General features: G+C 41.1%; 104 protein-coding genes, 1 rRNA gene, 1 pseudogene and 1 other annotated feature (1 of these 107 running past the window's edge). Of the genes and pseudogenes, 33 read left to right on the top strand and 73 right to left on the bottom strand.

The genetic code is table 11. From position 1 onward, the window contains the following. A protein-coding gene (locus AU377_RS09805; RefSeq protein WP_067407473.1) for a CBS domain-containing protein crosses the window boundary here: on the top strand, positions 1-141 show its end. It extends 492 nt beyond the left edge of the window; the window shows 141 of its 633 coding nt (coding positions 493-633); the start codon falls outside the window, past its left edge; the stop codon is at positions 139-141. Positions 142-335: 194 nt separating this feature from the next. On the opposite strand, the gene AU377_RS09800 is transcribed toward AU377_RS09805, so the two are convergent. The 4 genes from AU377_RS09800 to AU377_RS09785 all read right to left on the bottom strand — a co-directional run bounded on the left by AU377_RS09800 (position 336) and on the right by AU377_RS09785 (position 5,083). Continuing rightward, positions 336-1,919 (bottom strand): S-layer homology domain-containing protein, encoded by a 1,584-nt coding sequence (locus AU377_RS09800; protein ID WP_172794049.1) that lies wholly within the window; start codon positions 1,917-1,919, stop codon positions 336-338. A gap of 157 nt (positions 1,920-2,076) precedes the next feature. Then, entirely contained in the window at positions 2,077-3,066 is a 990-nt protein-coding gene (locus tag AU377_RS09795; protein WP_067407469.1) for an ornithine cyclodeaminase family protein, read from the bottom strand. A gap of 137 nt (positions 3,067-3,203) precedes the next feature. Continuing rightward, entirely contained in the window at positions 3,204-4,460 is a 1,257-nt protein-coding gene (locus tag AU377_RS09790; protein ID WP_067407464.1) for an MFS transporter, read from the bottom strand. A 17-nt stretch (positions 4,461-4,477) separates the two neighbouring features. After that, the gene (locus tag AU377_RS09785; protein WP_067407462.1) at positions 4,478-5,083 is read right to left on the bottom strand and encodes a methyltransferase; all 606 of its coding nucleotides are present in this window, start codon (positions 5,081-5,083) and stop codon (positions 4,478-4,480) included. A gap of 154 nt (positions 5,084-5,237) precedes the next feature. On the opposite strand from AU377_RS09785, the gene AU377_RS09780 reads away from it, so the two are divergent. Both AU377_RS09780 and AU377_RS09775 read left to right on the top strand, forming a co-directional pair. Further along, positions 5,238-6,566 (top strand): uracil/xanthine transporter, encoded by a 1,329-nt coding sequence (locus AU377_RS09780; RefSeq protein ID WP_067407460.1) that lies wholly within the window; start codon positions 5,238-5,240, stop codon positions 6,564-6,566. Then, a complete protein-coding gene (locus AU377_RS09775) occupies positions 6,567-7,166 on the top strand; it encodes a hypothetical protein (RefSeq protein ID WP_067407458.1) in 600 nt (199 codons plus the stop codon). It abuts the gene before it with no gap. An 88-nt stretch (positions 7,167-7,254) separates the two neighbouring features. Here the strand turns inward: AU377_RS09775 and AU377_RS09770 are convergent, their stop codons facing one another. Further along, positions 7,255-8,892 carry a thiamine pyrophosphate-binding protein gene (locus AU377_RS09770; protein ID WP_067407456.1) on the bottom strand — a complete coding sequence of 546 codons (1,638 nt, stop codon included), beginning with the start codon at positions 8,890-8,892 and terminating at the stop codon, positions 7,255-7,257. After that, complete coding sequence (locus tag AU377_RS09765; protein WP_067407451.1) at positions 8,867-11,656, bottom strand: EAL domain-containing protein; 2,790 nt, start codon at positions 11,654-11,656, stop codon at positions 8,867-8,869. The genes AU377_RS09770 and AU377_RS09765 overlap by 26 nt, the downstream gene beginning before the upstream one ends. Before the next feature lie 168 nt (positions 11,657-11,824). Here AU377_RS09765 and AU377_RS09760 point away from each other — a divergent pair, with 168 nt between their 5' ends. Beyond that, on the top strand, positions 11,825-13,405 hold the full coding sequence (locus AU377_RS09760) for an FMN-binding glutamate synthase family protein (protein ID WP_067407449.1): 1,581 nt from the start codon (positions 11,825-11,827) through the stop codon (positions 13,403-13,405). 84 nt (positions 13,406-13,489) lie between these two features. Here the strand turns inward: AU377_RS09760 and AU377_RS09755 are convergent, their stop codons facing one another. After that, complete coding sequence (locus AU377_RS09755; RefSeq protein ID WP_067407447.1) at positions 13,490-14,380, bottom strand: LysR family transcriptional regulator; 891 nt, start codon at positions 14,378-14,380, stop codon at positions 13,490-13,492. A gap of 159 nt (positions 14,381-14,539) precedes the next feature. Here AU377_RS09755 and AU377_RS09750 point away from each other — a divergent pair, with 159 nt between their 5' ends. Then, complete coding sequence (locus AU377_RS09750; RefSeq protein WP_067407885.1) at positions 14,540-15,730, top strand: coenzyme F420-0:L-glutamate ligase; 1,191 nt, start codon at positions 14,540-14,542, stop codon at positions 15,728-15,730. 112 nt (positions 15,731-15,842) lie between these two features. On the opposite strand, the gene AU377_RS09745 is transcribed toward AU377_RS09750, so the two are convergent. Then, positions 15,843-16,892 (bottom strand): NAD(P)/FAD-dependent oxidoreductase, encoded by a 1,050-nt coding sequence (locus AU377_RS09745; RefSeq protein ID WP_067407445.1) that lies wholly within the window; start codon positions 16,890-16,892, stop codon positions 15,843-15,845. A 139-nt stretch (positions 16,893-17,031) separates the two neighbouring features. Here AU377_RS09745 and AU377_RS09740 point away from each other — a divergent pair, with 139 nt between their 5' ends. From AU377_RS09740 to AU377_RS09720, 5 genes are all read left to right on the top strand, one after another. Next, positions 17,032-17,823 (top strand): ABC transporter ATP-binding protein, encoded by a 792-nt coding sequence (locus AU377_RS09740; protein WP_067407441.1) that lies wholly within the window; start codon positions 17,032-17,034, stop codon positions 17,821-17,823. Positions 17,824-17,827: 4 nt separating this feature from the next. Then, the gene (locus AU377_RS09735; protein WP_067407439.1) at positions 17,828-18,754 is read left to right on the top strand and encodes an iron-hydroxamate ABC transporter substrate-binding protein; all 927 of its coding nucleotides are present in this window, start codon (positions 17,828-17,830) and stop codon (positions 18,752-18,754) included. Positions 18,755-18,842: 88 nt separating this feature from the next. Next, the gene (locus AU377_RS09730; protein WP_067407437.1) at positions 18,843-19,853 is read left to right on the top strand and encodes an iron ABC transporter permease; all 1,011 of its coding nucleotides are present in this window, start codon (positions 18,843-18,845) and stop codon (positions 19,851-19,853) included. Then, positions 19,850-20,860: an iron ABC transporter permease gene (locus AU377_RS09725; RefSeq protein WP_067407435.1), complete on the top strand. Its 1,011-nt coding sequence runs from the start codon at positions 19,850-19,852 to the stop codon at positions 20,858-20,860. Before AU377_RS09730 ends, AU377_RS09725 begins: the two co-directional genes overlap by 4 nt. A 126-nt stretch (positions 20,861-20,986) precedes the next feature. Then, the gene (locus AU377_RS09720) at positions 20,987-21,490 is read left to right on the top strand and encodes a DUF1648 domain-containing protein (RefSeq protein WP_067407433.1); all 504 of its coding nucleotides are present in this window, start codon (positions 20,987-20,989) and stop codon (positions 21,488-21,490) included. 163 nt (positions 21,491-21,653) lie between these two features. Here the strand turns inward: AU377_RS09720 and AU377_RS09715 are convergent, their stop codons facing one another. The 6 genes from AU377_RS09715 to AU377_RS09690 form a co-directional block, all read right to left on the bottom strand. After that, complete coding sequence (locus AU377_RS09715) at positions 21,654-22,928, bottom strand: cation:dicarboxylase symporter family transporter (RefSeq protein ID WP_067407431.1); 1,275 nt, start codon at positions 22,926-22,928, stop codon at positions 21,654-21,656. Positions 22,929-23,087: 159 nt separating this feature from the next. After that, positions 23,088-23,972 (bottom strand): response regulator, encoded by an 885-nt coding sequence (locus AU377_RS09710; protein WP_067407429.1) that lies wholly within the window; start codon positions 23,970-23,972, stop codon positions 23,088-23,090. A 2-nt stretch (positions 23,973-23,974) separates the two neighbouring features. Continuing rightward, a complete protein-coding gene (locus tag AU377_RS09705; RefSeq protein ID WP_067407427.1) occupies positions 23,975-25,249 on the bottom strand; it encodes a sensor histidine kinase in 1,275 nt (424 codons plus the stop codon). Positions 25,250-25,318: 69 nt separating this feature from the next. Next, a complete protein-coding gene (locus AU377_RS09700; RefSeq protein WP_067407426.1) occupies positions 25,319-25,849 on the bottom strand; it encodes a GNAT family N-acetyltransferase in 531 nt (176 codons plus the stop codon). A 93-nt stretch (positions 25,850-25,942) separates the two neighbouring features. Then, entirely contained in the window at positions 25,943-28,363 is a 2,421-nt protein-coding gene (locus AU377_RS09695) for a DEAD/DEAH box helicase family protein (RefSeq protein ID WP_067407424.1), read from the bottom strand. After that, positions 28,356-28,682, bottom strand: coding sequence for a nucleoside triphosphate pyrophosphohydrolase (locus tag AU377_RS09690; RefSeq protein ID WP_067407422.1), 327 nt, complete (start codon positions 28,680-28,682; stop codon positions 28,356-28,358). The genes AU377_RS09695 and AU377_RS09690 overlap by 8 nt, the downstream gene beginning before the upstream one ends. A 165-nt stretch (positions 28,683-28,847) precedes the next feature. Here AU377_RS09690 and AU377_RS09685 point away from each other — a divergent pair, with 165 nt between their 5' ends. Together AU377_RS09685 and AU377_RS09680 are read left to right on the top strand one after the other, a co-directional pair. Next, entirely contained in the window at positions 28,848-29,246 is a 399-nt protein-coding gene (locus AU377_RS09685; protein ID WP_067407420.1) for a hypothetical protein, read from the top strand. Positions 29,247-29,580: 334 nt separating this feature from the next. Beyond that, positions 29,581-30,033: a DUF2269 family protein gene (locus tag AU377_RS09680; protein ID WP_067407418.1), complete on the top strand. Its 453-nt coding sequence runs from the start codon at positions 29,581-29,583 to the stop codon at positions 30,031-30,033. A 49-nt stretch (positions 30,034-30,082) separates the two neighbouring features. Here AU377_RS09680 and AU377_RS09675 read toward each other — a convergent pair whose 3' ends face one another. Then, entirely contained in the window at positions 30,083-30,991 is a 909-nt protein-coding gene (locus AU377_RS09675) for a DMT family transporter (RefSeq protein WP_253724463.1), read from the bottom strand. A gap of 208 nt (positions 30,992-31,199) precedes the next feature. Between AU377_RS09675 and AU377_RS09670 the strand changes: the two genes are divergently transcribed. Continuing rightward, on the top strand, positions 31,200-32,042 hold the full coding sequence (locus AU377_RS09670; protein WP_067407416.1) for a TrmB family transcriptional regulator: 843 nt from the start codon (positions 31,200-31,202) through the stop codon (positions 32,040-32,042). Positions 32,043-32,124: 82 nt separating this feature from the next. On the opposite strand, the gene AU377_RS09665 is transcribed toward AU377_RS09670, so the two are convergent. Together AU377_RS09665 and AU377_RS09660 are read right to left on the bottom strand one after the other, a co-directional pair. Beyond that, the gene (locus AU377_RS09665) at positions 32,125-32,547 is read right to left on the bottom strand and encodes a VOC family protein (protein ID WP_067407883.1); all 423 of its coding nucleotides are present in this window, start codon (positions 32,545-32,547) and stop codon (positions 32,125-32,127) included. Between the two features lie 197 nt (positions 32,548-32,744). Then, the gene (locus AU377_RS09660; RefSeq protein WP_067407414.1) at positions 32,745-35,831 is read right to left on the bottom strand and encodes an efflux RND transporter permease subunit; all 3,087 of its coding nucleotides are present in this window, start codon (positions 35,829-35,831) and stop codon (positions 32,745-32,747) included. A 101-nt stretch (positions 35,832-35,932) separates the two neighbouring features. Between AU377_RS09660 and AU377_RS09655 the strand changes: the two genes are divergently transcribed. Next, on the top strand, positions 35,933-36,772 hold the full coding sequence (locus AU377_RS09655; RefSeq protein WP_067407410.1) for a TetR/AcrR family transcriptional regulator: 840 nt from the start codon (positions 35,933-35,935) through the stop codon (positions 36,770-36,772). 97 nt (positions 36,773-36,869) lie between these two features. Here the strand turns inward: AU377_RS09655 and AU377_RS09650 are convergent, their stop codons facing one another. The 13 genes and pseudogenes from AU377_RS09650 to queF form a co-directional block, all read right to left on the bottom strand. After that, on the bottom strand, positions 36,870-37,409 hold the full coding sequence (locus AU377_RS09650) for a hypothetical protein (protein ID WP_067407409.1): 540 nt from the start codon (positions 37,407-37,409) through the stop codon (positions 36,870-36,872). Between the two features lie 11 nt (positions 37,410-37,420). Continuing rightward, a complete protein-coding gene (locus AU377_RS09645) occupies positions 37,421-38,608 on the bottom strand; it encodes a ParM/StbA family protein (RefSeq protein ID WP_067407408.1) in 1,188 nt (395 codons plus the stop codon). Positions 38,609-39,626: 1,018 nt separating this feature from the next. Continuing rightward, a complete protein-coding gene (locus AU377_RS09635) occupies positions 39,627-39,947 on the bottom strand; it encodes a DUF4183 domain-containing protein (protein WP_067407405.1) in 321 nt (106 codons plus the stop codon). A 64-nt stretch (positions 39,948-40,011) separates the two neighbouring features. Next, positions 40,012-40,467, bottom strand: coding sequence for a DUF4183 domain-containing protein (locus AU377_RS09630; RefSeq protein ID WP_067407402.1), 456 nt, complete (start codon positions 40,465-40,467; stop codon positions 40,012-40,014). Positions 40,468-40,762: 295 nt separating this feature from the next. Next, on the bottom strand, positions 40,763-40,987 hold the full coding sequence (locus AU377_RS09625; RefSeq protein ID WP_067407396.1) for a hexameric tyrosine-coordinated heme protein: 225 nt from the start codon (positions 40,985-40,987) through the stop codon (positions 40,763-40,765). Then, entirely contained in the window at positions 40,980-41,480 is a 501-nt protein-coding gene (locus AU377_RS09620; RefSeq protein ID WP_156450425.1) for an ATP-binding protein, read from the bottom strand. The genes AU377_RS09625 and AU377_RS09620 overlap by 8 nt, the downstream gene beginning before the upstream one ends. An 88-nt stretch (positions 41,481-41,568) precedes the next feature. Beyond that, complete coding sequence (locus AU377_RS15915; protein WP_082731997.1) at positions 41,569-41,859, bottom strand: hypothetical protein; 291 nt, start codon at positions 41,857-41,859, stop codon at positions 41,569-41,571. A gap of 27 nt (positions 41,860-41,886) precedes the next feature. After that, complete coding sequence (locus tag AU377_RS09610) at positions 41,887-43,392, bottom strand: malate:quinone oxidoreductase (protein ID WP_256381698.1); 1,506 nt, start codon at positions 43,390-43,392, stop codon at positions 41,887-41,889. Positions 43,393-43,821: 429 nt separating this feature from the next. Further along, a complete protein-coding gene (gene nadA / locus AU377_RS09605) occupies positions 43,822-44,784 on the bottom strand; it encodes a quinolinate synthase NadA (protein WP_067407390.1) in 963 nt (320 codons plus the stop codon). A 21-nt stretch (positions 44,785-44,805) separates the two neighbouring features. Then, positions 44,806-45,645 (bottom strand): carboxylating nicotinate-nucleotide diphosphorylase, encoded by an 840-nt coding sequence (gene nadC, locus AU377_RS09600; protein ID WP_067407882.1) that lies wholly within the window; start codon positions 45,643-45,645, stop codon positions 44,806-44,808. Continuing rightward, positions 45,614-47,200: an L-aspartate oxidase gene (gene nadB, locus AU377_RS09595; protein ID WP_067407388.1), complete on the bottom strand. Its 1,587-nt coding sequence runs from the start codon at positions 47,198-47,200 to the stop codon at positions 45,614-45,616. Before nadB ends, nadC begins: the two co-directional genes overlap by 32 nt. A gap of 297 nt (positions 47,201-47,497) precedes the next feature. Further along, a pseudogene (locus tag AU377_RS15760) lies at positions 47,498-47,646 on the bottom strand (malate:quinone oxidoreductase); the annotation flags it as partial. A 100-nt stretch (positions 47,647-47,746) separates the two neighbouring features. After that, positions 47,747-48,247: a preQ(1) synthase gene (gene queF / locus AU377_RS09590; protein WP_067407387.1), complete on the bottom strand. Its 501-nt coding sequence runs from the start codon at positions 48,245-48,247 to the stop codon at positions 47,747-47,749. A 324-nt stretch (positions 48,248-48,571) separates the two neighbouring features. Here queF and AU377_RS09585 point away from each other — a divergent pair, with 324 nt between their 5' ends. Then, complete coding sequence (locus tag AU377_RS09585) at positions 48,572-49,243, top strand: YitT family protein (RefSeq protein WP_067407382.1); 672 nt, start codon at positions 48,572-48,574, stop codon at positions 49,241-49,243. Positions 49,244-49,322: 79 nt separating this feature from the next. Here AU377_RS09585 and aes read toward each other — a convergent pair whose 3' ends face one another. Both aes and AU377_RS09575 read right to left on the bottom strand, forming a co-directional pair. Continuing rightward, the gene (aes, locus tag AU377_RS09580; protein ID WP_253724460.1) at positions 49,323-50,294 is read right to left on the bottom strand and encodes an acetyl esterase; all 972 of its coding nucleotides are present in this window, start codon (positions 50,292-50,294) and stop codon (positions 49,323-49,325) included. A 35-nt stretch (positions 50,295-50,329) separates the two neighbouring features. Next, the gene (locus AU377_RS09575) at positions 50,330-51,112 is read right to left on the bottom strand and encodes a nucleotidyltransferase domain-containing protein (protein ID WP_067407378.1); all 783 of its coding nucleotides are present in this window, start codon (positions 51,110-51,112) and stop codon (positions 50,330-50,332) included. A 191-nt stretch (positions 51,113-51,303) separates the two neighbouring features. On the opposite strand from AU377_RS09575, the gene AU377_RS09570 reads away from it, so the two are divergent. After that, complete coding sequence (locus AU377_RS09570; protein ID WP_067407376.1) at positions 51,304-51,903, top strand: class I SAM-dependent methyltransferase; 600 nt, start codon at positions 51,304-51,306, stop codon at positions 51,901-51,903. A 99-nt stretch (positions 51,904-52,002) separates the two neighbouring features. On the opposite strand, the gene AU377_RS09565 is transcribed toward AU377_RS09570, so the two are convergent. Further along, a complete protein-coding gene (locus AU377_RS09565; RefSeq protein WP_067407373.1) occupies positions 52,003-53,196 on the bottom strand; it encodes a DUF4317 domain-containing protein in 1,194 nt (397 codons plus the stop codon). Between the two features lie 600 nt (positions 53,197-53,796). On the opposite strand from AU377_RS09565, the gene AU377_RS09560 reads away from it, so the two are divergent. Further along, positions 53,797-55,212, top strand: coding sequence for a YfcC family protein (locus tag AU377_RS09560; protein ID WP_067407369.1), 1,416 nt, complete (start codon positions 53,797-53,799; stop codon positions 55,210-55,212). Between the two features lie 21 nt (positions 55,213-55,233). Further along, positions 55,234-56,391, top strand: coding sequence for a M20 family metallopeptidase (locus AU377_RS09555; protein ID WP_067407367.1), 1,158 nt, complete (start codon positions 55,234-55,236; stop codon positions 56,389-56,391). Positions 56,392-56,447: 56 nt separating this feature from the next. Here the strand turns inward: AU377_RS09555 and AU377_RS09550 are convergent, their stop codons facing one another. Then, on the bottom strand, positions 56,448-56,732 hold the full coding sequence (locus AU377_RS09550; protein WP_067407365.1) for a DUF2564 family protein: 285 nt from the start codon (positions 56,730-56,732) through the stop codon (positions 56,448-56,450). A 191-nt stretch (positions 56,733-56,923) separates the two neighbouring features. Here AU377_RS09550 and AU377_RS09545 point away from each other — a divergent pair, with 191 nt between their 5' ends. Both AU377_RS09545 and AU377_RS09540 read left to right on the top strand, forming a co-directional pair. Continuing rightward, on the top strand, positions 56,924-57,196 hold the full coding sequence (locus AU377_RS09545; RefSeq protein ID WP_067407363.1) for an amphi-Trp domain-containing protein: 273 nt from the start codon (positions 56,924-56,926) through the stop codon (positions 57,194-57,196). A 155-nt stretch (positions 57,197-57,351) separates the two neighbouring features. Next, positions 57,352-58,251, top strand: coding sequence for a DMT family transporter (locus tag AU377_RS09540; protein ID WP_067407361.1), 900 nt, complete (start codon positions 57,352-57,354; stop codon positions 58,249-58,251). Between the two features lie 84 nt (positions 58,252-58,335). Here the strand turns inward: AU377_RS09540 and AU377_RS09535 are convergent, their stop codons facing one another. Beyond that, positions 58,336-58,992, bottom strand: a complete 657-nt coding sequence (locus tag AU377_RS09535) for a CoA pyrophosphatase (RefSeq protein WP_067407360.1) — start codon at positions 58,990-58,992, stop codon at positions 58,336-58,338. A 218-nt stretch (positions 58,993-59,210) separates the two neighbouring features. Then, positions 59,211-59,459, top strand: a binding site (T-box leader). Between the two features lie 92 nt (positions 59,460-59,551). On the opposite strand from AU377_RS09535, the gene AU377_RS09530 reads away from it, so the two are divergent. The 3 genes from AU377_RS09530 (at position 59,552) to AU377_RS09520 (ending at position 63,452) form a co-directional block, all read left to right on the top strand. Further along, the gene (locus tag AU377_RS09530) at positions 59,552-60,358 is read left to right on the top strand and encodes a YitT family protein (protein ID WP_067407356.1); all 807 of its coding nucleotides are present in this window, start codon (positions 59,552-59,554) and stop codon (positions 60,356-60,358) included. A gap of 11 nt (positions 60,359-60,369) precedes the next feature. Next, entirely contained in the window at positions 60,370-61,656 is a 1,287-nt protein-coding gene (gene brnQ / locus AU377_RS09525; protein ID WP_067407354.1) for a branched-chain amino acid transport system II carrier protein, read from the top strand. A gap of 140 nt (positions 61,657-61,796) precedes the next feature. Next, the gene (locus tag AU377_RS09520) at positions 61,797-63,452 is read left to right on the top strand and encodes a glycerol-3-phosphate dehydrogenase/oxidase (RefSeq protein WP_067407352.1); all 1,656 of its coding nucleotides are present in this window, start codon (positions 61,797-61,799) and stop codon (positions 63,450-63,452) included. Positions 63,453-63,501: 49 nt separating this feature from the next. Here the strand turns inward: AU377_RS09520 and AU377_RS09515 are convergent, their stop codons facing one another. The 25 genes from AU377_RS09515 to rpsF form a co-directional block, all read right to left on the bottom strand. Then, complete coding sequence (locus AU377_RS09515; protein WP_067407350.1) at positions 63,502-64,746, bottom strand: OFA family MFS transporter; 1,245 nt, start codon at positions 64,744-64,746, stop codon at positions 63,502-63,504. Between the two features lie 616 nt (positions 64,747-65,362). Then, positions 65,363-66,703 carry a GGDEF domain-containing protein gene (locus AU377_RS09510; protein ID WP_082731996.1) on the bottom strand — a complete coding sequence of 447 codons (1,341 nt, stop codon included), beginning with the start codon at positions 66,701-66,703 and terminating at the stop codon, positions 65,363-65,365. Next, complete coding sequence (locus tag AU377_RS09505; protein WP_067407348.1) at positions 66,642-67,973, bottom strand: amidohydrolase; 1,332 nt, start codon at positions 67,971-67,973, stop codon at positions 66,642-66,644. The genes AU377_RS09510 and AU377_RS09505 overlap by 62 nt, the downstream gene beginning before the upstream one ends. After that, positions 67,970-69,682 (bottom strand): adenine deaminase C-terminal domain-containing protein, encoded by a 1,713-nt coding sequence (locus AU377_RS09500; protein WP_067407347.1) that lies wholly within the window; start codon positions 69,680-69,682, stop codon positions 67,970-67,972. The genes AU377_RS09505 and AU377_RS09500 overlap by 4 nt, the downstream gene beginning before the upstream one ends. Before the next feature lie 70 nt (positions 69,683-69,752). Beyond that, the gene (locus AU377_RS09495; protein ID WP_067407346.1) at positions 69,753-70,808 is read right to left on the bottom strand and encodes an ABC transporter substrate-binding protein; all 1,056 of its coding nucleotides are present in this window, start codon (positions 70,806-70,808) and stop codon (positions 69,753-69,755) included. Between the two features lie 24 nt (positions 70,809-70,832). Then, positions 70,833-71,873 (bottom strand): ABC transporter ATP-binding protein, encoded by a 1,041-nt coding sequence (locus AU377_RS09490; protein ID WP_067407345.1) that lies wholly within the window; start codon positions 71,871-71,873, stop codon positions 70,833-70,835. A 39-nt stretch (positions 71,874-71,912) separates the two neighbouring features. After that, positions 71,913-72,692, bottom strand: a complete 780-nt coding sequence (locus tag AU377_RS09485) for an ABC transporter permease (RefSeq protein WP_067407344.1) — start codon at positions 72,690-72,692, stop codon at positions 71,913-71,915. Next, the gene (locus AU377_RS09480; RefSeq protein WP_253724458.1) at positions 72,685-73,401 is read right to left on the bottom strand and encodes an ABC transporter permease; all 717 of its coding nucleotides are present in this window, start codon (positions 73,399-73,401) and stop codon (positions 72,685-72,687) included. Before AU377_RS09480 ends, AU377_RS09485 begins: the two co-directional genes overlap by 8 nt. A gap of 721 nt (positions 73,402-74,122) precedes the next feature. Then, on the bottom strand, positions 74,123-74,992 hold the full coding sequence (locus tag AU377_RS09475; protein ID WP_067407338.1) for an AraC family transcriptional regulator: 870 nt from the start codon (positions 74,990-74,992) through the stop codon (positions 74,123-74,125). A 211-nt stretch (positions 74,993-75,203) separates the two neighbouring features. Beyond that, positions 75,204-75,683, bottom strand: a complete 480-nt coding sequence (rlmH, locus tag AU377_RS09470; RefSeq protein ID WP_067407337.1) for a 23S rRNA (pseudouridine(1915)-N(3))-methyltransferase RlmH — start codon at positions 75,681-75,683, stop codon at positions 75,204-75,206. A gap of 79 nt (positions 75,684-75,762) precedes the next feature. Next, positions 75,763-75,927 carry a CxxH/CxxC protein gene (locus tag AU377_RS15325; protein WP_253724456.1) on the bottom strand — a complete coding sequence of 55 codons (165 nt, stop codon included), beginning with the start codon at positions 75,925-75,927 and terminating at the stop codon, positions 75,763-75,765. A 167-nt stretch (positions 75,928-76,094) separates the two neighbouring features. Further along, positions 76,095-77,351, bottom strand: coding sequence for a S1C family serine protease (locus AU377_RS09465; protein ID WP_082731995.1), 1,257 nt, complete (start codon positions 77,349-77,351; stop codon positions 76,095-76,097). A 112-nt stretch (positions 77,352-77,463) separates the two neighbouring features. Then, positions 77,464-78,252 (bottom strand): MBL fold metallo-hydrolase, encoded by a 789-nt coding sequence (locus AU377_RS09460; RefSeq protein ID WP_067407335.1) that lies wholly within the window; start codon positions 78,250-78,252, stop codon positions 77,464-77,466. 12 nt (positions 78,253-78,264) lie between these two features. Beyond that, positions 78,265-79,080: a two-component system regulatory protein YycI gene (locus tag AU377_RS09455; protein WP_067407333.1), complete on the bottom strand. Its 816-nt coding sequence runs from the start codon at positions 79,078-79,080 to the stop codon at positions 78,265-78,267. Further along, positions 79,067-80,392 carry a YycH family regulatory protein gene (locus AU377_RS09450; protein WP_067407331.1) on the bottom strand — a complete coding sequence of 442 codons (1,326 nt, stop codon included), beginning with the start codon at positions 80,390-80,392 and terminating at the stop codon, positions 79,067-79,069. The genes AU377_RS09455 and AU377_RS09450 overlap by 14 nt, the downstream gene beginning before the upstream one ends. Continuing rightward, the gene (gene walK, locus AU377_RS09445) at positions 80,383-82,206 is read right to left on the bottom strand and encodes a cell wall metabolism sensor histidine kinase WalK (protein ID WP_067407330.1); all 1,824 of its coding nucleotides are present in this window, start codon (positions 82,204-82,206) and stop codon (positions 80,383-80,385) included. Before walK ends, AU377_RS09450 begins: the two co-directional genes overlap by 10 nt. A gap of 5 nt (positions 82,207-82,211) precedes the next feature. Then, positions 82,212-82,919: a response regulator YycF gene (gene yycF / locus AU377_RS09440; protein ID WP_067407329.1), complete on the bottom strand. Its 708-nt coding sequence runs from the start codon at positions 82,917-82,919 to the stop codon at positions 82,212-82,214. 338 nt (positions 82,920-83,257) lie between these two features. After that, a complete protein-coding gene (locus AU377_RS09435; protein ID WP_067407328.1) occupies positions 83,258-84,730 on the bottom strand; it encodes a M23 family metallopeptidase in 1,473 nt (490 codons plus the stop codon). A 245-nt stretch (positions 84,731-84,975) separates the two neighbouring features. Beyond that, positions 84,976-86,328, bottom strand: a complete 1,353-nt coding sequence (gene dnaB, locus AU377_RS09430) for a replicative DNA helicase (RefSeq protein WP_067407325.1) — start codon at positions 86,326-86,328, stop codon at positions 84,976-84,978. A gap of 15 nt (positions 86,329-86,343) precedes the next feature. Next, positions 86,344-86,790 (bottom strand): 50S ribosomal protein L9, encoded by a 447-nt coding sequence (gene rplI, locus AU377_RS09425; protein ID WP_067407322.1) that lies wholly within the window; start codon positions 86,788-86,790, stop codon positions 86,344-86,346. Positions 86,791-86,812: 22 nt separating this feature from the next. Beyond that, a complete protein-coding gene (locus tag AU377_RS09420) occupies positions 86,813-88,783 on the bottom strand; it encodes a DHH family phosphoesterase (protein WP_067407321.1) in 1,971 nt (656 codons plus the stop codon). Positions 88,784-88,795: 12 nt separating this feature from the next. Further along, the gene (locus tag AU377_RS09415; protein ID WP_067407319.1) at positions 88,796-89,734 is read right to left on the bottom strand and encodes a YybS family protein; all 939 of its coding nucleotides are present in this window, start codon (positions 89,732-89,734) and stop codon (positions 88,796-88,798) included. A gap of 286 nt (positions 89,735-90,020) precedes the next feature. Then, positions 90,021-90,257: a 30S ribosomal protein S18 gene (gene rpsR, locus AU377_RS09410; RefSeq protein ID WP_067407318.1), complete on the bottom strand. Its 237-nt coding sequence runs from the start codon at positions 90,255-90,257 to the stop codon at positions 90,021-90,023. A gap of 45 nt (positions 90,258-90,302) precedes the next feature. Further along, the gene (ssb, locus tag AU377_RS09405; RefSeq protein ID WP_067407316.1) at positions 90,303-90,830 is read right to left on the bottom strand and encodes a single-stranded DNA-binding protein; all 528 of its coding nucleotides are present in this window, start codon (positions 90,828-90,830) and stop codon (positions 90,303-90,305) included. 37 nt (positions 90,831-90,867) lie between these two features. Continuing rightward, on the bottom strand, positions 90,868-91,155 hold the full coding sequence (gene rpsF, locus AU377_RS09400) for a 30S ribosomal protein S6 (RefSeq protein WP_067407315.1): 288 nt from the start codon (positions 91,153-91,155) through the stop codon (positions 90,868-90,870). 153 nt (positions 91,156-91,308) lie between these two features. Here rpsF and AU377_RS09395 point away from each other — a divergent pair, with 153 nt between their 5' ends. Beyond that, on the top strand, positions 91,309-91,887 hold the full coding sequence (locus AU377_RS09395) for a DUF3267 domain-containing protein (RefSeq protein ID WP_067407314.1): 579 nt from the start codon (positions 91,309-91,311) through the stop codon (positions 91,885-91,887). 212 nt (positions 91,888-92,099) lie between these two features. Here the strand turns inward: AU377_RS09395 and ychF are convergent, their stop codons facing one another. Then, the gene (gene ychF / locus AU377_RS09390; protein ID WP_067407312.1) at positions 92,100-93,200 is read right to left on the bottom strand and encodes a redox-regulated ATPase YchF; all 1,101 of its coding nucleotides are present in this window, start codon (positions 93,198-93,200) and stop codon (positions 92,100-92,102) included. Between the two features lie 99 nt (positions 93,201-93,299). Beyond that, positions 93,300-93,497 carry a DUF951 domain-containing protein gene (locus tag AU377_RS09385; protein ID WP_067407307.1) on the bottom strand — a complete coding sequence of 66 codons (198 nt, stop codon included), beginning with the start codon at positions 93,495-93,497 and terminating at the stop codon, positions 93,300-93,302. 351 nt (positions 93,498-93,848) lie between these two features. Between AU377_RS09385 and yyaC the strand changes: the two genes are divergently transcribed. After that, positions 93,849-94,490 (top strand): spore protease YyaC, encoded by a 642-nt coding sequence (gene yyaC / locus AU377_RS15320; RefSeq protein ID WP_082731994.1) that lies wholly within the window; start codon positions 93,849-93,851, stop codon positions 94,488-94,490. Here the strand turns inward: yyaC and AU377_RS09380 are convergent. The 11 genes from AU377_RS09380 to rpmH form a co-directional block, all read right to left on the bottom strand. Next, positions 94,401-95,105: a DUF554 domain-containing protein gene (locus tag AU377_RS09380; RefSeq protein WP_067407305.1), complete on the bottom strand. Its 705-nt coding sequence runs from the start codon at positions 95,103-95,105 to the stop codon at positions 94,401-94,403. The genes yyaC and AU377_RS09380 overlap by 90 nt on opposite strands. Before the next feature lie 80 nt (positions 95,106-95,185). After that, positions 95,186-96,025, bottom strand: coding sequence for a ParB/RepB/Spo0J family partition protein (locus AU377_RS09375; protein ID WP_067407303.1), 840 nt, complete (start codon positions 96,023-96,025; stop codon positions 95,186-95,188). Further along, positions 96,018-96,779 carry a ParA family protein gene (locus AU377_RS09370; RefSeq protein WP_067407302.1) on the bottom strand — a complete coding sequence of 254 codons (762 nt, stop codon included), beginning with the start codon at positions 96,777-96,779 and terminating at the stop codon, positions 96,018-96,020. Before AU377_RS09370 ends, AU377_RS09375 begins: the two co-directional genes overlap by 8 nt. A 103-nt stretch (positions 96,780-96,882) precedes the next feature. Continuing rightward, entirely contained in the window at positions 96,883-97,749 is an 867-nt protein-coding gene (noc, locus tag AU377_RS09365; protein WP_067407301.1) for a nucleoid occlusion protein, read from the bottom strand. Between the two features lie 93 nt (positions 97,750-97,842). After that, positions 97,843-98,556, bottom strand: coding sequence for a 16S rRNA (guanine(527)-N(7))-methyltransferase RsmG (gene rsmG / locus AU377_RS09360; RefSeq protein ID WP_067407299.1), 714 nt, complete (start codon positions 98,554-98,556; stop codon positions 97,843-97,845). A 256-nt stretch (positions 98,557-98,812) separates the two neighbouring features. After that, positions 98,813-100,702, bottom strand: a complete 1,890-nt coding sequence (gene mnmG, locus AU377_RS09355; protein WP_067407296.1) for a tRNA uridine-5-carboxymethylaminomethyl(34) synthesis enzyme MnmG — start codon at positions 100,700-100,702, stop codon at positions 98,813-98,815. A 73-nt stretch (positions 100,703-100,775) separates the two neighbouring features. Next, positions 100,776-102,161, bottom strand: a complete 1,386-nt coding sequence (mnmE, locus tag AU377_RS09350) for a tRNA uridine-5-carboxymethylaminomethyl(34) synthesis GTPase MnmE (protein ID WP_067407880.1) — start codon at positions 102,159-102,161, stop codon at positions 100,776-100,778. A gap of 131 nt (positions 102,162-102,292) precedes the next feature. Further along, complete coding sequence (gene jag / locus AU377_RS09345; protein ID WP_067407295.1) at positions 102,293-103,084, bottom strand: RNA-binding cell elongation regulator Jag/EloR; 792 nt, start codon at positions 103,082-103,084, stop codon at positions 102,293-102,295. Then, complete coding sequence (yidC, locus tag AU377_RS09340; RefSeq protein ID WP_067407294.1) at positions 103,081-103,887, bottom strand: membrane protein insertase YidC; 807 nt, start codon at positions 103,885-103,887, stop codon at positions 103,081-103,083. Before yidC ends, jag begins: the two co-directional genes overlap by 4 nt. A 52-nt stretch (positions 103,888-103,939) precedes the next feature. Continuing rightward, on the bottom strand, positions 103,940-104,305 hold the full coding sequence (gene rnpA / locus AU377_RS09335; RefSeq protein ID WP_067407292.1) for a ribonuclease P protein component: 366 nt from the start codon (positions 104,303-104,305) through the stop codon (positions 103,940-103,942). 84 nt (positions 104,306-104,389) lie between these two features. Then, complete coding sequence (gene rpmH / locus AU377_RS09330) at positions 104,390-104,524, bottom strand: 50S ribosomal protein L34 (protein WP_067407290.1); 135 nt, start codon at positions 104,522-104,524, stop codon at positions 104,390-104,392. Positions 104,525-105,087: 563 nt separating this feature from the next. Here rpmH and dnaA point away from each other — a divergent pair. The 8 genes from dnaA to AU377_RS09290 form a co-directional block, all read left to right on the top strand. Beyond that, positions 105,088-106,440, top strand: a complete 1,353-nt coding sequence (gene dnaA / locus AU377_RS09325; RefSeq protein WP_067407288.1) for a chromosomal replication initiator protein DnaA — start codon at positions 105,088-105,090, stop codon at positions 106,438-106,440. 169 nt (positions 106,441-106,609) lie between these two features. After that, positions 106,610-107,746 carry a DNA polymerase III subunit beta gene (dnaN, locus tag AU377_RS09320; protein WP_067407287.1) on the top strand — a complete coding sequence of 379 codons (1,137 nt, stop codon included), beginning with the start codon at positions 106,610-106,612 and terminating at the stop codon, positions 107,744-107,746. Between the two features lie 102 nt (positions 107,747-107,848). After that, positions 107,849-108,088: a S4 domain-containing protein YaaA gene (gene yaaA / locus AU377_RS09315; protein WP_067407285.1), complete on the top strand. Its 240-nt coding sequence runs from the start codon at positions 107,849-107,851 to the stop codon at positions 108,086-108,088. Continuing rightward, positions 108,078-109,199 (top strand): DNA replication/repair protein RecF, encoded by a 1,122-nt coding sequence (recF, locus tag AU377_RS09310; RefSeq protein ID WP_067407280.1) that lies wholly within the window; start codon positions 108,078-108,080, stop codon positions 109,197-109,199. The genes yaaA and recF overlap by 11 nt, the downstream gene beginning before the upstream one ends. Before the next feature lie 131 nt (positions 109,200-109,330). Beyond that, positions 109,331-111,253 carry a DNA topoisomerase (ATP-hydrolyzing) subunit B gene (gene gyrB / locus AU377_RS09305; RefSeq protein ID WP_067407279.1) on the top strand — a complete coding sequence of 641 codons (1,923 nt, stop codon included), beginning with the start codon at positions 109,331-109,333 and terminating at the stop codon, positions 111,251-111,253. 30 nt (positions 111,254-111,283) lie between these two features. Beyond that, positions 111,284-113,800: a DNA gyrase subunit A gene (gyrA, locus tag AU377_RS09300; protein WP_067407278.1), complete on the top strand. Its 2,517-nt coding sequence runs from the start codon at positions 111,284-111,286 to the stop codon at positions 113,798-113,800. Between the two features lie 138 nt (positions 113,801-113,938). Next, positions 113,939-114,826: an HD-GYP domain-containing protein gene (locus AU377_RS09295; protein ID WP_067407277.1), complete on the top strand. Its 888-nt coding sequence runs from the start codon at positions 113,939-113,941 to the stop codon at positions 114,824-114,826. A 441-nt stretch (positions 114,827-115,267) separates the two neighbouring features. Continuing rightward, a 16S ribosomal RNA gene (locus tag AU377_RS09290) occupies positions 115,268-115,343 on the top strand; the annotation flags it as partial.

Below are 115,343 nucleotides of genomic sequence, written 5' to 3'. Positions count from 1 at the left end.
AACGGCTCCGTCGTTGCAAGACGTGTTGTGATCACGCTTGAAGGCGATAAAACCGATGAGGAAATTGAGAAAATTGAAGAGAAACTAGAGCGAAACGGTTTCCGTATTTTACATATTGACCGTATTGAAAAAAGCAAGTAAAACAGTTAAAACGCCGGTGGTCGACACGAATTTTGTGTCGGTGATCGGCGTTTTTGGGTTGTGGAATTTGAAGTTGCACTTAGAATCGAAAAGTTGCACTTAAAACTGAATAACTGCACTTAGAATCAAATAATTGCACATCGCACCAACAAATCAAAAAAAGAGAAGCGCTGACCGCTTCTCCCCTTTCAAGCTTATTCCTCGTCCACATCAAAGTAAATATACTCAATGCCTGTAAATGGAACAGTAGAGTTGCCTAGTTTCACCGAAGTGAACGCGAGCAACATATGAGCTGATTCATCATAGAACATTTTGTCGATCGTGCCATATGTTTTTAGTTGGCCGATCGGTTCCATTGTCGTGTAGTCATATGCCTGAATAATATTTTTCTTGTTTGCTGTGTAAAACTCGCCGTATTGAAGATCAAATACAATAGAACTATACGGACGATCTAGTTTTCCAAAGAAAAGCATATCAGAACTTGCCGTTGCAGACGAACGGAAAATATGCCCGGTACCGTTGAATAGATATTTGCCATCCGGTGTGATCGTTAAATCAGGAGACAGACCATATGTCCCGTGGTATGGCGAGCGTTGTTCCGAGCTTAACACACCATTTTCAATCGTGTATTCCCCTATTCTTCTTGGCGATCCCGTCGTGGTCACTGCATAAATTCTGCTTTGGGATGGATGCATTTCGATTAATGTTGACTGATACATCCCTTTAGAGCTAACTAATTTTCCAGTTTTACTATCGAAGCTTTCGATTCTCGAATGCTGTCCAGATCCTGGAGAAATATACACAATGCCATTGTCATCGGCTGCAATATCATATGGATCAAGATCTATATGAATAACGTTTTCGACTTCCATATTCGTTACATCTACAACCGCAAATGCGCCTTGCTGATCTTCATCCCACCAATTGGAATTATGTTTTCCTTTTAGCTGTGTAACATAGATCTTTCCGTTCGCGTAGGCAATTCGCTCTGCCGGAAGTGGCAGTTCAACAGATTCACCTTCTAATGTTTCAAGATTCATCCATGCGACTTCGTTCGTACTGCCATCTAAAAAGTAGATAATCGGTTCAACTGGATCCATCACCGAATCGATGATATGCGCATCCATCACGCCGACCAAATACGAATCCGCAATGTCTACATTGTATGGCCGGAATGATGGCTCGATAATACGCGCCATAAATGCAGAGAATTGCGCACGGTCAATTGTTTTTGAAGGCAGGTATGTACCATCTTTGTAACCAACTGTAATGTTATTGGCTGCTAAAGCAGAAATAAAAGGATACGCCCAATAGCTTGTTGACACATCCGTAAACCCTTTCGGATAAATTCCGCCTAACCCGTAAGCATTGGCAAGAATTTTTGCCATTTCAGCACGCGTTAAATTCCCTGTCGGATCAAAACGATCTTTTGACTTCCCTGAAATAATGCCCAGTTCGACAGCTTTTGCAATTTCAGCGTAGCCGCGGTTGCCGGGTTTGATGTCTTTAAAGTTCGGGTTCGGTGCATCCCCAAGTCCTTCCGGCTTCATTTCACGCATAATCATTTGTACAGCTTGCACACGTGTAATCGGTAAATTCGGGCGGAATGTACCGTCGTTAAAACCGTAAATAATTTCCTTACCTGTTAAAAACTCTATTTCCTTTTTAAAACCCGATACATCTTTGAATGCCGATGGTGTCGCTGCTTGTGCAGATTGAATGCCGATGCTGCTAACAGCGAGCAAAACGACCAAACATTTTACTATGAACTTGTACACACATAGTCTTCCTTCCTCGTATTCTATTGTCAAATTGAATTATATAGTAGCGAGAATCCTTTTGCACTGGAATTTTGTACTAGTTTCGTTGTATCAAAATCCCTATTTTTAGAATGAAAAAACTGGGTGGGATTTCCTGCATCCCACCCAGTTCTCATCAAATCTCTATCTCCGTTCCAATCTCTTTTTCCTTCGCAATCTCATAAACACCTTTTGCGACAGCCAAGTCAAAGTATGCTGCGCCGACAGATTTGAAAAACGTTATTTCTTCATCATCCGTTCGTGCATCCACTTTACCTACGACAACATCCATAAGCTCACCGTGAATTTTATCAAATGACCAATTTGGCTGTTCGGCAGCATGAATGAGCTCCCCCGCTTCATCTTTCACACCTTCTAGATCATCGACAACAATTTTACTCGTTCGCTGAATAAATTCGAAATCGACTTCCTGCATATGTGGCAAATAAGAGCCAACACCATTCACATGTGTACCTGGTTGAACGTCATTCCCGTCAAATACTGGTGTATTCGACCGCGTGCTACAGCAAATAATATGCGCACGGTGGACAGCAGCTCCGACATCACGCACTACTTCAATTTCAATTGCTTCATCAATGCCAAACGCCCGTAACTGCTCCCTGAACTTGACCGCTTTCGCCTCAGTTGGATTGACAAGCAAAATTTCTTTGATCGGACGGACTTCAAGTACACCCAGCACTTGTTCAAATGCCATGCCGCCTGTTCCGATCACCGTTAGAACAGTGGACTCTTCCCTTGCTAACTTGTCAGTTGCTAATCCAGTCAGTGCCCCCGTACGTAGTCTCGTTAAATAGGAAGCATTCATGAGCGCAAGGTGATCGCCATTTTGTGCGTCCGTAACAAGAACAACGCCCTGCGTCGTCGGCTTGCCTTCTTTTGGGTTATTTGGAAAGATCGTGACCGCCTTCATCGTCGCGACTTCTCCTACGAGATCTGCACTTGGCATATACAAGGCAGATGCATGATGTTCCGGAAACTCTATGACCGTGCGCTGCGGATTTTCAATTTTCCCGTTCGCTTTTGATCGCAATACTTTTTCAACATCAACTAATGCTTCTTTCATTCTGTAATTCGTTTGAATTTGGCGTTCGTTTAAAAGTAACAATGATTTTAGTCATCCTTTCATTTATCTCCGAATTGAAGTATTACTTCAATTGTAATTATCTCAATCTTATTTCTAATTAAAATATTTGTCAATACACAAAAAAAGAACTAGCAGCCGAGCTACTAGTTCCATCCAATCTAAACCGCCCTTTCCCGTGACTCTGGGACAAAAGCAAGTAAAGTTCCACCGATGATGAATAAAATGACAAGACTGAACACGCCATAAGCGGAGCTTCCCGTTAACTGGGCAGTAACCCCCAACAATAACGGCCCCATCACCGATGCAAATTTCCCGAAGATATTATAAAATCCGAAAAACTCATTTGATTTTTCTTTCGGAACAAGCTGTGCAAAATACGAACGGCTCAGCGCTTGTATACCGCCTTGGGAAGTCGCGACGAGCATCGCCAAAACCCAAAAGTCCATCGTTGTTTTCAAGAAAAACGCATAAATACAAACGATAATATAGACGCCAATCCCAACATATAACATCTTTTTCCCTGTAAACTTTTGCGCTAGCCGACCATACAAAATTGCAAACGGAGCTGCGACAACTTGCGTCACAAACAAAATGATTAAGAGCGAAGTAGCACTAATTCCTAAATCCGTTCCGTAAGCGGTTGACATCGATATAATCGTACCAACACCGTCAATATAAAAGAAATAAGCAAGTAAAAAGAGAAAAACGGTACGGTATTTGCGAATTTCCTTGAACGTTTGACCGAGCCGCCGAAAACTGCCTGAAAGAAGCTTCGGTTCGCGTTCTATACCATGCAGCTGTACAACGTTTTTCAACATTGGAATGGTAAAGGAAAACCACCAAATGGCCGTAATGATAAACGCGAGACGGCTCGCATTAGATGTCGCTAGGGGCAAAATTCCCTTGTCCGCCAATAAAATAATTGCAATGCTCAAGATAAACGGAATGGTGCTTCCAATATAGCCCAACCCAAAGCCGCGAGCCGAAATCGTATTCATCCGTTCCTCACGCGTAACATCAACTAAAAAGGCATCGTAAAAAATATTGGCGCCATGAAAACCAATTGCTGTAATCGTATAAATCATTAACAACCATAACCAGTTATCACCCGGCACAAAAGCTAATGATGCCGTCGCCGCCGATCCCATGACGAAGAAAAATAGAAAAAACTTCTTTTTTAACCCTTGGTAATCCGCGATGGTCCCTAGTATAGGCCCAATCATCGCCAATATGAACGTTGCAATCGCCACTGTATATCCCAAATAGGCGGTTGAATGCGACAAACTAACACCCGCGTTCGACGCAACCGATTTATAATAAAGCGGAAATACAGCCGTTGTAATAATAATCGAATACGCAGAGTTTGCCCAATCATAAAGCATCCAGCTATTCTCTTCCTTCGTGAACATCCCCATCTCACTCACCCCCAGAGTCATTTTAGCCGAAACAGAAGAAATCGTTCATTTGCATTCATCTCATACAAGCCCGGCACTTGCACTTCCATTAGCCGTTCAAAAGGCGATTCGTCTTCAAGGAATTCAATATATTCATCCGTCGGGTAATAAAGAATGATATCTACTGTTCGATTGTCTGTCTCGACGGAATGTAAAATATTGTAAACCACTTTCCTGAAGATTTGAATGGAAAACGGATTAAAAAAATAAAAGCACTGATCTGATCGTTCAACATTGTAGTTTTCTGCTAGCAACTGTTCAAAACGAATGACGCCTTTTGAACTTTTTTTCTTTGCGGTATAACTTACAAGGTTTTCCATCGCCTGTCGGAAAAGTTGCCCGTTCATTTCAACACCTGTGATAGATCCATCTAATCGATGATGCACATAAAAGGCCAAGCGCCCTTTCCCACATCCAAAATCAACGATCTGACCAGTCTTCTTTAAAGGATATGCGTCAAAAAGAGCCTCTAATGCCACATAAGGTGTTGCTTCATAACGATTATAATGACTTGATTGGTGATGCCATTCCCGCACGCCTACCGTTTGAATACGCAGCATGCGGTCAACTGATTTTTCATCCATAAAAAATACTCCTTGCTCTATGACTTTACTTCTATTTGAAATGTTTCAAATACTTTTCCTGAAAACTACCAAGCGGAACAAACAATTATGTTAAAATGGCGGATAGGTAACATTTTTTGTAAATTAACGTTAAAAAGTGGGGGAGGAGAAAAGAATGGAAACGAAACGACCCATAGCATCCGTCACACTATTAGCCGGATTTCAATGGTTATTTTTTATGTTTGCTAACACAATCGTCATTCCGATCTCCGTTGGTGCCGCTTTTCAATTAGAGCCGATTGAAATTGTATCCGCCATTCAGCGGTCTTTCATTTTCACTGGGACTGCTTGCTTATTACAAGGTTTTCTTGGACATCGGAAAGCACTGATGGAAGGACAATCTGGGCTCTGGTGGGGTGTTATTTTAAGTTTAGCAGCCACCGCTAGTACATTGAATATCGAACTTTCGACAGTCGGCGGAAGCATTGCCGTTGGCGTTATCATTTCCGGTATTCTCATTGCTGTGTTCGGTTTGTTCGGAATGGGAAACCTTTTACAAAAGTGGTTTACCCCCATCGTTATGTTTGTTTTTCTGCTATTGCTTGCTAATCAGCTCATTACGATTTTCTTAAAGGGAATGGTCGGGCTGAATACATATGATGCCGTACAGCCGAAAGTCGCCCTATTTTCTTTTATTCTAGCGGCATTCACCATTCTCGTCCATAGTAAAGGTAAAGGAATGGTTAGCAGCTTAAATTTACTCATTGGCATGGTTGTCGGATGGATCTTCGCTGTTTTACTTTTCCCTGCGGAGTCGGGTGAGACAATTCGAACAACACCATTTTTAACGTGGTTCCCCTGGGGACAACCTGCTTTAGAATGGGGTATTATTTTAACCATCGTCATCACTGGATTGTTAAATACAACGAATACAATCGCAACTTTAAAAGGTTCAGAAGATATTTTCCATGAAAAACCAACAAGCAAACAGTATCGCAACTCCTTTTTTATCACAGGCGCATTGAATACCGTTGCCGGTGTAATCGGTCTTGTCCCTTATGCACCGTATGCTTCATCATTAGGTTTTTTACAAGCGACCGGTATTCGCGAGCGGGCACCGTTTTTTGTCGGGTCACTGCTCTTTATTCTACTTGGAATGATCCCTGAACTAAGTGCCTTTTTCTCGACGATTCCACATAGCGTCGGAAATACGGTGTTATTCGTCGCTTATTTACAATTATTCCGTTCAGCACTCCGTAATATCGAAGGACTAACGTTCGATCCGAAAACAGTGTATAGGATTGCGCTGCCGGCACTTTTAGGATTGTCGATTATGGGACTGCCGAAAGAAGTTTTTGCGACACTGCCAAATCTTGTACAGCCGCTCATCTCAAACGGCCTGCTTGTCGGTATTTTAGCGGCACTTGTGATGGAGTTATTGCATTATCTAAATCACTTGAGGAAAAGAACGAATTTTGAAGCAATCGGAAAGGATACCACTTAAATGGAAGAAAATAAACCACTCATGCAAATCGAAAAAATGGATCGGGCAATCGACCGACTTCCGAAGCGGCCAACTGCCCTTGAGATTTTTCATATCCTTCAAGAAGTATTTAATATTGATATCACTCGGGAGGAAGTACGCCCTGTCGAAAGAACTATGTCCGGTCGTAAACCGCTCGACATTTTGGAGACTCATGTTCAACAATTTGATCATAAAATAACGGGGCAGGATGTTCGGCAACTGATCAATGAGTTGTTCGGCATCAACTTGGAAGGAATCGCAGGACTCAGGCAGCTGCAAATTTCGTTGTACTCGAAAGGTCAGTGGATCGTTCAACAGGAGGATGATTTGATCGTTGTTTATACAAGTCCCGGCGATCATAATGTGAAAATTTATCCGACACCTTATTACGAAAAGCTGACCGGTTCGACCGCCTTACCTTTGGAACTTCAAGAAGAATTAGTGTCACTCGGTTTTACTTGTGACAAGGAAAAAGGTAAGTGCTACTTTGAGATGAAATCGGAGCAAGCAGTTCCAGATGATTTTAAACACCGCATAATAGGTGCAGTCGTGTATACAGTTCAAACGCAATTCGCGTGACGTGTGTCAGACACGGTCGGGGGTTGTCCAAAAACGAAGAGCCAGGCACTTCTAGGTCACCCCCCTCCTCTATCCGACACTTTCTTTTTCATTTTCCGAAAGAAGATAAAAACTTTACGCGGTCACCCATTGGCGGTACGTTATTGTCGACAAGTGCGACTTCTACAACGACAGGCCCCTTATGCTTGAGCAGCTCTTGCATTAATTCTTCGCCCAAATCATCCAATGCTTCTACTCGAACGCTTGGAATATCCATCGCTGAGACAAGCGCAGAAATATCAATTGGCGATTGTTCAAACGAAGCATGGGAACGCTGAAACTGTAACGTATGGCCATGATAAACCATGCCAAGTCTAGCGTTATTCATGACAACAAGTATAAACGGAATGTTATATTCTTTCGCGGTCAAAATTTCCATGCCATGCATGAAAAAGCATCCGTCACCGGTAATACAGACAACCGGTCGCTCTGGCTCTGCTAACTTCGAACCGATTGCGGCCCCAATTCCACTGCCCATCGCTCCAAAATGAACGTTAATGTCAAATGTATCATGATCAAGTACAGGCATATGGTGAATGACGTACGACATAAATTCCCCGATATCGACGGTATAACGGGTCGAGGGCGGTAAATACTTTTGCAGTCTTAACAGCACATTTTGTGTGTTGTATTCATCCATGCCCCCGTCAACAATAACTTCTTTCTGCTTCAATCGTCCTGGTCTTGAAACCCCCAGTTGTTTTAGTTCATCATTTAAATACAATAGGCCAATTTGTATATCACTCAATATCGGAAGATCGACCCTGTACTTTCGGTTAAACACCGTTTCATCGAAGTCCATTTGAATAGTGTAACGGTGTTTCGTAAGGTTTTGGTTATAATTATTGGTCGCCGTTTCCCCTAAACTTGATCCCACAATGAAAATTGTTTTTCCGTCTCCCTCATTGATTAGCTCGGAGGCCCTTTCATGCCCCGCAAAACCAAATACACCTGCATGTAATGGGTGGGCATCTGGGATAAGACCTTTCGCTTGAGGCGTGGTCATGATCGGCCACTGCAATGTTTCCGCTAGTTCAATAAGCTGATCTACTGAATTTCTTACCCCTTGGCCGGCCAAAATATAGCCATTTTTCTCTTCCGCAAGTTTTTGCACGGCTTCTTTTAGTACGGTTACCTCCGGTAAAATAGGCTTTCTAATTAAAGGCACTGGACAATCCATTGGCTCAACGGTCTCATGCTGAAGATCAATTGGTATCGCAATATGTACGGGTCCTGGCACACCATCAAGTGCAATTCTCACCGCCTTCACAACTTCTGGCAATAGATCTTTCGCCCGCTCAACCCTCACACTATATTTCGTCACCGGCGCAAAAATTGGCGCAGCATCTAACTCCTGGGAAGCATTTAACCCCATCGTGTTCACGGGCACCGCACCTGTTAAAAAAAGCACAGGTAAATGCTCACGCATTGCATTGGCTGCACCTGTAACGAGATTCGTACTGCCCGGCCCGCTGCAACCGACACAAACACTGAGCTGGCGGCTGTATTTTGCATAAGATGCAGCCATATAAGCTGCCGCTCCTTCATGTTTTGTAACGATTGGGGTGATTTCAGACATTTCATATAGCTCATCAAATAGTGCATTGACAGATCCAGCGGGAATCCCAAAAATTTTACGGACACCCATTTCTTTCAAATAATTAAGAACGCCGCGAATAGCTTTCATTTTCTTTCACTCCTAAAAAAGTTTCGGCAAATGTTTTAGCATCGACAGGACGACCAAAATAATACCCTTGCATAAGATTACAGTTCCTTGAAGCCAAAAACTCCGCTTGCTCTTTTGTTTCCACACCTTCTGCAATAACGCTCAGCTTCAGGTTTTGTGCCAATGTGATAATCGTATTCGTGATCGCTGCATTGTCGTCGTCATTCGTCACATCTTGTACGAAAGACCGATCAATTTTCAGCGTATGGATAGGGAAGTTTTTCAAATACCCAAGCGAAGAATAGCCAGTCCCAAAATCGTCAATAGAAATATTGACACCTAATTTCTGCAATTGCTCCATTGTTTTCAAAGTGATTTCGGTGTTTTTGATAATTTGATTTTCCGTTAGCTCCAAACGTAAAAATTCCGGCGCCAAACCGACTTCCTTCAACATGTTTTGGATAAAGGAGAAAATATCGTTTTGTTCAAACTGACGAACTGACAAGTTAACAGACATACTAATTCCTGGATACCCTGCTTCATGCCATTTTTTTATTTGTATACAAGCATTCCGCAGCACCCATTCACCAATCGGCACGATTAGGCCCGTTTCCTCCGCAATCGGGATAAACTGATCTGGTGAAACTAACCCTTCCTCCGGATGATTCCATCTTAGCAATGCCTCTACACCAACAACGGCTTTTGTACGGTAATTCACTTGCGGTTGATAATAAATTTCAAGTTCCCCGTAATCCAACGCTTTGTACAATGCATTTTCAAATTTCACACTTTCGAAACTTCGTGTTTCCATTGCTTTTCGGAAAAAATGATAGCTGTTGCCTGTTATTTCCTTTGATTTATACATTGCAGTATCCGCTTTTTTAATAAGCGTTTCAATTGTGTCCCCGTCTTCTGGAAATAAGCTAATGCCAATGCTTGTTTTGACATAGATTTCATGACCCACTAAATAGAACGGCTCCGAAAAAGCATGAATGAGCGCATGAATCGCTACCATAACCTCTTCCTTTTCTCGGATATTCGGTAAAATAATGGTGAATTCATCACCGCCTTGACGCGATACAGTAGCACTTTCTGGCATGCAATTTTCCAAACGACTGGCAACATCTCTTAGTAACAAATCACCATAACTATGTCCAAGCGTATCATTAATCATTTTAAAACGATCCAAATCTAAATATAAAATAGCGATTTTCTCATCATTTACTTTTGCATAATGAATACATTGGTTTAGCCGATCCATTAAAAGTACGCGATTCGGTAAATTCGTCAAACTATCATAATAGGCATGGTAACGGATTTCTTCCTCCATTTGTTTGCGTTGGGTAATATCTTTAAAAGTAACGACTTCTCCAACGACATTTTCATCTTCCCGAATAGCAGAGATGACGTACTCTACTGGGAAAAAGGAATGATCTTTTCGATAAAAAATTTCATCCGACACATACGGATTCCACTTTTCTCCGTCAGATTTCTGTCCTTGGAAAATGATGTCGGAATGCTTGCCGATCAGTTCTGCACTGTCATACCCTAACATTACTTCCCCAGCCGGGTTACAAAATGTAATATTTCCTGCTAAATCTAAACCGAAAATCCCTTCACCTGCAGAATTTAAGATAAGTTCTTTTTCGCGGCTCAATTGCTTAAGTTCGGCAACAACTTTTTCCAGCTCATCCTTTTTAATTGTAATTTCCAATGTACGATCTTGAATAATGAGTTCTTGTTTTTCCATGTATAGCAAATTAGATAGTGTAGAAGCGGTGGCATCGACAATCGATTGTGCCAATTGCAGATCTGCATCTCTATATAAACGTCCTTCTTCAAAATCTACTAGTGACATAACACCAAGCGCTTCCCCCATCGAAACGAGCGGAAAAATGAGCAATCCTTTAATGCCAAACTGTTTGCATAGCTCATGATTTGGTCGATCATCTACAAAAACGTCCGGTATGACGACCATTTTTTTGGTTTGAATAGCCTCTTTTAAGACTTCATCATTTCTTTCATCGACCGGGTTTTCTTTATGGACTTTCATCCAATCCTTTTCTGTCCACTCACTCTTTTCGCTCAACTTCGCCGGTTTTATCCGATTCTCCGCGATAGGATCCAGTAAATGAACACCGATATTGACATTGTTTAATACTTTCCCGAGATAGTAAAAACATTTGTCCAACCCTTCCTGCATCGTTGAACATAATGATAATTCACGCGTAATATCTAGCAACAATTGCTTTTCTGCCAACAAATTTTCTTTCCGCTTTAAATTGTCCGCATTCTGAATCGCGACAGCTGCCATATTGACATAGGCTTCGACCGTTTGAATTTCTATTTCTGTTAAATTCATCGGAATTCCGTAGTCGAATAAAAAAACGAGTCCGTATAATTCGTTTTCATAAGAAACAGGAAGTGCGAGCAATGATTTAATCTTAAAAGCCGCGACCGCTCTCGGATCGGGGCGGTCATCTTTAGCTGTATCGGGTATATAAATTGTTTTCTGCGTTTCAATGACTTCCTTTGCGAGCAAGTCGTAATTTGTGTCAACGACGTGCATATCGAGCGTCATACCATTAATAAACTCGGGTTTCCCAACAAAACCCCTAAATGTACCATCTTCTTGTGGCAAATAGATGCCGACAGAGTCGCATTGAACAATTTCTTCTGAAATAGCAGTCGTTACGTGGCTAAGCATTTCACGTAATTCAAGATTTGTATTAATTAGCTTTGTTAAATTGGCAAGGCGGGAATACCTGCTCTGTTGTTCTCCCATCACTTTTTTGCCCTCCCTTAAATCATGTTGGTCGATAATGAACTGAAATCCATCTCGGAGAAATAATTTCATTTTCAGTAACATACCGTATAGGAAAGTACCATTCTGTCATTCTGTCATTCTTTCATTACTAACTATTAAGCGTATTACTTTTTTGGAGGGAATACAATGCCGCCAACAGTTTTAGTTTTATTCTTTCTCTTTATCATCTTTGTCATTGTGCCTTTCTCCCTGCTTTTATGGTTAAGGCAAAAAGCTAAAATGCCTCAGCATTCCATTATACGCGCACACCCTTATTTGGGCTGGGTTCGCTACGTGCTAGAAAAACTTGGACCCGAATTTAGACAGTATTGGTTTGATGATGACAACAACGGCAAGCCTTTTTCACGTGCAGAATTTCTAGGGATTGTATTTTCATCCAAATATCGCAGCGATTTACTAAGCTTCGGCTCTAAAAAAGACTTTGAAAAACCCGGTGCCTATTTAGCAAATGGCTTATTCCCCCTTATCAACGAAGAATTAAATGTCGATTTACGAGAAACGACTCCTGCCAAAAAGTACAAAATTGAAAACGAAGGTATTGTTACACGCCGTGAACGATTCATTGATGACCAAACATCGCGTTGGTTATATCGAAATGAGGATGTCATTGTTGTTGGAAGAGAGCGGCAGACGCCCTGGTATTTAGAAGGTCCTTTCGGTGCCTCTGCAACATCTTATGGTTCTGTTGGGGAGCACTATATTTTATCGACTGGAAATGGCAGTCGAATGGCCGGTGGATCGTGGATCAACACAGGTGAAGGTGGAATCGCCCCCGAGCATCTTACAACAAAGGCTGATTTAGTGGCACAAATCGGACCAGCACTTTATGGATACAGGGATGAGAATGGCGATTTTTCCATGCGAATATTTCAAGAAAAAGCAGAACTGGACGCCGTGAAAGCTTTCGAAATTAAACTTGCACAAGGGGCAAAAATTAGGGGTGGTCACCTAGAAGGGGGAAAAGTGACAAAGAAAATTGCAGACATGCGAAATGTGGCAATGGGTCAAACGCTTAGCTCCCCAAACCGCTTTCCATTTTTACATAACACCGTAGAGTTACTTGAATTCATCCAAAAACTTCAAGAGGTCGGCGGCAAACCTGTGGGCATTAAAATTGTTGTAGGCGCCGCTTCAAAGATCGACGAGCTTTTTGGGATGATGAAGCAATTAGACATTTATCCAGATTTCATCACAGTGGATGGGGCAGAAGGAGGATCGGGCGCAACGTTCAAATCCATGGCCGACACGATGGGACTGCCACTTTACCCTGCACTGCTCACAGTCGTCGATCTAGCGTATGTACATGGGATCCGTCATAAGTTTTCCATTTTTGCATCCGGAAAGTTAACTTCTGCAGATAAAATTGCAATTGCCCTTGCAATTGGGGCAGATGCCGTTAACTCTGCACGCGGATTTATGATCGCAAATGGCTGTATTATGGCGCTTCAATGTCATACCGGTAAATGTCCAACCGGCATTGCAACGACCGATCCGACCTACCAAGCGGCACTTGTGCCCGAGGAAAAACAATGGCGCGTCATGAATTATATTTTAACGATTCGACAGGGGCTCTTTGCGTTGGCGGCTGCAAGCGAAATTGATTCGCCTCGGAAATTTACGCGAGACCACATCGTCGTTACGGATGCCATTGGGAATGTCGAACGATTTTCCGATCTATATCCGATTCCCTCCCCCAAAAATGAATGACACTGATTCATTCAACAAAAGTTTTTGAATTCCTGTCGACCGATGCGGATGTTGGTTGCACATGATATATAATCATCACACTTGTTATAAGTATTTCTTTTCAACCATCTCGACAAATTTTGTCGATGCAGGCGACAACGGCACTGTTTTCAAATAGCAGATTCCAATATGGCGCCCGGGAATTTCTTCGATCAGCTGCACTTCATTGACAAGGCCTTTCGCAATATAGTCTTGCGAAAACTCCCGTGTCACGGAGGCGATCCCTAAATTACTTTTGGCAAATTCCAGCACCAAGTCATGGGAGCCTAATTCAAATTCGGGGGACAGCTGAATCCCTTTTGATTGTAGAAATTCCTCAACGTACTGCCTGGAATTTGAACTCTTTTCAAGAAATATTAAAGGAAATTTAACTAACTCTTTTACACCTAGCGGCCTCGACAAAATTCTTTTGAATTTATCTCCGTAAACGAAAGTGTCATGAATGATGAAACAAGGTCTTACTTCTAATGATGGATCATCCACCGGCAAGTTACATACCGCAATGTCGATCTCACCGGACTTGACGATCGAAAGCAGTTCAGCAGTCGTCCCGTTTGCAACTGTAAATTTGATATTCGGGTAACGATTGTGGAATGACTCCAAATAAGGAAGCAAAAAATGCCTCGAAATCGTATCTCCCACACCAATTTTCAATTCGCCCGCCGTCAAATTTTTAAACTCCAGTAATTTTTCTTCCCCCGCAGCTAATAAATTCAACGCGGAATTGGCATACTCAAAAAGTAACTGTCCTTCATTGGTCAGCGTGACGCCTTTCGGTGACCGTTTGAATAGGCGTGTGTCCAGCTCTTTTTCCAATTGCCGAATCGCTTGACTGACAGCTGGCTGTGTCATGTATAAATCTTTCGCCGCTTCGGAAAAACTATTGCTAACCGCAACTTTACAAAAGACTTTATACAAATCTAACTTACTAACCATATAAGCACCCCTTATACCTATCATTCAAACGATTAATTTTACTTATATCATGTTTTGAGTGTATAGTACAAGTAGGTACGTATGGATGTAATTAAATGTATTTTCTATATAACAATAAAAAAAAACTATATTTCAAATGACCATCAAGGAGCGATTCGATTGGAAAGAGTAGTTGGAACAGTTGTCAGAGGCCTCCGTTGCCCAATTATCAATGAAGGAGATAACATTGAAGAAATTGTTGTGGATAGTGTCCTGAAAGCATCCGAAGTTGAAGGTTTTGCGATTCGTGACCGCGACATCGTTACACTGACGGAATCGATCGTTGCACGCGCGCAAGGGAACTATGCAGAAATTGACGACATCGCAAAAGATGTACATGCTAAATTCGGAGACGAAACAGTTGGGGTGATCTTCCCTATTTTAAGCCGAAATCGTTTTGAAAACTGCCTGCGCGGTATCGCGAAAGGCGTCAAAAAAATCGTATTAATGCTAAGCTACCCGGCTGACGAAGTCGGTAACCATTTGGTCGATATTGAACTTCTCGACGAAAAAAATGTCAATCCATGGACAGATGTGTTGACTGAGCAGCAATTCCGCGATCATTTTGGCTATATTAAACATACGTTTACAGGCGTCGACTATATCGAGTTTTACAAATCACTTGTTGAGGGATATGGCATTGAATGCGAAGTAATTTTCTCCAACAACGCGAAAACTATTTTAGACTATACGAAAAACGTCTTAGTGTGCGATGTCCACACACGCGCCCGCACGAAGCGCATTTTGAAAGCAAACGGCGGAGAAAAGATTTTCGGTTTAGACGATATTCTTACAACGTCCATTGATGGCAGCGGTCACAATGAAACATACGGTCTGCTTGGCTCCAACAAATCGACGGATACAGGCGTCAAACTATTTCCACGCGACTGCCAGCCAACCGTTGACCGAATCCAGCAAATGCTGTTAGAAAAGACAGGCAAGACCATTGAAGTCATGGTATACGGCGATGGCGCATTTAAAGATCCGGTCGGCAAGATTTGGGAACTTGCAGACCCTGTCGTTTCCCCGGCATACACAGCCGGACTAAAGGGAACGCCGAACGAAGTCAAACTGAAGTATTTGGCAGACAACAACTTCTCAGATCTGCGCGGGGAAGAGTTGAAAAAAGCCATTTCCCAGTATATCACCGAAAAAGAAGAAGATCTCGGAGACTCAGCATCAGCACAAGGGACAACCCCACGTAAACTGACTGACCTTATCGGCTCCTTGTCAGATTTAACATCCGGCAGCGGTGACAAAGGAACACCAATCGTTTATATTCAAGGGTATTTTGATAACTATACGCATTAATCAAAAACGGCTTTTCCATTTTTGGGGAAAGCCGTTTTTTTGGTACTGATCATTCGTCCAATTTCTATTTTTTTCCCTTTTGATGCCAGACACGAATTTTATGATACAAGCATCACTTTACATATTGTTTCATTAACGCTTTGTTTCGGGTTCTAAATATTTCGTTATGTGATGAGACCATGCCACCGGATGCAGCATTTGGCTGGATGTATTGTTTCGCTTTGTTGACAGCATTTGCAGCGTCTTGGAATGCGCCTGCAATTAGGTGTAGCTTCCCTTCATGCTTTAAAATATCTCCTGCCGCGTACAGCCCTTCAATCGATGATTCACTGCTCGAGTTGCCTGCAATGAAATACTCATCTACTCGTTCAATTGGTAGCACGCTATTGTCAATTAATGTCTTATCCCGCTCATACCCATGATTAATAATTACTTCATCAATCCCCAATTGGAAGACTTCCCCAGTTTGGCGGTTCGTTAGTTCAACAAACTCGATCACATCATGATTTTCACCTGCGATGAGCTTGGAAATCGTTGTATGGAAATAGCAAGTTGCGGAGCTATTGAGCAACTGGGCAACTTGTGCTTCGTGTCCTACCAATGCCTCTTTCCGGTAGGTGACATAGACTTTTTTTGCAATCGGCTCCAATTCATTTGCCCAATCGACCGCCGAATTGCCGCCACCTGAAATGATAACTGTCTTGTCCTTAAAGTGTTGCAATGACTTCACTGTATAATTTAGATTCGTAACTTCAAATCTTTCCGCACCTTCGATATCTAACTTCTGAGGATTTAAAATACCGCCTCCAACCGCTAAGATGACCGTCTTCGAATAATGTTTATGACCCGAATCACTTTCGAGGACAAAAATGCCATCTTCCTTGCGATTAATAGATGCAACTTTCTCATTGAGCACAACTGTCGGATCGAATGTCAGTCCTTGTGCAACAAGCTGCTCAATAAGCACAGAGCCAGGTACAGGCGTTAACCCTCCAACATCCCAAATCATTTTTTCAGGATAAACATGAACTTTTCCACCCAATTGCGGCTGATATTCAATAATTTTCGTCTTCATCTCCCGTAAGCCGCTGTAAAAGGCCGAGTATAAACCTGCTGGCCCTCCGCCAATGATCGTAACGTCAAACAATTCTTGTTCCAACATTTCCTTGCTCCCCCTCTTTGCCAAAAAATTCCTAAATATTGTTGACAGGATTGAAAACACAACTTATGATAATTATTGTACTGATATTGATAATCATTATCAATGGTAATGATTTTATTTACAAAAAGGAGGTCTTTCAATGGTTCGCCTTTATACCGATTCGTTGAGTATTAGCTACGGAGAGCGCCTAATTGTGGAAAATTTAAGTGTGGAAATTCCAGATCACCAAGTGACAACGATCATCGGTGCGAATGGCTGTGGGAAATCTACGCTTTTAAAAACGATTACGCGCATTATTTCACAGCAATCAGGTGCGGTCGTTTTAGATGGTGAAGATATTGCAAAAGAAAATACGAAGCAACTTGCCAAAAAAATGGCTATTCTTCCACAAACACCAGAAAGCGCAAGCGGCTTAACCGTCGGGGAACTCGTCTCCTATGGGCGCTTCCCATACCAAAAAGGGTTTGGACGTTTAACGAAAAAGGATTACGAAGTCATTGACTGGGCACTTGAAGTGACAGGAACAAAGGCTTTTAAATTTACGCCTGTCGACGCATTATCAGGCGGACAACGTCAACGCGCTTGGATTGCGATGGCGTTAGCGCAAGAAACAGAAATGATCTTTTTGGATGAACCCACAACTTATTTAGATTTGGCACACCAGCTAGAGGTATTAGAGCTATTGCAGCGACTCAATGTAGAACAACAGCGAACAATCGTCATGGTGCTCCATGATTTAAATCAAGCGGCGCGATTCGCAGACCATATCATTGCCTTAAAAGACGGTAAAATCGTCAAGGCTGGCAACTGTGAAGAAGTGATCGTTCCCGAAGTACTAAAAGAAGTATTTCAAATTGACGCGGTCATTGGACGTGACCCTCGTACGGAAAAACCGATGTGTATGACATATAACCTCATAAAAGGAGATTGAACCGATGAAAAAACTTATAATCCCATTTCTACTGCTCTTTGTGCTCGTTCTGGGCGCTTGCAGCGGGAATAGCGCCTCCAAGCAGGACAGTAAAACAGCAACGGATGAAACTTCATCCAATACCATTACATATGAATCAGAAAATGGTCCTGTTGAAGTACCAGCAAATCCACAACGTGTTGTCGTACTTTCTACTTTCGCTGGTAACGTTATGGCGTTAGACGTCAATCTCGTGGGTGTAGATGCTTGGTCAAAAATGAACCCTCGCTTCGATGACAAATTGAAAGACGTTGAAGAAGTGTCTGATGAAAGTTTGGAAAAAATCCTTGAACTGGAACCCGATCTCATTATCGGCCTTTCAACGATTAATAATATTGATAAGTTAAAAGAAATTGCGCCGACTGTAACGTATACATACGGAAAAGTCGATTACCTCACACAGCATATTGAAATTGGCAAACTATTAAACAAAGAAAAAGAAGCACAAGCTTGGGTGGATGATTTTAAAAAACGCACGAAAAAAGCAGGCGATGAAATCCGTGCAAAAATCGGAGAAAACGCAACAGTTTCTGTAATTGAAAACTTTGATAAGCAGCTCTACGTCTTTGGGGATAATTGGGGACGAGGAACAGAAATTTTATATCAAGAAATGAACTTGAAAATGCCTGAAAAAGTACAAGAAATGGCGTTAAAAGATGGCTATTATGCCCTTTCACTCGAAGTGCTGCCGCAGTTTGCCGGCGATTATGTTATTTTCAGTAAAAACCCGGATACAGATAACTCCTTCACCGAAACCGAAACATACCAAAACATTCCAGCCGTTCAAAATGATCAAGTTTTTGAAGTGAATGCGAAAGAATTTTACTTTAATGACCCAGTTACACTAGATCTTCAATTAGATTTCTTTAAGGAAAAATTTCTCGGGAAATAATTTCCCGAATGACCTGTACGGAGGAATCCCTAAAGCAAGGATTTCGCCGTACACTTTAAATTAGGAAGACGATTAGAGAGGAAAATAAATGTCACATAACAATAATCGTTCAATCCCATTTTACTTGAAGCTGATTGCTGCCCTTGTCGTTTTTGCAGCGATATTTATCTCTTCGCTGATCTTTGGAGCAGCAGATATTTCGATCAGGGATATTACACTCGCACTTAATTCAAATGCGAGCAGCAATAACGTTTTATTGATCCGTGAAATTCGTTTGCCGCGCGAAATTGCGGCCATTTTCGTCGGATCGGCACTTGCCGTTTCCGGTGCTATTATGCAAGGGATGACGCGAAATCCGCTGGCGGACCCTGGATTACTTGGTCTAACAGCCGGCGCGAACATGGCATTGGCTTTTACAGTTGCACTTTTTCCAGCGACAAATTATTTCGGCATTATGATTGCTTGTATGATTGGCGCGATGATTAGTGCCGGGATGGTTTTCGGCTTAGGCGCGATGAGAAAAGGCGGTTTTTCCCCATTCCGAATCGTACTTGCTGGTGCAGCTGTATCAGCTTTTTTATATGCGATCGCAGATGGAATCGGTATTTATTTCAAAGTGTCCAAAGATGTCTCGATGTGGACAGCCGGCGGGCTAATTGGTACAACATGGGGACAACTTCAAATCATCGTACCATTTACTAGTATTGGCATGATCATTGCACTTTTGTTAGCACGACAGCTTACCATTTTGAGCTTAAGTGAAGAAACCGCTGTTGGCTTAGGGCAAAATACGATCCGCATTAAAATAGTCTTATTTATCATCATTACCTTGCTAGCAGGCGCTGCAGTCGCACTTGCCGGCAATATGGCTTTCGTCGGACTAATGGTGCCGCATATCGTCCGAGCGATCGTTGGCACAGATTACCGTTTCATCATTCCAATGTCGGCCATTGTCGGCGCTACTTTTTTACTCGCCGCCGATACAGTCGGACGGACAATTAATGCGCCGTACGAGACACCTGTTGCTGCAATCGTGGCTGTTTTAGGATTGCCCTTTTTCCTATTTATCGTCCGAAAAGGGGGCAAAGCATTTACATGATACAACCAACTTTAGTGAAAAAACAACGCCTCCTTTTTTGGTTGCTCATTTTCCTGATCGTCATAACGGCTTTAATCGGAATGGGAATGGGCTATGCATCACTTTCCTATGACAGACTATTACCGACTTTAGTCGGACAAGGGACGTTTAAAGAAGAATTTGTGTTATTTTCAATACGTTTGCCAAGAATTATTATTACCATTTTAGCCGGCATGGCACTCGCCTTATCGGGGGCTATTTTACAAGGGATTACACGGAATGACTTGGCAGATCCCGGCATTATCGGCATCAATGCCGGTGCTGGTGCCGCCGTTGCGTTGTTCTTCTTATTTGCCCCGATCCAGGCTGAGAATTTCGCTTATATGCTGCCAGTCGTTGCGTTTCTGGGCGCTTTTGTAACTGTCTGTCTCATCTATGCGTTTTCCTATAACCGCCAAACAGGGCTTCAACCTATACAACTTATCCTCGTCGGGATTGGTTTCGCCATGGCGTTATCTGGCTTAATGATTGTGTTAATTTCTTCTGCGGAGCGTGCCAAAGTCGATTTTGTCGTAAAGTGGCTCGCCGGCAACATTTGGGGAGCCGATTGGCCTTTCATATGGGCAATTCTTCCTTGGCTTGTCGTTCTCATTCCATTTACGCTTTATAGAGCCAATCGCTTGAATTTGCTAAGCTTAAGCGAACCGGCAGCAATCGGTCTTGGTATTTCCCTTCAGCGCGAACGCATCGTGTTACTGCTAACAGCCGTCGCTTTAGCCGCATCTGCCGTTTCAGTAACAGGCGGCATTGCATTCATTGGCTTGATGGCTCCTCATTTAGCAAAAGCCCTTGTCGGCCCGCGCAATCAACTTTATTTGCCGCTTGCAATCCTCATTGGTGGCTGGCTTTTGTTACTTGCGGACACTGTCGGGCGAAATATTGTCGAACCTGATGGCATTCCGGCTGGTATTATGGCAGCGTTAATTGGCGCTCCGTATTTTATGTATTTGTTGATGAAAAAATCATGAGTAAAACCGCATCGCATGAGGCAGATGCGGTTTTACTCATGGTTTTCACCTTCTTTTTGTACAACTCCACATTGTGCTCCGTTGAAACTTTCGTACCTCCTGTTCGTAAAGTACATAAAAGAAAGGATGAGTAATTTGCAAAACAAACCGATCCTATCCATCCCTAAAAATGCTTTTGCAAAAGTCTTTGATCTCGTGGCACTCATTGCTTATTTAGGCAGCATCGCATATATAATTGTCGTTTGGAGCAAACTGCCTGATCAAGTACCTGCCCATTTTAATGCACTAGGAGAAGTCGACCGCTGGGGCTCTAAATGGGAACTCATTCTGCTCCCTATCATTTCAGGATTTCTTGCCCTATTTTTATCTTTTTTAGAAAAGCATCCGGAATGGCATAATTATATGAATCTCAACAAAAACAACGTCGAATTTCAATATAAAAACTCCATTCTGTTGATCAATGTTGTTAAAAATCAATGTGTATTGTTGTTCGTCAGCTTAAGTTATCAAATCGTACAAATAGCACTTGGCAATGCGGATTCGCCTGGTAAATTGCTTATGCCATTTTTCCTTTTTACACTATTTGCTTCCATAGTCTTTTTCATCGTACGATCGTTTAAGCACAAATAGCGCCCATTGCCAATCGAACAGCAAAGGGTTCGATTTGCCGTATTTCTGCGTATTTTGCAGAAGTTAAGGCACTTTCAGGGCAAGGGCGCTATTTTTATTGTCTTTCATTTTATCTACTCGTTAGAAGAATAATTGATTCAATTTATCTGTCCAATGATCTGATTTAGCTAACCGTAACTGGATCATGTTCGCTTTCACTTGTACTTTCCGTTTGGAAGCGACCTTCCCATTTCGCCATCACAACTGTAGCCAAAGCATTTCCGAGCACGTTAACAACCGTGCGTCCCATATCGAGCAGGCGGTCAACACCCGCGATGAACGCAAGTCCTTCCAGTGGAATACCGACTGTTCCAAGCGTTGCAAGTAATACAACGAAGGAAACGCCTGGTACACCCGCAATCCCATTAGATGTAACCATCAAGACTAATACAAGTGTTACTTGTTCCGTAATACTTAGATCGATACCGTACATTTGGGCTATGAAAATCGCTGCCAATGCTTGGTATAAAGTCGAACCATCCAAGTTAAAGGAATAACCTGTCGGCACAACAAACGACACAATGTCTCTTGGAGAACCAAACTTCTCCATTTTTTCCATCAACTTTGGCAATACTGTTTCAGAACTTGACGTGGAATAGGCCAAAATGAGTTCATCTTTCAACACTTTAATAATCGCAAAGATACTTGTACCAACGAATTTCGCAATACCGCCAAGGATGACGATAACGAAGAAAATCATCGTCGCATAGACAAGAATCATTAATTTACCAAGTGGTACGAGTGATTCTAAACCAAATTTCGATACTGTTACACCGATTAAACCAAATACACCAATTGGCGCAAATTTCATAATTAGGTTTGTGACCCAGAACATCGCATCCGCAACACCTTGGAAAAATGCCAAAACCGGCTTGCCACGCTCACCAATCGACGCAACCCCTAATCCGAATAAAACGGAGAAGAAAATAACCGCCAGCATGTCCGCTGATGCCATTGACTGAATAATATTGCTTGGCACGATACCGACAAGCACGTCCATGAACCCTTCGTTTTGTACACTTTCAGTCGTTTGGACATAAGAATCGATATCGCCTTTCGCCAATGTCGACATGTCGATGCCTTCACCCGGTTTGAAAATGTTTGCCGCCGATAGCCCAACAATGATCGCAATTAATGAGATGATTTGGAAGTAAAGCATTGTTTTTCCGCCAAGTTTCCCTAATTGCTTCAAGTCGCCAGTACCTGCAACACCAACGATGAGTGTTGAAACAATAATCGGTACGACGATCATTTTAATCATATTGATAAAGATTGTACCTAGCGGCTGTAAATACGTTTCCACTGCGGGATTACCGTAAAATACTGCCCCGACGATAATACCTAATATTAAACCAACAAGTATTTGATACGCTAAAGGAAATTTAAATTTCTTTTTCATAGAACTGCCTCCCTCTCTTCACTTTTGAAAGCGTTTTCTTTTCGTTTTGATTCTTTCCACTAGTATAAGAGGGAGTTACCGAATCCGATGTAATCCGACAAGTTCGTTTGAAAGTTGTTTCATCTCAAAAGTGGCACACAGAATAATTTGAATCCTATTTCAATTCCGTCTCAACTTCTCTTCCGTCTCAATATAAAGCACTTGAAGGAATTTCCGAATATTAATTTTAACGCGTGCCGGTGTTGGAAGATCGTCCTCAATTTGTTTCATCCGTGTACGAATATCTTGGAAATCAAAATAACGCGGTGCATAATACTCGAATTCGGACGATGTATAATCGATAATGCCCATCGAAGCGAGATTGTTGACGGCTGCTACGATCGTGCGGCGGATTCGCTGCTCAATCGCTTTACTTTCTTTCACAACATCAGCGCTTTCGATCTTCCCAGCGATCGCCTCATACAAATCTTTTAAAGGCGGTAATTGCATCGATCGCTTGGGCCGACTCATTAAATACTCAATCATCATCACAATATCATCGCTGCCCGCTTCCCCAACGATCCCCATATCACCCAAAATCGAGCGAACAATTTCACCTACGGTACGCCGCTTTGGCACGTCAGTTCCTGTACCTATTTGCGCAAGTGAATCACGAATCGTTTGAAGTGACTGTTGCAGCCGATGATTTTCTCCCGTTTTTGCCAAAATACTGCGCACTTCCATACGGTTGATCGGCTTATGGATAAAAAACTCTACGCCTTTTTCATACGCCTCCCCAACCATTTCCTTATTGACAATTTGGGAAATCATGATGAACTGCCCTTTATAACCTTGACCTTTCAGCCGTTCCATCGTTTCAATCCCATCAAGTGCCGGCATTAAAAAATCGATAAGTACGACGTCCGGCTGTGTAGACAAAACCAAAGAAATTGCTTTGACACCGTTCTCTGCCTCCCCAACAACAAAACCAAGATTTTCCTCTGTAATGACTTGTGCAAGCATGCGCCTGCATACCAAATCATCATCCACGATAAAATAACGCATGCTCAATCCCCCCTTTTTTGGATCATATGGATTGGAATCCGAATATGGAAAACGGTTCCTTTTTCTGGCGTTTCAATTCGAATGTCCCCTTCCAGCATCTGAAGGATTTGCCGGACATGGGAAAGGCCAATGCCTGTAGCCGCTACGCCTTGTTCGTTAAATTTCGTTGTATACCCGACTTCAAAAATAATCGGTACATCTTCCACTGGAATCCCTTTTCCGGTATCTCGAATCGTTATACAGAGATGATCCGCTGCTTCAGACACTTTCAAATCGATGCGCCCAGCCTCTTGAATTGACTCCACTGCATTCGCCGTTACATTGTTTAGTAAAGCTAAGAGTGGAATATGCTGATTCGTCTCAAAATCGGCCGACATTTCCAATCGAAATTCTATTTTCCGCTTCAACAGCTCACTGTACTTTTCGTTAGATGAAACAACAAAGTGAAGCAAATCCGATAGTAGAAATAGATCTTTACTATTGTCTTGTGTAATTTTAGACAAGCCCGACAGAATCCGTTGCGAATCCTTTTTCACTTCGTGAATTTCCTGCGCAATCGCAAGCGCTTGCACACTCAATGCATGCAAATTGTTTTGCTTTAACTTTCGGTACAAATCATGGCTCGCAGCCGTCACTTGTTCAATATGATTCATCGACTTTTGTAAATAAAGCGACTCAGCATACAGGTCGGAACCGATCCCAAGCATTTCTTGCACACGTTTTTTCTGTTCTGACAGCATGATTGAACTGTACAACCCAACAACGAAGAAACTGCGCATCATCGCAACCCCAGCAATGAGTGCCCATTCACTCCACACAAGGCTATGATTGTGAAGCATCCAAATACGCGTTAAGTTTTCTACGATGTTCCCGGCAAATTCAAAAAGCGCACCCCATACGCCTAACAAAAGCGGCGCTGCCCGATACTTGTCCAGCCGAACGATGTGAAAACCGAACGTAAATATGATGTAATAAAGAAAAGTAGGCAAATGATGCAAATAACTTTCTACAAATGAAGTAGATATTGTCGCCAGATCAACAGCCGTCCGAAATAAAAAGACGGTCAGGCCCGTCACAAACCCTGTCAACGGAAGGGAGCCGGATGGACGGATAAGCAGCAACAGAAAAAACGTAATACTGCCAAGACTAAAACGAAACGACTCCCCATAAAACGGAATGAATTTAAATTCCCCTGCAACCGCTGTTAACAAAGCGGTTAACAGCAAAGCTACTATATCCACTTTATGGTCTTTTGATAGTAAACGCTTACTTAACATAGCACTTCTCCTATTGTTCTTAACAACCTACTATTAAAAGTATAGCACGGCTTGATCGATTAACATGTATTACTCGAAAAATGCAGGATGATAGGCAACAACGCCGGCTGCATCCTGTAAAGCACCGTCCACAAGCTCCAAAGCCATAAATGCTTCAATCGGCACGTCAAATGGTGCTCGAACACCCCATGCAGCCGCTTGTTTAAAGCCAAACTTCGGATAGTATGCCGGATATCCCAATACGACAACCGATTCATAGCCGAGCCCTGCCGCCTTTACAAGCGCTGTCTTGATCAACGAACTGCCAATGCCTTGGTTTTGAAAGTCAGGTAAAACCGACACAGGCGCCAATGCAAGCGAAGGTGTACGTCGGTCACCGTCATTTATTTCGATTTTGGTTAACAGAACATGTCCCACCAGCCGTTCTGTCGCTTTGTCGATTGCCACTAAAGAAAGTTCAGGAATAAAGGCATCTGCACTTCGGAGGCGTTTTACAAGTAAATGCTCTTTGCCATCACTATGCTCCGCATTTAAGAATGCTACTTTGACTATTTTTTCTGTTTCTGTGTAATGTTCGGGTTGTTCTTGTTGGATGTTCATATGAAATTTCTCCTTTTTACGACATGATTAAAAGCAGATGGGAAAAGAGAAAAGATTTGTTTGCCATCTGCTCAGTTAATGTAGTGTTTTAGATTATTTATTTTTCCAACCTTTCCTCTCAAAATGCTCATGCAATCGATACTCACAAATTTCCTTCGTCCAATTGAACAATATCTTTTGATGCTCAAAGCGCGGTTCGATTTGAATATCGAATACATCATCGTCGAATTGAATGAGCCCTTTCGACGCTCCGCTCCACTTTGTCATGGGCATTTGAGCGATGAGGTTGGCAATTTTTGTTTCATTATATTCATGGAGCTCTTTACTTTGTTTATCCGAGAAGTCGATGTTCATTCGATAAGCTTTCGATGTTAGATACGAATGGAAAAACGGTGCGACTTCCTTGGGTGAAACAGGTTCAAACCATCTTGCCGGGCCTTTGGAAAGCATGTACAACAAAACAACCATTTTATAGCTTTTTGCCATGTTTGTCCCGCTTACATCAATTAGCCAATCTTCGTACGCACGAAGCACCTCTTGCTCCACTTCATTTAACTCACCTGCAAAATCGAGAAATGCAGGATACGATTTAAATTCTTGCCGGATCGCTTTTGAATCTGCATTGGCATTTAAATGAAATGCCAATAATGTCGGGCGCCTTCCGATCTCTATTTTCAGCTGCTCATACGCTTCAAGTAATTGTTCTTTTCGCGGGAAACGTTTTCGCTTCATTTCTTCTAGCATATTGACGACCGCTATATCAAAATGAAACGCACAGTTCTCCGGCAAAGTAAATGCTGTTGCATTGATGTTTCTTGGCAATTCTCCATCTTCCGTGAAGACACGATATTTATTGTTCGCGTTTCGATAATTTCCGACCAGATCAATGATGACACAATGCGTTTTCCCGTCAGCTACACGTAAACCCCGGCCAATTTGTTGCGTGAATACTGTCAATGATTCTGTTGGCCGTGCAAATAGCAATGTATCGACGGATGGAATGTCAACACCCTCATTAAATAGATCAACTGTAAAGATGATATCGAGTTCCCCATTTTCAAGCCTTTCTCTCGCAGCATTCCTAATGTTCCGATCAGAATCCCCATGCAAAGGAATCGTACGATAGCCTTTTCGATTGAAAGTTTCACTTAAAAATATCGCTTGTTTAACAGAAGAACAAAATCCAATCGTCCGGCTTTGGCGATGCGTTAACCAAGCATTTAATACTGCTTCGGCATATTCTTCGCGAATTTGTAATTGCAGAAGCTGTTCTTCATCATAGCGATTGTTTCGCCAACGCAGCTGGCTGTAATCCGTTTCATCAAAGACACCGTAATAAACAAAAGGCGACAGCCAGTTTTGCCGAATCGCTTCCATGAAGTGAATGGAAATGGCGACGTTTCCATCACATAAGCTGTAAACGTCTTTATTATCAAGCCGATCAGGCGTAGCGGTAATTCCCAATAAAAACTTCGGGTGAAAATGAGCTAAAATACGGGCATATGTCGAAGCTGTCCCGTGGTGAAATTCGTCAATAACGATCAGATCAAACTCGTCCGGCTGAAAACGCTGTAAGTGGTAATCAGCCGCCAAAGTGTAGACAGACGCGAAGACAAAATCTGTATCGCTTTCTTTTGCGAATCCGTTGTATATACCCGTTGTTCTATTCGGATACACATGTTGAAATGACTCTTTCGCTTGATGTAACAGTTCTTCCCGGTGCGCGACAAATAAGACGCGTTTAAACTTTCCGGCAAAAAATGCCGCCAAATAGGTTTTTCCAAGCCCCGTTGCCAGTACGACCAATGCTTTATCGTAGTCTTCTGCCATTGTTTCATATAGCGCCTCTAGCGCCAGTTGTTGGACAGGACGAGGCGTCAACTTTGTTATATAGGATGCCTTGCTTTCTTCAATGACCATTTGTGAATCTTGATGACCAAACATCATATCCGCTTCATTTTGGGCATCCCATTTCACACTTAATGGAAACTGCGTATTCGTTTCCTCATATTTTTCCCGGTATTGTTGAATTTGCTCGCTATTCACCTGTCTCGTATTCGGCGCTAAATAGTATTTCATAAACTCCGAAACTGCTGTTTCAAATAATGATGCATCTACTTTTGAAGGGGCGTATAGATTCCATTCCACTCCTGTCGATAAAGCTGATTTTGACAAGTTGGAAGAACCAACAATGACAAATGCATCCTCCAATGATTTAAATAGGTAAGCTTTTGGATGAAAGGCTGTACCGCCGCTTTCAAAAAGACGGATTTCCGCTTCTGGCAGTTCCTTGTATAATAATTCAAGCGCATCTGGATCCGTAATAGACAAGTAATCCCCCGTCAAGATCTTAATGTCCGCCCCGCGTTCTGCAGCTTTTTTTAATTCTGGCAAAACAAGTTGCACACCGGACTTCATCGCAAATGCAATGATCCAATAGATCGTATCGGCTGTCTCTGTCAGCTTTCTCAGTTCATTGACCAATTGTGACGTAATGAGCCGTAACTCAGTCATCTTTTACTTCCAGTAAGTAAATTCGTTCATTGAATCCCCCACGCTTTTCGGCTTTTTTCGCACGAATCGCTTCTAGTTGTTCAATTGTTGAACCGTGGCACTTAGTAGCAGCATAAATGAGTTCTAGTAAATCAGCCAATTCCTCAATTGATTCTTCATTTGTTTGAGCTTCTTCATATTCAGCCAATTCTTCGTGCATTTTTTTACGAACTTCAGAGAGGTACTCTTCTTCAGCTAATATGCGAGTAGTCAATTCTTTCCCAGCTTTTTCAATAATTTCAGGGATGCGATCCCGTACGAGTTTATTATAAATCGGCATGTGAATTTCCTCCTTCGTAGAAAGTAATGCTTCTTTCACTTTAACATAAATGTTCCTTTAACACCGGGTGTCAGTGACCAGACATCCTAGTGCGTAGAAAAATAAAATACACGTATGTATGTTGTCCGTATGAAAGAGAAAAAACAAGGAGAGAGGTAGTTTCTCATGAAACGTTGTAAAAATTGTAAAAGAAAGCCGGGCTTCGAAAAGCGCGTGAATTGTGAAGGTGTCTTGTTTTGTTCGGATGATTGTTATGAGGAATATGAAGGTTCATCAAACGATTATGATCATCCATACATCGATGATTACGAAGCCATACGTTTTGAGTATATCGAATGGATGAAACACTATGAAAATGATTTATACGAAGGCCGGCTTGAGGGAATATGCAAAAAGCAGGTGATCACGGAAAGCATTGATTTTTTGATCGATGAATTTTACGATTATGATCGGCTAGAAGGTGCAGATGGTGTTTTTTCTGCGGAGATTTACCATCATTTATTGGCATTTGAAGACTTAAAATCCAAAGTCATCCATTGGACTCCAACTTCATCCCGCGCTTAACATTAGCGGCGCTGTGCAGATTTTCTATATGACTTCACGATCGTTTTGAAAAAAACTTTCAAAACGATATGAATATATGTAAAGAGAACTGCCGTAGCTAAACCGAGCAAATAACGCAATGCGATTCCCCCCTTATATGGGTTTCTTAATCATTCATATGCTTTTTCACTGATAAATAGCCTTGGGTGACGATGGACGTGTGAAAGCCTATTTTAGGCAATCTCAGTTTGCATCGTTTCAACTGTTTCCAGGCGAAAAAAGCCGTTGTTCACCCAATCGAATCGAATGATTAACGATATGATACAGTAAGTTCGAAAAAACAGGGGGAATTTATGTGACATTGTACGGGGCGGTTGTTTTGGTTCATGTTATGGCGGCTGTTGTGGGGCTGGGGCCGGCTTTTATCTTTCCGATCCTCTTTAGATTCTCGAAAACGAAAGAACAGATGTTGTGGATCAATGCATTAATGGCTGCTATTGAAAAAGTAGTGATAGTGGGAAGTCTGACATTGCTCGCCACTGGGCTATTCATGGGCATGCTGCATCCGTATTTGTTTTCTACTGGATGGTATATTGCCTCGATCGCACTCTATGTCCTCGCCCAAGTGCTGGTCATTGGCATAGCCGGGAAGAACGCTCAAATGGCCGCAACACTTTTGGAGCAATCAGAAGGCACTTCCATTCCCGAGGAAGTCTTATTGTTGAATAAAAAAGCCGATGCCGCATTGCTCTATGCCAATGGAATTGCAATTGTCATGATTATTTTAATGGTTACAAAACCGTTTTAAATGCATAGCGGGCGCCAGACAAGAACCCAATGTCCGGCACCCTATTTATTTAACTTGTCTTCGTTTCCCTCACACTTAACACAACCCCAATAAGAACAATAATTCCCCCTATGTATTGTCCGCCTCTCAATACTTCGTTCAGTACGACCACCGACAACAATACACCGAATACCGGTACGAGGTTCATGAGCGCGACGGCTGTGCTGGAAGACAAATTGCGCAGCGCCAAGTTATAAAGGAAAAAAGCAATAACGGAACAAAATATACCCAAATAGACGACCATTAGCATAGACCCACTCGTCGGGATTTGCCAGCGATCTACTTCAAAAAATGCAAGCGGAATGAAAGCAATGGAACCAATTAACATTTGGTAGTAGGAAATCGTCAGCATCGAGTACTTCGAAACGACTTTTCGTGTTGTGAATGTATAAAGGGCAAAGACGACGCCAGCTGCGATTAATAAGGAGTTTCCGAATAATTCCTGTTCACCTTGCCCACCTTGTGTACCGCCCGAAATGAGGTAAATACCGAAAATAGCCACCGCAATTCCGAGACCTTTCACCCAAGAAATTCTCGTGCGATAAAAGATAAATTCAAGCAATGCCGTAATGGCAGGGTAAGATGCAATAATGAGCGCCGCATTCGATGCGGACGTTAAATCCAATCCGATATTTTCCAAGGCAAAATAAATTGTCGTGCCTAATAAACCGCTTAAAGCGATCAAGCCTAAGTCTTTACGCGTTGGTTTGACAACTTGCTCTTTGATGACCATTCTTACGATCCCCAAAACAGCAGCTGCGATGAGAAAACGCACCGCACCGAGCGTCAGCGGCGGAAAGGAAGCGTAGGCCATTTTCGTGCCGACAAAAGAGGTGCTCCAAATGAGCACAGCAATAATGGCGCCACATAAATAATAATTAATTTTGCTAACGGTTGATTTTGCTTGCGCGCTTCGAATACCTTTTTCAACGACTGTATTCACTCTTCGCACCTCCTGAATATTTAAATAATTTAGTAGTTACCCCTGTAGCGACTACATAAAAATCAAAAAGGGGCTACATGTGTAGCTACTACCTTACAACGCCACACTATTTTCTGTCAATAGCAATTATTGTTATAATAAAAGAGGTTAGGGTTAGAGGCTAGAACGCAGGAGGATTCCGATAATGGATACAATAAAAATTTTAAAAGAGCTTAATTTTACGGAGTATGAGGCAAAGGCTTATCTTGCTTTATTAGAAAAATCTCCGCTTTCCGGTTATGCCATTTCACTTAGTTCAGGGGTACCCCGTTCCAAAATTTACGAAGTGTTGGCCGGCTTAGTAGAGCGCGGTGAAGTGATGATGAGCCATGAAAATACGGCGCTTTATTCCCCAGTGCCGCCGAAAGAATTAATTAACATGAAAAAACAAAGGGCGAAAATTTCGTTTGAAATGGCCGAAAAGGCATTAGAAAATTACTCCTACTTGTCTTTAAACCGCGAAAACATTTGGAATATCTCTGGAAGAGACGCCATTATGAGCCGCGTCAAGGAAGTGATTAAAAGTGCCAAAGAACGGATTCTTATTGAAATTTGGAGAGAAGACGCGGAGGAAATAGAAGAAGAATTACGCCAAGCGGCAAACAGCGGCGTTGAAGTGCTTGTTGTCTCTTACGGAGAAATTACTTTTGACTTCGGACAAATTTACCCGCATGATGCGAGCGAAGAAATTACGGAAGAGTACGGCGGCCGGTGGATCATATTGAGCGTCGATGACCATGAAGTCGTGGCAGGAATCGTCTCGCTCGGCGATGATAGCCGCGCTGCATGGACGATGCACCCGAGCCTCGTCATGCCGATCACGGAAGTCATTGTCCACGATTTGTATATCCATGAAATGTTAGTCGCCCATCGTGAAACACTGGAAGCAAGTTTTGGACCAAACTTGGTCGACCTGCGGAAGCGATTCAACTTTGGTCCTTCGGGTTATAGCTTTGCGGCGAAGTTGGGATTGGTGAATAAAGGATGAGGTTCATAACCTAAAAGAAGTAAACCCCTTGCTTACGACCAGTTAGCGAAGGGGCTTACTTCTTTTTATTGGAATTCTGCGGTTATTCTGCTGCGACGTTCACTTGGAACGTAATGCCGAACTTGTCCTTTACTTGCCCATACAAAGGGCTCCAGTCCGTCTTCTGAAGAGGCATGATGACTTGTCCGCCGTCTTCCAAAGCGGCGAAGATTTCTCTGGCTCTCGCCTCTTCTTTCGGGTGAATGGCCATCGTAATCGTATTGCCTGGCTCATAAGGCATGCCTTCAAATGTATCGCTAAACATCAGATCTGTTTCTCCGACCTTTAAGTGCGCATGCATCACACGAGCCTTCATGTCATCCGACAATGGATAATCCGGGTTCGCCGGCATATCTCCGAACGTCATGATCCCTATTACTTTCCCGCCAAGCGCTTTCTCGTAAAAACCGACCGCTTCTCTCGCATTACCGTTAAAAATTAAATACGGGTTCAAACTAATTGACATCATTCAACAGCTCCCTCGTTCAAATTTATTTATGTTACTTAGCTAACACCAACTGGCATTAATCACCAACTATTATTGCCGTAAATATACTTTACAGCGTGGAACATTAGTTCGTCAACGGAATTCAATTTTCATGTTAAAAACGCTCACATTCCCAAAAAGCCTTGCAAGACGAACTTGTCTTGCAAGGCTTTTTCCTAATCTTCTACAATATCTTTTCGGTTTTTCTTAAACATCTTCGACAAAATCTCATACACGATCGGTACGACGATCAATGTGAGCAATGTCGAACTGACCAATCCGCCCATTACGGTAATCCCGAGGCCTTTCGAGATTAAACCGCCGCCATGCCCTGTACCGATCGCAAGCGGCACGAGTGCACCAATTGTCGCAATAGCGGTCATGAGAATCGGACGGAGACGTGTTGCACCTGCTTCTAGTACCGCTTCACGCATCGCCATACCGCTTCGTTCCATGCGGACAATGCGGTCTACAAGGACAATCGCGTTCGTGACGACAATTCCGATTAACATGAGTAGCCCCATCATGACCGATACCGAAATCGTTTCCCCTGCAATGAGTAATCCAACAAACGAACCGATGACTGCAAACGGTAAGGAGAAGAGAATCGCAAATGGCGCAACCCCTTCACGGAATGTCACAACGAGAATGAAGTAAACGATCGCAATCGCTGCAATCATCGCAATACCAAGCTGCGTAAACGTCTCTTCCATATCCGCAGCAACACCCGCTGTATCAACTGCCACACCTTTTGGCAACTTCAATTTGTCGATTTCTTTATCCACTTCTGCCGTCGCTTTTGAAATATCCGCATCAATCAGCTTCCCTGAAACGGATGCGTAATATTCCCCTTTACTGCGGCTTAGCGTGTTGTATGTGGACCCTTTTTCGACTTTTACAAGCTCCGAAAGTTTCATCGGTGTACCAAACGCTGTTGGAATTTCCGTTGCCAATACATCATCGATTGATTTCGGTGTTTTCGCTTGTTCTTGTGTCACAATGACTTCTAATGTGTGACTGTCTTTCTCAATCGTCGTTAACACTTCTTTTGTTCTGGATGGATGAAGTGCCATGACAATTTGCCCTGTCGTTAATCCATATTTTAACAACTCGTCTTGCGTTGTTTTGAATGTGTATTGTACGTACGCATCTTCTGCGCTGGAGGAAACATCTTCGATCCCTTTATTGTCCTTCATGATGTCTTCCACCATCGCGACAGCTTCACTCAGCTTATTTAAATCCTCACTGTAAAGCGTATAGCTAATTTCATTGGTCGACATAGACATTCCGCCGAAGTCTTGGCTTTTCCATTCGCCGGATTGATCGATATTGAGTACATAGTCTTGAATCTCTTTTTTCACTTCTGGGAAGTCTTTCATGTCTTTATCGAAAATGAGATACATGAGCGCACCATTCGTTCCGCCGCCCATCATTGCGGTCATCGGATCTGCTTCGTCTGTCACAGAAACTTGTACAATATTAATATCATTGCGCTTTAACATTTCTTTTTCGACAACTTCAACGTTCGCTAACGTCTCATCCAGCAGCTCGCCCGTTCCTGGTGTGTACGTGATGTACATCACCTTTTCTTCATCGCTGCCCATAAAGCTGAACCCGATGAGCGGCGTCAACGCCAAGCTTCCGGCTAATAATGCGATCGAAAGGATTGATGTAATGACTTTATGGTTCAATGTCCAGCCTAAAACGCCTTTATACCAATTGGCGAGTGCACCTGTTTCTTTATGGCGGCTTTTTGACCTCTCACGGTATAGCTTTTTCCTAAAGAGGAAGTGTGAAAGCGCTGGTACAATCGTAATCGCGACGATTAATGATGCGCCGAGTGCAAATGTCATCGTTAACGCAAATGGCATGAACATTTCGCCAACCATCCCGCCAACAAAGATGAGCGGCGCAAATACCGCTACCGTAACAAGCGTAGACGACATAATCGGCTTAAACATTTCAATCGTTGCCTCACGAATTAACGCACGGCCTTTTAATGGTTCAGATTTCAAATGTAATCGTCGATAGATGTTTTCTACAACAACGATGGAATCATCAATGACACGTCCGATCGCAACCGTAATCGCCCCGAGTGTCATAATATTGAGCGTAATATCCAACCAGTGCAGGAGCAAAAGCGCCATGAAGATCGATACTGGAATGGAAACGATCGAAATAATTGTTGATTTAATATCACGCAAAAATAATAGAATGATAAAAATCGCGATGAGTCCACCAAATAACGCTTTCTCAACCATTGTCGATACCGACTGTTCAATCGGTTCACCCTGGTCAAGCGATACATCAATGACTAACCCGTCAATCGCTTTTTCTTCTGCTTTGATCAACTTTTTCACGTCATTCACAACGTCTACTGTATTCGCACGCTGGCCTTTGACGATTTGAATCGCAATCGCATTTTCACCGTTTGTTCGGGAGACGGATTGCACTTTTCCAATGACGTCAATCTTTGCAATATCGCCTAACTTTACAAATGGTGCCGGATGAGACGCTGTCGGTGTTACAGGGATGAGCATACCTTTTAATTCCTCAATGGTCATGAACTTCCCATCGACCGCGACGGCTTGCTCACCTGCTTCAAACTCATAGAGACCGAGTGAAACGGCCATATTGCTCGCCTGAATCATTTGCTTCACAGTATCTTCCGTTAGATCGAGTGCAGCCATTTTTGCTTCGTTATACGTAAGCGCCACTTCTTCAATATGCTGGCCTGAGATCGTTGCAGACGCAACACCATCGATTTTTTCGATTTTCGGAAGAATGATTTCTTCTACTGTCGACGTTAATTCCACAATATCTTCCGTTGTGCTGCTAACACTTAACGCAACGACTGGCATCATATTCATACTAATCGCCGTGATGATCGGCTCCTGAGCGCCCTCAGGCAACGTTAAATCATCTAACGCGGATGCCAGTGCCCGCTTCGCTTCATCCATATCAATGCCATAATCATACTCCACCTGAATACTAGACATATTGGAAAAAGAATTGGAGTAAACAGATTTGACATGTTCTAAATTGTCTACCGCTCTTTCAATTGGAATGGAAACTTCATTCATTACTTGTTCAGGCGTCGCGCCAGGATAAACGTCCATCACCATTAAATATGGAATCGAAATATCCGGCAGCGTTTCCGTTTTCATTTGTGTCCCGGAATAAATACCCGATGCAGTTATAATAATGGTCAGTAGCCAAACGGCTAATTTATTGCCAAGGACAAAGTTGACTAAACCTTTCACTCTTACACGCTCCCCTATTTGACGAACTAGATTCAGTTATTTATACTAATGACCGACTGGTCAATTGTCAATGAAATTACATAGGAGCGATCACATAAATTATGGAAAAAAAACAGCTCATTATGGATAAGGCTGTAGAACTTTTTGCAAAACAAGGGTTTGAGGCGACGTCTATTCAACAAATCACAGATCATTGCGGCATTTCCAAAGGTGCATTCTACCTCTCCTTTAAGTCGAAAGATGCGTTGATCGTAGCATTGATTGATCATTTTATGATTCAGTTTACAGAGAACATTGACTACGAGGTCAAAAGTACAAAAAATGTGAATGATTTGTTATACAACTTTTATTACGCTGTATTTCATTCCTTTCATGAGCATTCCGATTTTGCCAAAATTCTTATGAAAGAAATGATGCAATCGTTCGATGAAGAGCTTTTTCTTAAATTCCACGATTACAACGGGATGATGGAAAAAGTAATTTCTTCGATGGTGGAACGGCTTTACGAAGATCAGATTGAACAGACAAAATATGATTTGATGTATTGTATTAAAGGCTTGATGAAAACGTATTCGGAGCTGTTTATCTTTTATGAACTGCCCTTGGATTTGGATTTGCTGGCCCGATCCCTTTCTGAAAAAACAATGATTCTTGCGGAAAATATGACAATCCCTTTCATTTCAAATGAGATGCGTGAATCGTTTAACCACCCGTTAAATGAAAAACCGTCGCAGGAACAAATCTTGGACATTCTGGAGCAAAATATTGCGGAAATGGAAGCGTCTATTGAAAAAGAATCTTTAGTATTACTTAAGCAACAATTGCTTGAGCCGACATTAAGCCCCCCTCTTGTGAATGGGCTGTTGGAAAATATTCGCAAACATCCGCATTGTAAATGGGCCGCTTACTTACTTAGGAATCACTTCAAACTGGAACACTAAAAGGCGTACAGAAAGTTATTTGACTACCAATTCCAAATAAGCGCAACGCCGAAAAAAGGCACGTGTTTATGTTCCTTGAACACGTGCCTTTCGCATTTCACTGATTCATCTGCGCCAAAAAGTCTGCGAGCGGATCCTCTTCCTCTTCATCTTCTGTTGGCATATGCTCTACTTGCACCTGTTTCCAATCGAAGTGATCCAATGCATCGTCAATATCAGAGACCGGTGTCTGAATGTTTGGCTTAGGGTCTTCCTCGACAGTTGACGCCACTTCCTGCGAAAAGTATAGATCTGAATCGACTGTATCACCATTCAAAGATGTGAAAAGAGCGGCTGCGCGCATTGGATCTGCCAGTAACTGATACAAGATACTGCCTAACAGTGCTTCGGAATGCTCATGCTTTAACCAATCCCGCTGTGCCTTCGTCAATCCTTTCGGCAGAGGGATCATGACGACTTCATTGGACCTCACGGAAGATTCATTGACCCCATCAATAACAAACTCGGCAATTTTACTGGAAAAGTTTCTTCTTTCGACGTCTTTTAAATTTTGGAGCAGTCTTAGTGTATGGTCAGACGTATCGGCTGGTAGACGAAACGTAATCGGCTGGCCCCTTTTCAATCCCGTTTCTCGCATGATGCATCACCTTACTTTGATTTTACGAGCTTGTCTTGTCTTGGCTTTTCTTCTTTTGGCTTTTCATTTTTTCGTGCAAAATCTGAAATTAATTTGTAATAAGCATTGGCCATCATCCAGACACTCTCTTTTTCATCCTCAAAGAAGTCGATATTAAAGCCATCCAAGCTATTATTCAACGTCTTTAAATAGTCTTTAAGCACAATCGATCCACCGCCAATGAAATAGCAAATTTCCGATTGAGAGTTGCGCTGCCAAATATTCCGCAAATGACGGTACTGCTTTTTGGCCAAATCTAGTAAAATTCGATCAACAATATCGTGAACGCTTGTCCGACTTCCTTTTACCATAATATGATTGCGGTCATTTTTCTTCGTGATAATTTCCACAACATCTTTACGGCTGTCCAATTCTACACCGTAACGCGAGTAAATTTCATTGCGAATTTCATCAAGTGATTCCGATACCCCCAAATTGAATCCTTGCGCTTTGTCATCATCGACTTTACGATTTTTAATGACCGCCACATCCGTCGATAGTCCACCAATATCATGGATTAAAATTCGCTTATCGATCAATTCTTTGTTAACGATATTCAAATCATTATCCATCACAAGGTTAATAAACGCCGCAAAGCCTTCTGGATAGACTTTCACTTCATCAAATTTCAGATTTACTTTGATGCCTTGGTACTTTGGCGTAACTAAAAATTCCACTTGATGGACAGATCCTAGCAAACGGGAACGATAGCCTACATCTTTACCTTCCTTTACTTCCCTAAGCGGTAGACCTGTTCCAACTGTGTAATTCGCTTCAATCACATTACCTGCTCGTTTAAAGATTTTTTTATTCCCATCCCTAGCCGCATCTAACGCCAATGACGCGAATAGCATAACAAGTGTTTGATCTTCTTCTGATTTATTACTGCCTGGGTCAAGTTCTGTTGCATTATTACTTTTTGTAGCCAAGTGACCGACACGGTAAATTGCATTATTATCCTTTAAAGCGGGTGAATGGACACGAATATGAATCCCTTCCAGCGGGTTTTGATCGTCTAAATCTTCTACGCCGATAATTGGGCGATCTGCTGTATCGGACGCAATTACGTTGGGGATGTTGATCTCCGCCTCTAGTTTTCCAAATATAGCTTTCAATGAATCATTTCCTACGTCAATTGCAGCAATGCGTGATTGTGTCATTAATCTCATCCTCCCTTAATTATTTTTCTGTCTATTCAAAATAGTAACGGAATATACCTTGGAGGTCAATCGTTCGGAGGTAACTGTTACATAAGCTTAATGAAGTATACATTTTCGTAAACTTATTCTTTCTTTCGGAAATGCCGATTACTACTGGTCGTTTACGTTTTTGTTTACTTGTATACAGGTTTTGTGTACACCTCTTCTTTGGATGTAAACAAGTATACTTTTTTGTACACATGGATTTGCAGTAAGGTTTCTTTGGGGAATATAGCTGGAAATGGGTAAATGGTTAGGCGATTCGCGGACGATCAAAAACAGGTTGAGCATTATTCAATAAATGAAACGCTTCGTCAAATAGCACAAACTATTTGTCCATATTAATCGAAATGACGCGGATTGGTATGATCCTGTCATTTTAAAGCAAAACGTCGTTACCGATGACGATATCGAACATACTTTGGAGGTTTTGGTAGAATTGTCGATTCTTGGAATGAATAAATATTTTCCACTGCATAAATCACATGATAGACTCCAACCATTTTATGACAAAATTAAACAGGATCAGCTGCATCTATATTTCTCAGGAAAAAGTGGCAAACGCTTAAAAACGTAGATTTATTTAAATGTGAATGAACGAAAGTGAATGAACATTTTATGTTTAACAGCAATAGTTTTCATTTTCCAGCAGAAGAAAAGATGGAATGTATTCGTTGTAAAATTTGCAGATTCAATATAAAAATACTTTTAGATCATAGTACATTCTTAAGAGAACTTGCTGCACAAAAAAGCGCCGGACAGCAAAATAATGCATGCGTTGTTTTTGTAACCGGTGCTTTTTTTTATCTACTATTGCATGTGTACGTATTTGTATGCATGTTTACATTATTGTTTACAACGCAACTATTAATGTACACATGTATACATTTTTGTAAACATATTGGATTTCTCATCAAAAAATCAGAAGTTCCACAACTAGCGGAACTTCTGATTTTCCTCCTGGGTGCCTGTCCATTGATTAAACTGTAGTAACGTGAGATACAACCTGGACAATTAATGGTGTACCTGCTGTCAATGTACCAGTCACATCGTTAAACGTTAGTTCGGTCGTAGTAATATTATACGAGCCATCTTCCTGCAAAACACCGTTAATATAGAAGTTGTAATAACCGTTCGTGGCGGCTGGAAATTCAGTGATATCATTTCCCATATCATCTACAAAATCAGCGGCAGAGATCGCGACGTCCTTAGCAACTGCCAAATCTGCCGATAATACATTGAAAAACCTTGCCGAACCACCTGTAACATTGACATTAATGTTCATAAGCGATAATGCCATTTTATTCACCTCCTTTCATTAACCACATTTTTTTTATGACAGTCTGTTTTGTTCACCGGCTCGTTCAAGGTTGAACGGGAATTGCTGTGTGTCCTATTGATTGAATAATGATCGGAGTGCCTGCTAGGATCCTGCCTTCAGTTGGGATAAGCGTTAAAGACTGGGCATCCACCGAATAGAAACCGCCTTCTTGCATGACACCATTAATGTATAAATTGACGTACCCATTTGGATCGGAAAGGATAAACTCTTCTATGTCACTTCCATTGTCTGAATAAAATAACGTTGCAGGAAGTGTTGCCCCGCTCTGCAAATTAATATTGGCTGCCGGCACATAAAAATAACGATAGACAGTCGGAATAATGGTAATATCAACCGGATCGATCGGCCTTGGATCTGGTGTTGGGGGTCTATTTTTACGTCTTACCTCGTCGATTGTCTCGGCAATGATCTTTCTTCTATTTGAGATGGTTGGGATGATTTCGACGACTTTCTTTTTACAGCTTTGGTACCTGTGCAAAGTTAACACCTCCATAACTACAATCTATTCTGCCTTCGGTTTATGGCTTGGCCGATTACCCCATTTTGCGGGAATTTATTTTCGATGTGGTCGCCGCGAATACAAATAAAAAAGAGGAATTCAAACGAATTTCGTTGATTTCCTCTTTATCAATAATTATTTAATTTTAAAAAGTCTCAAGCGCTGCCAAGTTGCAATGCTTTTATACGACGTGGATTATTATACCAATCAAATAAACATGCCTGATGCAAGAACGATCCGGCACTTGCATCTGGCATTTCTGCAAAACAATATTTTATCTCCAATAGTTATTCGCTGCAGCAACGATTTGGAAATAGGCCGCAATCGTATGAGAGACCATTATCAAGCTATTCGGATCCGTTGAATAGACGTGCCTTAATTTCTTCCGGACCTCATCTGATGGCTGCGTATACTTCACACCCATTTGTGCCATCTGAATCGCCAATTCATACCCTTGTTGAGGGGTATTTGTTTGTAAGCTGGTGAGCCATTCATTCATTGAAATCCTCCTTGCCAGTCTTTATAAATCCAATCGGCAGACACTCTTTTCCTGTCCTAATCGTCGCGATGCCATTCTTTACTGTGTATGGCGGTTCACCTGGGAAAATATTCATGACTAACAGCCTGATGGAATGATTTTGATAAAAGATTTCATCGAATGTGGGAAGAATTGGTGGGTCCGTCTCTCTATAAACCCGCTTTTCCAGTTCCTGTATGTCTATATCGAAGGGAATGCCTACCAACACCTGATCAATCCCCCGAACGTTGTCAGCCACCCCAAACACAACACTGCCACCGCCGCCATTTGCCATGCATACTGCATATTTAATCATTTTTTGAATATTTTCTTCCCTAGAAGTAAAATTCCATTGCTTAAAATCTAAATCCTGCGCCTCAAAATCATCTGCTATATGGTGCTCCAACTGCTGAATGATCTTCATAATCTCACTTTTACTTTTGATAACCATCTCCTCCTTTCCTGCCAAAACCATCCATTCACTAACGTCCTTTGGCGGAAACAAATACCGATACAAAAAAGACAGCCCCCTATTACACTATTCGCAGGAACTGCCTTTTAATCTATTTATATGTTTGGTTTTCCTTAAAAGTCTCAGAATTATTTGGGTGCCTGGCATGCAAGAAAATAACCGGGTGTTTCTTTTTAGTCGATCTTGGGCATTTTAAATTGAAGACAATATGCCCATCCATTAACAGTGTGGAAATTTCCCCGGAAATGATTGCTGACTTTTGCTCTTTTTGAATGGATTCCCCATCTTTTATAAGGACTTGGACATTCGTTTTAGTATTTAACAGTTGAAAGCCCACCCGAACAACCTCCCCCCCACAGAAAAAGAGAGAATTTTTCCGGATGGAACTTCCCCTCTTTTTGTATAGTACTTAACTTAGGACTACCTCTTCTTTGTATAGTTCCAGCACTTCCGCTGTCGAAGCAAGGACCTTATCTAAAAGCTCCGGGTTTTCTGCTAATTTTAAGCCATATGATGGAATCATTTCTATTAGTTTTGGTTTCCATTCTTTCATATGCTCCGGGAAACATTTTTCAAATAAATTCAACATCACATAAACAGCGGTGGATGCCCCCGGGGATGCACCAAGCAAGGCCGCGATCGAACCGTCAGCCGCGCTCACAAGTTCCGTACCGAATTGAAGTGTGCCTTTCCCAGTATTCGTATCTTTAATTACTTGCACGCGTTGTCCCGCTACGATAATTTCCCAATCTTCATTTTTTGCATTTGGAATGAACTCACGTAATTCTTCCATACGCTTATCATTGGATAGCATCACTTGCTGAATGAGGTATTTCGTTAGGGACATCTCCTTAACGCCGGCAGCTAACATCGTCACAAGGTTATCCGATTTAACAGAGCCGATTAAATCTAAATTCGAACCCGTTTTTAAGAACTTTGGTGAAAAGCCAGCGAAAGGGCCAAAGAGTAATGATTTTTTACCGTCAATAAATCTTGTGTCAAGATGTGGAACGGACATTGGCGGCGCACCGACCTTTGCTTTTCCGTACACTTTCGCATGATGTTTTTCCACGACTTCTGGATTGTTGCAGACAAGAAATAGTCCACTCACTGGGAATCCCCCAATATGTTTGGACTCCGGAATACCAGTTTTTTGGAGTAATGGAAGACTTGCCCCTCCTCCTCCGATAAATACAAATTTTGCGGTATGGTATTCTATTTTATTTTCATCGATATTATGCACTTTTACTTCCCATAAACCATTGCTTGTCCGTTTAATATCCTCAACAGTATGCTTGTAATTGAGTTCAGCACCCTTGCCCTGTAAATTATCGAACAATAGACGTGTTAACGCACCAAAGTTGACGTCCGTACCAGTTTCAATATTAGTCGCCGCAATTGGTTCATTCGATGTACGGCCTTCCATCATTAACGGGATCCATTCCTTTAACCTTTCCGGGTCATCAGAAAACTCCATCCCTCGGAACAATGGATTAGAGGCTAGCGCTTCAAATCGTTTCTTTAAAAAAGATACATTTTCTTCCCCTTGTACGAAACTCATATGCGGCAATGGCATAATAAAATTTCGTGGGTTTTGGATTAAATTATTGTTTACAAGATAAGACCAAAACTGCATAGAAACTTGAAACTGCTCATTTATGTTGACGGCTTTATGGATGTCTATAGAGCCATCGGGTTTTACAGCTGTGTAATTAAGTTCGCACAATGCTGCATGGCCCGTTCCTGCATTATTCCATTCATTCGAGCTTTCTTCCCCAGCACTTGCAAGTTTCTCAAAAACTTTAATTTTCCATTCAGGTGCCAACTCTTTTAGTAAAGTTCCCAAAGTTGCACTCATAACACCTGCACCAATTAAGATAACGTCTGTTTGTTTTTGCATATTACTCATACTGATCTTCCTTATCCGAAATATTTTGATCAAATAATTGTAAGCGCTCTCACCCGAGAGTCATAAAAGCAAGGGCGCTGCCCAGGAACAAAGTTTACAGTTATAACTATATTATACTCTATTATAATAACCTTTTGTACAATTATAAAACTTCGAACAACAGGATGAGAAGGGATTTTTTAAGATAGGATCGCAGACAAAAAAGGTAGTATTCCTTACACGATAGAGGAATACTACCTTTTACTTTAGTAAAATATTATTTTAGAATTGCTTTTTTTTGGATCGGAACACCTGGTTCCTACCTTCTAATGAAATGTACAAGCAGGCAAAAAATTTAAATAATGCTTCCTTATCCATTATCGATCTTTTCAGGATTGAGATCATGGTTAATTGTTTGGATGCCTGGCACACAAGGAAATACCCGGGCGTTTCTTTTTATCCGATCGCGATCATGCGGTCAATTGACAGTTTTGCTTTCTCTGCGATCTCTTCCGGCACTGTAATGACATGTTTGTTTTCTTTTAATGCCGCCAACACTTTTTCCAGTGTAATCATTTTCATGAAAGGACAAACGGCATCTGGGTTCGCTGGGATGAATTGCTTATCTGGATTTTGTTTTTCCATCTGATGAATGATCCCAACTTCTGTTGCGACGATAAACGAATTAGCTTCTGATTCTCTAGATTGCTTAAGCATATTGCCCGTTGAAAGAATATGTGTTTTATCCTCTGGTAGTAGACCTTCTGACTTTAAAAACATGCTAGACGTGGAGCAGCCGCATTCAGGGTGGACGAGAAGCTCTGCATCTGGATTTGCCTTGAAGACGTCCTTCACTTGGTGAGGTCTAATTCCAGCGTGCACATGACATTCTCCCATCCAAATATGCATGTTTTTGCGGCCTGTTTCTCGCTCTACAAACTGACCAAGGAACATATCAGGCAAGAACAAAACTTCTTGATCTTCAGGAATCGATTTGACAATATCTACTGCATTAGAAGACGTACAGCAATAATCTGTTAACGCCTTCACTTCTGCCGATGTGTTGACGTATGACACGACGACTGCATTTGGATGCTGTGCTTTCCATTCACGCAGCTCATCTGCTGTAATGGAATCGGCAAGCGAGCAGCCTGCTTCAAGATCTGGTAAGAGAACTGTTTTTTCTGGGCTTAGCATTGCTGCCGTTTCAGCCATAAAGTGAACGCCACAGAACACGATCACATCTGCATCCGTTTCCGCAGCAGCACGTGCAAGCGCAAGGGAATCACCTAGTACGTCCGCAATATCCTGAATTTCAGGTATTTGATAATTGTGCGCCAGTATAATCGCATTTCGTTTTTTCTTCCATTCTTGAATCTCTTCCACCAATTGCGTTCTGTTTTCAGTTGCAAGAACCATTTGAATATCCCCCCGTCAATTTTATGAATGAATAGATACTTTTGCGCTAATATCTAGCGCTTGATAAGAATGCGTTAAAAATCCAAGCGAAATATAGTGCACGCCTGTGTCGCGATAGGCTGCCAAATCTCCCATCGTAATGCCACCTGATGCTTCGGTAATAATATGACTCGGCACGTATTGGATGAAATCTCTAATTTCTTCAGGTGTCCGGTTATCAAACATAATGACATCGGAACCAGCCTCAACCGCCTCGATGACTTGTTCTTTCGACTCCGTTTCCACTTCAATTTTCACCATATGACCAACTTGCTTCCGAGCGATTTCAACTGCTTTTTGAATGGAGCCAGCAAACGCAATATGATTGTCTTTAATCATAATGCCATCATACAAACCAAAACGATGGTTATAACCGCCCCCACAGCGAACGGCATATTTCTCAAGCATCCTAAGGCCTGGTGTCGTTTTTCTCGTATCACAAATTCTTGTAAAGGCGCAATTCAATGTCTCAACGGCTTCCCTTGTTAACGTAGCAATCCCACTCATACGTTGAATGACATTGAGGACAACACGTTCACCAGTTAAAAGTGTGGAAACCTCTCCAGAAATGATCGCTAATGTTTGACCTTTTTGAATGGAATCTCCATCTTTGACACAAACACGAACGTCCGTTTTATCGTTTAACAGTTGAAAGCCAACCTGAACGACATCCTCCCCGCAAAAAATGCCATCCTCTTTAGCGATTAACGTAACTTCCCCTTTTGCATCATTTGGGAAAATGAAGTCTGTCGTGACATCTTGTTCCCCAATATCTTCCAGGAAAAATTGCTCAAGTAACGAGCGAAGCTTTAACTTGTTCATCATAGATCGCCCTTTCCCCTTTGTATGTCTGAATGATCGTTCTCTTGCCCCACGTATCATCGTCTTCATATGGAAAATCGCTTCGATAATGGCCGCCGCGACTTTCCGTTCGATAGAATGCTGCCTCTGTAATGAGGGCTGCATTGATCCATAAAAAAATAGACGTCAACTCTTCGTTGGAATAATGATCTAATGTTGTAAAATCATGAATGCTAACTTGTTCCAGCCACTTTTTTTGCTGGGCTAATTGTTCTTTCATCCGGACGATTCCAACTCGCTTCATCATGAGCTTTCTTAAGAGATGAACGTCTGGAAGATTTGCTTTTTTCGATTGAACAGATGGAGTAGGAGTAGAAATCGGCATGCTGGAATGCACAGTTCTCACCGGCTGCTCATTGATCCAGTGCGCGAGCTTTTCTCCTTGATATAACCCTTCCAAAAGGGAGTTGCTTGCCAACCGGTTCGCTCCATGAAAACCTGTACAAGATGCTTCTCCAATGGCAAATAATCCTTTGAGTGAAGTCCGCCCCATTCCATCCGTTTGAATGCCCCCCATGACATAATGACTGCCGGGTGCTACCGGAATTCTGTTTTTTGAAAGATCGATGCCGTGATCCCGACACATTGCTGTAATCGTCGGAAATCTTTTTTCAAATTCTTGAACGCATCCAATGTCCAAATAGACGTCTTTTCCACTTTCCATCACATCGAAAATCGTCTGTGCGACAATATGCCTTGGGGCAAGATCCTTTAATAGATGAACTCCTTCCATGATTGGCGTGCCATCCTCTGTAACTAAAACTGCCCCTTCTCCCCGTACTGCTTCAGATATTAACCCTTTTGTTTGTCCGTTTTTTATCAATAACGTCGGGTGAAATTGAATGAATTCCATATCAACGATTTCAACACCCGCTAAATAAGCCATTGCGATCCCATCCCCCGTGATCGTTTCGGCACTGGACGTATACGCATACACTTGTCCGCAGCCGCCCGTCGCTAAAATGACGTAGTTTGCGTACAGGTGGCGTATCTTTCCGTCTGGATTTTTAGCTTTTACTCCTACACACCGATTCTCCCCAGGATCGATGATTAATTCATATGCGATAACATTTTCTTCCACGGTAATATTGTCAGAGCATTTACTGAGTAAATAGTCGACGACATTTTTCCCCGTGGCATCACCGCCGCTATGCACAATTCTTTTTTCACAATGAGCCCCTTCAAGTCCTAGCAGTAAATTTCCATTTCGGTCTTGATCAAAAATTTCACTTCTATTTGAAAAATCACGGATTAAAGTTGGCGCCTTGTTCAATATTTCACAAACGACTTCATTATTATTATGAAATCGACCGGCTTCCAAAGTGTCAACAATATGTTTTGAAGGATCATCTTCTATTCCAACGGCAGCAGCAATGCCACCTTGTGCCAGATAAGAATTCGTATGGGTGCAATGTGATTTCGTTAACATGCGGACTGTTTGACCATGATGCAGCAATGTGGCAAGTTGTAAAGCCGCGACGCCACTTCCAATGATTAAAACGTCATTTACTTCCATAATGGATCCCCTCAATATACATGTGTCTTGACATCTATATTTACATATTAGTGGTGGAAAAACAAGGTCTTTCTAAATTATTGGTCTGTTTCAATATTTTCCAGTGACAGGCATTAAAAAAAAGACGAGGCGTTTCCCCCGTCTTTCCATGACAATCCCTCACCGAGACCAATCATATTTAAACAAACAGATCGTTAAAAAGGATCGATCGTTAGCTGCTAATCTTTTCGCTAACAATCGATCCTTACAAAGTCAAAATTATTTGTAAGTCATTTCTCTTTTATTTAATCCCAGTTTCTACTCCGTCCAGGTGGAGATTTCTTCTAAAAGGTCTGGATTTTCGGCTAGCTTTATGCCGTAAGATGGAATCATTTTTTGACCTTCGGTTCCCATTCTTTCAAATGTTCCAGGAAGCATTTTGCAAATAACTCCAACATTACGTGAACGGTTACTTGATAAATGCTTCTTTTTGTACTGTGATGCCTAGTTCTTGCTTTCTTATAAAATGGACAAGCACATAAACGATTGGTGTCGTCGTAATTCCCCTTATCGATTATCGATCTTTTCAGGATTAAGATCATGATTCATCAAACGGAAATGTGCCATCTCTTCATACTTCGTCCCCGGCTTTCCATAGTTGCACCATGGATCGATCGAAAGACCACCACGCGGCGTGAATTTACCCCACACTTCAATATATCTTGGATCAAGTAGCTCGATTAAATCATTCATAATAATATTGACGCAGTCCTCATGGAAATCTCCATGATTTCTAAAGCTGAAAAGATATAGCTTTAGTGATTTACTCTCTACCAGTTTCTGATCGGGAATATACGAAATATACATCGTTGCAAAATCGGGTTGATTCGTAAGTGGACACAAACTTGTGAACTCCGGGCAATTAAACTTCACAAAATAATCCCGATTCACATGCAGATTGTCTACTGATTCTAATACTTCTGGTGCATACTTAAAAGTGTATTGGGTATTTTGATTGCCCAATAATGTTAAATCCTTTAATCCTTCTTCGTGGCTTCTGCCAGACATGTAAAAACCCTCCTGTACAATGGATCCCATCGCTTTTACAAGAGGGTTCATGCTGCCAATCTATCTTATAACTAAAGGAATCAACCTATAAAAAAGCTACGTCCGCATATGGACATGGCGAATTGTCATGAATCCATAGTTTTTTATAGAGGGTATCAGCTATGAACCTCTCCCGTTCAAGGACGGGGATTACTTCATCACAATGATAGTCAATAGTTGGCGAATCGTCAACGAAAAGAATGGACAAAATTATGGCTTTTATAAACGTGTTAATTTTATAATAATAATGATGAACTCCGAAGTATAAAAGGATGTGTGATATTCATGACACATAGAAAAGTAACAACGAAGCAAGTCATTGTATATCTACTCGGTTTGTTTTTCTTATCACTTGGCGTTAGTTTTTCAATTGAAGCAGGGCTTGGCGTATCGCCTGTTTCTTCCCTCGCATATGCGTTCACGTTAACGTCTGGATTATCAATTGGGATCACAACCGTCATTGCAAATGTCTTATTTATTATTTGTCAGGCTGTTTTAAGGAAACGGATCGATCTCAAAAACTTTGCACTTCAATTAATCATTACCTTTTTCTTTGGATTTTTTATGGATGCTACGTTATTCATCGTCCAACTTCTCCCAACGCCTGAAACAATGATTCTCCGCTGGATCTATTTAATCATTAGCTTATTCGTCGTGTCGTTTGGGTTGCTCAACTACTTCACAGCAAAACTGCCGTTAATGCCTTATGATACGTTAACATTTGTCGTCAGTGAACGATTTAAACTAGAATTTAGCAAAGCAAAAATTAGCAGTGATTTGATAAATGTTTTGGTAGCTGCTGTTACTTGTTTAATTTTCATTCAATCATTTGGATCGATCGGCGTCGGAACAATCGTTGCTGCCTATTTCATCGGAAAAGTTTTAGGATGGATGATGGCACATTTCCAGCAGCCTCTTCAGCAATGGGTACACAAAGATGGAAATCTGGCGAATTGAAGAAAAAACAAACTCAAAAATAATCAGTAGAAGAGCTGAATATTTTTGAGTTTGTTGTAACGACGTTCCACGTGTAACATTAGCATGGGTCCTTATGACATAATGACTTGTAGAAATTCGCCCCGTTTCGTATAGCCTCTGTCGCTTCCGGCAACATACAGGAATAATGCAAGAACGCATGGATCATTCCTTTAAATTCTTCTAACACTGCTTTTTGTTCATAATGCGTTAACATCTCATATAACAATCTACTGTCGTCTCGAAGCGGATCGACCTCTCCGCAAGCAATATAACAAGGAGGGATCCCTTCCGTTAAATCATTTGAAACACAATCAAAATAACGTAAATCTCCGTTTTCGCCTCCGATATACATTTTTAAATAAGCATTTAAATCTTCGCGTCTCAACCCGTCATAATCCCCGCCTAGTAAACGGAACGACGTGGAATCAGTAAGCCCATACGTTCCATAATACAGAAGCAAAGCACGTATAGAAGAAATATCCTTCTGTTGATCCCTCAAATATAGAACTGTCGCTAAAGATAAGTTCGCTCCCGCTGAATCTCCTGCAAGGGCAATATCATTTGGATCAATCTCATATTGTTCCGCACGACTCCGTAGCCATTCCACTAAAAATGCACATTCTTCTACTTGTACAGGATATTGATACTCGGGCGCTAAATGATAGTCAATACCAATGACAACTGATTCTGCTTCTTCCATCAAAAGACGCATCACCTTACTATGCGTGTCGAGATTCCCAACCGTAAACCCGCCGCCATGAATAAAAACAATGGCACCTTTTCCCGTTCTTTTTTTCGGGTAATGGATCCGGGTCGCAAATGTTCCGTGAGGCCCTTCTACTTCTACATTAACAGTTCGTTGCGGCTCTGGACCGCCTGCATTCCAATACTTTCTTTCCTTTGTGTAGTTGTCACGCATTTCTTCATACGTTACGTCTGTCGAAAAAGCATCGCCCACAAGCTCAGCTTGCTTTTTTAACACTTCACGCATTTTAGGGGTCATCATTTTGTAAGCATCTAATTTGTTCATTTTGATTCACCATCCGTGTTTACAACTTGGGTTATTCATTCCCATACTTCTTTCAATGTAGCCCGAAATAATTCATCCAGCCTTGGGGTCGGATTCTCATTTTTGACCCTGATTGTTTGAATGTAAGCTTCAATAGACATGATTTCATGGTCTAAGTAATCGTTAATGACTTGAATTTTGTGCTGATAATCTAATTCATCTCCAGCCATCTTCCGCTCCAACAAAGTCTTCATACGATTCTTTAACAGTCCATCGGGTACGATCTCCGTCAACAATTCCTGAAAATCAATTGGCGGTGCTGTGTTGCTCCTCTCAATCCATTTACAAGAAAATACCGCCCGAAGTGCATACAAATAACGCTTCATTTTCACTTCTGATCCTTGCAGTTCTCCAAAATTGTTTTTCGCCATATTTAAATAATGGTGCAAACTCGCTTTGGAATCAAAGACTTCAGATTCTAACCCGCGCAATTGATCGATCAATGTGGACGTTTGGTAATACAATATCGGGCTCCCCATCCATTCCAATAAAGAAGGATTGCTCTTTCTAAAAAGCCGCAAAGCCTTCGTGATTTCCCAACCACTTATGTCCAATAAGTCGTTGATCGGCAATTCAATGACATCTTTCTTTGTGCCCACCCCTTGTGGATCAATCGAAAGATACCATTCCGGTCGATGAATGTATATAAACCGGACATCAAAATCACTATCTTTTGACGGGAAACCCCATGCCCGACTGCCAGATTCTACAGCATACAAGATCTTCACTTGGAAATTTTCTTCTATTTCTTTTAATTGATCTTTGATGAGATCGTTCATTTTACATCATTCCTTGTCTTATCTGTGTATATCACTTATTCCTAATAGGATTAACTTCTGACTAGAATTTATGATTAGGTACAACTTTTCGACAAAATACGCTATCGTCTTGCCTTTAGCAGCAGGTGTTCATACGATAGAACAGGACTTTATAGAAGTTTAATATAATTGAAATGGAGAAAGATGAACAATTGGGTGAAAGAAAATTTGATCGAATGTTGCAAATCCGTACAGTGGGTCTAAGAGAATGGCGTCAGCAAACCGATAATTATAATAGGTATGAAGCGACACCTTACGCTGCACTTGAAAAGTTATTTCGTTCCTATACAGTAAAACCGACTGATCGTGTCGTAGATTTTGGCAGCGGAAGAGGCAGAGTGTCCTTTTATATTCATCACCATTTTAACGTGCCTGTAACAGGTGTAGAAATGAATGATAAAACTTACGAGGAAGCGCTGTATAACAAAGCTGTATACAGACAGAAAAACAAACATCTTCATGCACCGATCCGATTTGAATTCGGTCTCGCTGAACAATATCAGGTGGAGCCAGAAGACAATACCTTTTACTTTTTCAATCCTTTTTCGGTAACGATATTCAAACAAGTGGTCCGCAACATTTTGCGTTCTGTCGAACAAGAAAAGCGAACTGTGGATATGATCCTCTATTACCCGCTCCCCGAGTTTAAAAAATTCCTCAAGAAAGAAACCCCCTTCAAGCTGATCAATAAAATAAAAGCGCATAGCGATCACGGTAAGTACGGTAAGTTTTTGATTTACCGACTCGCTTAATGTAAAGAGGATTCCAAAATGAAAAGCCAGGCACCTTTAGACACTAAACAATGTGTCATGGCGCCTGGCACTTTCTTGACAATCTCTCAAACGCCCTTTTTAATCCAATAATTCTTCGGAAAGAAGCGTAAATCCTTCAATCATTGTGTCTTCTTCTACCTCAATCAAAATACAGCGTTTGCCATCGACCGTAACTTGCCGCACATATCTTAAATCCTGTGGGCTGATTGCGATATTCGCGACTTTTGTCTCGATTTTGATGGATTTGGATGTGTAGCTTGGGACGACATGACTTGCTTTCATTTCGTACGTTTGATCATCGATGACTTTCCGAAATGCCATTTCCACTTTTTCCGTGCTCACATTTTCCACACCGCTTGCCTTTAGGACACGCTCCACTTCTTTCGTATCCAAAGTAGGCAGGCTTTCCTCTTCTCCGTCTCCCTCGTCTTCGACAATCAACATACTGTTGATTTCATCATAAACACTGGCAAGGGTTTTTGTATTTACTTCATCCCCCACCAAATCTTTTACAATTTCCTCAAAGACCGCTTTATCATCCGCGGCCGTCATAATGTCTTCCCCATTTAACACTTGCTCGATAAAATGAACATTCGGCTTATTCGCTTTACCAGCGGCGTACAGGACATGATTAACGTCTGCCCCATTGTCTGTAAAACATGGGAATAAAAACCCACCGATAGGAGAAGTAAGGTTAATAATTGGATCGAGCATCGTACTGGATTTAAATTCTTTTTTGTTGAAATCAAATACAAGTGACTGTTTCGGCAGCTCTGTCTGGTTCATGCTGCAGAGAATGAAAGGATTTTTATACACTTCATCCCGCTCCGCCGCTTCTTCCTCTTCAGAATGCCGTTTCGTCGGTTTAAAATAGTTCCCCCGAATGAAAGTGACGACTAAATCCTTTTCATATTGAGTATCTTCCACCATCTTCTCGGCGATGCGCTGCATGTCTGCCTTCCATTCCTCTACGTCTGTCGTATGGAGTCCCTCGTACAAATGCGTCTGCGTATGATCCGGCTGCTCCTCCTCTTGACGTTTGAACTTCACTTCAAATAGCTTAATCCCTAATTTTCCACCTAACACTTTTTTAAAGTTGTTTAAAAACAACTCCTGTTGCTCCCGATCCAACAGCGCAAACGGCTGGCTCTCTTCATGATAGATGTCGCTGCTTTCCTGCTTAATATACACTTTATAAATATCCGTGATCGTCAGTAAATCCGTGTCTAACTTAAATTGTTTGCGAATCGCCGCAATGTCTTTCTTGTTCATGTCTCATTTCAACTCCCTGCTTCATCCGTTTTATCGAATATAAAATTCCATTATATACGAAAAAAGAATGAGATGATCCTAGAAGTGCCTAGCCCCTTATTTTACAACTCAAATGAAGTTCCCCTAAAATGAAGAGAAAGTCCAAGAAATGAGGGATTCACATGATGTGCGGATCTAAATGCTTCCTCGTAGAAATGAAACTAAATGGGGAAAAAGAAATAAAGCAAGTCACCGCGAGAAACCCCGTCGGTGCAAGGAAGTTGATCAGGGGGGAATATGGGGCTAACGTGGAGATTCTGTCGGTGAAAGAGGAAAAGAGACATGTTTAACCTGAAATAGTCTGCAATTGCTCACCCGTCCAAAAGTACAGTGATCAATTTTGGATGAATATAATGATCTGTTCCTAATTGGCCATCCTATAAAGTATCATACACTTTATAGGATGGCCTCCTGGTATTTCCATTATATATTCTGTTTAGATTATTATAATACTTTCGACAACTACAAAACTCATTGCATAATTCCTGTATATATATTACAATCAACTGCATAAAAATTCGTCCTGTTTAACATTTTGTAAAACACAAGGGAGTTTATGACATGAAAAAGAACAAAATAGAAGATCAAAACTTACACAAAGTAAATAAAGGTTTCGATATTAACGCTTTTGTCTTACTTTTCTTCGTCATCGTCATTTCCATGATTTTGACATATATTTTGCCGGCAGGCGAATATGAACGACTTGAAAAAGATGGAAGGACAGTTGTTGTTCCCGGCTCATTTGAGCTAGTCGAACAATCGCCAGTCGGATTCTTCCACATCTTCACAAGCATTCACGGTGGTATGACCAATGGTGCCGGTATTATTTTCTTTGTTTTAATTGTTGGTGGTGCTTTTGGTATTTTAAAAGCAACCGGTGCATTAGATGCCTTGGTTGTAAATATAACGAAAAAAGTTGCAAATAAAGAATTATTGCTCATCCCTGTCGTCATGCTATTTTTTGCGATAGCCGGTACATTGATGGGGCTTGCGGAAGAAACCATTGTATACATTGCCATTATTACTCCATTGGCGATTGCTCTAGGGTTGGATGCAATGGTCGGGTATGCCATTGTTTCACTTGGCGCAACGATTGGTTTTATGAGCGCTGTCTTGAACCCTTTTAATGTCGGCGTCGCACAAAGTATTGCAGAATTACCTACATTCTCTGGCATGGGTCTCAGAATTATCCTATTCGCTGTCCTGTACATTGCCGGTGTCCTTTACGTTTACCGCTATGCCAAAAAAATTAAAGCGAATCCTGAACTGAGGTATTTAGGGAATTATCGGGAAGGAACGCAAGTTGAATTGGATGCAAACACAAAGTTAACTACTCGTCATAAATGGGTATTAATCACTTTTTTATTCAACTTTGTCGTTCTAATCATTGGTGTCGTTAAATTTGGGTGGTATATTACCGAAATCGCAGCCTTATTCCTATTATTTGGTGTTCTGATTGGGATTGTTGGCAAGCTAGGGCCAAACAAAATAGCAGATAGCTTCATTGACGGGACCAAGGATGTCATAAGCGGTGCATTAATCATTGGTTTTGCACAGGCCATTCTTATCGTGTTTCAAGATGGAAAACTAATCGATTCCATTCTATATTTCGCTTCCACTCTTTTAAGTGAGTTTTCGCCAATGTTAACCGCTATTGGCATGTTTTTCTTACAACTTGTTCTTAACTTTCTGGTACCATCAGGAAGTGGGCAAGCAGCGCTTACAATGCCAATTATGGCACCATTGGCCGACCTTGTTGGTGTGACAAGACAGACTGCGGTACTCGCATTTCAACTTGGGGACGGCGTGTCGAATTCAATTTTCCCTACGTCAGGTGTATTACTTGCAGGACTTGCCGTTGCAGGTATTCCTTTTACAAAGTGGATCAAATGGATACTGCCCTTTATAGTTATTCAAATTACGATCTGTGTTGTGTTCCTCATTATTGCACAGGTCATTCAATACGGCCCATTCTAAAAAACTTTTGGAGGCTTTACGATGTTTCAAACAAAACTTATAGATACAGATTTAATCAACTGGACCATTGAGCAGCGCAGGCATTTTCATATGCACCCTGAACTGTCCGGGCAAGAGTATGAAACAGCTGCATATGTAAAAGCACAATTAGTGGAATTCGGCATCCCGGTAGATCAGAAGTTTTCTGCTCCAAACGTCATCGCTTATTTTAAAGGCACTGAAGGAAATAAAACGATTGCACTTCGAGCAGATATGGATGCCCTTCCTCTTCATGAAGAAGGGGACACGCCTTATATTTCAACAGTTCCCGGTGTCATGCATGGCTGTGGTCACGATGGGCATACGGCGACTCTACTGGCAGTAGCCAAATGGATGAGCATGAATCCGCAAGCAGTAAAAAACAATATTGTCTTCATTTTCCAAAGTTCTGAAGAAGCATCGCCTAGCGGGGCTCAACAGCTTGTCAAAGAAGGCATTTTGGATGGTGTGGATGCCATTTATGGCATCCATTATATGTCCGATGTTCCACTCGGTAAAATTGGTTTTGCAACAGGCTATGCGATGGCTTCAAGTGATGATTTTGATATTACGATTGAGGGCAAGGGCGGTCACGGAGGGTACCCGCATGATTCCGTTGACCCCATCTATATCGCAACTCACCTGATCCAAGCATTCCAATCGATTGTCAGCAGAAACTTAAATCCTTTGCACGCGGGTGTCATTTCTTTTGGCGGCATGCAAGCTGGCAATTCTTATAATGTCATTCCACACAAAGTAACGTTGAATGGAACGATTCGGGCATTGACGTTCGAAGGCGCTCAATTAATGAATGAGAAGACAGCACAGCTAACCGAGTCAATCTGTGCAAGCTTTGGTGCGAAAGGACATTATCAGCCAATCGAAGGCACTCCGCCGCTATACAATCATCCTGAAGCATGCGATTTTGCAAAAGAGATCATCCAACAGACTTTCGGCGACGATGTATTTATGCCGTTAGCGCCTGTAATGGGTGCAGAAGATTATGCATTTTACTTAAAAGAAAAAACAGGTGTATTTATTAACGTTGGTATGCAAAGTGAAATCAGCGCGTTCCCTCATCATCATCCAAAGTTCGATCTAGACGAGAAAGCGATCCCTGCGGGCATTGAACTCATGCTTCAATTGGCCTTGAATGCTTGAATAAAGTAAAAGAAGGAGAACGCTTCCTATCGGGCGTTCTCCTTCTTTTACTTTTTCTACTGATCTTCTTTCAACCTGTCACGGACTTCGTTCAATTGCTGCTTCATCAAGTCCAATTGTTCTTTGTGTTGCGGAACTCCATCCATATGCTCATCATACTGTTCTGCATTGTTGTAGGCGTTTTCCGCACGTGCTATTGAATTGAACGCATGCTCAATTGCGATCTCTTCTGGATGTGACATCGCTTGCTTCACTGCACGTTCTGCCTTTTGGACAGAATTACTAAAATGAGCGCTTGGATGATCCTGCTTCCAACTGGGTGTGCCTGAGTCCTTAGTCATTTATATTTCTTCCCTTCCTCCAATAAGATACGTTACAGCGAACTTAGTATTGTAAAATATCCAGAAAATATTCGCGCGCACGTTTGGCGAAGACGATTACAGACACTTCTGCATCAGAAGGCATATTTCTACCATTTGACTGAAGTTTTAAATAAAATGAAAGTAGTATAAGCAAAGGGGGAAGATTTTTGATGACTCGATTAGAAAACAGGAAAGAAATCCTTATCGATTTTGAGGAAAAAATGACTCTTGCCAATGCTGCCACGTATTTTGAAACGATCGCCAAAAAATTGAAAGAAGAAGGTTCCTTTACATTGACGGTAAATGGACAACCGGTCGAAGTGAAACCTTCTTCAAACGTTGAATTGGAAATCAAGCTGGAAAAACGCAGGGATCAACACAAATTTGAAATGGAACTAGAATGGCGCGAAGGGGACGAAGGTTCAACACTAGCTTTTGAATGAGAACATCGCGAACGAGGAGCAAGTATTACTGTTCTCCTCGTTTTTCTTTTTGATGTCATTGCGTTTAAAGCTCATTTCGAAGAGGACGCATCCAATATTTCACCTATACATGATATAATAGTGTGATGGTATTTTGGCACCAAGGAGGCATCATGATGAAATTTAATAAAGGCATTTTATTTGTATTAATAGGTGCTGGATGTTTTGGTTTTACACCGATCTTTGCGAAATTAGGGTTTGGCTACGGCTACTCACTTGGCCAAATTAATATCGTTCAAATGATCTTTTCGTCATTTTTTTTATGGTCCTTAACGCTCATAAAACGATCGAGCTTTAAAGGGCTGAACGCAAGGAATATCCCGCTCATTATGATCACCGGATGTTTTGTCGGACTCACAAGTATTTTTTATTATGGTGCGATGCAATATTTGCCGGCTTCACTCGCAATTATCTTAATGTTCCAATTCGTTTGGATCGGCATTCTGTTAGAATGGATTTTCAGTAAAATAAAACCTGCCCCTGTAACCATCGCATCCATTGGCTTAATTTTAGTCGGGGTCTTTTTTGCTGCTAATTTAAATGGCAATATACAAGGATTGCCTGTAAAAGGGTTCCTTTTTGGTATTTTATCCGCATTTACGTATGCCGGATTTATTTTTTTCAGCGGGAAGGTTGCCGTACATGTCGATCCATTGACGCGGACTTCTATCATGGCGACTGGGTCAATGATATTAATCCTGATCGTATTCATGCGCGACATTCCAACTGTACTGCCACTTGAGGCTAACTTATTAACGACTGCCGTTGGGGTTTCACTCTTTGGAGCAGTCCTTCCTCCACTATTTTTTGCAGTGGGCGCACCATTGGTTTCAGGCGGACTTGCCAATATCTTAACGTCCGTTGAACTACCAGTCGCAATCCTATCAGCCAGCATTATTTTGTCAGAAGCGATCACACCGCTCCAATGGCTCGGTACAGCGATTATCCTAGCGGCGATTGCGTTAAATGAACTTGGCAGCAGTCTTTTTAGAATGAGGAAGCCTATTCAGAGGTGACTATTCATAAAGAAAAGGAGAACGCTTTGTACTTAAGCGCTCTCCTTTTCTTTAGATCAATACAAAACTGATAACTAGATCATGTTATTGAGAAATTGAACTTTCAAAATTGATGGCATCACTTTTTTTGACAATTTCCAAAAAGTGTTTCAAAATTCTAGCTGTTAATCCCCAAATTGTATACTCCTCATATTCAAAAAACCATTCTTCTATTGAACGCGTACGCCATTGATATTGCGCACCATTTACGATCTTTTCAAATGGAAAGTCTGAGGAAGGTGCCATTTCAACGGATACCATATGCATATAAGGCTCATGATTCAATAGCCATTTGACTGGGACTGTAAATACTTCTTCCACTTCTTTTTTGTTGTAAGAATGAATCACTTGACTGTAATCAATCGTCGCCACGAATGGAAAGACGACAAATTCAGGGGAAGCAATGTATGGGCTTAATGGCCGTACAAGCTTCACCGTCTGCGGGTCAACGCCCAGTTCTTCATGTGTTTCCCGTAAAGCCGCTGCCCATGGCGTTGAATCCGTGGAGTCAATTCGACCTCCAGGAAAACTAATATCACCTGGTTGTCTTCTCATCGTAAATGCACGTACTTCGAAAAGGATATGCCATTCCCCGTCCACTTGAACTAATGGAATTAAAACGGCTGAACGAAAAGCTGTTTCTTCTCCTATGAATAACGATTGATTTTCATCTAACTGTTTTTTCAATTGATCTAGGAACACGGAAATCCCCCCACTTCGATATTTGTTTTCATTTTATCGTATCATGAATCGTTTTTATTGCAATTGCCTAAACGTTCTTGACAGTCTATTGACTTCGTCAAAGTACCAAATTGCATGTGACTTATAAATAGACCCAATATAGGGAACATTAGGATTAATATTATATTATCAAAATATATTGACCCGTCATTTCACTCATGATAAATTACTTTTAATAATTAAAATCATGACGAGAAAGAGTAAGAAAAGAATCATGTTCTTCAGAGAGTCGGCATTTGGTGGAAGCCGATGGACAGTCTTATCCGAAAATCATCTCCGAGATGCAAAGCTGAAGTTGGTAGGCTTTGCCGGATTTCCACCGTTAACATGGAACACGTATGGTTGTACGTTGACTGAGAGCCGTATGGTTTCTTTTAAGAAACTGACGGAATTATGGGTGGTAACGCGAGCGCAAACTCGTCCCTTATTTAGGGGCGAGTTTTTTTTATGCGGAAAACGGAGGGATTACTTCTCGCAATTTTAGAAATAATACAATTATCATGCAAGGGGGTAAACGATCGTGAAAAACTTAATTGTTATTTTAGGATCATTAGTTGTGGCTTTTGCCTTTAATTTCTTTCTAGTTCCTTATGGAATTTTGAGTAGTGGGATTAGTGGGATTGCAATTTTAATCGGATTAGTTACGCCATTTAATATTGGCTTGATGAATCTATTGCTGAATATTCCCTTACTCATCTTAGGCTACTATAAACTCGGGAAAACAATTACGATCAATACACTCGTTTGTGTTTTATCACTTTCTATTTTCTTATACGCATTGCCAGCGGTTCCTCTGACAGACAATATATTGCTCTCCTGTATTTTTGGAGGGATCATAGGGGGCTTTGGCATCGGTATGATTTTAAAGTCTTCTGGAACTTCCGGTGGTTTAGATATCATTGCGATTATCCTGTCACGAACGAGTAATATGAGTATTGGTCTTCTTCTCACAGGTATGAATGGCATTATTGTTCTCATTTCCGGTGCTGCCTTTAATTGGAATATCGCATTATACACACTTTTATCTATCTATTTGACCGGAAAGGTGATTGATACAATTCACACGGACCAGGTGAAAGTGACCATGCAAATTGTCACTTCAAAAGGTGAATGTATTCGAAAAGATTTATTGGACTCCATCTATCGGGGGATTACAATCATGGAAGGTTATGGCGGCTACTCACAAGAGAAAAAACAAATTGTCATGATGGTTGTCACACGCTACGAGACATCCCAGATTAAAAAAATTGTTCGCAAACATGATGAAAATGCATTTATCAATATATTTGAAACTGTTGAGGTCGACGGCTTCTTCGCAAAAAATTAGGAGGATTTTAAATGAGTAAAAAGAATGTGTTATTCTCTGGATTTACGTTGTTTTCTTTATTTTTCGGAGCGGGAAATCTGATCTTCCCGCCCTTTCTCGGGATGGAATCTGGAAATGTTTTTGTTGCTGCGATCGTCGGATTTATACTAACCGGAGTTTTCTTGCCACTATTAACAATTATTTCCGTTGCCTTATCCGATAATGGACTCTTATCAATGGGGCAACGTGTGCATCCTGTATTTGGATATGCTTTTGCCATCATTATTTATATGTCCATTGGCGCGTTTTACGGTATTCCCCGCGCGTCAAATGTTGCGTATGAATTAGGGTTTATGCAAGTGTTCAGTGTCGAAGGGAAGTTGCCTTTATTTTTGTTTTCACTTATTTTCTTTGGTTTGACTTACTTACTAAGTGTGAACCCTAAAAAAGTAATTGACTATGTGGGACAACTCCTTACCCCTGCACTACTCATTGTACTAGCCATCTTATTCGTTCGTGCTTTTTTAACCTTTACGTATACAGACGTTTCACCTGCTGAAAAATTCCAATCCACCCCTTTTATTAAAGGCTTTTTTGAAGGATTTTTCACAATGGATGCAGTGGCTGCACTCGCCTTTGGAATCGTCATTATCAATGGATTAAAAGACAAAGGAGCAACTGATCAAAAAGATTTAGTACGAGGAACTGTCTATTCTGGACTTATTGCCTCGGCGGGACTTGCGATCGTTTATGTATCACTTGGCTGGATCGGACGTGTGTTGCCACATGATCAATCACTTGAAAACGGAGCAGAAATTTTAGTGATGGCCTCTCATCAATTATTTGGTTTCGGCGGTAATGTGTTGTTTGGAACAATCGTAATCCTTGCCTGCTTAACGACTTGTGTTGGACTGATCAATGCTTGTGCGCGATTCTTTAATGAGATTTTTCCGAAGATTTCTTATAAAGGATTCACCCTCATTTTTGTAGTCGTCGGTATGATATTTTCAAACCTTGGTTTGGCACTTATTTTACAAATTGCGGTACCTTTACTCATTTTCATCTATCCCATATCGATCGTGCTCGTGGTTCTATCACTCTTCCAGCACTTCTTTGGAGAAAGAAAGAAAATGTATGTCTACGCCATTACAGTCGTCACTTTGTTTGCCTTTTATGATGTACTGAATACTTTCAATATTGGCATTGATCTGCTTAATTCCATCTTGTCCTATCTGCCTCTTTACGAACATGGATTGGGATGGACGTTACCAAGCCTTTTAGCGGCAGCGATTGGTTATGTTATGCATCGCAAATCATAAAATATACAAAGCGGGAATTTCCTTTATTGGATTTCCCGTTTTTCTTTTCTATATGAATGAAAGACCTATAAGTATTGATAGAATAACGTGAAAGGATAATGTCGTTTGTATTCTCTTTTTTTATAAGGAGGAAACTCACCATGAAATTTTCGAATCTAAATAGAGAAACTATTGTTGGAAAGTTAAAAAGGGAATTATTTGACGTGCTGATCATCGGCGGGGGAATTACCGGAGCAGGGATTGCGTTAGATACGACAATGAGAGGAATGAAAACTGCCCTTGTTGACATGCAAGATTTTGCAGCTGGGACTTCCAGTCGCTCAACGAAGCTTGTTCATGGCGGACTTCGTTATTTAAAACAATTTGAAGTGAAAATGGTTGCTGAAGTAGGGAAAGAACGGACTATTGTTTATGAAAATGGACCTCATGTCACGACACCAGAATGGATGTTACTTCCCTTTCATAAAGGCGGAACGTTTGGAAGATTTAGTACGTCAATTGGTCTAAAAGTATACGACTTTCTAGCTGGAGTGAAGAAGACAGAAAGTAGAATAATGCTAACTGCAGAGCAAACGTTGAAAAAAGAGCCGCTTCTTAAAAAAGAGTATTTAAAAGGCGGGGGGTATTACGTTGAATACCGTACCGACGACGCCCGGCTTACATTAGAAGTGATCAAGAAGGCTGTGGAAAAGGGCGCGACCGCATTAAACTATACGAAAGTGAAAGCATTACTATACAACAATGGGATCATCCACGGTGTCTTAGTAGAAGATCTTTTAACAGGCGTGGAATATGAAATTCACGCCAAAAAAATTGTGAATGCGACTGGTCCCTGGGTTGATCATATTCGTGATCTTGATCATTCCAAAAAAGGGAAAACACTTAAGCTTTCTAAAGGTGTTCATATCGTGATCGATCAATCACGTTTTCCATTACAGCAAGCCATGTATTTTGATACACCGGATGGCAGAATGGTTTTTGCGATCCCGCGGGATGGAAAAACGTATGTAGGGACAACAGATACATTTTTCGATGCGGACCCGATGAACCCAGGCATGACAGCGGAAGACAGAAGTTATATCCTTGAAGCGATTCGCTATATGTTTCCAAATGTTGATATTAGCGAAAAAGATGTTGAGTCCAGTTGGGCAGGAGTTAGACCCCTTATCCATGAAAAAGGAAAGGATCCCTCCGAAATTTCTAGGAAAGACGAAATTTGGGAATCAGAATCTGGACTCATCACGATTGCTGGTGGAAAGTTGACAGGCTATCGAAAAATGGCCGAAACAATTACGGACTTATTGGTTAAAAAGTTTTTGAAAGAAGAACAGTGCCTTTTTTCTTCATGTAAAACGAAAAATTTACCGATTTCTGGCGGGGATGTTGGGGGATCTGCTAACTTTAACAGCTTTATTAAAAGTCAGCTAAAAAAAGGAACAGAAGTGGGACTGACAGTAGATGAAGCGACCCATTTGGCTACAATATACGGCTCAAATGTTTTAACAGTATTTGATTTAATTAAGCAGCATCAACATGATCTATTGGCATCTCATTTGCCCACCGTATTATTTGCAAAACTTATTTACGCAATTGAATATGAAATGATAACGGGTCCAGTTGATTTCTTTCATCGCCGTACAGGGGATCTGTTATTTAATATCAATCTAGTAAGGGATTGGAAAAACGAGGTCTTACACTATATGGCTTATCAATTTAAATGGACTGATGAACAAACACGCTTATTTACACAACAGTTGGAAGAAGCTTTAAAAGAAACAACGACTCCATCTACTTAAGCTCAGAAAAGGCAGGCGCCATCTATACAATGGTGCCTGCCTTTTCGTTTTAAATAGCAGTTTCTGTTTCTGTTGCAATGATACTCGTTGTTTGTTGTTTATTTTCCATCGCTTTAAAAATAAAAGTTAATGCGAAACCAACTAAAGAAATCGCTAAAGCAATATAGAAAGCGTTGGTGAACATGCCGTTATTTGCTGCTGCAACACCATTCGCGATCCGTGGCCCAAAAAATGCTGCTCCTGCATAACCGGTAAAAGTGATCCCATAATTGACGCCATAAAACTTCGTCCCAAATTTCTCAACAACGATGGAAGGGAATATCCCCATCGTTCCACCAAAGCATAGTCCGATCCCGATAATCGCCACTGCAAATCCTGCAACCGAAGTCGATAAAGCAATCGTCAACATCGCCGCCGCAATGACCAAGTAGATCATCATTAAGCACTTTGTACGTCCGATTTTATCTGATACAGCGCCCCAAAAAACACGCCCCAGACAATTACTAAGCGCGTATAAGCTTACGTAGAGCGCTGCAGTTGCTGCTGATAAACCAAACATCGTTTGTCCGATGACAGAAGCATTAGCGGTTACCATCATTCCTGATAAGGCACCGATTAAAAACATACTGATAATGACATAAAATATAGGTTTTTTAATCATTTCATTCCAAGGAACATTTAGTCCGCCATGATTAGCTGCTGGCGGCGTCCACCCCTCTGGCGCATAACCAGTTGGACAAGGTTTCACGAATAGACTACTACTTAAAATGATCACTAAAAACGCAATGCCAAGCATCATCATTGTAGGCTGGACGCCATTACTTGTAATTAATGCGTTGGCAATCGGTGCAATGATAATGGCCGCACCGCCATATCCCGCTGTTACGATTCCTGTTGCTAAACCTCTTTTATCTGGGAATAGTTTCACTGAGTTACCAATCGTTACAGCATAAACCATTGCTTGTCCCATCCCGCCAAGGACACCGTACGTAATATATAACATCCATGGGGCTGTCACGAAACCGGATAAAATAAAGCCAAGTCCAAATAAAATACCCCCAATGATGATAGCGATTTTCGCACCGCCTTTATCGACTAATTTCCCACCAATAATCATCGGAATTGGGAAAAGGGCCGCGTTAATGGTAAATGCCATCATAATTTCGCCCATTGACGCATCGAGTACTGCTGTTAGTGGGAGAGCAAAAATACTGAACGCATACACTGCCCCAACGCAAAGGTTGATAAGCGTAGATGCAATTAAAATTCTCCAGCGATTGAGTCCAACGTTCATGTATTACATCCTTTCTTTTGCGCTAGCTATTAGTTTGATAAACGATTAATTATGATTGTGAAGGGTTTCACAATGCCACTCAGTAAATTATTCTGAAATGGGTTTGTGAATCGTTCAATAAACCTTAAGACAGATATTAAAAAATGTCAATAACGCAAAATGGTAAAACCAAATGCAGCAATTAGATCACATATTATACCTACAAAGATGCCTTCTATCTCAAGGCTCCCCTTTACTTAACTTGCTACCATATCTTCTCTTATTTGTTGAATCATGTACAGCCATAGTAACGGGAGCTAACCGTAATGTTAGTGTGGATATAGTGATTCGAATGGATTGCGTATAGAGAAATACGGGGAAGAAAACCAAGTTAATAGGTGGATTTACACCACCTAACCATTGTTGAAGCCTAGAATCCTGTTGCCAGCACATGCCGATAGTAAGGGCTTTATTTCATTGTGTTTTTTTCTAATTACAGTTCTATGTCCCTTTCCCAATCTCCTTATTTCCCCGCTATCGCTTGCAATGCTCTTGTTTTAGTTCCATAGCCTTTACTATAATGAAGACACTCACTCACACAATTATTATACGAAGAGACAGCTAATTAAAACTCACGCTAATTAAAACTCACTCGGTTTCTTCCATTCTTTTTTGACTGATACAAAGCCTGATCCGCTAATTGAAATAATTCTTCCTGATTAACAGACTCAAAACTACTACTTATAGTTGAAACACCAATACTGACAGTAACATACTTACTCACATTTGAATTTTCATGAGGAATTTTTAATCCTTTTACTTTCTTACAAATTCTTTCTGCTAAAGCTATCGCTTTTTCTTCGTTTGTATTCGGGAAGATGATACAAAACTCTTCTCCGCCTATTCTACACACACGATCATTTTTTCTAACACCGCTAGCAAGTGCATCGGCGACTTTAATTAAGCATTCATCCCCTTTTTTATGCCCGTATGTATCGTTATATTGTTTAAAATAGTCAATGTCTATGACTACTAAAGAAAAGGGAATGCCGTCTTGACGATATGTTTGATAAGCCTTTTTAAATTGACGATTAAAATATCGACGATTAGAAATGCCTGTTAATGAATCCGTATAAACCCTCTTTCTTAATGATTTCTTTTCCTCCTCTAACTCTATTAACTTCTGCTTATTTTTTGTGACATCTCTAGAAACACATATCATTTCATCTGATACTTTATCGACAGACAATACAAGCTTATACTTGGATTCCATCCAAATATAGTTACCATTTTTACATCTAAAACGGTAAGTGACAGTTTTAATTTCACCTATCTCATGGGGGTTATCAGTAAGAAGTTGTATCTTTTTGATATCGTCGTCATATATGAAATCAGCCGGCGATTTCCCTACCAGCTCACTAGGGGAGTACCCCAGTACAAAGGAAAAATTGGGTGAAACGTAAATATACTTTCCGTCAATAGTGTGCAATGAAATAAAATCAGTTGAGTTTTCAGCAATATGACGATAGAGCCGCTCTTTTCTTTCTAACCGAATCTCTAGCAACCTTCTGTCTGTAATATTTACATGTGACACAACGGCTCCAGTGCTTTCATTTATTGTGATCGGCGTAACTCTTAATAAAAACCAACGAAGTTCAGCAGTAGAATGACACGGATACTCATAGGTAAAACTGTCACTTGTACCTGTTAGTACTTGCACAATGCCGTCTTGAATCTCTTTAGGGCAAACGGCAAGGTAATTGCTTCCGACTCCGCTCTTATGTAAATCCCCACCATTTTCAAGTGAGAAATTTACCCAAGATTGATTAATAGCAATAATAGATCCATCCGTATCCAAGACGGCGATTTGATCTAATAACGAATCAAGAATCTCTAAATTGAAAGATTTTATCATCTCATATCCTATCCTCCATTGCTCGTAACGCTCTTTTTTTAAATCCACATTGTTCCATGGCATTTGACAGTTCTGCCCGCAGTGTTGTTACATCATGATTCACTAGCTTTTTCTCTGCCACGACTTGTTTTCCTGCGATGAATACGTCACTTACGTTACTAGCATTTGCAGAATATACTAAAGCCGAATAGGGATCAAAAATAGGAAACATATTGACTGAATCGGTTTCTACGAGGATGAAATCTGCTTGTTTCCCTACCTCGATGGAACCGATTTGCCCATCCAGACCTAATACTTTCGCTCCTTCAATGGTCGAAAGCTTTACAATCTCCTCTGCAGGAAATGCGCTACGGTCCTGCAAATGGGTTTTATGGAAATTAGCGAATAATCGCATTTGGCTGAAGAGATCTAGCGTATTCCCGCTGCTTGGCCCATCCGTTCCTAACCCCACTGTTACACCAGCAGATTGTAAATCCCGCACCCGGGCCACACCTTTGGCAGATTTCGTATTAGCACCAATACAATGGGCCACTTTTACATCATACTTTTGCAATAGCTCAATATCATGATCAGTCAAATGAATACAATGGGCTGCCACAAGCCTCGAACTTAATACGCCTATATCCTCTAAAAATTCAATGGGTGTTTGACCTCGTTCTTTCCGGAATTTTTCCATTTCAAAATCCATTTCACTCACATGCATCATCCACGGCACTTGGAACGTTTTAGATAAACGATCGGCCTGCTGCAACGCTTCAATAGTAGCGGAATACGGGGCATGCGGTGCGATCGATGCTTGAATTTTTTTATTCCCCTGCCATTTCGGCAAAAATTGTTCGGCGTATTGCAAGCCGCCCAGCGGCTCCGACACATCAACCGTGACCGAATCAATGACGGTTTCAGCTAAAAGGGCTCTGGCCCCCATTTCCTCCGCCGCTATGGCCAATTGATGTTCAAAATAATACATATCAAAGAAAGTCGTTACACCGGCAAGTTGCATTTCAGCAATGGCATATTTACCGCTCGTGTATGCAAGCTGTTCATTCATGCAGTCGTTTTCCAACGGGAATAAGAAGCGGCGTAAACGGTCCGGATAGTCATCACCTAATGAGCGAAATGGAATCATGCCAATATGCGTATGCGTGTTTACCATGCCAGGCAACAAAATCGCACCTTTCGCATCGATGCATTGATCATAGATAAGATTCTCCGGCATGGAATCCATCGACCCCACTTCAATAATGTGCTCATCAGCAACTAAATAACCATGGCGAAATTGTTCCATTCGCTCATTCATCGTTAAAATCCATGCATTTTTAATAACTATTTTCAATTTCTTTCACCTTCAATTAATGGGATCATCATTTGAGAACGTACATTCATCATCCCTTTATCGGTAATTTTAATAACAGGTGAAACAGGTAATGATAGCGTCGAGAAAGACATAATTTCATTGCGATTGCGATAGCCTAATGCAACCATTGCCTGACGAACTTCTTTTAATTGTGCACCTAGTTCTTGGATTGGCGCATCGCTAATAATGCCGCCAACTGGTAATGGACAAACGGCTTTCACCTTCCCATCCTGTGTCACTACATAGCCGCCCTTTATGTCTACTAATTGTTTTTGCGCTGCAATGATACCCTCTGCACACGTTCCCATCACCATTACATTATGATGATCATGTGCCCATGTTGTTGCAACTGCTCCTTTTTCAACCAGCGCATTCTCCACAAATCCATAGGCAATGTCACCGGTCTTTCCATACCGTTCCATGACAACAATTAACGCTAATCCGCTATTCTCCCAATCCAAACATCCATCTACAATAGCTACTTCTCGCTGGACATGTTCAGTAAATGTCCCCACTTCTGCAATTTGAATGACATTAACGATAGCCTTCTCAGATGCATTCACCTTTATCCTTAAATCCTCAGATGTTAACGTGCGACAGTGGATGGATTCGTAAAAATGTGCTGGGAAATTCGGTCTCTCTTCCGGATACTGGATCTCATTTCCTCGTTCGTGGACTAATTTCCCGTCTTTATACACAGCCGCGATGTCTACGCTTTCAACGTCATTCAGCAATGCAAAGTCAGCTTTGAAACCGGAGACAATCGCCCCACGGTCCTGGAATCCCATTCGTCTGGCAGGCGTATAGGTAGCACAGTAAAGCGCCTGTTCTGCTGGCATACCGCAAGAAATTGCTAATCGAACAAGCGCATTCAAATGCCCATCCAACAAATCGTCCGCCATCACATCATCCGTAACAAATGCCACATATTCATAAAAATTATTTTCAACGATGACACGGATATTTTCCGGCGTGATCGATTTTTTTTGAAGCTCCAAAAACATCCCGTTGGTGATCTTTTCATCAATCGATTCAGGCGTCTGATGCGTATGATCAGCCGCCAAGCCTGCATATAAAAATTTTGCCAAGTCCAATCTTGAAACACGGGGAACATGGGCCTCTAAAGGCATAAAAGGTCGTTCTTCTTGAACTGTTTTTATAATTTGCCGGATCAATGAATCTGGTTCATTAACGATTCCATTGAAATTCATCGCTTCACCTAAAGCAATCACTTTGGGGTGCTGCAAAAGCTGCTTTACTTCTTCCATGCCTATATAGCCGCCTGTCGTTTCTAGTTCTGGTGTCGTTGAAGGGACGGATGAAGGGATCGCATAGAATATATCCATGACGCTAGGTTGCGAAAAGAATGACTCCAGCCCTTCCATTCCATACACATTGGCAATCTCATGCGCATCTGCCACCACTGTTGTCACGCCGTGCGATAATGCGGCCCCGGAAAAAATTGCAGGCGACGTCATAGAGCTTTCAATATGCATATGGATATCGATCAATCCTGGAACGATATACTGATTGGTTGCATCTACAACTTCCTGAGCCTCTACGTGCTCAAATTCATCAGCCGTTATATAATAAAATTTGTCGCCGATGATCGACACGTGTTTTTTTTCAAACCTCTTGGTGAACGTATTAAACACCTGTCCATTAAGGATTGCCACATCCACTTTCATCTTTTCCCCTCCATTTTATGAAAAAGAGAAAGGCCAAGATTTATTCTTAGCCCTTCTCGTTACATCGTTGTTATTTATTTAAAATTCGGTTCCACTGATTGATCCAATTCTCAAGGTTTTCATTTACGAATTGCGAGTCCACTTTGTTTGTACGTTCAGCAATGGCACCGTACGTTTTATTCTTAGCCGTTTCTTCATCCAATACGACTTCTTTATTTGTCGGAGCCTCATTTAGAGATTTGGCCGTTTTTTCTTGTATTTCTTGGCTTATTCTCCAATCCATGTATTTATACGCCAAGTCTTTATTCTTCGAGTTTTTGTTGATGTTGATCGTGTTGAAGTTAGCGTATGTGCCTGATTCCGGAACAAGATAAGCTACATCTGGATTAGATTGCGTAATCATTGGGACAGCAAAATCACCAACAACCGCAGCAACAATTTCGCCTGATTGGAACATGTTCGCTAAATCCGAGGATTTGCTATATGTTTTCACTACGTTTGGAGATAGATCTGTGATGGCTTTAAAAGCTGCTTTCCCATTATCTTGTGTAATATCGGTATTCTCATGCTGACTCGCTACATAAAGCATAGCCGGACCAAAGGTGGATGTAATATCAGGTATAGAGATCTTTCCTTTTAGGGCAGGATTCCAAAGGTCATCCCACTCCTTGATTTCCATTCCTGCCGTCTTTTTATTGTAAACAATTCCAATACTGTTCAATGTATAAGCTGGTCCCGATCCATCTGCCGATAAATCTTTTGCGCTGTCGATTAGCTTTTCCATATTAGGAACTTTTGTGCTATCAATTTTCTCAAACAATCCTTCTGATACTCCGTCTGCCGCATTTGATTGAGACAATTCGATGACATCAACTGTTGAATTCGGATTACTTTTCAATTTTGTAAAACGCTCTGAGCTCGTTCCTGTTTCTAGCACAATGTCTACATTGTATTTTTCCTCAAATGGTTTGAAGACGTCTTGTTCCATTTTGTCTTGTTCCAAGCCAAATGTAGAAATGACTAATGTTTGTGGTTTTTCCTTCGTCGTTCCTCCGCCGCCGGTACAGGCCGCTAAGATACCAGCAGTTGCCAATGTGAGACTTACTAATCCTAATCGTTTCTTCATTTTTTTCTCTCCTTTAAATTGAGTTTAAACGATGATAAGTTTTTGAGCTGGAATAGATAGTGTGACGGCGTCTCCTACTTGATAGACCTCATCATCCGCCTCATTTACAAGCAGCGAACCAATAGGGGTTTCAACCTCATATTGATAAGCCTTCCCTAAAAATGTACGGACTTTCACCACCCCGGATACGATATTAGTTGCATTTGCCTCGGTGCTTGCGACAATATCAATATCATCCGGACGGATCGTTCCTGTTTGTTTTCCTGTTTCCCTGTTGCGGGTGCATAGGAAAGCTGTTCCATCAACAGCCTTATACTTCCCATCTTCTATTGGTGTTAATTCAAAGAAATTTTCAAACCCGATAAAACGGGCGACAAATTCAGTTTTTGGATTTTTGTAGATCTCTTCCGGTGTGTCGAACTGTTCGATGACCCCTTTATTCATGACAGCTACTCGATCTGAAATGGAGAAACATTCCTCTTGGTCATGCGTGACAAACACAGATGTAATCCCTAATTGGCTTTGGATTCGTTTAATTTCGATTCGCATGGCTACACGCAATTTCGCATCTAAGTTACTTAACGGTTCATCCAATAATAATAATTTAGGCTCAATGACTAAAGCGCGCGCTAAAGCTACACGTTGTCTTTGTCCGCCCGAAAGTTGCTTCGGATAACGGTCAGCCAACGCTTCCAATCCTGTAATGGCCAATATATCTTTTACTTTTTTTTCAATGGTGCTCTTTTTTTCCTTGCGTAATTTCAAGCCAAACGCAACATTTTCCATGATTGTGAGATGGGGAAACAAAGCGTAGCTTTGAAATACCATGCCAAAATCACGTTTATGAACCGGTACTTTTGTTAACTCTTTCTGATCCACAAGGAACTCGCCATCATTTGGTTCAATTAGGCCTGCGATCACCCGTAACGTAGTCGTTTTTCCACAACCAGACGGCCCTAGTAAAGAAACCAACTCGCCTTTTTCAATCGATAAATTCAAATCCTTTAATATGTCGGTCGTGTTATCATAACTCACACGAATATCTTTCAATTCAACATAGGACATTCTGTTCATTCATTCCCTTCACGTAAAATCTCCATATTTCTATGAGATACTTGCTAGCCCTAATGTCTTTTCAATAATAAACATCAAAACGATCGTACCCAACATTAAAATAACAGATAATGCAGAAACGGATGGATCATAGTTATATTCAATATAATTCATTAAATTGGTAGGGAGCATCGTAACACCCGGACCTGATAAAAACTGAGATACAGGAATATTGTTAAAGGAATTGATGAATGCCAACATGAAGGCAGCAAAAATTCCAGATGTGATGTTAGGCAATACGATTTTGATAAACGCTTGCAACTTTGTGCAGCCTAATGTCCACGAAACTTCTTCAATCGAGAAATCCAACTGCTCAATCGTTGAACCTACAACACGAATCACGTAAGGTAAGCAAATTAGAAAATGACCTAATAACAATCCCTGGATAATTGGAAATTGAAATTGAATCACAATAAATTGATACAAGGCATATCCAACAACCAACCCTGGTACAATCGTCGGCGAAAGGAAAAAGCTCTTGACCCAATTACGCCCGAAAACCCCGTGACGCGCCAAGGAATACGCAGCCGGAACGCCGACAAGCACCGCCAATAAAGTCCCAATAAAGGCAACTTCTAAACTTAAAACGAAGCTGTCCATAAAGGATGCATTGGAAAATACTTTGCTATACCACTCAAATGTAAAACCTTTAATTGGAAATTGAATCGTTGAGTTCGTTCCGAAAGAGGTTATGACGATAATGAATAGAGGTATTAATAAAAAAGCAAAAACAATTGCTGCAATAATATTTAAACCAACATTCTTACGCATTTGCTTCACCCCTCTTATCCAAACGTTTAGCCACCCAGTCGAATAACTTCATCACGATAAGGGTCGCAACAATCATAATGAGTGCAATCACACTTGCCCCTTTCCAATTTCCTAATGCGGTCGCATTTTGATATAAAAAAGTGGCTAACATGATATTTCGGTTACCACCTAACAATTGAGGTGTTGTATAGGCGGTCATACTTCCTGTGAAAACCAAAATACTGCCGACAATAATTCCCGGCACACTTAACGGCAAAATCACTTTCATAAATGCAAGAAGACGATTCGCTCCTAACGTTTCGGCAGCTTCCATAATGGATGTATCGATATTTTCAAAAATCCCTACTAACGTAATGACCATTAAAGGTAAGAAAAGATACACGGATCCAATCATTATAGAAAACTCCGTATAAAGCAGCGTAAGAGGTTTAGAAATTAGACCAAGATTAAGGAACGTAGTATTAATAATCCCACTTTGTCCCAAAATGGTAATCCAAGCAAAACTTCGCACAACCGAATTGGTTAACAGCGGAAACAATGTGATCGACATTAACAAGCTTCGCCATTTTTTAGGGCTTTGTGCAATGTAGTAAGCAGTCGGAACGCCTAATAATACGCAAAATAAAGTGGCAATTAGGGAAATTTTGAGCGTTCGCCAAAAAATACCAAAGTTATACTCATCCATGAAGAACGAGATATAATTTGCCAAGGTAAACCCTCCATCAAAGAACGTCGGAAAAATGATGGATACTAAAGGCAACACCAAGAACAAAATCAAAAGAATCATTCCTGGGGCCAAAAGAATATAAGGAATTTTTCTACGAAGGGTCATTTATGAGCCTCACTTTCCAGTAAAAGTATAATTTAATTCATAAACATGAATTTGTTTTGTTATAACATAAAAGCATTATAGTTAAACCTTTTCTTGATGGCAATATAAATACGAACATTTTTTATGTACTTTTTTTTAACGTTCGTAATTGGCACTAAAAAACGTCTATTTACTGCTTTTTTACATGTAAATAACTGATTAAATAGGGTAAACAGAAAATTTATTACATAAACATAGTGATTAGATATACAGGTAAACTACACCGTTTATTATCCTCGCCATTCTCTCACCTATTCCTTCTTCTATAGAGATAACCATTATTTCAATTTATATAGCTGATATCTGGAACAATTCGGTACTTGTTTTTTATCAGTAAAGGCGAAGGTTAAAGAAAATAAAAGCAGGATAAGCGCAGGAAGCCAGCATATCTTGTATTAGGTCATTCTTTTTTGATCAAGTGAAGGGAATAACGAATAAAAACAGCACCTTTTCATCAAATGAGAAGGTGCTGTTACTTTTTTTGCCCCTATTTCAGAGTACTTGTGAAGTAATCTGAACAACAATTCATCCCCCTGAAGACAGATCTTCAGTCTTATAACTAGTGCTTACTTTTTTCCCTTACTGGCATCCAAACTTCGCTATATACATTTTCATAAGTACCTTCATGCTTTGTGAAAGAAATTCCAGGTAGGTCGACTATTTCATAACCTGAAGATGGCAACCATTCCGAATAAATTTTTGCGGTCGTTTCTTGAAGGGTAGCGGGAAATGGTCCTTGATTAGGGAAAATTGCCCATAAACTTTCTTCAATAGAAAGTTGTTCTAAATCATCAAATGGGTTTTCTTTTGTCGTTGCAAAACCAATCATATGAGTTAGGAAGCCTTTTTCCTCCAGGTAATCATCATCAAAATCATAAGATACATTCAAGACTTGATGAGGATGTAAATCAGCTAATTGATGCATTTCGTTTCTTTGTTGTTCAGTAATAGACTGAGCTAGTTCTAAGATTGCCTGATTGACTCCTTCAAATTGTATCGGTACCTTTTTCAATACACCTACTATATTAAATTTCTCTTTCTTTTCAATTTTGAATTCCATGGAAATTCCTCCCCTTATATCTATAAAAAATGAAAACTTGGGAAATGATTTTTGAATTTTGTTTTTTGTTACTTCTGAAGGTAAGAAGCCGCACCATTCACGAAAGGCTCTTGAAAATCCTTCGATTGATTGATAGCCATATTTATAGGCAATATCTGTCACTTTCGCACCATTTATTAACTCAAGATTCGCTTCTGATAATCTCCTGTTTTTGATATACTCATTCAATGACATTCCAGCCATATACGAAAACATTCTTTTAAAATGATAATCAGATAGCCCGACAATTTTTGATATCTCTTTTCCAGTAATTTCTTTGGTTAAATGTTTTTCGATATAATCCATTAAAAGATTGAATTCTTGTAACATTTCATTTCCCTCCTTTATAATTACATCATATCGCTATCATTGATTTTTCACTCGATATTATTTATACGGATTATATCGGATTAGCATCAAAAGCAGCTTAGAGTATCTCTAAGCTGCTTTTGATTGATTTCGCTCTCGTTTTGAACAACCTCTATGTTAGACATAACCTCTAACTTCTCAGTGATGGATCTATTAAAATAAAAAAACTGATTTACTTATGATACGGTTCACCCCGCATAATTCGAAAACCCCGATACACCTGCTCGAGCAAGATCAGCTTCATCATTTGATGCGGAAAAGTCATTTTAGAAAATGACAATAACTCATCCGCTCGCTTTAACACATCATCATGCAGTCCTAGTGATCCGCCGATGACAAACACGACTTTGCTGCGGCCGTAGGTCATTAAGGACCCTAAACTCTCGGCTAATTCCTCCGATGTTTTCATTTTCCCTTCAATCGCAAGGGCGATGACGTATGCGTCCGCCCCGATCTTCGCTAATATACGATCAGCTTCTTTCTTCTTTACATTTTCCATTTCAGCATCGCTTAATGTTTCAGGTGCTTTTTCGTCTGCGACTTCAACGAATGATAGTTTTGCATAGGGATTAAGCCGTTTCGCGAATTCATCCATCCCCATTTTTAAATACTTCTCTTTTAATTTGCCTACTGTTACAATTGTAATATTCACAAGTTGTCCACCTTTTTTAAAATGTTATTAACAGAACTTATGCACATATCCACAAGTCTTATCTACATATTGTAGCAGATTACTCGTTCGCTACAATATATATCGCAGGTGTTTTACACTGTGCACAAATTGTGGATAACTTTTCATCCTGTGGTATTAGTTTTAGCATCGGAAATTTCTCTTCTTTTTCTATAAACTCTTCTAAAGCTTGATCTATATGGGTTTCACAACTGTAAATTTTCACTCTTCTTCCAACTTTCCTTAATTTTATTGTTCACATAGTTATTCACATTTTCAGAAATTTATCCACAAATTAATTTTATTCCTTAAAAAGACAGGCAGAATAGCTGTTGATTTGCCATTCTGCCTGTCTGTGGATAAGATTTGTAATCTCTTTGTCATTTTCCTCGATTAAAAAGAATGACCATCCTTTAACACCATTTCTATTTCCACGAGTTTTCCGTCCCGATACACTTTCATCTGCATCGTATCTCCTACATTCTTTGATGTATACAGATGTTTGCGTAGTTCTACCATGTCAGTGATTTTTACACCATCCATTTCCGCAATTACATCATATTGTTGAACGCCGGCTGCTTGTGCAGGAGTATTTCGTATCACTTCCGTCACGACAACGCCATCTTTCACATTTTCCGGCAAGTTGAGAACTGTACGTTGTTGTTGCTCTGGTACACTCCGTAAATCCATAAGTGTGACGCCCATCGTTGGACGAAGGACTTCACCGGTTGTCTCAAGATGCTCAATAATTGGAATCGCGACATTGATCGGAATCGCAAGGCCTATTCCTTCTACGGCCGCTTGTGAGATTTTCATGGAGTTAATACCGATGAGCTGGCCGCCCATGTTAATGAGCGCTCCTCCTGAGTTTCCAGGATTAATGGCGGCATCTGTTTGCAAAGCATCTGCTTGCCAGTCGATGGTCCCATTGTTATCAAAATCGATTGGAATAGTTCGATCTTTACCGGATAATACGCCAACCGTGACGGAGCCTGCAAATCCGAGACCAAGTGGATTTCCGATGGCAATGACAGTTTCACCACGTTTTAATGCATCGGAATCGCCAAATTCGATGACGGTTTTCACATGCTTATCGTCAATTTCAACGACAGCCAGATCTGTCCATATGTCACTTCCGACAAGCTTCCCGGGAACTTTTGTACCATCGTCAAATGTAATTTCAAGTTCTTGCGCACCTTCAACGACGTGATGATTCGTAACGATATAGGCTTTGCCATTTTGTTTTTTATAAATGACACCTGATCCAACGCCCGTTTCCTGTGTCGTACCGGTTGTCGACCAAAAATCACGTACGGTTTGTAAATTGGTAATACCGACAACCGTGTCAGTCACTTTTCCAACGACATCGGTAATATCTGTCTGAATATCTAGCGCTACTCTTTCTGTCCCGATCGGCTTTTTGTTTGAATCAGTCGTTTGTACAGTCGTTGGATTGCCGTTAATAGATGACATAAGTAGCCAAACAATTAGACCACCAACGACCGCACCTGCCAAACTTGGTAAAAAGCCGCCCCTTCGTTTGGGTGTCGGCGGTTTCGATGGATCCACACGTCTTTCTAGTGGCTGGCTCGATTCCTCGACAGATGGTGTGGGACGTTGATTAAGATTGTTTTGATTATTCTCGTCCATAGACCTCATCCTCTCTTCATACGTTATTATTCACTTTACCCGTTACATCTCTACTTTAACGTTTTAACCAGATCCGATGCAAAAGAAAAAACCTCACACATGGTGAGGTTTCTTAAACTTCCACAAGCTCAGTCGGCTTTTCTGCATCTGTATCAAATAAATGGACAAATTCGCCAGGCCTAATGCCGCAAGTTTCCAGTGTCTGAGAAACACTCATCCGCGCCAAGTCTTTCATATTATTATCCTTACTTAAGTGAGAAAGATAAATACGTGTTTCTTTTTCTTCCACGACTTCACTCATCGCTATGGCAGCATCTTCATTAGACACGTGGCCGACATCGCTTAATATACGACGTTTGATAGACCACGGATAACGTCCCATTTGCAGCATCCCTACATCATGATTACTTTCAAAGACAAAGGCATCCGCCCCGCGAATGAACCCTTTCATCCGATCACTAACATATCCTGTGTCTGTGATGACGACAAGCTTTCTCTCATTTTCATGAAAGATATAAAACATTGGATCAGCCGCGTCATGCGAAACCGCAAATGATTGGATATCGATAGAGCCGAATGATTTGACCGTTTCCATATCAAATTGGAATTGCTGGTCGAGCGGGATATTGCCAACAAGGCCATCCATCGCCCGCCATGTTTTCTCGTTCGCATAAATGGGAATGCCATGTTTTCGCGCAATGACACCGATCCCTTTAATATGGTCGCTATGTTCATGTGTGACGAATATACCATCTATCTGCGCTAAAGAACGATCAATGCCTGATAGAAGGGCTTCCATTTTCTTTCCACTAAAGCCAGCATCGACAAGAAATCGATGCTCGTCATTTTCTATGAAAATTGCATTGCCGGTACTGCCGCTTGCAAGTACACTAAAACGCATTGTAAAAACTCCTTATCCACTTGCATCTTCCAATAATTCCACTTGAAATTCTGTCACTTTACCTTCAATGGCATTGATGAAGTAGTCTTCTAATTCCCCGTCCTTCGATTTTACACGAACATGCCAGGTTGGAGCAAATACTTGTGTTTCCGTCAATAGCTGCACAAGTGTTGAATAGCCTAGCTCAACATTTGTCACTTTAGAATCTTGTTTTAAATAACCGCGCGAAGCAAGGGATCCAATTGCCTCCAGTGGAGACAACAATACTTTCTTCCGATTAAAACTGACAAAATCCTTAAACATGCGCTGTTCATAATGCGTTAAAAGATTCTCTTCATCCCAATGCGCCACAAGCATCGCATTCGGGCTAAAATAGAGTGGTTCACCGTTTACATGCTGGAAGAACGTTGCTTTTCTTGCTTCTTCGTCAACTTCCCACAATACATATTCGGTGCCGTGCCAAACGTAATTCGTGAGAAACTCTGTGAATTGATACGTTCCTTTACCATTTCGTATCGAAAGCGGTTCTTTCATCTCCGATGTTAGTTTCGTATCATCGATGATGGTCACAACCTGGTGTGGCAAACGATTCACATCTTCTTGTTTAAAAACAACTTTTTTCCCCGAAACATAGGCAGATTCATTTTTATAGGATGGCAATGTGTCATACGTAATATTGTCCATCCCTAGCGATTCTTCAATCGATAATTTCCCTGCAACCTGGACATTTTGTGCCTCTGTTCGTTGATTTAAATAGAGTGAATAGAGAAAAACGTTCAAGATGGAAAAGATAACAATAAAAATGGTTTTCGTTTTATTCCAGTCCAACTTGTCCACCTCCAAGCTGTTCCGGTGAAAATCGGGTCCAACTATCTTCGATCAAGTAAAACCAGGAAGGCTCCATTGTCAAAAATTGACGTTCTGCATCTTGTTTTATATAGTAGCCCGGTATAATTTCTTCAATTAGATCAAAATCGATTTTCGTGGATGCCCTTAACTGTTCTATGACATCTGAACCCGATGGCAGCATCTTCACCTCGGATTCGTCGGACCGAAGTCTGTCAAGCGTGAAGTAAGGACGCATATAGCGAAAAATACGATCTTCCCCCCAAATATGAATAATTTCAGTAGAGCCTGGAGATTCCCCAAAAACCGGCAATCCATGCACGAATAACTGGAATTTAACGTAGCGGGACAATGGATTCATATACGTAAAGCGATATTCATCCGTCCAGCCGCCATGCTCATTTACATAATCAATGGTGTTTAGTAATAACTCTGATGGAATGGCGGGTTCCCTACTTTCTGCAGCTGGGATGACATAATTTAACGTTCTTTTATCCCGATTAATACTCATTAGGGCACGGTCATCAGTAAATTCCTCATTCTGTCCTACTTGACTTCTTCTAACAACATTCGGATCGCTAAATAAGGCATCACGAAAACGGTTAAGACTAATTTCCTCGACATAATACGTATTGCGGATTGCTTTAATCGGCTCTTTAGGTATCATGATGGAGGAAATACCTTCACCGACAACTCTTTGATAGGACCCAAGTTCACGCCCCCATGCGATGACAGAAGACTGAAAGGTTTCGTTACTTTCGGCTCTTAACTTTCCACTATAAAGCTGTTTATTGTCTCGGTTAATGAAATAAACATCTGCTGGGAAGCCAGATTGCCAACTGACAATAATTTGATCAAACGACGCTTCCGCAACATTCGTGCCTTCAATATTCAACACGGTATCATAAGCGGGCAGCGGAATAGCATTATGAAAGTAGATCGCTAAATTCGATGGTTGTTGAAGGAGAATTTCTAAATCCTCCGCTTCAAAGTTGCTGTTGATAAGAACTAAGTTTGTAACTTCCCACGTTTTCATCCGGTCGACTAAGTAGTCGATGTCAGCAGCTTGCAAAGACCCTTTCAATTCATTTTCATCATGAAAGACAATCTTATAGGGCTTGATAATTTCCTCAATTGTCATCTTTTCCGCAATGGAAATATCGACTGTTTGCAATTGCTCAATCGGTTCAATACGCGGGGTATACGTCCAAATCGAAAAAGTAAAGATAATGCTAGAAAGGACAAGTAAGACTAAAACAATGCTTTTTACTGGCTCAATGTATTTCAATCCCACTCACCTTCCTCTTGTTGCACAAATGGCAGCGTAAAGGAAATCGTTGTTCCTTTCCCCTCTTCACTTTCCGCCCAAATTTCTCCGCCATGTGCTTTAATCATTTCTTTGGAAATTGCAAGACCCAGACCTGTTCCTCCCAATGCACGAGATCTTGCACGATCTGCTCGGTAAAAACGTTCGAAAATGCGCTTCACATTTTCTTTCGGAATCCCCATTCCATCATCTGAAATAGACACTTCAATCATCTCGTTTAGCGGTTTAATACGAAAACGAATATTCCCACCGTCTGGGGAATACTTCAACGCATTGGAAATAATATTGTCGATGACCTGTGTCATCTTATCAGTGTCAATTTCAACGAATAAATCTTCGGATGGAAAAACCCGTTGGAAATGAACATTTTGGGATTTTGAAAACTCAAATCGATCGATAATGGCATTGAAAAAATAGGAGAATTCTACCCATTCCTTATTCAAATCGTAATCTTGGCTATCCATACGCGATAACTTTAATAAATCGTTGACGAGCCGAATCATTCGCTCTGTCTCAGTTTGCGTCACATGCAAAAAGGAAGGTGCAATTTCTTCGTTTTTCCAAGCTCCTTCCGCAAGTGCCTCTAAATAGCTTCGCATTGTCGTTAACGGCGTGCGCAACTCATGTGAAACATTTGAAACAAATTCCCTTCGTTCCATGTCGATTTTTTCCTGCTCGGTATTATCGTGCAACACGACGATAAGACCATTGACGAATCCGGTTTCCCTTTGTGTCACTGATAACGTTGCCCGTAAAATGTATGGACGCTGCTCTGTACTAAAGTCAAGCACAATAGAATCTTTTACTTCAGCAAGATCTTCAAATGTATATACTTGGTCCACCCCTAAGACATTGGAAATGGGGCGATTTAAAACGAGTTCACGTGATGTCCGCAACATCGATAATGCAGAGTCATTGATGAGGCTGACGCGTCCTCTCCGGTCTGTGGCGATGACACCATCTGTCATATTGGCCAAGATGGATGCAAGTTTTCTCCGCTCACTTTCAGTTGTCGAATGTGATTCTTCTAACTGGCTCGTTAAATGATTAAAAGCAATCGCCAGCTGCCCTAATTCATCATCCCCGTACACATGCACTTTTCGAGAGAAGTTCCCTTTCGCCATCGCTTGTGCTTGCCGTCTCATATCCGAAATGGGTTTCGTCATCGTCTGGGCAATAAAAATACCGACAATAATTGTAATTGTTAAAGAGACGGCGGTTCCACCGGCCAAGATATGATTAATCTCCTCAATTTGCTTATAAACGATTTCGATATTGGATTTCACATGTAGCGCACCGAGTACTTCATCTCCATATAGGACTGGGACTGCATAGACTAAAATTCGTTCCTGAGAAGCTTGATCCAAGTACGTATTGTTATACGGTGCCTCAGACGAAATAGAGCGTCGTACAATATCATCCATTGAACGTTGGCCAACCATTGACTGATTATCCAGAACAGATGTCGCTAAAATCCTATATTTTGGATTGACGACCCGAATTTCATTGATATCATCTGACGTGAAACCCGAAAGGACGATCCGAAGACTTTGTTCAAGCGTCGGATCGTCCTCGGAACGTTCTTTTAATATTTCTTCACGTACACTAAATTCAATGAGATTCATTCGGTCTTCAATCGATGTTGTAAAGTTTTCTTTTAATGTTTCTTCGAGTTCACGTGCAAAGTAAAGACCTATAATTTGCATGGCGATCAAAATAAGCATCACGTAAATGAGTACAAATTTCACATGGATTGAACGAAAAAATCCCACTTTCTGCATACACTTTACTCCTGTTCCGGATCACGCAAGTAATATCCTACGCCGCGTCTTGTGACAATCCACGCGGGATGGCTTGGTGTATCTTCAATCTTTTCACGCAGGCGCCGAATCGTCACGTCGACTGTGCGGACATCCCCAAAATAATCATATCCCCATACAGTTTGCAGCAAATGCTCGCGCGTCATGACTTGACCAATATGCTTTGCTAAATAATGTAGCAGTTCAAACTCACGATGCGTAAGCTCGATCGATTCGTCACGTTTTTGAACAAGATAAGCATCCGGCTGAATTGTTAAACTGCCAACCGTAATATCATTTGTTTCTTCTTCCACTTCTTCAGAAGCCTTCATATGTCTACGCAAGTTGGCTTTCACACGGGCGATCAATTCCCGCGTTCCAAATGGCTTGGTGACATAATCATCGGCACCTAGCTCCAAGCCCAGCACTTTATCAATTTCGGAGTCTTTTGCCGTCAACATAATGATCGGAAAATCATACTTTTTTCGTACTTCCCGACATACTTCCATGCCATCTCGCTTTGGAAGCATAATATCCAAGAGCATCAAATCCGGCTTTACTTCTTCCACTTTCTCCAATGCACTATCTCCATCATAAGCACAATAAACAGTAAATCCTTCTTTTTTCAAATTAAATTCAAGTATATCAGCAATAGGCTTTTCATCATCAACAACTAAAATCGTTTTGTTTTGCATGTTTCTACCCTTTCCCGCCCCTTAAGGCGCAAGTATCAACTATCCCTTTACTCTATCATTGTTCACAATAAATCGCACGTACTAGTTTATCAGTCAGTACATCACTTATACGACATTGTAAACGATAGGTTGCATAGCCCCCATTGAAAAATCTCCCATCCAATCTTCTCCTTTTACTATTTCCCGGGTAATTAAATTGAGTTGATTAAATATGATTTAGTAAACGTCTGTTGGAGACTCCCTCTTTTCGTTAAACCCTCTTAGATTCATTCGAAAAAAACAGGTACCCGCTGCTCTGTCATTGTTGAGCAGCGGGCACCTCCTTATCATCATTCAACTTAATTTAAAACACTCATCGGATTAATATTCGCTCCATTTTTGAATACTTCAAAATGTAAATGAACACCTGTCGAGCGACCTGTTGAGCCCATCACACCAATTTTTTGCCCTTGCTGGACAGTTTGTCCAACACGTACATCAATTGATGACAAATGAGCATACAATGTTTCATACCCATTATTATGCTTAATGACGATACGATTGCCATACGTACTATGCCCGCCCGCAGTCGTTACGACACCATTATCAGATGCTAAAATACTATAGGAAGATGGACGTGCGATATCAATCCCTTGGTGCATACGTCCCCAGCGCGTTCCCATATGACTGGAAATATAGCCGCCCACTGCTGGCCATTTGAAAGTCCCTGTTCCGCGTGAAGCGATCACTTTCGTTCCGACAACTTTCACTTCATCAACGGCAGCCACAAGTGTTTCTACTTGTTCAACTGCATGGCCAACGACTTGTCCATTTCGTTTACGAATTCGTTCCGTCACAGCCTTCTTTCCATCCGAACCTCTCCGCTTAATCGTCGTCTCACCTTTCAAGCGGGAGCTGTCTTTTTCTGTAATCGTTTGGTGCTGAATCGTTTCTAGCTTTTTAGATTCGTATAAGACATCTACTTCCACGTATGGCTCCATATACGTAACCGTCAATTCTTTCCCAATTTGCAGTAGTGTGTCTACTGTATAATTTGGGTTGAGTTCAAGCAGCTCCGAGACTTTCATATGATGTTTTGCGGCAATTTTTTCAAAAACATCGCCTTTTTTAATCGTATAAGGCTTCTCTACTTGTTTCCCTTTTTTTAAGAGCTCTAGCGCTTGTTCTGCATTATAGACTTCTTCTGGTACAGTTTGTCCTTCTACCGCTTCTAACTTCCCACTCAGCTGAATGTCGATCACGCGTGTTTCATTATCCTTCAATGGGGGAATAGCAGTAGTAGTAGCTTGGCGGGCTTCGAATTCGGTAAGCTCTTTTTCACTCACAGATTGAAGTTTTAACAAACGCACCAACTGTTCGTATGCTTCCATGTCTTTCACGTAAAGTGCAAGCTCGTCGTCAATCGTCAAACCGATTGCTTCCGCTTCTATGGAAAACAAACTTTCAATTTTTTCTAGTACTGGCGCATCGTCATTTTGAACTGCAAAGACTCGTTCTGGAATGATCGAGAAATCCGTTCCAATCGTAAGCGGGAGATTCTCAAATTCGGAGGCCGCGTTTTCGATAGTATTTTCTTTCAATTGCTCTAGTTTCTGATCATCAGATAAAACACCGATATATTCATCTTCTGAATAGATGTGATAAATCGTATGCAAATCAGAATTTATTTTTTCCGTTGCAAAGCCAGCATTGACACTTAATCCAGCAAGCAAAGCTGTAATAATCACTATTTTATAGACTTGCTTAACAGGCCGTTTCAACCAATGGTTCGTTGTCCTGTTCTCGCCATCCTTTGTTTTCCTGTAAAACATCTATGAAACTCCTTCCGTCCTTCACCGAAAGTACCGGTATCATCTAAATTAAAATATATGAAAAATTTCACCCCTATAAATCTAACATATTCGACATCTGACTTGTAGGTTTGTCGAAATTTGTAATGAAATTGTATTATAACATCCAATTCTTCCTATAGAATTACAGTTATTAGGTGATTTGAGGAAGGAATCAATGGGGAACCTCAAAAAAATAAAACCCTTTGCATTTTTTGCAAAGGGTTTTAATAAGCCGGCGATTCATGCTGACTCCAGTCAATATTTACGAACTTATTATATTCTTTAGCAAAAGCAAGTGTCACAGTTCCCGTTGGACCATTCCGCTGCTTCGCAATAATAATTTCAATCATATTCTGGTTTTCCGTTTCTTTATCATAATAGTCTTCCCTGTAAAGAAACGAAACGATATCCGCATCTTGCTCAATACTTCCTGACTCACGAAGGTCAGACATCATTGGACGCTTATCCTGCCGCTGCTCAACGCCGCGAGAAAGCTGAGACAATGCAATGACGGGTACTTTTAATTCCCGCGCAAGTGCTTTTAGTGAACGAGAAATTTCCGATACTTCCTGTTGTCGGTTTTCTCCTGATCTACCGCTTCCCATGATGAGCTGCAAATAGTCAATCATGATCATGCCCAACCCATGCTCTTGCTGCAGTCTCCGGCATTTTGAACGGATCTCATTAATCCGAATACCAGGCGTATCGTCAATAAATATACCAGCATTGGATAGACTGCCCATCGCCATTGTCAGCTTGCGCCAATCTTCCGCCTCCAAAGAACCGGTTCGAAGTACTTGGGCATCAATATTTCCTTCCGCACAAAGCATCCGCATCACAAGCTGCTCTGCTCCCATCTCAAGACTAAAGATCGCAACATTTTCATCGGTTTTCGTCGCAACATTTTGCGCCACGTTCAGGGCAAAAGCCGTCTTCCCGACAGATGGACGCGCTGCCACGATAATTAAGTCGTTGCGTTGGAAACCAGCCGTAATCCGATCCAAATCACGGAAGCCTGTCGGAATCCCAGTAATATCGCCTTTCCGTGTATGTAGAAGCTCGATATTGTCGTATGTTTCAACGAGAACATCCTTAATATGCTTGAAATCACCTGCATTTTTCCGATTAGCGACTTCCATCATTTTCTTTTCCGCTTCGGCAAGTAACGCTTCTACTTCGTCTTCTCGCGTATATCCATCCTCGACAATTTTTGTCGCAACACGAATAAGGCGTCTTAATAAGGCCTTTTCTTCAACAATTTTTGCATAATGGACAACATTCGCCGCGGTCGGAACCGCATTGGCAAGTTCCATTAAGTAGGAAATGCCGCCGACGTTTTCCAGTTCCTTTTTCGCGGATAATTCTTCTGTAACTGTTACGACGTCAATGGCTTGTCCTTTATCGCTTAACACTATCATCGTATCGAAAATTTTCTCATGTGCTCTTCTATAAAAGTCCTCTGGCATGAGAATTTCCGCAGCCGTAATGAGTGTTTGCGGATCTAGAAAAATTGCCCCGATGACCGACTGTTCCGCTTCATGGTTATGGGGTGGCGTGCGATCGATCATCTGATCCATTTCAATTTCTCCTTATCATTCTTCCGTTACATGCACTTTAAGCTTTGCTGTAACTTCTGGGTGAATTTTAATCGGCACATTCGTAAATCCAAGCGCACGGATTGCATCTGGCAGTTCCATTTTACGGCGATCTACTTTAATACCTTTGTCCTTTAACAATGCGTCAGCAATTTGCTTCGTCGTAATTGAACCAAATAAACGACCGCCTTCACCTGACTTTGCTTTCATTTCCACTGTCATTTCATCAATTTGTGCTTTCAGCTGTTTGGCAGCTGCCAATTCTTCTGCCGCGTCTTTTGCTACACGTTTCTTTTGTCCTTCAAGCTTACTTAAATTAGCTGGCGTTGCTTCAACCGCGTAGTTATTTTTCAGTAAAAAGTTTTGAGCATAGCCTACCGATACTTCTTTTACTTCGCCTTTTTTCCCTTTACCTTTAACATCTTTTAAGAAAATAACTTTCATGTGATATTTCCCCTTTCACCAATTATTCTTCTTCATTTTGCAAATCATTTAATACAGACTTCAACATTGCTTTTGCTACTTTAACCGATTCTACATTGAGCTGACAAGCAGCATTCGTTAAGTGCCCGCCCCCGCCAAGCTCTTCCATCACACGCTGGACATTCACTTCGCCAAGTGATCTTGCACTAATACCGATTTTCCCATCCATGCGAGGGGCAATAACAAACGATGCAATGACACCTTGCATGGTGAGTAAAATATCTGCTGTTTGTGCGATCAATACCGATCCATAAGCTTTCTCATTCTCTCCCGTTGCAATAGCAATGCCTTCCTCCGTCAATTCAACACCTTCAATGAGCTTGGCACGTTCAATATACGTTGCGATATCTTCCTTTAAGAGGCGTTGTACAAGCACCGTGTCTGCGCCTTTTGTACGCAGGTAAGACGCTGCTTCAAACGTTCTTGCCCCTGTACGGAGCGTAAAGCTCTTTGTATCGACAACAATGCCCGCAAGAAGTGCCGTCGACTCAAGCATCGTTAACTCTTCATGTTTCGGTTGGTATTCGATTAACTCCGTGACCAATTCCGCTGTAGAAGACGCATATGGCTCCATATAGACAAGCATTGTTTGGTTGATAAATTCTTCGCCGCGTCTGTGATGATCGATGACGACAACTTTCTCGGCCTTGTCAACAATCCGCTCATCAATCACCATACTCGGTTTATGTGTATCAACAACGACGACAAGCGATCTTTCCGTGATCATCGACAATGCTGTTTCTGAGTCGATAAAATGATCGAAAAGATCTGTATCTTGTTCAATCTCATCCATTAACCGCGTTACACTCGCATCTAATTCATTGAAATTGACGATAACAAACCCTTCGATATGATTCATACGCGCCATTTTACGAACGCCAATGGCTGCGCCAATCGCGTCCATATCAGGCATCTTATGACCCATGACAAAGACTTGGTCGCTCCCTTGAATTAAATCACGTAATGCATGAGAAATAACGCGGGCACGGACCCGTGTTCTTTTTTCTACTGGATTGGTTTTACCACCATAAAATTTCAGTTTCCCATCGGACCTTTTAATGGCAACCTGATCCCCACCTCGCCCCAACACAAGATCTAAACTCGATTGTGCCAGTTCACCAAGCTCAATCAATGAAGCAGATCCTGTTCCTACACCAATACTCAGCGTTAGTGAAGTTCTATGTTCTCCTGTTGTGTCACGAATGTCGTCTAAAATAGAAAACTTATTTTTTTCCAACTGTGCAAGCGTTTCTTCATTCAAAACAGCTAAGAAACGATCAGATGCAATCCGTTTTACGAATATGCCATTTTCGATACCCCACCTATTAATACACGATGTTACAATCGAATTTAGGTGGCTTCTCGTCTGGTCATCCATTGTTTGTGCAAGTTCATCGTAGTTATCTATTAACAATATACCAAGTACAGAACGATCTGCATGATATAATTCTTCTACTTCTTTTTGCTTTGTAATATTAAAGAAATAAATGAGCTTTTCTTCCGCTTTATAGTGAACATTGTACGTTTGTTCACCAATTGTTAAGGCGTGTGCATCATGGCTATCACCCTTCAAAATCGTATGAAATTGTTCGGACAGCCTAGGCAGTTCTTCCCCAACGAGTGTTTCTGAGTCGAACATTTTTACCGCGTATGGATTTGCCCACTCGATAATGTTTTTCTCATTCGTCAAGATAATTCCTATGGGAAGCTCAAGTAATGCCTCTTCTCCCACTTTTTTCATCCGATAGGAAAGTGTTTCGATATGTTTCTCCGCATCCAGGTAGGTTTTCTCTTCTAATGTCCATGCAAACCCTAAGCCGACTACAAAGAGCACGGTGAAAAGTAATCCAATCCAAAACTGGAAAAAGAAAAGAAACACTGCAGCAAGCACACCGAGTAATGACAATGCCGCCAGTGGATAGCGTATGGATCTCTGTCTAAAAAATGACGTCATTGGGCTCACTCCTTACTTCTTATCTTTTCCAATCCACCCCCGAATATTGACACCTGAATCTAGTATTCCCAGCATTGTCGTCATCGGACTTAATGCCAATCCGAAGATTACTGCAATAACTGCTACAATGTTTGGTAGCTTCACTTTATGCATATAGTAAAGAATAAATGAAATCCCTTGCAGGAGGAAAAGTGTTCGTAAAATAATCGTGGCATTTATTAAAGTTAAATAAAATGTTGTCCCGGGCTCCGTCTTGACCAATAAAGTCAAAAGAAGAAGGATCCCGTAAAGAACGACTGTAAAAACTGGCAATTTCATCTCCCGCAGCGGCGGAAATTTAGCCACTTCATGGCCGAGTCTACGTGCTACCATTAAGTTTAACGTAATGATTATGAATGCCAAAAGGAAAACGCCAATGATAAAAATCGATGGAATGGCATTTTGATAAAAGAGCATTTGCGATGCCATCATTTCTTCAAAGTTCTCTGGCAAACCGCCGCCATACGATGTCATAAGGGTCGTGACTTGTTCTTGCGTGTCCATGAAGTATCGCTGTAATTCGTCAATAATATTAAAACTAAATAAAAGCACTGTCGCTACGTAGAAAATCATTATTGTCACAATTAATGTAATACCTGTTGCCATGAATGTATATAATTTAGATTTACCCGTTTTGACCGTTTCTCCAATAACAAATCCGAGTAAACCATGTACGAGGGCAAATGGGATGAGGGTGATTCCACCGACCAATAGGGATAAAACAATGCCCGTTGCCGTGACAAATAGTGAAGCTGTACGATCATAGCGGAGTCTATATAAAATGATTGGCAAAGGAATAAAAAACATCGTAATACTGCCAATGAGAGGTGTATAAAGCGAGACTGCCAGCAAGATGGCAAACAGCGCAATCATCATTGCCCCGTATGTAATTTTTCGTGCATTATCTTGCATAGTACTTTCCTCCGATTATTCAAACGCGGTTCGATTCCATTTTAAATGGTACACTTCCTAATTGTATCATGATTGGATGGTTTTAACCAAAGTAGGAACGTATATTCTATAAATAAATTGAACTTAAAATAAATACTCACAGTGCTTGGGCACTTTCGCTAAATCAGATTAATCATTGTTTGTGTTTTTACACATGCATTCGTTCAATATATACCAATGAAAGAAAAAACCGCCATCTTTCCGGTGAGCCGGTTATAGAAGGCGGTTTGTAACAAACAATTATAAATTAACGTTCTTCCGCTGTAAATGGAAGAAGCGCCATGATGCGTGAGCGTTTGATCGCAAGTGTCAATTTACGTTGATACTTTGCGCTTGTGCCCGTTACACGACGAGGCAAGATTTTTCCACGCTCAGAAATGAATTTCTTAAGCAGGTCAGTATCTTTATAGTCGATTTTTGTAATGTTGTTGGACGTGAAATAACAGACTTTACGGCGTCTGCGTCCTCCGCGACGTGGTGCCATATTGAATTCCCTCCTTACTTTCTTGATTGTTAGTTGACGGTCATTTTAAAACGGCAGGTCGTCGTCCGATACTTCTATCGGACCGCCTGACGAAAATGGATCGTCGTTCGTTCTTGTATAGTTTTGCTGATTCGATTGATATGGTTGTTGACTTGGCTGCTGATTCTGATAATGAGGCTGCTCATTTGGCGCCCCATAAGCCGGTGCTCCATATTGTGATCCAGCATGAGCTCTTTCAGAGGATGCATTTGCGTTACGCGGCTCAAGAAATTGCGTGCTGTCCGCAACGACTTCCGTTGTATAGACACGCTTTCCGTCTTGTCCTTCAAAACTGCCGGTCTGAATACGGCCATCTACGCCAACAAGACTTCCTTTTCTTAAGAAGTTCGCGATATTTTCAGCTTGTTTCCTCCAAGCCACACATTGGATAAAATCTGCTTCTCTTTCACCTTGCTGGTTAGAAAAAGCACGGTTTACTGCTAATGTAAAACGTGTGACAGCAATACCTGTTTGTGTATATTTAAGCTCGGGATCTTTCGTCAGTCGACCTACTAAAACAACACGGTTAATCATCAGAATTCAACCCCTCATCGATTATGTTGTCTATGGATTAAGCATCTAGACGAACAGCCATGTGACGAAGAATATCTTCGTTGATGTTCGCAAGACGTGTAAACTCATCGATTGCTTCAACGCCAGCGTTTACTGTTACAAGCTGGTAGTAGCCTTCACGCAAATCGTCGATTTCGTATGCAAGACGGCGCTTGCCCCACTCTTTCGACTCGATGATTTCCGCTCCGTTAGAAGTAAGAACCTCATCGTAACGTTCGATCAACGCTTTTTTCGCTTCTTCTTCAACTGTTGGGCGAATGATGTACATAATTTCGTACTTTCTCATCTGTAGTCACCTCCTTATGGACTTTGGCCCTGCTGATGACAGCGGGCAAGGAGTAAGTAATCTTTTATTACTCACATCAATATATTCTAACATAACAGTTTTAAGCTGTAAACTAATATCTGTTATACTTACTAGACAGAGGTGATTTTTTTCATGGACAATTTAAAACACCCCACGAAAATCATTGAACTAGATTTAAAAGTAGTAGCAAAAAAAAGCCTGCTACTTACTGTATTTCCATTGATTCTTCTCCTGGCATTAAAAGGACTTATTGATGATGAGCTTTCTTTCACGATTTCATTTGGTGCGATATTCCTTTTTATTGTTGGTTATATCGCGCTTATTGTATTGCATGAGCTGTTCCACTTACTTGGCTTTCGAATCTTTTGCGGGGTCCCATGGAAACGTATGATTATAGGCGTAAATTTGAAAATGGGGGTTGCTTATGCAACAACTGACCAACTAATGTCCAATCGAGGGCTGCGCAAAGCATTACTGCTGCCTTTTTGGATGACTGGTATCATTCCCGCCATTATTGGTCTTGCAATCGGCAATGGACTTCTGATCCTCCTTGCTGCATTTTTAATTGGCGGTGCTGCTGGAGATTTCGCAATGTATAAGGAACTAAAAGCATTACCTGATGATTGGGTCGTGAAAGATGATCCGGAACTTCCACGTTTATATGTTTTTGAGACGAATCCCAATCCTCCTTTGGGTGCTGGTGATCAGTGAGATGGTTTTTCTTAAGTTGTTTAGTGGGAACAACTAGGAGCTTTTGGGATTACGGGAAACTCGGCGGACTTTCAGGGGAACTCAGCGCAGGTTAAGGGGAACCCGGCGACTGTTACAGACAACCCAATTTCACCATTGCCTTAGCACCCTATATGTTGAAACGGAAAAACCTCCCGTATCGCTCAAAGTCGAACGATACGGGAGGTTTTCTATTAAACGTTAAACCGGAACAACATAACGTCTCCGTCTTTAACAATATATTCTTTTCCTTCTAGACGAACTTTTCCTGCTTCTTTCGCGGCAGTCATTGACCCTGCTTCTACAAGATCATCATAGGCAACTGTCTCCGCTCGGATGAATCCGCGCTCAAAATCCGTATGAATGATTCCTGCACATTGCGGTGCTTTCATCCCTTGACGGAATGTCCATGCGCGAACTTCTTGAACACCGGCCGTAAAGTATGTAGCAAGGCCAAGTAAGTCATACGTAGCTTTGATCAATTGATCGAGACCAGATTGTTTGATGCCAAGCTCTTCCAAGAACATTGCTTTCTCTTCGTCGTCCAGCTCGGCCATTTCTTCTTCGATTTTTGCACAGACAACAATGACTTGTGCACGGTCTTTTTCTGCAAACTCACGAACAGCTTGGACATATTCGTTATTTGAAACGTCTGCAATTTCATCTTCATCCACATTGGCAACATAAAGCATCGGCTTAATCGTTAATAAATGCATGCCTTTAATAATGTTAAATTCGTCATCTGTTAGTTCAACGGAGCGCGCCGGCATTTCATTTTCAAAAGCTTCTTTTAGCTTTAATAAAATTGGCTCCTCCGCCATTGCTTCTTTATCTTTTTGCTTCGCCATTTTTGAAACACGTGTTAAACGTTTTTCAACGCTCTCCATATCTGCCAAAATCAATTCTAAATTGATCACTTCGATATCATTAATTGGATTCACTTTACCGGCCACATGCGTAATGTTTTCGTCTGCAAAGCAGCGGACAACTTGGCAAATTGCATCGACTTCGCGAATATGGGATAGAAACTTATTACCAAGGCCTTCCCCTTTACTCGCGCCTTCTACAATTCCTGCTATATCTGTAAATTCAAATGCAGTCGGAACAGTCTTTTTGGGTGTCACGAGCTCCGTTAATTTATTCAACCTTTCGTCTGGAACTTCAACGATCCCAACGTTCGGGTCAATTGTACAGAACGGATAGTTTGCCGCTTCTGCTCCAGCCTTTGTAATTGCATTAAATAATGTTGACTTCCCTACGTTTGGAAGTCCAACAATTCCGGCAGTCAATGCCATCTATGCCACAACCTTTCAATTTCTATGGTCGATCTATTTTTTCATACAAGACAACTCTTTTATTATAAGAACAACTTGGTCGAATGTCTATTTCACTTCTTACTCTTCAGCTTTTACAAGCACTTTTTTCATCTTTTTTGCAAATTCATTGCGAGGCAGCATGACACTATGTCCGCAACCTTCACATTTAATGCGGATGTCCGCACCCATTCGAATGATTTTCCATGCATTCGTCCCACATGGATGTTGTTTTTTCATTTCTACAATATCATCTAACCCAAAAACTTTTTCCGTCATTACTTCACACCTCATTTTTTGGTTAATATATCATCATTTTCAGCCCTTGCATAACTGTAAATAATGAAGAAACCACTAATGATATCCTTCACAAGACTTTAGGCATTGAACCCCACTGCCAAGCCAATTACACCAACCCTAGCTACACTTCCCATGACGTTGATTATACATTCAGTTTCACCTGGAATGTACAGTTCATAACGCTTTCACCTGATTTTTCACTACTTCTTCAATATCTTTTTTATCTCTTTAATATCCTAATTTACAGTCGACGTCACAATCTTCTTCCCCTCGTATAATTCACCGCACCTAAGCGTAGACTGGACTATAAAAAGGAAACGGAGTTTTTTTATGCGAAATACTTTTTCCTCATCGTACGACTATCGAATCCATTATAAAGAAACAGGTGCCGTTTGGAAACTGAGTACATTATTCCTAGAGCATCTTCCTTTTGGTACGCATGAACTGATGTTTCTTTGTATTGGTACCGATCGTTCAACCGGTGATGCGCTCGGTCCGCTGACAGGATCGCATCTATCTGAATCACCCTTATTTCCTTTTCCTATTGTCGGTACATTAGAAAACCCATTGCACGCTTTAAATTTACAACAACGTTTAGATGAAGTAAAAAGGTCAAATCCAGCTGCATTTATTGTAGCGATTGATGCTTGTTTGGGGAAAAGTGATTCAGTTGGACAACTTCTTTTTCACAAGGGCCCCATTCTTCCAGGTAAAGCAGTTGGAAAAGAACTACCACCCGTAGGAGATATCTCTGTAAAAGGGATTGTCAATATCGCAGGATTCATGGAGCATGCAGTACTTCAAAGTACACGCCTTCATCTTCCTTTCGAAATGAGCCGAATTTTAACCCGTTCCCTCCAACTTGCCTTTAGCCGTTATCAATCAAAACATGTAAATAATCGTCACAATGACACCGACAACAGCAATGCCTGGAATCAAATTCGCAACACGCATCTTCGTCAATCCAATTAAATTAAGACCAATCGCCAAGATCATTAGTCCGCCCGTAGCTGTCATTTCTGAAATGAAAAAACTTAGTAATTCGTCCGGGATAAACTTGCTAATTTGCGTGGCAAATAACGTAATCACACCTTGATAAAGGAAGACTGGTGCTGCGGCAAATGCCACGCCAATGCCAATGGTCGAACTTAAAATAATGGACGTAAATCCGTCAATAATACCTTTTAACAGTAAAACATCATGATCGTTTCTAAGACCGCTATCAATGGCACCGATGATGGCCATTGAACCTACTACAAAAATAAGCGTAGCCGTCACAAACCCTTGCGCAATACCAGGTCCTTCTTTTTTGGTTGGCATTTTACTTTCAATCCAATGACCGAGCTTATTTATTTTTTGATCGAGATCCATCCACTCGCCAATGACCGCTCCTAAAACAATACTAATAATGACGATCAAAATTTGTGTACTTTCAAATGTCATTTGTATACCAATCACCGCAACTGCAAGTCCGATTCCGTACATGACCGTTTCTTTCATCCGCTCGGGAATATTGTGCAAAAATCTTCCAATAATTGCCCCGACGACAATTAAGATCGCATTAACAATCGTGCCAAACAATACCATACCATCACTTCCACCCCGTCTATTAAACCTGCATGTAAAAATAATACCTATTTTGCATTTCATGCAAAATAGGCATCTGCTTAATCGTTTAACAACTCTAAAATACGTTCGAAATCTTCTTCGGAGAAAAACTCAATTTCAATTTTCCCTTTGTTTTTGGATTTTTTGATTGTGACATTCGTTCCGAAATAATCACGTAAATTCGTTTCCTGTTCAGCGAGAAACAAATCCTTTTTCTTTTCTGGCTTCGTTTCACGTGGAACATCTTCATTCATCCGTTGAACAAGCTGTTCAAGCTGACGAACGTTTAGCCCTTCTTTCATGGTCCGCTCGGCGACGAGTGGAATTTGTTCTTTTTTCCGAAGTCCAAGCAATGTACGTCCATGCCCCATCGACAATTTGCTTTCCATAATGTATTTCCTTACTTGATCAGGCAACGTTAGCAATCGAATATGATTGGCAATATGGGGTCTGCTTTTCCCCAGACGAATGGCAAGTTGTTCTTGTGTTAAACTTAAGTTATCTATTAGCTTCTGGTAAGCTTCCGCTTCTTCAATAGGTGTTAAATCTTCTCGCTGCAAATTTTCAAGGATTGCTAGTTCCATCGATTCTTGGTCTGTTAGAGATCGAACAACGGCGGGTATTACTTTTAATCCTGCCATTTTTGCCGCACGAAATCTTCTTTCACCAACGACAATTTCATAGCTTGTACCTGTTTTACGCAAAATAATTGGTTGTAGTATTCCGTGTTCTTTAATAGAGTCACATAGCTCTTGGATCGCATTTTCATCGAAGTTTTTTCTAGGTTGGTAAGGATTTGCCTTAATACTTTTTACATGAATTTTTTCAACTGTTTCAGCCTTTTTCACAGACTCATCCCGAAATAAAGCATTCAAACCTTTTCCAAGTCCTTTACCCATTGTGCACCACTTCCTTTGCCAACTCTAAATATACTTCCGCACCGCGAGATCTTGGGTCATACGTAATAATCGGCTGTCCATGACTCGGTGCTTCACTTAATCGTACATTTCGTGGAATGATCGTTCTGTACACTTTTTCTTGAAAATACTTTTTTACTTCCTCTATTACTTGAATTCCTAGATTAGTTCTTGCGTCAAACATTGTTAATAACACACCATCGATCATCAAATCCTCGTTTAAATGCTTTTGCACAAGACGTATTGTGCTCAACAATTGACTCAACCCTTCTAGCGCATAGTATTCGCATTGCACTGGAATGACAATCGAATCTGCCGCCGTTAATGCATTGATTGTCAAAAGTCCAAGTGAAGGAGGGCAATCGATAACGATATAATCATAGTTATCTCTTATTTCTTGTATGGCATGTTTCATCCGTACTTCCCTAGAAATCGTTGAAACAAGTTCAATTTCTGCGCCTGCCAAGGAGATCGTAGCTGGAATGACATCCAAATTGTCTAATTCTGTTTTAAGTATGACGCTTTGAATATCAACATCGTCGATTAAAACATCATAAATACAATGTTGGACATCGCCTTTGTTAATCCCTACCCCACTCGTTGAATTCCCCTGAGGATCAGTATCGATCAAAAGGACCTTTTTGCCTATATGGGCAAGGCAAGCACTTAGATTAACGGATGTTGTTGTTTTTCCGACGCCCCCTTTTTGGTTGGCAATCGCTAGTGTTCTACCCAAGCTTGCACCTGCTTTCCTGTGCTCTAATAATATAACTCTATACTAACAAATTTCTATCATCAATAGTAAAAAAACTCCTGCTACAGCGAGCAAGAGTATGGCATTACTTTTTCTTTGGTATTTTTACGGTAATCATGTAAAAATCCTCGGATTCTTCTTCTTCTGTTTTGACGTCTATGCCACTTTTTGTTACGAGTGCGAGCGATTGGCGAATTGTATTCATGGCAATCCGAACATCCTTACTCACAGACTTTCTTTGTTTTGGTTTTTTGGTTTCTTTTGGTTCATTTTCAGGCTTCAATAATTGTTGGATACGCTCCTCAAGCTGCTTAACATTATATTGATGATCGATTACTTCTTGAAGCGCTACATTTTGAAGTTCTGGATCCTTCAATGGAATAAGTGCCCTTGCATGCCGCTCCGAAATTACTTTTTGTAAAATAGCTTGTTGAACATTTTCTGGGAGTTTCAACAATCGTAATTTGTTGGCAATGGTTGACTGTCCTTTTCCCAGTCTTTGGGCCAGCGCCTCTTGTGTGATCGCATGGAGTTCCAGTAATTTTTCATAGGCAAATGCCTCTTCAATTGCAGTCAATTCTTCCCGCTGTAAGTTTTCAATTAATGCAATCGAAGCAGTTTCACGATCATCCAGATTTCGAATAATCGCGGGAACTTCTGTCCATCCAAGTTTTTTCATGGCACGGTATCTTCGTTCACCTGCGATGATTTCGTATTGATCTTCTTCGGATTTTCGAATAACAATTGGCTGAATAACCCCGTGTGTATGAATTGTGCGTGCCAACTCTTCAATCTTTTCTTCAGAAAAAATTGTACGCGGCTGATATTTATTCGGTTTTATTGAGTCAATTTTCACTTGTTCGACCTTTTCATGTTGACTTCCTTCGTTTTCTAACGGTAGTTTTGCTTCCTTCTCTCCTCCGCCAAAAAACCGTGAAAAAGGACTTTTCATTCCCCCGACACCACCTTTACAAGACTACTCCCTATTTTACTATTTCTTTATGATAATTAGATTTTCCTTTTCTTGTTCCACGTGAAACAACAATCACAAAGGTGATTTGTTCGGTACACCTGGTTTACGCGGATATTTTTTCGGAGTTTTTTTGTCTTTATTCAAAATGAAAATATTTCGCTCACTATTTTCAATTGGCAATGTAAATGCATATTTTTCATTAACTGATGCGCCTAAAATAGACAGTGCCTTTTTGGCATCGACGAGTTCTTCTTCTGCCGCAGCACCCTTCATGGCAACGAAAAGTCCTCCTTGTTTGACAAGTGGAACACAAAGCTCCGACAACACTGTTAAACGTGCAACCGCACGCGCGATAACAAGATCAAACTGTTCTCGATACGCGGAATTTTGTCCAAAATCTTCGGCACGTGCATGGACGAACTCTACCTTCTCCAATTGAAGTTCACCCGCCAAATGTTCTAAGAAACCAATTCGTTTGTTTAATGAATCAACGATTGTCACTTGAAGCTCTGGAAAGCAAATTTTTAAAGGTAGGCTCGGAAAACCAGCACCCGCCCCTACGTCACAAATTTTCTTTTCACCTTTCAGATTGACGAAAAAAGCAGCGGAAATAGAGTCATAGAAGTGTTTCAAGTACACAGACGGTGCATCTGTAATGGCCGTCAAATTCATTTTTTCATTCCACTCTACTAAACATTCAAAGTACCGCTTAAATTGAGCGATTTGTTTTTCGTTCAATTCAATTCCTTTTTCCTTCAGTGCGTGAATAAACTGTTCTTCGTTCAAAGGCGATCCCTCCTCGTCGGTTATGTAAGTATTATTAAAAAAAATGATGCGGAAAAAACTCCGCATCAGTCTATACGATCAATTACGCCTCGGCGTAATTGCGTCTGGATTTTGAATGGGGACCTATACAGGATGTAGGTCATGCAGTCGTTGCGACAGGACACCGCGCACTTAGACTGTCTTCCTTAAATCCTTTCAAAATCCATGACATCCGCCAGAGGCCTAACTTGAATTAGCGGGCTTCCGCTAATTCAAGTTAACCGGATATTTTTGCAATTCTTCCTTGCTCAATATAAACAAGAAGAATTGAAATATCAGCCGGATTGACGCCGGATATTCGAGATGCTTGTGCGATGGACAAAGGTCTTACTTCGTTCAACATGGCTTTCGCTTCCTTTGCAATTCCAGCAATCGCATGATAATCAATATTCTCAGGGATTTTTTTGTTTTCCATTTTCTTGAGTTTCTCGACTTGTTGCATCGATTTCTCAATATATCCCTCATATTTAATAAAAATTTCAACTTGCTCTTTCACTTCATCCGATAATTCCGTTTCTAGCGGAACAATCCGTTCAATTTGACTATACTTCATTTCTGGACGTTTTAGAAGGTCTGCCGCTTTTAACGGTTCGCGAAGTGATGCACCATTTGATTCTGCAATAATCTCTTGCACAAATGGTTCAGGTTTAATTGATAAGTTACGTAAACGTTCGATTTCTTCTTCGATTTGTTGTTTTTTCACAAGGAATGCTTCATAACGCTCTCTGCTAATTAAACCGATGTCATGTCCGATTTCTGTCAAACGAAGATCTGCATTATCATGACGAAGCAGTAGTCGGTATTCTGCACGAGATGTAAGCATCCGATACGGCTCAGCCGTTCCTTTTGTCACAAGATCGTCAATTAAGACGCCGATATACGCATCTGAACGGCCAAGTACACGCTCTGGTTGACCTAGTACGCGTGAAGCTGCGTTAATCCCGGCCATAATTCCTTGGGCCGCCGCTTCTTCATACCCAGATGTACCGTTTAACTGACCAGCTGTATATAAATTACGGATTTTTTTCGTCTCTAATGTCGGCCATAACTGTGTTGGCATGATTGAATCGTATTCAATCGCATACCCCGCACGCATCATTTCAGCTTTTTCAAGACCCGGTACACTTTCAATTAGTTTGCGTTGAATGTGCTCTGGCAAACTCGTGGACAATCCTTGAATATACATCTCTTTCGTATTGCGTCCTTCTGGCTCTAAAAATACTTGGTGACGGGCCTTATCCGCAAAACGAACGATTTTGTCTTCTATGGAAGGACAGTAACTTGGCCCTTTTCCTTTAATCATGCCCGAATACATCGGAGACATGTGTAGGTTATCATTAATAATTTGATGTGTTGTCGGCGTTGTGTACGTTAACCAGCACGGCAATTGATCCATGATGAATTCCGTCGTTTCAAAACTAAATGCACGCGGCACATCATCACCCGGCTGAATTTCCATTTGGCTATAGTCAATCGTTTTACTGTTCACACGCGGTGGTGTCCCCGTTTTAAAACGGACCATGTCAAAGCCTAATTCACGAATATGATCCGCTAACCCAATTGCTGGCATTTGGTTATTCGGACCGCTTGAATATTTCAAATCGCCGATAATAATTTCTCCGCGTAAAAAGGTACCTGTCGTAATAATAACCGTTTTCGCACGGTAAATTGCGCCAACTTGTGTAATAACACCCTTTACTTCATCGTCTTCAATAATCATTTCTTCAACGACGCCTTGATGCAACGTTAAATTTTCTTGTTCTTCTAGAAGACGTTTCATTTCCGATTGGTAAAGGACTTTGTCCGCTTGCGCGCGCAAAGCACGAACTGCGGGTCCTTTCCCTGTATTCAACATCCGCATTTGGATATGTGTTTTGTCGATTACTTTCCCCATCGCACCGCCCAACGCGTCAATTTCACGCACGATGATTCCTTTAGCAGGACCACCTAGTGACGGATTACATGGCATGAAAGCAATCATATCGAGATTCATCGTTAAAACGAGCGTCGATGCACCCATTTTGGCAGCAGCAAGTGCCGCCTCTGAGCCGGCATGCCCGGCACCAATGACAATTACGTCGAACGTGCCTGCTTCATATTTTGGCATGTTCGTTTCATCCTTCCTATTTTGAGAGTATTCACAAGGCAAAAAGACAATTTGTACGGTCCTGCCCTCCTGCTTATTTCCCCAAGCAAAATTGTGAAAAAAGCTGGTTAATTAGGCTTTCCTGGACTGTATCTCCAATAATTTCCCCAAGAATTTCCCATGTCCGTGTTACGTCTATTTGAATCATATCAACTGGTACGCCCATTTCTGCAGCACGGAGCGCATCCGTAATGGTCTCTTTTGCTTTATCAAGCAACGCAATATGTCTTGCGTTTGATACATATGTTAAGTCGCCGGATTCAATTGTTCCCTCAAAAAACAATTCAGCGATCGCTTCTTCTAATTCATCGATCCCTTCATCTTGCAATAAAGATGTTGTTACGACTTTTCCATCTCCAGCAAGTTCCTTCACCTTTTGGAGATCAATTTTTTGCGGCAAATCAGTTTTGTTGATCACCACAATGGTATCCATTCCGCTGATGGCTTCAAAAAGCCGCTCATCTTCCTGCGTCAATGGTTCGGAGTTATTAAGGACAAGTAAAATTAAATCCGCCTCTTTCAGAACTTGTCTTGACCGTTCTACGCCAATTCGTTCAACAATGTCTTCCGTCTCCCGAATACCCGCTGTATCAACTAGACGAAGTGGTACACCGCGAACATTGACGTATTCTTCTATAATATCACGGGTTGTCCCAGCAATGTCGGTTACAATTGCTTTATTTTCCTGTACGAGACTATTCAATAAAGAAGACTTCCCTACGTTTGGTCTGCCAATAATGACTGTTGAAAGGCCTTCACGTAAAATCTTTCCTTGTGAAGATGTACGAAGCAATTTTTCAATCTCACTTTTCACCCACGTACATTTTTCAATCATTAAAGGAATCGTCATCTCTTCTACGTCATCGTACTCAGGATAATCAATATTTACTTCAACTTGCGCCAATGTTTCAAGCAGCGCTTGTCTCAATTCACCGATCAGCCTGGAAAGTCTTCCTTCCATCTGATTCAGTGCGACGTTCATGGCACGGTCCGTTTTTGCACGGATTAAATCCATAACGGCTTCCGCCTGCGATAAATCTACCCGACCATTTAAAAATGCACGTTTCGTAAATTCTCCCGGCTCGGCAAGACGGGCTCCTTGTTTAAGCACAAGTTCAAGGACTCGTTTAACTGAAACAACACCGCCATGACAATTAATTTCTACGACGTCTTCCCGCGTAAATGTTTTCGGTGCTTTCATGATCGAAACCATGACTTCTTCAACTACTTCTGCTGTTGAAGGTTCTATTAAATGACCGTAATGGATCGTATGTGACGGTGCTTCTAGTAATTTTTTACCCGACGGCGAACTGAAAACACGATCGGCTATTTGGATAGCTTCGTCTCCACTCAGCCGGACAATGGCGATCGCGCCCTCTCCCATCGGAGTTGAAATGGCAGCTATTGTATCAAAATGCACGTTACTCACCTTCCTGGCTTCGTTACTCACATGTGGATAAGTTTCCAAGTTGATGGAAGCTGCAAAAAAATGAATAATACCAAACACCAAAAAATCCCGCAATGCATATTTAGCAATTGCGGGATTGATCATTATTTAATGGCTTCTATAACAAGATATCGATGCGGATCGGTTCCTTCAGAATACGTTTCAATATCCATTCGATTCGATAAAGCGTTATGAATGATTTTTCTTTCATGCGATGGCATCGGTTCAAGTTGAACGCGCTCTCCTGTTCTTGATGCCCGATCAGCCATTCGCTCCGCCAGCTGTTCCAAAGATTGCTCGCGGCGTTCACGATAATCACCTACATTAACACGTACAACTTTGAATTGCTCTGCAGATTTATTGGCAATGAGCTGCGCTAATTGCTGAATTGCATTTAACGTTTGTCCTCGTTTTCCAATCAGAAACGCTGCTTTGGAGCTATCTAACTGAAACATCACATATTTCCCTTCGATTTCATGCGACACGTTCAAGTCTAAGATTCCCATTTGTTTAGCAACGTCTTTTAAATATTGCTCTGTTTCAGCAATCGCCGCTTCATCAGATAATTGGGCTCTTGCCTCTTTTGGTTCCACTTGTTGTTCATTCTCTTCAACTTTTTCTTCTGTTTTCTGTTTAGATTCTTCTTCTGTTTCTGCTGGTACTTCAACCGTCTGTGCTTGTATTTCTTCTGCAGGTGCAATTTGTTCAAGGACGGAAGGTTCTTCTCGAATGACGGTTACCGTCACTTCAGCCTCTTTTGCGCCAAAACCGAGAAACCCTTTTCGACCTTCTTCGATTATTTCGACTTCTACTTCATCGCGTGTCACGCCAAGTGTTGCTAATGCTGATGAGATTGCCACTTCTACAGTGGCTCCCCTTCTCGTGATCCTTTTCATTTCTTTTTCCCTCCTGCTTTTACAGATGCCTTTGAAGGTGATTTTGAAGAGGCTTTTACAGGTTCCACTTCTTTTTTATTAAATGGTTTGTAAATAAAGATGTTTTGGATCATTGAAATGATGTTTCCGATGACCCAATATAACGCAAGTGCCGCTGGTAAGAATGTACCAAAAATCATAATCATAAACGGCATAATATACATCATTGTTTTCATTTGCGGATTATCCATTGCAGGTCCTGTACGAAGCACTGCAAATTGCATCAATCCTGCCAAAATCGCGAGTGAAATGCTCGGTACGCCTAGTTCAAACCAGAAAAAGTTGCCTAGATTGATCTCTGGCGTTGCATTCATCCGGTTAATCGCATGATAGAAACCGATTAAAATCGGCATTTGAATCAAAATTGGCAAACAACCTGCGGCAGGATTAATTTTCTTTTCTGCCATCATTTTTTGCATTTCTTCACGGTACTTTTGCTGCGTCACCGCGTCTTTCGATTTATATTTTTCTTTTAATGCTTTCAACTCAGGCTGCAGCCCCTGCATCTTTTTCGAGCTTTGTGCTTGTTTGATCATTAAAGGAAGTAATACAAGTCGGATAATGATCGTTACCGCAACAATTCCAAGTCCGTATGTACCCAGTAAATCTTTAAATGTTGTAATCATCGACACTAAAGGCCAGACGATAAATTCATTCCAAAAACCTTTGCTGTCGGCATAAATCGGATCCCTAAATTCCGTACACCCCGCAAGAAATACGGTTAGAACCGTCAGCAGGGATAATAACGCGATTTTTTTCTTCAAAATGATCCCCCACATCGTATCTTCTTCTATTTAACATGATAGCTTCAGTTTATCACTTCTGCTTATTTCCTTCTACATTCTTCTTGAGTACACGTGCAATCCGTAATACGTGTTGCATACTTTTTTTCGTTTCGTGGAAGTTTAATGTGGCCGCCTGATGTCTGGCAATAATAATATAGTCCATATCATTTCGCAATTCGTCTTTCATTTCCAAGAAAGATTGTCTTACATACCGTTTGATGCGATTGCGTGTGACGGCATTCCCTATTTTCTTTCCAACCGAAAGGCCGATCCGAAACTTTTCTTGTTGTTCTTTTCGGTAAATATACACAACGAATTGCCGATTTGCGAATGACTTTCCCTTTTTAAATATTTCTTGGAATTCCTCATTTTTTTTAATTCGCTGCTGTTTATTCACTGCTTTTTAGCACCTACTTCTTGCGTTTTATAAGTCTTCGCTTAATATTTTACCAAAAAAAAAGACCACTGGGGTACAGTGGCCTTATGCTGAAAGCACTTTTCTTCCTTTGCGTCGACGAGCTGCAAGAATTCTGCGTCCGCTTTTTGTGCTCATTCGTGCACGGAAACCGTGAACTTTACTACGTTTACGTTTATTTGGTTGGAATGTACGTTTCATCTATAAGACACCTCCCGATGCGATTGTCTAGTGTTTTTACATGACAGTCTTGAATAGTATAGCGGTATCTTAAGATAAAAGTCAACCTTTTTTTATCGTGCTTACCTAGCCTTCTTCATTTAACTATCAATGATCCAATGCATTTTCTTATTTCAATAGTCCATCCCCGTCCATTTCGGTAAGGTAAATCCAGCAATTAGTTATCCACAAATTAAGCGCATTTCTTAAAAACATCATGTGCATATAACTTTTCGACAAAAAAATTATTCACAGCAGTTGTCGACATGATTTTCACATATACAAGCCTGTGGATAATGGTTTTTTCCACACTTGCCAGCTCTGTGGATAAGTCGACAAAAGTCCTTGAATTCAATACCAATACCTGTTACAATGAATTAGGTTTTTCTGTGAATACAATTTCATGCGTTTAACGTTATCCACAATTGTTGATATGTTGTGGATAATTTTTTCAACAATATAAGGATAATACTTATCCACACAACGGGAAACTGTGTATAATCATAGCTTCCTGCTATTTAGATTTCTGTAAAGGAGGCACGTAATTGGAACACCTCGAAGAATTATGGAATGGTGTCTTGTCAAAAGCAGAAGAGAAAATTTCTCGGCCAAGCTTTGAAACTTGGCTAAAATCGACAAAACTCCTCTCATATGGCGATGAAGAAGCAACAATCGCCGTACCGAACTCATTCTCAAAAGACTGGCTTGAAACTCACTACGTGCATTTAATCACGGGCATATTATCCGAACTGACAGGCGAAGACCGAATCATCCAGTTCGTTGTTCCTAATGATATGGAAGAAGAAAATGATTTCCGTCTTCCAAAACCAACTGTTAAACCTACTGAAACTGTTCAATCGAACAGTACACCGGCAATGTTAAATCCTAAATACACATTTGAAACGTTTGTCATCGGATCTGGGAATCGTTTTGCCCATGCAGCTTCACTTGCTGTTGCGGAAGCACCTGCGCAAGCTTACAATCCGTTATTTATTTACGGGGGCGTTGGGCTTGGAAAAACACATTTAATGCATGCAATTGGACATTATGTATTGGAACAAAACCCATCTGCCAAAGTCGTTTATCTTTCATCTGAAAAATTTACGAATGAATTCATCAATTCAATCCGTGACAATAAAGCAGTTGAATTCCGCAACCGCTATCGAAATGTAGACGTGCTTCTAATTGACGATATTCAGTTCCTCGCTGGAAAAGAACAAACACAAGAAGAATTTTTCCATACATTTAACACGCTTCATGAAGAGATTAAACAGATTGTCATATCTAGTGATCGGCCGCCAAAAGAAATCCCAACTTTAGAAGATCGCTTAAGATCAAGATTCGAGTGGGGGCTCATTACGGACATTGCCCCTCCAGACTTGGAAACAAGAATTGCGATTTTGCGTAAAAAAGCAAAGGCAGATGGGCTTATTGATGTCCCAAATGAAGTGATGCTATACATTGCTAACCAAATTGACTCCAATATTCGAGAGCTAGAAGGAGCACTAATTCGCGTTGTAGCTTATTCCTCGCTCGTCAATATGGACATTACTACGGATTTGGCCGCAGAGGCGTTGAAAGATATTATTCCGAATGCAAGGCCGCGTACAGTTACTATTCTCGACATTCAAAAATCTGTCGGTGAACACTTTAATATTAAGTTAGAAGATTTTGCTGCAAAAAAACGAACCCGATCCATTGCTTTTCCACGTCAAGTCGCGATGTATTTATCACGAGAATTGACGGATTTTTCATTGCCAAAAATTGGTTCGGAATTTGGCGGACGTGATCATTCAACTGTGATCCATGCACATGAAAAAATTTCAAAAATGCTTAAGGATGATCAATCGTTACAGCAAGATATTCAAGAGATTCGATCTGTACTTGGAAGGGGATAATAGAATTGTGGAAAACTGTGTATAACGTCTGCGCACTCGCCAACAAGTTATACACATGTGGAAATTGTGTCGAGACATAAGTTTTTCTGGGTTATCCACATTTCCACAGCGCCTACTACTATTACTACTGTTTTAATAAACATTAATATTATATAAGCGAGGGTATATGATGAAATTTGAAATTATGAGAGATAAATTGCTGGATGGGCTTAGCGATGTTATGAAAGCAATTAGTCAAAAAGTCTCGATACCAATTTTGACGGGAATTAAAATTGAAGTGAATGAAAAAGGAATGACAATGACGGGCAGTGATTCGGATATTACAATTTGCACGCATATACCTGTCGAAATAGATGGAGAACAAGTTATAAATGTTGTTGAAAAAGGAAATATTGTACTGCAAGCAAAATACTTTAGTGAGATTATACGTAAATTACCTACTAACAAGGTAACGATTGAAGTGTCTGATGGTTTACAAACCCATATTCGTTCTGGTAAATCAGACTTCCATTTGATCGGATCAGATGCAGAAGACTATCCAGTGCTGCCCAATATGAAAGATGAAAATCGTTTTTCACTTCCTGCTGACCTTATGAAATCAGTCATTCGGGAAACTGTTTTCGCCGTCTCTCAACAAGAAACGAGACCTATTTTAACGGGCGTTCATTGGGAAGGTAAAGAGGAACAACTCACTTGTGTAGCAACAGATAGCCACCGTCTGGCAAGAAAACTAACAGTATCTGAAGAAATGCCAACGATTCCTTTTAGTGTCGTTATCCCAGGAAAAAGCCTGCAAGAATTAAACAAAATTTTGCCTGACAATAATGATCCTGTAGATATACTTATTGCCGAGCAACAAGTTTTGTTTAAAACGCGCAACGTATTATTTTACTCTCGGTTACTAGAAGGGAACTATCCGGACACATCCCGCTTAATTCCAACTGAATATAAAACAACAGTAACGGTAAATAGCCAACATTTCCTGCAAGCGATTGATCGTGCATCATTACTTGCACGTGAAGAAAGAAACAATATTGTTCGATTTTCTGTTGATCAAGCCAAAATGATTGAAATCTCGTCCAATTCACCTGAAGTCGGACAAGTTGAAGAATTGGTGGAAGCGATCGATATGACAGGAGACGAATTGAACATTTCCTTTAGTGCGAAATATATGATGGATGCGCTTAAAGCCATTGAAGGACAAGATATTTTGATTCAATTTACAGGTGCTATGAGGCCATTTATTTTAAAGTCACTCGAAGATGATTCAATTTTGCAGCTCATTTTACCGGTACGCACGTATTAAAAAACTGGGGAGGGTAGTCAACTATTTGGCTATCCTTTTTACTTCTACTCAAATATTCGGTAAGATAAAGGGATAGATAATACTGATGAAGGACTGAAAACAATGAAAGAATTAAAAATCGACACAGAATTCGTCACGCTTGGTCAATTGTTAAAAATGACGAATGTCATTGGTTCAGGCGGCATGGCGAAATGGTTTTTAGAAGAGCATACAGTCTACGTAAACGGCGAAGCAGAACAGCGCCGTGGAAAAAAGCTGCGTGACGGTGATCTCATTACGATTCCACAAGCAGGTCGGTTTAAAATTATTTCAACATTTAATGGACAATCGGATGCATATTGAAAGACTTGAACTAACCAATTACCGTAATTACGCGTCTTTAAACATGTCTTTTTCTCCTCAGATTAATGTGCTCATTGGCGAAAATGCACAAGGAAAAACAAATGTCATGGAAGCGATCTATGTGCTTTCGATGGCGAAGTCGCATCGAACATCCAATGATCGGGAATTAATACGTTGGAACGAGGATTATGGTAAAATAGAAGGGGACATCCAACGGAAATATGGATTGTTGCCAATCGAACTATCGATTTCTAAAAAAGGCAAGAAAGCGCGTGTTAATCATCTTGAACAAAATCGCTTAAGCCTTTTCGTTGGCCAATTCAACGTCGTCATGTTTGCTCCTGAAGATTTAAATCTAGTCAAAGGAAGTCCGCAAATTAGAAGGCGATTTCTGGATATGGAGATTGGTCAAATTTCTCCAGTATATCTTCACGATCTATTAACATTCCAAAAAATTTTAAAGCAACGCAATGCGATTTTAAAAGAAAACAGGGGCAAATTGGATTTTCAAGATGTGATGTTTGACATTTATACAGAACAGTATATTCAAGTAGCTGTCCAAATTATTCGCAAACGCTTTTACTTTATGGAATTGTTGCAAAAATGGGCAGAACCGATCCATCATGGAATTTCCCGTGGACTTGAGTCACTTAAAGTATCTTATGGAACTTTAAAAGAGTTGGATTCGGGGCAGACTGTTGAACAAATGGAGTCCATTGTCGGTCAAAAACTACATGAAAATAGACGCCGGGAACTAGAACGTGGTGTAACACTTGTTGGTCCTCATAGAGATGACTTACATTTTTTCGTTAATGATTATGATATTCAAACGTATGGTTCACAGGGTCAACAGCGAACGACAGCATTGTCCTTAAAACTTGCAGAAATTGAGCTTGTGAAGCAGGAAGTTGGTGAACCGCCAGTACTGCTCTTGGATGATGTATTGTCAGAACTTGATGATTATCGACAATCACATCTTTTAAATACGATTCAAGGGCAAGTTCAAACATTTGTCACAACAACCAATGTGGCGGGCATTGACCACGAGACCATTCGACAAGCAGAATTATTCGAGGTAGTGGCGGGACAAGTGACACAAACAAAAAATTGAATCATTTACGTTTTTCTATATTGCGCATAGGGTGAATAGCACCTACATTAGCAGCTTGCATATTCAACAATGGCGGTTAAGCAGACCGCCTGTGCTTTTGAAATTAGAAAGGAAAGGTGAACAGTTTGGCAATGGAAGAGAAAGATCTGCAGACAGCCTATGATGCGAGTCAAATTCAAGTTCTTGAAGGACTTGAAGCTGTCCGCAAACGTCCAGGTATGTATATCGGGACGACAAGTTCTAGAGGGTTGCACCATCTTGTATGGGAAATTGTCGACAATAGTATTGACGAAGCACTTGCCGGACATTGTGATCACATTGAAGTGACCATTGAAAAAGGTGACTGGATCCGAGTCGATGACAATGGACGCGGTATTCCAGTCGGCATTCAAGAAGCAACGGGAAGACCTGCCGTAGAGGTTATTATGACTGTTCTTCACGCGGGCGGAAAGTTTGGCGGCGGAGGTTATAAAGTATCGGGCGGTTTGCATGGTGTCGGTGCATCTGTCGTGAATGCATTGTCAGTCACTACTGAAGTGACCGTAAAACTAGACGGAAAAGTTCATCGTATTGAATTTGCGCGCGGTAATGTCGAAAAAGAGTTGACGATTATTGGAGATGCTGATGAAACAGGAACAAGTATCCGTTTTAAAGCAGATCCGGAAATTTTCCAGGAAACAACCGTTTATGAATATGACATTTTAGCGCATCGTTTACGCGAGCTTGCTTACTTAAACCGCGGTCTGCGCATTTCGATTACAGATGAGCGCGGGGAAGAAGTTCGTACAGAGACATTTTATTATGAGGGCGGCATTAAATCTTATGTCGAACATTTAAATAAAAATAAAGAACCCATTCATGAGGAACCTATTTTCATTGAAGGTGAAAAAGATGGCATATCGATTGAAATTGCGATGCAATACAACGGTGGCTATGCGGAAAATTTATTCTCTTTTGCCAATAATATCAATACTTATGAAGGTGGAACACATGAATCTGGCTTCAAAACAGCATTAACGCGTGTCATTAATGATTACGCACGCAGAAATGGAATGCTCAAAGAAGCGGATCCAAATTTGACGGGCGATGACGTTCGAGAAGGATTAACTGCTATTATTTCGGTCAAGCATCCCGATCCACAATTCGAGGGTCAAACGAAAACAAAATTAGGAAACTCTGAAGTCAGTACGATTACGAATCAATTATTTTCAGAAGGTTTCCAACGGTTTTTACTGGAAAACCCGACAACAGCACGGGTAGTAATTGATAAAAGCTTAATGGCGGCACGTGCTCGAATTGCTGCTAAAAATGCACGGGAATTTACACGCCGCAAATCTGCACTGGAAGTTTCGAGCTTGCCGGGTAAACTAGCAGATTGTTCATCGCGTGATCCGAAAATTAGCGAATTGTATATCGTGGAAGGGGATTCCGCAGGCGGTTCGGCGAAGAGTGGTCGTGACCGCCATTTTCAAGCAATCTTGCCGCTTCGGGGGAAAATCCTAAACGTTGAAAAAGCACGCCTAGATCGTATTTTGGGCAATGCGGAAATTCGTGCCATGATTACGGCGCTTGGAACAGGAATCGGGGAAGAATTCGACCTAGAAAAAGCGCGTTATCATAAAATTGTTATTATGACGGATGCTGACGTTGACGGTGCTCATATTCGGACTTTACTGCTGACATTCTTCTTCCGCTTTATGCGACCGCTTATAGAGGCGGGGTATGTATATATTGCACAGCCGCCGTTATACCGTGTAAAACAAGGGAAATCAGAAGAATATTGTTACACAGAAGATGAGTTGCAAGAAATTATGGAGCGTCTTCCAGCTACGCCAAAACCGGTAATTACCCGCTACAAAGGTCTTGGGGAAATGGATGCAGAGCAGCTATGGGATACGACGATGGATCCCGAGCAGCGGACACTTCTTCAAGTTCATTTGGATGATGCGTTTGAAGCGGACGAGGTCTTTGAACATTTAATGGGTGACGAGGTCGAACCGAGAAGAAGATTTATTGAAGATAATGCAATGTATGTGAAAAACTTAGATACTTGATGTTTATGGAGCTGAAAGGAGTCTGAAAACATGGCAGATATGCCAAAACGCGGCGTCCAAGAAATTAATATTAGTAAGGAAATGAAGACCTCATTTTTAGACTATGCAATGAGCGTCATCGTTTCCCGTGCACTTCCAGACGTCCGGGATGGATTAAAACCGGTGCATCGCCGTATATTATACGCGATGCAAGATCTTGGAAATACTGCAGATAAACCGCATAAAAAGTCCGCCCGTATTGTCGGGGACGTCATCGGTAAATATCACCCTCACGGCGACAGTGCCGTTTATGACACGATGGTACGGATGGCACAAGACTTCAACTATCGTTATATGCTAGTTGACGGGCACGGAAATTTTGGATCTGTCGACGGAGATGCAGCAGCGGCGATGCGATATACAGAGTCCCGCATGTCGCGTATTGCAATGGAATTATTAAGAGATATCAATAAAGATACGATTGATTATCAAGATAATTATGACGGACAAGAAAGAGAACCGATCGTTCTTCCAAGCCGTTATCCAAACTTGCTTGTAAACGGAACGTCTGGAATTGCGGTAGGGATGGCGACAAACATACCGCCGCATCATCTAGGTGAAACGATTGACGCTGTTCTTGCAGTCGCTGATAATTCTGCAATTACGACTGAAGAGCTAATGGAAATACTACCAGGCCCTGATTTTCCAACAGGCGGTATTATTCTAGGCCGAAGTGGGATCCGAAGAGCATACGAAACGGGACGCGGATCGGTTATCATTCGAGGGAAAGTTGAAATTGAACAACAATCGAATGGCCGCGAAACGATTATCGTTTCAGAATTGCCTTATCAGGTGAATAAAGCCAAATTGATTGAGAAAATTGCGGAGCTTGTCCGGGATAAGAAAATTGACGGCATTACGCATTTAGCCGATGAATCGGATCGTACGGGCATGCGGATCGTCATTGAAGTGCGCCGTGATGCAAATGCGAACGTGCTATTAAACAATCTTTATAAACAAACCGCATTGCAATCTAGTTTCGGTATTAACATGCTTGCACTTGTTGACGGCCAGCCGAAAGTTCTTGCACTGAAGGAAATTTTATATCATTATTTGGAGCATCAAAAAGTCGTCATCCGCAGACGAACGCAATATGAATTGCGAAAAGCAGAAGACCGCGCTCATATTTTAGAAGGTCTTCGAATTGCGCTTGATCATATTGACGAAATCATTAGCCTCATCCGAGCTTCCAAGACAACTGACGAAGCGAAAGCAGGTTTAATCGAACAATTCAACTTGTCCGAGCGCCAAGCGCAGGCCATTCTTGATATGCGTCTCCAGCGGTTGACGGGACTTGAACGCGACAAAATCGAAGAAGAATACCAACAGCTTCAGCAGTTAATTGCCGAGTTGCGCGCCATTCTTGCAGATGAAGAAAAACTCGTTCAAATTATTCGAGAAGAACTGTTGGAATTGAAAGATCGTTTCTCAGACGATCGAAGAACTGAAATTACTGCAGGTGGCGCGGAAATGCTGGAGGATGAAGACTTAATTCCAGTGGAAAATTCCGTATTGACGTTGACGCATAACGGCTATATTAAACGACTTCCAGCGAGCACGTATCGAAGCCAGCGTCGAGGCGGCCGGGGTATTCAAGGAATGGGTACAAATGAAGACGACTTTGTCGAGCATTTGTTAAACACTTCAACACACGATACGATCTTGTTCTTTACGAGCAGAGGCCGTGTGTTTAGGAAAAAAGGTTACCAAGTTCCAGAATTTAGCCGGACTGCAAAAGGTTTGCCAATCGTTAACTTGTTAGATGTTGATAAGGATGAACATGTGACCGCTATGATTCCAGTGGAAGAGTTTGAAGAAGATAAATATCTATTCTTCGCAACAAGAAATGGAATCGTGAAACGTACATCGGTCAGCGACTTTGCTAACATCCGATCAAACGGACTCATCGCATTGACGCTTAGAGGCGATGATGAGCTCATTGGTGTTAAAATGACTAGCGGTGATCAAAACATTGCAATCGGTACCAAAGACGGCATGCTTATTAAATTTAATGAACAAGATGTCCGTGCCATGAGCCGAATCGCTGGTGGAGTAATTGGAATTCGTCTCCGTGAAGGCGATGAAGCAGTTGGTATGGATATCGTTCATGATGGCGATGAAATCCTAGTTGTTACCGAAAATGGTTTTGGTAAACGTACGTCAGAAGAAGAATACCGTATTCAAACGCGCGGCGGATATGGATTGAAAACATTGCATATTACGGAACGAAACGGTCGTCTAGTTGCGATGAAAACTGTCAACGGTACAGAAGATCTGATGTTGATCACCATCCATGGTATTTTAATTCGAATGGCCATTGAGGACATTTCCGTCATTGGCAGAAGCACACAAGGAGTTCGACTCATTCGTCTTGGGGATGATGAACTTGTCGCAACGGTCGCGAAAGTAGAAAAAGATGAAGAAGAGTATGAAGAAGAGTATGAAGATGAGGAACATGCCGAGCAAAATAATGATTCCACTTCAGATGTAGAAGGAAATGAACAATAAAAAGTAATAGATCAAGTGGAAGCCGCAACTTTACAGATACTATGTAAAGTTGCGGCTTTTTTTTGTTTATCTTTTCACCTATAATGGGTACTGGTAGAAAATACCTAAGAGTGGAAAGGGTGAGGAGTTTTGGCAGACATGTATGTAAAAGTCGATGAGTTACAATTGGGGGATCTGTTAATGGAGGATATATTTGCAAATACACAGTACACCATTATGCGTAAAAAAACAGTTTTAAGTACGCAACATATAAAAGTGTTACTCGCGTTTGGTATACAACAAGTCAAGGTAGAACCTATTAACGGTATTAACGAAAAAGACAAATTAATTAAAATAAACGATTCTTTCGATATAAAATTCAATGAAGCCATTTTAACAATACAGCAAGACTTTGACCGTTGGAGATTGGGAATATCTCCAGATATGATTAAACTAAGGGCCTCGGTCATTCCTTTAATAGAGACCTTCTTGTCCGAAAAAATATCATTGCTTCACCTTCTTCAACTGACGAAGTCGCAATCATATCTGTATAGTCACCCCCTTGCAGTCTGTTTAATTGCATCCCGTATTAGCATGCAGCTTGGACATTCAAAGGGAGAAATGATGCAAATTGGATTGGCTGGACTGTTATCGGATTGCGGCATGGCAAAAATTAATCCTGAAATTATGGAAAAGGAAGCACTATTAACAAAAGAAGCATTCCAGGAAATAAAAAAACATTCCATCTATAGTTTTCAAATGATTAAGGACTCCCCTTTTTTACGTACAGAAATGAAGCTTGCTATTCTCCAGCACCACGAAAGATTAGATGGCAGTGGTTATCCGCGAAGTGAAAAAATGAATGACATTTCGATTGCTGCACAAATTATTGCTGTTGCTGACGTATTCCATGCAATGACATCTTATCGAATCTATCGAGATCAATTAGATCCAATTCAGGCACTTGCCATGATGAAAGATGAGGAAGCAGGAAAATTAGAACTGCAAATAATACAAGTATTAGAGCAATTGTTATTAAAAAGATGACAGTAACAATAAAGCTGATCATGGTAGCTTTTTAGTATGGTTCGAATCATAAAGTAAAAAAACATAGAAAAGGATTGCATTATAGACGGGATGTTGGTATAGTAGTAAACGTTGCGTTTGAGACATGCAACGAATGAGAGAAAAAAGACCTTAAAAAAAGTTGTTGACACAACTTGTCGAAAAGTGCTAAAATAAAGCAGTCGCTTTAAGAGCAAGAAAAACACTTTGAAAAATAACTTCGAAAAAGTTGTTGACAAGTTGGGTGCTGAAGTGATATGTTGTAAGAGTTGTCGCGGGAGACGCGGCGAAGATATGAACCTTGAAAACTGAACAGCAAAACGTTAACAAATAAGTTTGCGGATCCGACCTCGTCGGTGAAGTAAACAAAACAAGAATCTTCGGATTCAAAGTCAGCAAGAATTGAGCAAATCAATTTCTTCTATTATGGAGAGTTTGATCCTGGCTCAGGACGAACGCTGGCGGCGTGCCTAATACATGCAAGTCGAGCGGACAGATG

The organism is Sporosarcina sp. HYO08 (assembly GCF_001563475.1).
GTDB lineage: Bacteria > Bacillota > Bacilli > Bacillales_A > Planococcaceae > Sporosarcina.
The sequence above is the reverse complement of the archived record's forward strand: the minus strand, read 5'-3'. Positions and strand labels throughout refer to the sequence as shown.

Bases quoted from the DNA above. Each gene is read 5' to 3' on its own strand.
- AU377_RS09755 (WP_067407447.1), bottom strand. From the start codon at position 14,380: ATGGTTAGTAAGTTAGATTTGTATAAAGTCTTTTGTAAAGTTGCGGTT.
- AU377_RS09515 (WP_067407350.1), bottom strand. From the start codon at position 64,746: ATGAACGTTGGACTCAATCGCTGGAGAATTTTAATTGCATCTACGCTT.
- AU377_RS09790 (WP_067407464.1), bottom strand. From the start codon at position 4,460: ATGGGGATGTTCACGAAGGAAGAGAATAGCTGGATGCTTTATGATTGG.
- AU377_RS09740 (WP_067407441.1), top strand. From the start codon at position 17,032: ATGGTTCGCCTTTATACCGATTCGTTGAGTATTAGCTACGGAGAGCGC.
- walK (WP_067407330.1), bottom strand. From the start codon at position 82,206: ATGCAGAAAGTGGGATTTTTTCGTTCAATCCATGTGAAATTTGTACTC.
- AU377_RS09380 (WP_067407305.1), bottom strand. From the start codon at position 95,105: ATGGTATTGTTTGGCACGATTGTTAATGCGATCTTAATTGTCGTCGGG.
- dnaN (WP_067407287.1), top strand. From the start codon at position 106,610: ATGAAATTTGAAATTATGAGAGATAAATTGCTGGATGGGCTTAGCGAT.
- AU377_RS09635 (WP_067407405.1), bottom strand. From the start codon at position 39,947: ATGGCATTATCGCTTATGAACATTAATGTCAATGTTACAGGTGGTTCG.
- AU377_RS09395 (WP_067407314.1), top strand. From the start codon at position 91,309: ATGGACAATTTAAAACACCCCACGAAAATCATTGAACTAGATTTAAAA.
- AU377_RS09375 (WP_067407303.1), bottom strand. From the start codon at position 96,025: ATGGGTAAAGGACTTGGAAAAGGTTTGAATGCTTTATTTCGGGATGAG.
- AU377_RS09420 (WP_067407321.1), bottom strand. From the start codon at position 88,783: ATGACGTCATTTTTTAGACAGAGATCCATACGCTATCCACTGGCGGCA.
- AU377_RS09565 (WP_067407373.1), bottom strand. From the start codon at position 53,196: ATGAACAAGAAAGACATTGCGGCGATTCGCAAACAATTTAAGTTAGAC.
- AU377_RS09510 (WP_082731996.1), bottom strand. From the start codon at position 66,703: ATGCCATGGAACAATGTGGATTTAAAAAAAGAGCGTTACGAGCAATGG.
- AU377_RS09295 (WP_067407277.1), top strand. From the start codon at position 113,939: ATGTATGTAAAAGTCGATGAGTTACAATTGGGGGATCTGTTAATGGAG.
- yycF (WP_067407329.1), bottom strand. From the start codon at position 82,919: ATGCAAAACAAAACGATTTTAGTTGTTGATGATGAAAAGCCTATTGCT.
- rplI (WP_067407322.1), bottom strand. From the start codon at position 86,790: ATGAAAGTTATTTTCTTAAAAGATGTTAAAGGTAAAGGGAAAAAAGGC.
- AU377_RS09495 (WP_067407346.1), bottom strand. From the start codon at position 70,808: ATGAAGAAACGATTAGGATTAGTAAGTCTCACATTGGCAACTGCTGGT.
- AU377_RS09735 (WP_067407439.1), top strand. From the start codon at position 17,828: ATGAAAAAACTTATAATCCCATTTCTACTGCTCTTTGTGCTCGTTCTG.
- gyrB (WP_067407279.1), top strand. From the start codon at position 109,331: ATGGAAGAGAAAGATCTGCAGACAGCCTATGATGCGAGTCAAATTCAA.
- yaaA (WP_067407285.1), top strand. From the start codon at position 107,849: ATGAAAGAATTAAAAATCGACACAGAATTCGTCACGCTTGGTCAATTG.
- AU377_RS09690 (WP_067407422.1), bottom strand. From the start codon at position 28,682: ATGCCGATTTATAATAAACTCGTACGGGATCGCATCCCTGAAATTATT.
- AU377_RS09550 (WP_067407365.1), bottom strand. From the start codon at position 56,732: ATGACTAAGGACTCAGGCACACCCAGTTGGAAGCAGGATCATCCAAGC.
- nadA (WP_067407390.1), bottom strand. From the start codon at position 44,784: ATGGTTCTTGCAACTGAAAACAGAACGCAATTGGTGGAAGAGATTCAA.
- AU377_RS09745 (WP_067407445.1), bottom strand. From the start codon at position 16,892: ATGTTGGAACAAGAATTGTTTGACGTTACGATCATTGGCGGAGGGCCA.
- gyrA (WP_067407278.1), top strand. From the start codon at position 111,284: ATGGCAGATATGCCAAAACGCGGCGTCCAAGAAATTAATATTAGTAAG.
- AU377_RS09685 (WP_067407420.1), top strand. From the start codon at position 28,848: ATGAAACGTTGTAAAAATTGTAAAAGAAAGCCGGGCTTCGAAAAGCGC.
- jag (WP_067407295.1), bottom strand. From the start codon at position 103,084: ATGAAAAGGATCACGAGAAGGGGAGCCACTGTAGAAGTGGCAATCTCA.
- AU377_RS09775 (WP_067407458.1), top strand. From the start codon at position 6,567: ATGGAAGAAAATAAACCACTCATGCAAATCGAAAAAATGGATCGGGCA.
- AU377_RS09465 (WP_082731995.1), bottom strand. From the start codon at position 77,351: ATGGACGAGAATAATCAAAACAATCTTAATCAACGTCCCACACCATCT.
- rpsR (WP_067407318.1), bottom strand. From the start codon at position 90,257: ATGGCACCACGTCGCGGAGGACGCAGACGCCGTAAAGTCTGTTATTTC.
- rpsF (WP_067407315.1), bottom strand. From the start codon at position 91,155: ATGAGAAAGTACGAAATTATGTACATCATTCGCCCAACAGTTGAAGAA.
- AU377_RS09670 (WP_067407416.1), top strand. From the start codon at position 31,200: ATGGATACAATAAAAATTTTAAAAGAGCTTAATTTTACGGAGTATGAG.
- AU377_RS09720 (WP_067407433.1), top strand. From the start codon at position 20,987: ATGAGTAATTTGCAAAACAAACCGATCCTATCCATCCCTAAAAATGCT.
- mnmG (WP_067407296.1), bottom strand. From the start codon at position 100,702: ATGCCAAAATATGAAGCAGGCACGTTCGACGTAATTGTCATTGGTGCC.
- AU377_RS09560 (WP_067407369.1), top strand. From the start codon at position 53,797: ATGAAAAAGAACAAAATAGAAGATCAAAACTTACACAAAGTAAATAAA.
- AU377_RS09475 (WP_067407338.1), bottom strand. From the start codon at position 74,992: ATGTTACAAGAATTCAATCTTTTAATGGATTATATCGAAAAACATTTA.
- AU377_RS09695 (WP_067407424.1), bottom strand. From the start codon at position 28,363: ATGACTGAGTTACGGCTCATTACGTCACAATTGGTCAATGAACTGAGA.
- brnQ (WP_067407354.1), top strand. From the start codon at position 60,370: ATGAGTAAAAAGAATGTGTTATTCTCTGGATTTACGTTGTTTTCTTTA.
- AU377_RS09575 (WP_067407378.1), bottom strand. From the start codon at position 51,112: ATGAACGATCTCATCAAAGATCAATTAAAAGAAATAGAAGAAAATTTC.
- rpmH (WP_067407290.1), bottom strand. From the start codon at position 104,524: ATGAAACGTACATTCCAACCAAATAAACGTAAACGTAGTAAAGTTCAC.
- AU377_RS09770 (WP_067407456.1), bottom strand. From the start codon at position 8,892: ATGAAAGCTATTCGCGGCGTTCTTAATTATTTGAAAGAAATGGGTGTC.
- noc (WP_067407301.1), bottom strand. From the start codon at position 97,749: ATGAAAAGTCCTTTTTCACGGTTTTTTGGCGGAGGAGAGAAGGAAGCA.
- AU377_RS09555 (WP_067407367.1), top strand. From the start codon at position 55,234: ATGTTTCAAACAAAACTTATAGATACAGATTTAATCAACTGGACCATT.
- AU377_RS09730 (WP_067407437.1), top strand. From the start codon at position 18,843: ATGTCACATAACAATAATCGTTCAATCCCATTTTACTTGAAGCTGATT.
- AU377_RS09645 (WP_067407408.1), bottom strand. From the start codon at position 38,608: ATGACACAATCACGCATTGCTGCAATTGACGTAGGAAATGATTCATTG.
- AU377_RS09520 (WP_067407352.1), top strand. From the start codon at position 61,797: ATGAAATTTTCGAATCTAAATAGAGAAACTATTGTTGGAAAGTTAAAA.
- queF (WP_067407387.1), bottom strand. From the start codon at position 48,247: ATGTCTGGCAGAAGCCACGAAGAAGGATTAAAGGATTTAACATTATTG.
- AU377_RS09650 (WP_067407409.1), bottom strand. From the start codon at position 37,409: ATGCGAGAAACGGGATTGAAAAGGGGCCAGCCGATTACGTTTCGTCTA.
- ssb (WP_067407316.1), bottom strand. From the start codon at position 90,830: ATGATTAACCGTGTTGTTTTAGTAGGTCGACTGACGAAAGATCCCGAG.
- AU377_RS09715 (WP_067407431.1), bottom strand. From the start codon at position 22,928: ATGAAAAAGAAATTTAAATTTCCTTTAGCGTATCAAATACTTGTTGGT.
- AU377_RS09540 (WP_067407361.1), top strand. From the start codon at position 57,352: ATGAAATTTAATAAAGGCATTTTATTTGTATTAATAGGTGCTGGATGT.
- AU377_RS09785 (WP_067407462.1), bottom strand. From the start codon at position 5,083: ATGGATGAAAAATCAGTTGACCGCATGCTGCGTATTCAAACGGTAGGC.
- AU377_RS09460 (WP_067407335.1), bottom strand. From the start codon at position 78,252: ATGCGTTTTAGTGTACTTGCAAGCGGCAGTACCGGCAATGCAATTTTC.
- AU377_RS09545 (WP_067407363.1), top strand. From the start codon at position 56,924: ATGACTCGATTAGAAAACAGGAAAGAAATCCTTATCGATTTTGAGGAA.
- AU377_RS09700 (WP_067407426.1), bottom strand. From the start codon at position 25,849: ATGAACATCCAACAAGAACAACCCGAACATTACACAGAAACAGAAAAA.
- AU377_RS09625 (WP_067407396.1), bottom strand. From the start codon at position 40,987: ATGAATGAATGGCTCACCAGCTTACAAACAAATACCCCTCAACAAGGG.
- AU377_RS09385 (WP_067407307.1), bottom strand. From the start codon at position 93,497: ATGACGGAAAAAGTTTTTGGGTTAGATGATATTGTAGAAATGAAAAAA.
- AU377_RS09665 (WP_067407883.1), bottom strand. From the start codon at position 32,547: ATGTCAATTAGTTTGAACCCGTATTTAATTTTTAACGGTAATGCGAGA.
- recF (WP_067407280.1), top strand. From the start codon at position 108,078: ATGCATATTGAAAGACTTGAACTAACCAATTACCGTAATTACGCGTCT.
- AU377_RS09710 (WP_067407429.1), bottom strand. From the start codon at position 23,972: ATGCGTTATTTTATCGTGGATGATGATTTGGTATGCAGGCGCATGCTT.
- AU377_RS09485 (WP_067407344.1), bottom strand. From the start codon at position 72,692: ATGCGTAAGAATGTTGGTTTAAATATTATTGCAGCAATTGTTTTTGCT.
- AU377_RS09435 (WP_067407328.1), bottom strand. From the start codon at position 84,730: ATGTTTTACAGGAAAACAAAGGATGGCGAGAACAGGACAACGAACCAT.
- AU377_RS09765 (WP_067407451.1), bottom strand. From the start codon at position 11,656: ATGGGAGAACAACAGAGCAGGTATTCCCGCCTTGCCAATTTAACAAAG.
- AU377_RS09705 (WP_067407427.1), bottom strand. From the start codon at position 25,249: ATGTTAAGTAAGCGTTTACTATCAAAAGACCATAAAGTGGATATAGTA.
- AU377_RS09655 (WP_067407410.1), top strand. From the start codon at position 35,933: ATGGAAAAAAAACAGCTCATTATGGATAAGGCTGTAGAACTTTTTGCA.
- AU377_RS09760 (WP_067407449.1), top strand. From the start codon at position 11,825: ATGCCGCCAACAGTTTTAGTTTTATTCTTTCTCTTTATCATCTTTGTC.
- AU377_RS09780 (WP_067407460.1), top strand. From the start codon at position 5,238: ATGGAAACGAAACGACCCATAGCATCCGTCACACTATTAGCCGGATTT.
- aes (WP_253724460.1), bottom strand. From the start codon at position 50,294: ATGAACAAATTAGATGCTTACAAAATGATGACCCCTAAAATGCGTGAA.
- dnaB (WP_067407325.1), bottom strand. From the start codon at position 86,328: ATGGATCAGATGATCGATCGCACGCCACCCCATAACCATGAAGCGGAA.
- AU377_RS09500 (WP_067407347.1), bottom strand. From the start codon at position 69,682: ATGAAAGTGGATGTGGCAATCCTTAATGGACAGGTGTTTAATACGTTC.
- AU377_RS09620 (WP_156450425.1), bottom strand. From the start codon at position 41,480: ATGGTTTTGGCAGGAAAGGAGGAGATGGTTATCAAAAGTAAAAGTGAG.
- AU377_RS09415 (WP_067407319.1), bottom strand. From the start codon at position 89,734: ATGCAAGATAATGCACGAAAAATTACATACGGGGCAATGATGATTGCG.
- AU377_RS09585 (WP_067407382.1), top strand. From the start codon at position 48,572: ATGACACATAGAAAAGTAACAACGAAGCAAGTCATTGTATATCTACTC.
- nadC (WP_067407882.1), bottom strand. From the start codon at position 45,645: ATGAACAAGTTAAAGCTTCGCTCGTTACTTGAGCAATTTTTCCTGGAA.
- yyaC (WP_082731994.1), top strand. From the start codon at position 93,849: ATGCGAAATACTTTTTCCTCATCGTACGACTATCGAATCCATTATAAA.
- ychF (WP_067407312.1), bottom strand. From the start codon at position 93,200: ATGGCATTGACTGCCGGAATTGTTGGACTTCCAAACGTAGGGAAGTCA.
- nadB (WP_067407388.1), bottom strand. From the start codon at position 47,200: ATGGAAGTAAATGACGTTTTAATCATTGGAAGTGGCGTCGCGGCTTTA.
- AU377_RS09490 (WP_067407345.1), bottom strand. From the start codon at position 71,873: ATGTCCTATGTTGAATTGAAAGATATTCGTGTGAGTTATGATAACACG.
- AU377_RS09725 (WP_067407435.1), top strand. From the start codon at position 19,850: ATGATACAACCAACTTTAGTGAAAAAACAACGCCTCCTTTTTTGGTTG.